This window comes from Pseudomonas sp. P105 (assembly GCF_032614175.1).
Classification (GTDB): domain Bacteria; phylum Pseudomonadota; class Gammaproteobacteria; order Pseudomonadales; family Pseudomonadaceae; genus Aquipseudomonas; species Aquipseudomonas rhizophila.
Map to the genome: position 1 here is coordinate 228,347 of NZ_CP126693.1, position 115,343 is coordinate 343,689.

98 protein-coding genes (2 of these 98 running past the window's edge) are annotated in these 115,343 nt (G+C 60.0%); 47 read left to right on the plus strand and 51 right to left on the minus strand.

The window, feature by feature from the left end:
• Window positions 1–60 carry the 3' portion of a GNAT family N-acetyltransferase gene (locus QOM08_RS00980; protein ID WP_139048781.1) on the plus strand. Its footprint begins 432 nt before the window's first position, so only the last 60 of its 492 coding nucleotides appear in the window; the start codon falls outside the window, past its left edge; its stop codon occupies window positions 58–60.
• A gap of 120 nt (window positions 61–180) precedes the next feature.
• Here the strand turns inward: QOM08_RS00980 and QOM08_RS00985 are convergent, their stop codons facing one another.
• Window positions 181–492 (minus strand): DUF6916 family protein, encoded by a 312-nt coding sequence (locus QOM08_RS00985; protein WP_139048782.1) that lies wholly within the window; start codon window positions 490–492, stop codon window positions 181–183.
• A gap of 45 nt (window positions 493–537) precedes the next feature.
• Complete coding sequence (locus tag QOM08_RS00990) at window positions 538–1,125, minus strand: phage tail protein (protein WP_139048783.1); 588 nt, start codon at window positions 1,123–1,125, stop codon at window positions 538–540.
• Window positions 1,126–1,432: 307 nt separating this feature from the next.
• Here QOM08_RS00990 and QOM08_RS00995 point away from each other — a divergent pair, with 307 nt between their 5' ends.
• The 5 genes from QOM08_RS00995 to QOM08_RS01015 are packed head-to-tail and all read left to right on the plus strand — an operon-like array spanning window position 1,433 to window position 12,864.
• Window positions 1,433–2,278, plus strand: coding sequence for a sulfotransferase family protein (locus tag QOM08_RS00995; RefSeq protein WP_107321355.1), 846 nt, complete (start codon window positions 1,433–1,435; stop codon window positions 2,276–2,278).
• Between the two features lie 53 nt (window positions 2,279–2,331).
• Window positions 2,332–9,570 carry an Ig-like domain-containing protein gene (locus QOM08_RS01000; protein ID WP_316912445.1) on the plus strand — a complete coding sequence of 2,413 codons (7,239 nt, stop codon included), beginning with the start codon at window positions 2,332–2,334 and terminating at the stop codon, window positions 9,568–9,570.
• A 40-nt stretch (window positions 9,571–9,610) separates the two neighbouring features.
• Window positions 9,611–11,122 (plus strand): TolC family protein, encoded by a 1,512-nt coding sequence (locus tag QOM08_RS01005; RefSeq protein ID WP_076383244.1) that lies wholly within the window; start codon window positions 9,611–9,613, stop codon window positions 11,120–11,122.
• Between the two features lie 12 nt (window positions 11,123–11,134).
• On the plus strand, window positions 11,135–11,920 hold the full coding sequence (locus QOM08_RS01010) for an aspartyl/asparaginyl beta-hydroxylase domain-containing protein (protein WP_188251741.1): 786 nt from the start codon (window positions 11,135–11,137) through the stop codon (window positions 11,918–11,920).
• Entirely contained in the window at window positions 11,908–12,864 is a 957-nt protein-coding gene (locus tag QOM08_RS01015) for a sulfotransferase family protein (protein WP_188251742.1), read from the plus strand. The genes QOM08_RS01010 and QOM08_RS01015 overlap by 13 nt, the downstream gene beginning before the upstream one ends.
• Window positions 12,865–13,754: 890 nt before the next feature.
• On the opposite strand, the gene QOM08_RS01020 is transcribed toward QOM08_RS01015, so the two are convergent.
• The 3 genes from QOM08_RS01020 to QOM08_RS01030 all read right to left on the minus strand — a co-directional run bounded on the left by QOM08_RS01020 (window position 13,755) and on the right by QOM08_RS01030 (window position 15,865).
• The gene (locus QOM08_RS01020; RefSeq protein ID WP_188251743.1) at window positions 13,755–14,150 is read right to left on the minus strand and encodes a DUF6124 family protein; all 396 of its coding nucleotides are present in this window, start codon (window positions 14,148–14,150) and stop codon (window positions 13,755–13,757) included.
• Between the two features lie 427 nt (window positions 14,151–14,577).
• Entirely contained in the window at window positions 14,578–15,339 is a 762-nt protein-coding gene (locus QOM08_RS01025) for a slipin family protein (RefSeq protein WP_047226796.1), read from the minus strand.
• Between the two features lies 1 nt (window position 15,340).
• Window positions 15,341–15,865, minus strand: a complete 525-nt coding sequence (locus QOM08_RS01030) for an NfeD family protein (protein WP_047226797.1) — start codon at window positions 15,863–15,865, stop codon at window positions 15,341–15,343.
• Window positions 15,866–16,009: 144 nt separating this feature from the next.
• On the opposite strand from QOM08_RS01030, the gene QOM08_RS01035 reads away from it, so the two are divergent.
• The 6 genes from QOM08_RS01035 to QOM08_RS01060 all read left to right on the plus strand — a co-directional run bounded on the left by QOM08_RS01035 (window position 16,010) and on the right by QOM08_RS01060 (window position 24,943).
• Window positions 16,010–16,255 carry a DUF2789 domain-containing protein gene (locus QOM08_RS01035; RefSeq protein WP_076383248.1) on the plus strand — a complete coding sequence of 82 codons (246 nt, stop codon included), beginning with the start codon at window positions 16,010–16,012 and terminating at the stop codon, window positions 16,253–16,255.
• Between the two features lie 213 nt (window positions 16,256–16,468).
• Window positions 16,469–17,050, plus strand: coding sequence for an alpha/beta hydrolase (locus QOM08_RS01040; protein ID WP_188251744.1), 582 nt, complete (start codon window positions 16,469–16,471; stop codon window positions 17,048–17,050).
• A gap of 46 nt (window positions 17,051–17,096) precedes the next feature.
• Entirely contained in the window at window positions 17,097–18,020 is a 924-nt protein-coding gene (locus QOM08_RS01045; protein WP_076383250.1) for a sigma 54-interacting transcriptional regulator, read from the plus strand.
• Between the two features lie 259 nt (window positions 18,021–18,279).
• Window positions 18,280–19,224: a hypothetical protein gene (locus QOM08_RS01050; RefSeq protein WP_188251746.1), complete on the plus strand. Its 945-nt coding sequence runs from the start codon at window positions 18,280–18,282 to the stop codon at window positions 19,222–19,224.
• 28 nt (window positions 19,225–19,252) lie between these two features.
• On the plus strand, window positions 19,253–23,983 hold the full coding sequence (locus tag QOM08_RS01055) for an RHS repeat-associated core domain-containing protein (protein WP_316912446.1): 4,731 nt from the start codon (window positions 19,253–19,255) through the stop codon (window positions 23,981–23,983).
• A gap of 177 nt (window positions 23,984–24,160) precedes the next feature.
• The gene (locus tag QOM08_RS01060) at window positions 24,161–24,943 is read left to right on the plus strand and encodes a MetQ/NlpA family ABC transporter substrate-binding protein (RefSeq protein WP_047226803.1); all 783 of its coding nucleotides are present in this window, start codon (window positions 24,161–24,163) and stop codon (window positions 24,941–24,943) included.
• A gap of 329 nt (window positions 24,944–25,272) precedes the next feature.
• Here the strand turns inward: QOM08_RS01060 and QOM08_RS01065 are convergent, their stop codons facing one another.
• Window positions 25,273–26,433 carry an AAA family ATPase gene (locus tag QOM08_RS01065; protein ID WP_316912447.1) on the minus strand — a complete coding sequence of 387 codons (1,161 nt, stop codon included), beginning with the start codon at window positions 26,431–26,433 and terminating at the stop codon, window positions 25,273–25,275.
• A 142-nt stretch (window positions 26,434–26,575) separates the two neighbouring features.
• Here QOM08_RS01065 and QOM08_RS01070 point away from each other — a divergent pair, with 142 nt between their 5' ends.
• From QOM08_RS01070 to QOM08_RS01080, 3 genes are read left to right on the plus strand one after another with little or no spacing between them, the layout of a single operon-like run.
• Window positions 26,576–27,679 carry an efflux RND transporter periplasmic adaptor subunit gene (locus QOM08_RS01070; RefSeq protein WP_107323105.1) on the plus strand — a complete coding sequence of 368 codons (1,104 nt, stop codon included), beginning with the start codon at window positions 26,576–26,578 and terminating at the stop codon, window positions 27,677–27,679.
• Window positions 27,676–28,740 carry an efflux RND transporter periplasmic adaptor subunit gene (locus tag QOM08_RS01075; RefSeq protein ID WP_107323104.1) on the plus strand — a complete coding sequence of 355 codons (1,065 nt, stop codon included), beginning with the start codon at window positions 27,676–27,678 and terminating at the stop codon, window positions 28,738–28,740. The genes QOM08_RS01070 and QOM08_RS01075 overlap by 4 nt, the downstream gene beginning before the upstream one ends.
• Complete coding sequence (locus tag QOM08_RS01080; protein ID WP_160894070.1) at window positions 28,737–31,784, plus strand: efflux RND transporter permease subunit; 3,048 nt, start codon at window positions 28,737–28,739, stop codon at window positions 31,782–31,784. The genes QOM08_RS01075 and QOM08_RS01080 overlap by 4 nt, the downstream gene beginning before the upstream one ends.
• Window positions 31,785–31,928: 144 nt before the next feature.
• Here QOM08_RS01080 and QOM08_RS01085 read toward each other — a convergent pair whose 3' ends face one another.
• Window positions 31,929–34,148, minus strand: a complete 2,220-nt coding sequence (locus tag QOM08_RS01085; protein ID WP_316912448.1) for a heavy metal translocating P-type ATPase — start codon at window positions 34,146–34,148, stop codon at window positions 31,929–31,931.
• 86 nt (window positions 34,149–34,234) lie between these two features.
• Between QOM08_RS01085 and cadR the strand changes: the two genes are divergently transcribed.
• Window positions 34,235–34,681, plus strand: coding sequence for a Cd(II)/Pb(II)-responsive transcriptional regulator (cadR, locus tag QOM08_RS01090; protein WP_076383258.1), 447 nt, complete (start codon window positions 34,235–34,237; stop codon window positions 34,679–34,681).
• 135 nt (window positions 34,682–34,816) lie between these two features.
• Here the strand turns inward: cadR and QOM08_RS01095 are convergent, their stop codons facing one another.
• From QOM08_RS01095 to QOM08_RS01105, 3 genes are all read right to left on the minus strand, one after another.
• Complete coding sequence (locus QOM08_RS01095) at window positions 34,817–35,788, minus strand: thymidylate synthase (RefSeq protein ID WP_047226810.1); 972 nt, start codon at window positions 35,786–35,788, stop codon at window positions 34,817–34,819.
• Window positions 35,789–35,836: 48 nt separating this feature from the next.
• Window positions 35,837–36,646, minus strand: coding sequence for a prolipoprotein diacylglyceryl transferase (gene lgt / locus QOM08_RS01100; protein WP_076383259.1), 810 nt, complete (start codon window positions 36,644–36,646; stop codon window positions 35,837–35,839).
• A gap of 68 nt (window positions 36,647–36,714) precedes the next feature.
• Window positions 36,715–37,497 (minus strand): sulfite exporter TauE/SafE family protein, encoded by a 783-nt coding sequence (locus QOM08_RS01105; protein WP_076383260.1) that lies wholly within the window; start codon window positions 37,495–37,497, stop codon window positions 36,715–36,717.
• A gap of 152 nt (window positions 37,498–37,649) precedes the next feature.
• On the opposite strand from QOM08_RS01105, the gene QOM08_RS01110 reads away from it, so the two are divergent.
• Window positions 37,650–38,396 carry an NRDE family protein gene (locus QOM08_RS01110; protein ID WP_188251751.1) on the plus strand — a complete coding sequence of 249 codons (747 nt, stop codon included), beginning with the start codon at window positions 37,650–37,652 and terminating at the stop codon, window positions 38,394–38,396.
• Between the two features lie 132 nt (window positions 38,397–38,528).
• Here the strand turns inward: QOM08_RS01110 and ptsP are convergent, their stop codons facing one another.
• Window positions 38,529–40,808 (minus strand): phosphoenolpyruvate--protein phosphotransferase, encoded by a 2,280-nt coding sequence (gene ptsP, locus QOM08_RS01115; RefSeq protein WP_047226814.1) that lies wholly within the window; start codon window positions 40,806–40,808, stop codon window positions 38,529–38,531.
• Window positions 40,809–40,830: 22 nt separating this feature from the next.
• A complete protein-coding gene (locus tag QOM08_RS01120) occupies window positions 40,831–41,310 on the minus strand; it encodes an RNA pyrophosphohydrolase (RefSeq protein WP_003186867.1) in 480 nt (159 codons plus the stop codon).
• A gap of 143 nt (window positions 41,311–41,453) precedes the next feature.
• On the opposite strand from QOM08_RS01120, the gene QOM08_RS01125 reads away from it, so the two are divergent.
• On the plus strand, window positions 41,454–42,110 hold the full coding sequence (locus QOM08_RS01125; RefSeq protein ID WP_316912449.1) for an HAD family hydrolase: 657 nt from the start codon (window positions 41,454–41,456) through the stop codon (window positions 42,108–42,110).
• A 102-nt stretch (window positions 42,111–42,212) separates the two neighbouring features.
• Here the strand turns inward: QOM08_RS01125 and QOM08_RS01130 are convergent, their stop codons facing one another.
• A complete protein-coding gene (locus QOM08_RS01130) occupies window positions 42,213–42,641 on the minus strand; it encodes a DUF2269 family protein (RefSeq protein ID WP_316912450.1) in 429 nt (142 codons plus the stop codon).
• Between the two features lie 42 nt (window positions 42,642–42,683).
• Window positions 42,684–44,198 carry a threonine ammonia-lyase, biosynthetic gene (gene ilvA, locus QOM08_RS01135; RefSeq protein ID WP_047226817.1) on the minus strand — a complete coding sequence of 505 codons (1,515 nt, stop codon included), beginning with the start codon at window positions 44,196–44,198 and terminating at the stop codon, window positions 42,684–42,686.
• A gap of 137 nt (window positions 44,199–44,335) precedes the next feature.
• Between ilvA and rpiA the strand changes: the two genes are divergently transcribed.
• A complete protein-coding gene (rpiA, locus tag QOM08_RS01140) occupies window positions 44,336–45,010 on the plus strand; it encodes a ribose-5-phosphate isomerase RpiA (RefSeq protein ID WP_047226818.1) in 675 nt (224 codons plus the stop codon).
• 143 nt (window positions 45,011–45,153) lie between these two features.
• On the opposite strand, the gene QOM08_RS01145 is transcribed toward rpiA, so the two are convergent.
• From QOM08_RS01145 to QOM08_RS01160, 4 genes are all read right to left on the minus strand, one after another.
• Window positions 45,154–46,068, minus strand: a complete 915-nt coding sequence (locus QOM08_RS01145; RefSeq protein WP_139048799.1) for an SdiA-regulated domain-containing protein — start codon at window positions 46,066–46,068, stop codon at window positions 45,154–45,156.
• 118 nt (window positions 46,069–46,186) lie between these two features.
• A complete protein-coding gene (locus QOM08_RS01150; protein WP_139048800.1) occupies window positions 46,187–47,119 on the minus strand; it encodes an SdiA-regulated domain-containing protein in 933 nt (310 codons plus the stop codon).
• A gap of 164 nt (window positions 47,120–47,283) precedes the next feature.
• Complete coding sequence (locus QOM08_RS01155; protein WP_047226821.1) at window positions 47,284–47,949, minus strand: fumarylacetoacetate hydrolase family protein; 666 nt, start codon at window positions 47,947–47,949, stop codon at window positions 47,284–47,286.
• 41 nt (window positions 47,950–47,990) lie between these two features.
• Window positions 47,991–49,385 carry an FAD-binding oxidoreductase gene (locus QOM08_RS01160; RefSeq protein ID WP_107323098.1) on the minus strand — a complete coding sequence of 465 codons (1,395 nt, stop codon included), beginning with the start codon at window positions 49,383–49,385 and terminating at the stop codon, window positions 47,991–47,993.
• Window positions 49,386–49,590: 205 nt separating this feature from the next.
• On the opposite strand from QOM08_RS01160, the gene serA reads away from it, so the two are divergent.
• Window positions 49,591–50,820 (plus strand): phosphoglycerate dehydrogenase, encoded by a 1,230-nt coding sequence (serA, locus tag QOM08_RS01165; RefSeq protein WP_047226823.1) that lies wholly within the window; start codon window positions 49,591–49,593, stop codon window positions 50,818–50,820.
• A gap of 109 nt (window positions 50,821–50,929) precedes the next feature.
• Here the strand turns inward: serA and QOM08_RS01170 are convergent, their stop codons facing one another.
• Complete coding sequence (locus QOM08_RS01170) at window positions 50,930–51,355, minus strand: DUF4399 domain-containing protein (protein WP_316912451.1); 426 nt, start codon at window positions 51,353–51,355, stop codon at window positions 50,930–50,932.
• 133 nt (window positions 51,356–51,488) lie between these two features.
• On the opposite strand from QOM08_RS01170, the gene QOM08_RS01175 reads away from it, so the two are divergent.
• Complete coding sequence (locus QOM08_RS01175) at window positions 51,489–52,055, plus strand: transporter substrate-binding domain-containing protein (RefSeq protein WP_139048801.1); 567 nt, start codon at window positions 51,489–51,491, stop codon at window positions 52,053–52,055.
• A 166-nt stretch (window positions 52,056–52,221) separates the two neighbouring features.
• Here QOM08_RS01175 and QOM08_RS01180 read toward each other — a convergent pair whose 3' ends face one another.
• The 6 genes from QOM08_RS01180 to QOM08_RS01205 form a co-directional block, all read right to left on the minus strand.
• Entirely contained in the window at window positions 52,222–52,851 is a 630-nt protein-coding gene (locus QOM08_RS01180) for a class I SAM-dependent methyltransferase (RefSeq protein ID WP_139048802.1), read from the minus strand.
• A 97-nt stretch (window positions 52,852–52,948) separates the two neighbouring features.
• Window positions 52,949–53,719 (minus strand): hypothetical protein, encoded by a 771-nt coding sequence (locus tag QOM08_RS01185; protein ID WP_139048803.1) that lies wholly within the window; start codon window positions 53,717–53,719, stop codon window positions 52,949–52,951.
• A 469-nt stretch (window positions 53,720–54,188) separates the two neighbouring features.
• Window positions 54,189–54,950, minus strand: coding sequence for an L-cystine ABC transporter ATP-binding protein TcyN (gene tcyN, locus QOM08_RS01190; protein ID WP_139048804.1), 762 nt, complete (start codon window positions 54,948–54,950; stop codon window positions 54,189–54,191).
• A gap of 3 nt (window positions 54,951–54,953) precedes the next feature.
• Entirely contained in the window at window positions 54,954–55,619 is a 666-nt protein-coding gene (tcyL, locus tag QOM08_RS01195; protein ID WP_047226833.1) for a cystine ABC transporter permease, read from the minus strand.
• Entirely contained in the window at window positions 55,619–56,413 is a 795-nt protein-coding gene (gene tcyJ / locus QOM08_RS01200; RefSeq protein ID WP_047226834.1) for a cystine ABC transporter substrate-binding protein, read from the minus strand. Before tcyJ ends, tcyL begins: the two co-directional genes overlap by 1 nt.
• A gap of 302 nt (window positions 56,414–56,715) precedes the next feature.
• Window positions 56,716–57,714 (minus strand): D-cysteine desulfhydrase, encoded by a 999-nt coding sequence (locus QOM08_RS01205; RefSeq protein ID WP_107323094.1) that lies wholly within the window; start codon window positions 57,712–57,714, stop codon window positions 56,716–56,718.
• A gap of 490 nt (window positions 57,715–58,204) precedes the next feature.
• Here QOM08_RS01205 and betT point away from each other — a divergent pair, with 490 nt between their 5' ends.
• The gene (gene betT / locus QOM08_RS01210; protein ID WP_171061300.1) at window positions 58,205–60,166 is read left to right on the plus strand and encodes a choline transporter BetT; all 1,962 of its coding nucleotides are present in this window, start codon (window positions 58,205–58,207) and stop codon (window positions 60,164–60,166) included.
• A gap of 12 nt (window positions 60,167–60,178) precedes the next feature.
• Here the strand turns inward: betT and QOM08_RS01215 are convergent, their stop codons facing one another.
• Window positions 60,179–60,919, minus strand: a complete 741-nt coding sequence (locus tag QOM08_RS01215; protein WP_316912452.1) for an SDR family oxidoreductase — start codon at window positions 60,917–60,919, stop codon at window positions 60,179–60,181.
• 272 nt (window positions 60,920–61,191) lie between these two features.
• Here QOM08_RS01215 and mgrA point away from each other — a divergent pair, with 272 nt between their 5' ends.
• Window positions 61,192–62,229 (plus strand): L-glyceraldehyde 3-phosphate reductase, encoded by a 1,038-nt coding sequence (gene mgrA / locus QOM08_RS01220; RefSeq protein WP_047226838.1) that lies wholly within the window; start codon window positions 61,192–61,194, stop codon window positions 62,227–62,229.
• Window positions 62,230–62,337: 108 nt separating this feature from the next.
• Here the strand turns inward: mgrA and gshA are convergent, their stop codons facing one another.
• The 3 genes from gshA to QOM08_RS01235 all read right to left on the minus strand — a co-directional run bounded on the left by gshA (window position 62,338) and on the right by QOM08_RS01235 (window position 66,900).
• Window positions 62,338–63,921, minus strand: a complete 1,584-nt coding sequence (gshA, locus tag QOM08_RS01225) for a glutamate--cysteine ligase (protein WP_316912453.1) — start codon at window positions 63,919–63,921, stop codon at window positions 62,338–62,340.
• A gap of 271 nt (window positions 63,922–64,192) precedes the next feature.
• Window positions 64,193–64,576 (minus strand): PaaI family thioesterase, encoded by a 384-nt coding sequence (locus QOM08_RS01230; protein ID WP_047226840.1) that lies wholly within the window; start codon window positions 64,574–64,576, stop codon window positions 64,193–64,195.
• Window positions 64,576–66,900 carry a Tex family protein gene (locus tag QOM08_RS01235; protein ID WP_139048808.1) on the minus strand — a complete coding sequence of 775 codons (2,325 nt, stop codon included), beginning with the start codon at window positions 66,898–66,900 and terminating at the stop codon, window positions 64,576–64,578. Before QOM08_RS01235 ends, QOM08_RS01230 begins: the two co-directional genes overlap by 1 nt.
• A gap of 355 nt (window positions 66,901–67,255) precedes the next feature.
• Between QOM08_RS01235 and ompR the strand changes: the two genes are divergently transcribed.
• On the plus strand, window positions 67,256–67,996 hold the full coding sequence (gene ompR / locus QOM08_RS01240; protein WP_025211284.1) for a two-component system response regulator OmpR: 741 nt from the start codon (window positions 67,256–67,258) through the stop codon (window positions 67,994–67,996).
• A gap of 113 nt (window positions 67,997–68,109) precedes the next feature.
• Entirely contained in the window at window positions 68,110–69,423 is a 1,314-nt protein-coding gene (locus QOM08_RS01245; protein ID WP_047226842.1) for an ATP-binding protein, read from the plus strand.
• A 122-nt stretch (window positions 69,424–69,545) separates the two neighbouring features.
• Here the strand turns inward: QOM08_RS01245 and rimK are convergent, their stop codons facing one another.
• Both rimK and QOM08_RS01255 read right to left on the minus strand, forming a co-directional pair.
• On the minus strand, window positions 69,546–70,451 hold the full coding sequence (gene rimK, locus QOM08_RS01250) for a 30S ribosomal protein S6--L-glutamate ligase (RefSeq protein WP_047226843.1): 906 nt from the start codon (window positions 70,449–70,451) through the stop codon (window positions 69,546–69,548).
• Window positions 70,448–70,912 (minus strand): ATP-dependent zinc protease, encoded by a 465-nt coding sequence (locus tag QOM08_RS01255; protein WP_171061301.1) that lies wholly within the window; start codon window positions 70,910–70,912, stop codon window positions 70,448–70,450. The genes rimK and QOM08_RS01255 overlap by 4 nt, the downstream gene beginning before the upstream one ends.
• Window positions 70,913–71,163: 251 nt before the next feature.
• Between QOM08_RS01255 and QOM08_RS01260 the strand changes: the two genes are divergently transcribed.
• The 3 genes from QOM08_RS01260 to QOM08_RS01270 all read left to right on the plus strand — a co-directional run bounded on the left by QOM08_RS01260 (window position 71,164) and on the right by QOM08_RS01270 (window position 74,343).
• Entirely contained in the window at window positions 71,164–71,568 is a 405-nt protein-coding gene (locus tag QOM08_RS01260; protein WP_139048810.1) for an RNA-binding S4 domain-containing protein, read from the plus strand.
• A 149-nt stretch (window positions 71,569–71,717) separates the two neighbouring features.
• Window positions 71,718–72,620, plus strand: coding sequence for an Hsp33 family molecular chaperone HslO (gene hslO, locus QOM08_RS01265; RefSeq protein WP_316912454.1), 903 nt, complete (start codon window positions 71,718–71,720; stop codon window positions 72,618–72,620).
• Between the two features lie 178 nt (window positions 72,621–72,798).
• Window positions 72,799–74,343, plus strand: coding sequence for a phosphoenolpyruvate carboxykinase (locus QOM08_RS01270; RefSeq protein ID WP_047226846.1), 1,545 nt, complete (start codon window positions 72,799–72,801; stop codon window positions 74,341–74,343).
• Window positions 74,344–74,512: 169 nt separating this feature from the next.
• Here QOM08_RS01270 and QOM08_RS01275 read toward each other — a convergent pair whose 3' ends face one another.
• Together QOM08_RS01275 and QOM08_RS01280 are read right to left on the minus strand one after the other, a co-directional pair.
• The gene (locus QOM08_RS01275; RefSeq protein ID WP_047226847.1) at window positions 74,513–74,866 is read right to left on the minus strand and encodes a DUF1493 family protein; all 354 of its coding nucleotides are present in this window, start codon (window positions 74,864–74,866) and stop codon (window positions 74,513–74,515) included.
• Between the two features lie 148 nt (window positions 74,867–75,014).
• The gene (locus QOM08_RS01280; protein ID WP_316912455.1) at window positions 75,015–76,079 is read right to left on the minus strand and encodes a S8 family peptidase; all 1,065 of its coding nucleotides are present in this window, start codon (window positions 76,077–76,079) and stop codon (window positions 75,015–75,017) included.
• A gap of 251 nt (window positions 76,080–76,330) precedes the next feature.
• On the opposite strand from QOM08_RS01280, the gene QOM08_RS01285 reads away from it, so the two are divergent.
• The 3 genes from QOM08_RS01285 (at window position 76,331) to QOM08_RS01295 (ending at window position 80,067) form a co-directional block, all read left to right on the plus strand.
• Window positions 76,331–78,259, plus strand: coding sequence for an ATP-dependent DNA helicase RecQ (locus QOM08_RS01285; protein WP_139048812.1), 1,929 nt, complete (start codon window positions 76,331–76,333; stop codon window positions 78,257–78,259).
• A 107-nt stretch (window positions 78,260–78,366) separates the two neighbouring features.
• On the plus strand, window positions 78,367–79,608 hold the full coding sequence (locus QOM08_RS01290; RefSeq protein WP_047226850.1) for a 3-hydroxyacyl-CoA dehydrogenase: 1,242 nt from the start codon (window positions 78,367–78,369) through the stop codon (window positions 79,606–79,608).
• A 39-nt stretch (window positions 79,609–79,647) separates the two neighbouring features.
• The gene (locus tag QOM08_RS01295) at window positions 79,648–80,067 is read left to right on the plus strand and encodes a thioesterase family protein (protein ID WP_316912456.1); all 420 of its coding nucleotides are present in this window, start codon (window positions 79,648–79,650) and stop codon (window positions 80,065–80,067) included.
• Between the two features lie 86 nt (window positions 80,068–80,153).
• On the opposite strand, the gene QOM08_RS01300 is transcribed toward QOM08_RS01295, so the two are convergent.
• The 4 genes from QOM08_RS01300 to QOM08_RS01315 all read right to left on the minus strand — a co-directional run bounded on the left by QOM08_RS01300 (window position 80,154) and on the right by QOM08_RS01315 (window position 85,067).
• Window positions 80,154–80,639, minus strand: coding sequence for a glycine zipper domain-containing protein (locus QOM08_RS01300; protein WP_047226852.1), 486 nt, complete (start codon window positions 80,637–80,639; stop codon window positions 80,154–80,156).
• A 262-nt stretch (window positions 80,640–80,901) separates the two neighbouring features.
• Window positions 80,902–83,250 (minus strand): FdhF/YdeP family oxidoreductase, encoded by a 2,349-nt coding sequence (locus QOM08_RS01305; protein WP_316912457.1) that lies wholly within the window; start codon window positions 83,248–83,250, stop codon window positions 80,902–80,904.
• Entirely contained in the window at window positions 83,247–84,086 is an 840-nt protein-coding gene (gene fdhD, locus QOM08_RS01310) for a formate dehydrogenase accessory sulfurtransferase FdhD (protein ID WP_107323085.1), read from the minus strand. The genes QOM08_RS01305 and fdhD overlap by 4 nt, the downstream gene beginning before the upstream one ends.
• Before the next feature lie 93 nt (window positions 84,087–84,179).
• Window positions 84,180–85,067: a LysR family transcriptional regulator gene (locus QOM08_RS01315; protein WP_139048814.1), complete on the minus strand. Its 888-nt coding sequence runs from the start codon at window positions 85,065–85,067 to the stop codon at window positions 84,180–84,182.
• Window positions 85,068–85,203: 136 nt separating this feature from the next.
• Here QOM08_RS01315 and lysM point away from each other — a divergent pair, with 136 nt between their 5' ends.
• Window positions 85,204–85,644 carry a peptidoglycan-binding protein LysM gene (lysM, locus tag QOM08_RS01320; protein ID WP_107323084.1) on the plus strand — a complete coding sequence of 147 codons (441 nt, stop codon included), beginning with the start codon at window positions 85,204–85,206 and terminating at the stop codon, window positions 85,642–85,644.
• Between the two features lie 113 nt (window positions 85,645–85,757).
• Here the strand turns inward: lysM and yrfG are convergent, their stop codons facing one another.
• Entirely contained in the window at window positions 85,758–86,420 is a 663-nt protein-coding gene (gene yrfG, locus QOM08_RS01325) for a GMP/IMP nucleotidase (RefSeq protein ID WP_047226857.1), read from the minus strand.
• Window positions 86,421–86,508: 88 nt separating this feature from the next.
• Here yrfG and nudE point away from each other — a divergent pair, with 88 nt between their 5' ends.
• Complete coding sequence (gene nudE, locus QOM08_RS01330; protein WP_316912458.1) at window positions 86,509–87,075, plus strand: ADP compounds hydrolase NudE; 567 nt, start codon at window positions 86,509–86,511, stop codon at window positions 87,073–87,075.
• Window positions 87,072–87,899 (plus strand): 3'(2'),5'-bisphosphate nucleotidase CysQ, encoded by an 828-nt coding sequence (gene cysQ, locus QOM08_RS01335; protein WP_107323082.1) that lies wholly within the window; start codon window positions 87,072–87,074, stop codon window positions 87,897–87,899. The genes nudE and cysQ overlap by 4 nt, the downstream gene beginning before the upstream one ends.
• 146 nt (window positions 87,900–88,045) lie before the next feature.
• On the opposite strand, the gene QOM08_RS01340 is transcribed toward cysQ, so the two are convergent.
• Genes QOM08_RS01340 through rfbB form a run of 7 tightly spaced genes read right to left on the minus strand, consistent with a single transcriptional unit; the run spans window position 88,046 to window position 95,151 of the window.
• Window positions 88,046–88,501, minus strand: coding sequence for a YiiD C-terminal domain-containing protein (locus QOM08_RS01340; RefSeq protein WP_316912459.1), 456 nt, complete (start codon window positions 88,499–88,501; stop codon window positions 88,046–88,048).
• A gap of 45 nt (window positions 88,502–88,546) precedes the next feature.
• Window positions 88,547–89,935, minus strand: a complete 1,389-nt coding sequence (locus QOM08_RS01345; protein ID WP_047226861.1) for a sigma-54-dependent transcriptional regulator — start codon at window positions 89,933–89,935, stop codon at window positions 88,547–88,549.
• On the minus strand, window positions 89,932–91,740 hold the full coding sequence (locus QOM08_RS01350) for an ATP-binding protein (RefSeq protein ID WP_316912460.1): 1,809 nt from the start codon (window positions 91,738–91,740) through the stop codon (window positions 89,932–89,934). Before QOM08_RS01350 ends, QOM08_RS01345 begins: the two co-directional genes overlap by 4 nt.
• A gap of 36 nt (window positions 91,741–91,776) precedes the next feature.
• Entirely contained in the window at window positions 91,777–92,658 is an 882-nt protein-coding gene (gene rfbD, locus QOM08_RS01355; RefSeq protein ID WP_139048817.1) for a dTDP-4-dehydrorhamnose reductase, read from the minus strand.
• Entirely contained in the window at window positions 92,655–93,200 is a 546-nt protein-coding gene (rfbC, locus tag QOM08_RS01360; protein WP_316912461.1) for a dTDP-4-dehydrorhamnose 3,5-epimerase, read from the minus strand. Before rfbC ends, rfbD begins: the two co-directional genes overlap by 4 nt.
• Window positions 93,197–94,072, minus strand: a complete 876-nt coding sequence (rfbA, locus tag QOM08_RS01365) for a glucose-1-phosphate thymidylyltransferase RfbA (protein WP_316912462.1) — start codon at window positions 94,070–94,072, stop codon at window positions 93,197–93,199. The genes rfbC and rfbA overlap by 4 nt, the downstream gene beginning before the upstream one ends.
• A complete protein-coding gene (rfbB, locus tag QOM08_RS01370) occupies window positions 94,069–95,151 on the minus strand; it encodes a dTDP-glucose 4,6-dehydratase (protein WP_316912463.1) in 1,083 nt (360 codons plus the stop codon). The genes rfbA and rfbB overlap by 4 nt, the downstream gene beginning before the upstream one ends.
• Window positions 95,152–95,342: 191 nt before the next feature.
• Here rfbB and QOM08_RS01375 point away from each other — a divergent pair, with 191 nt between their 5' ends.
• The 9 genes from QOM08_RS01375 to QOM08_RS01415 all read left to right on the plus strand — a co-directional run bounded on the left by QOM08_RS01375 (window position 95,343) and on the right by QOM08_RS01415 (window position 105,004).
• A complete protein-coding gene (locus QOM08_RS01375; RefSeq protein ID WP_316912464.1) occupies window positions 95,343–98,255 on the plus strand; it encodes an aminotransferase in 2,913 nt (970 codons plus the stop codon).
• Between the two features lie 248 nt (window positions 98,256–98,503).
• Entirely contained in the window at window positions 98,504–99,382 is an 879-nt protein-coding gene (gene aguB, locus QOM08_RS01380) for an N-carbamoylputrescine amidase (RefSeq protein WP_076383287.1), read from the plus strand.
• Window positions 99,383–99,385: 3 nt separating this feature from the next.
• Window positions 99,386–100,492, plus strand: a complete 1,107-nt coding sequence (aguA, locus tag QOM08_RS01385) for an agmatine deiminase (protein ID WP_316912465.1) — start codon at window positions 99,386–99,388, stop codon at window positions 100,490–100,492.
• Window positions 100,493–100,737: 245 nt separating this feature from the next.
• On the plus strand, window positions 100,738–100,941 hold the full coding sequence (locus QOM08_RS01390) for a hypothetical protein (RefSeq protein WP_160894019.1): 204 nt from the start codon (window positions 100,738–100,740) through the stop codon (window positions 100,939–100,941).
• A gap of 339 nt (window positions 100,942–101,280) precedes the next feature.
• A complete protein-coding gene (locus tag QOM08_RS01395) occupies window positions 101,281–102,567 on the plus strand; it encodes an OprD family porin (protein ID WP_188251767.1) in 1,287 nt (428 codons plus the stop codon).
• A gap of 233 nt (window positions 102,568–102,800) precedes the next feature.
• On the plus strand, window positions 102,801–103,547 hold the full coding sequence (locus QOM08_RS01400) for a 2OG-Fe dioxygenase family protein (protein ID WP_047226871.1): 747 nt from the start codon (window positions 102,801–102,803) through the stop codon (window positions 103,545–103,547).
• 13 nt (window positions 103,548–103,560) lie between these two features.
• The gene (locus tag QOM08_RS01405; RefSeq protein WP_171061302.1) at window positions 103,561–103,998 is read left to right on the plus strand and encodes a GNAT family N-acetyltransferase; all 438 of its coding nucleotides are present in this window, start codon (window positions 103,561–103,563) and stop codon (window positions 103,996–103,998) included.
• Window positions 103,995–104,708 carry an AzlC family ABC transporter permease gene (locus QOM08_RS01410; protein WP_047226872.1) on the plus strand — a complete coding sequence of 238 codons (714 nt, stop codon included), beginning with the start codon at window positions 103,995–103,997 and terminating at the stop codon, window positions 104,706–104,708. The genes QOM08_RS01405 and QOM08_RS01410 overlap by 4 nt, the downstream gene beginning before the upstream one ends.
• Window positions 104,687–105,004: an AzlD domain-containing protein gene (locus QOM08_RS01415; protein WP_047226873.1), complete on the plus strand. Its 318-nt coding sequence runs from the start codon at window positions 104,687–104,689 to the stop codon at window positions 105,002–105,004. The genes QOM08_RS01410 and QOM08_RS01415 overlap by 22 nt, the downstream gene beginning before the upstream one ends.
• Here QOM08_RS01415 and QOM08_RS01420 read toward each other — a convergent pair.
• Window positions 104,921–105,847, minus strand: coding sequence for a LysR family transcriptional regulator (locus QOM08_RS01420; RefSeq protein ID WP_047226874.1), 927 nt, complete (start codon window positions 105,845–105,847; stop codon window positions 104,921–104,923). The genes QOM08_RS01415 and QOM08_RS01420 overlap by 84 nt on opposite strands.
• 354 nt (window positions 105,848–106,201) lie before the next feature.
• On the opposite strand from QOM08_RS01420, the gene QOM08_RS01425 reads away from it, so the two are divergent.
• Both QOM08_RS01425 and QOM08_RS01430 read left to right on the plus strand, forming a co-directional pair.
• Window positions 106,202–106,612, plus strand: a complete 411-nt coding sequence (locus QOM08_RS01425; RefSeq protein WP_047226875.1) for an MbcA/ParS/Xre antitoxin family protein — start codon at window positions 106,202–106,204, stop codon at window positions 106,610–106,612.
• Window positions 106,612–107,289: an RES family NAD+ phosphorylase gene (locus QOM08_RS01430; protein ID WP_047226876.1), complete on the plus strand. Its 678-nt coding sequence runs from the start codon at window positions 106,612–106,614 to the stop codon at window positions 107,287–107,289. Before QOM08_RS01425 ends, QOM08_RS01430 begins: the two co-directional genes overlap by 1 nt.
• A 145-nt stretch (window positions 107,290–107,434) precedes the next feature.
• Here the strand turns inward: QOM08_RS01430 and QOM08_RS01435 are convergent, their stop codons facing one another.
• Window positions 107,435–109,042, minus strand: coding sequence for a methyl-accepting chemotaxis protein (locus QOM08_RS01435; RefSeq protein WP_139048822.1), 1,608 nt, complete (start codon window positions 109,040–109,042; stop codon window positions 107,435–107,437).
• Window positions 109,043–109,275: 233 nt separating this feature from the next.
• Here QOM08_RS01435 and QOM08_RS01440 point away from each other — a divergent pair, with 233 nt between their 5' ends.
• Window positions 109,276–109,812 carry a dihydrofolate reductase family protein gene (locus QOM08_RS01440; protein WP_316912466.1) on the plus strand — a complete coding sequence of 179 codons (537 nt, stop codon included), beginning with the start codon at window positions 109,276–109,278 and terminating at the stop codon, window positions 109,810–109,812.
• 236 nt (window positions 109,813–110,048) lie between these two features.
• Here the strand turns inward: QOM08_RS01440 and QOM08_RS01445 are convergent, their stop codons facing one another.
• Window positions 110,049–110,327, minus strand: a complete 279-nt coding sequence (locus QOM08_RS01445) for a DUF3077 domain-containing protein (RefSeq protein WP_139048823.1) — start codon at window positions 110,325–110,327, stop codon at window positions 110,049–110,051.
• Between the two features lie 519 nt (window positions 110,328–110,846).
• On the opposite strand from QOM08_RS01445, the gene QOM08_RS01450 reads away from it, so the two are divergent.
• Complete coding sequence (locus QOM08_RS01450; RefSeq protein ID WP_316912467.1) at window positions 110,847–111,488, plus strand: BRCT domain-containing protein; 642 nt, start codon at window positions 110,847–110,849, stop codon at window positions 111,486–111,488.
• A 306-nt stretch (window positions 111,489–111,794) separates the two neighbouring features.
• On the opposite strand, the gene QOM08_RS01455 is transcribed toward QOM08_RS01450, so the two are convergent.
• The 3 genes from QOM08_RS01455 to QOM08_RS01465 all read right to left on the minus strand — a co-directional run.
• Window positions 111,795–112,145, minus strand: coding sequence for a transcriptional regulator (locus QOM08_RS01455; RefSeq protein ID WP_047226881.1), 351 nt, complete (start codon window positions 112,143–112,145; stop codon window positions 111,795–111,797).
• Entirely contained in the window at window positions 112,142–112,501 is a 360-nt protein-coding gene (locus QOM08_RS01460) for a DUF6516 family protein (RefSeq protein WP_047226882.1), read from the minus strand. The genes QOM08_RS01455 and QOM08_RS01460 overlap by 4 nt, the downstream gene beginning before the upstream one ends.
• 924 nt (window positions 112,502–113,425) lie before the next feature.
• Window positions 113,426–115,343, minus strand: the 3' portion of a protein-coding gene (locus tag QOM08_RS01465; RefSeq protein ID WP_316912468.1) for an AAA family ATPase. 422 nt of this gene lie beyond the right edge of the window; 1,918 of the gene's 2,340 nt are visible here — the last part of the coding sequence; the start codon falls outside the window, past its right edge; its stop codon occupies window positions 113,426–113,428.

A 115,343-nucleotide genomic window follows, 5' to 3' on the forward strand; every position in this document is an offset into this window, starting at 1 on the left:
GAAGTGCAGGAGCGCAACCCGGCGGCGGAGCGGCTGGTTTGGTATCCGAAGGGGAACTGAGCTGCTTCTGGCTCGTGTGGGAGCGAGCCTGCTCGCGATAGCGGTGGGTCAGTTTGAAGTGATGTTGGCTATGCCACCGTCATCGCGAGCAGGCTCGCTCCCACAAGGGATCATCAGTCTTCAGTTAAACGCAATGTAGAAATACCCCAGCGCCGGATCCCGTCCCATGGGCGGTATCCGCGACACGAACACCTCCTCAATCCGCCCCAGATCGGGCACTTCCAGCGCGCACAGCCCATCCACGAAGTCGGTGCTTTCCAGGCTGTTGAATTCAACGCTGAACGGCATGCGCTCAGCGTTCGGCATCTTCGCCCGTGGTGTTTCCTCAAGGAACTCGAACCGCACGGGCAGGCAGCTGCCGTCGGGCAGGGTCAGGCTGCTGGTCTGGCCCAGCAGCGGTTGAAAATGGCGGCTATGAACCTGTTGCAACATGTCGACACTCCAAAAGCCGGAGGGCCGCAGCCCTCCGACTGTTCATCAGTTACGGGACGGGAAGAGACCGTTCAAGGCGACACTGAAGTTGATCGCCAGGAACGGGTTCATGATCGCCATCGGCATGCCGCTGCCCGTCGGGGAAATCGTGCCGTCGATGGTGGTGCTCACGCCCTTGACCGGGATCGGCGAGGCACCTATCTGGTCGGAATAGATATTCGCCGCGCCCGGGCCAGTGCCCGAGGTGCCGATGAACGAATTGGTGGCCGTTGGTGTGTTCACCGGGTTGCTGGCCGGGTTCGCCAGTTGCAGGGTGGTGGAGGCGGTGAGTCCCGCCATAGTGTGAGTGTGGGTGGGCAGGTTGTTGAGCGTCGGGGTGACGTTTTCGGTGCCGGCGACTTCGCCGATGACCCGCGGCGTCAGGCCCAGGCCGTTGCCTTGTCCCAAGAGCGTGCGGCCTTGCAAATTGGGGAGCATGAAGTTGGTGGTGCCGTTGCCTCCGTAGTACGTGCCGAGCAGGGAGAACAACGCCTGGTATTGGGAAATGCCGAGTGTCTGCCCGTTGCACAGCGCCCACCCATTGGGGGCGAAGTTAAAGGCGAACGGCTGGATGGTGCCCATAAAGACTTCCATAGATTCCTCATCCCTTCAGATTGTTGGTTTGGCAATGCCGACAGGGACCAAGGGAGAGGATTGCGATCAGCCCGACTTCTTCACTCCCTGGCCTGGTCACGCACGGCTGAGCGTAGACCGAGATATTTCATTCTGCTGGGCTGGAAGGGAGGAAAAATGTTGTCCAGTGGCTTAATCGATTCAGGTTCGCATGGCGCCTATACCGTCCATCTTTTTTACAGATCTGGCTGGGTTTGATATCAAAGTAGTACTAGTCGCGGATTATTTCCTCAGCTACGCTTTGCGCTACAAATGGAATACAAACAAGGTGAAGGGATTGCCGCAGTTTCACTTTATCTCCGGTTTACCGCGCTCGGGCTCGACCCTGCTTTCTGCCATTTTGCTGCAGAACCCGCGCTTTCATGCCGGCATGACCAGCCCCGTCGGTTCGCTGTTCAGCAGCGTCCTGCAGCAATGCAGCGCCGGCAGTGAGTTTGGCTCGGTGATCGACACCGACCTGCGCCGTCGCCTGTTGCGCGGGCTGTTCGACTCCTACTACGCCGACAAGGCCGACAAACCCGTCATCTTCGATACAAATCGCCAGTGGTGCGCCCGCTTGCCTGCGTTGCAGGACCTGTTCCCCCAGGCCAAGACCATCGCCTGCGTGCGCAACGTCGCCTGGGTGCTGGACAGCCTGGAGCGGCTTTACCGCGCCAATCCGTTCGAGAACACCAAGCTGTTCAATGACGATGACGAGCGCAACACCGTCTACAGCCGCTGCGAAACCCTGGCCCAGCGCAACCGCCTGGTTGGCTTTGCCTGGACAGCGCTCAAAGAGGCGTATTACGGCGAAAACGCCGAGTCCATGTTGATCGTCGACTACGACCTGTTGAGCCAGGCCCCGGAGCGGGTGATGCGCCTGGTGTACGAGTTCATCGGTGAGCCCTGGTTCGAACACGACTTCAATCACTTGACCTACGACGCACCGGCCTTCGACCAGGCCTTGGGCGTTGCCGGCCTGCACAAGGTCAAGCCCAAGGTCGCGCCGCAAGCCCGGCGGACCTTGTTGCCGCCGGATCTGTTTGAAAAGTATGCCGAGTTGTCGTTCTGGCGCGATGGGTCCGCCAGCGCTGCCAATGTCATTCGTATGAAAACCGACGCCGCGGTCAACTGATTCGCGGTTTTTTTCATTTGCGTGTTTAAAAAGTTCGAGTCCAGGTGAACGTCATGTGGTGGAGCAAAGGCAAATCGCGGGTAACCGAGGGCGCACAGGCCCTGGCATCGCCAATGATCATGTCCCTGGAGCCGCGAATGCTGTTCGACGGCGCGGTGGCGGCGACCGTGGCCGATGCCGCACAGGCGGACGCCCAACCCACTGCAGACGCGGCCAAGACGCCTGCGGCTGACCAGGCTTCAGACAGCCACGCGCCTCAAGGCCAGACCGATGCCACCCAGGCCGCTGTGCCCGGCAAGGCCGTGGTGTTTGTCGATTCCCGGGTCAAAGACTCGGCCAGCCTGCTCGAAGGCGTCGCGCCCGGTACTCAGGTGGTGCAACTGGACGCCACCAAGGACGGCCTGCAACAGATCGCCGATTACCTGGACACCCACCAAGGCATCAGCTCGGTGCAGATCATCGCCCACGGCAACGCCGGCGATCTCTGGTTGGGCAACAGCTACCTGTCGGCGGACAACGTTGAGGCCCGCAGCGAGGTGCTGGCGCAGATCGGCCAGGACATGAACGCCGGTGGCGATATTCTGATCTATGGCTGCTACACCGCTGAAGGTGACCGTGGCCTGAGCCTGGTCAATTCACTGGCGCAGTTGACCGGCCGCGACGTGGCGGCGTCCATCGATCGCACGGGCCTTGGCGGCGACTGGGACCTGGAAATCGCCACCGGCAACATCGAAAGTGCCAACGTGCTCTCGGCCACTGCCATGAGCGAGTACCAATGGGGCCTGGCCACCTGGACCGCTACCAACAACCTCAATTCCGGTATTGGTTCTCTGCGCGCCGCTTTGGATTCTGCGCAGAATGGTGACATTGTTACGTTCAATGCCGGCATGACTGTCGCATTGACCCAGGTGCTGGTGGTCGACAGCAACGTCACCATCGATGGCGATCTCAACAATGACAACGTGGCCGACGTCACCCTCGACGGGCAGTACCGCACCCAGATTATCAACGTGACGGCCGGCACCACGGCGACCCTCGATGGTCTGGTGATTACTCGCGGTATGGTGGCGGGTAACGGCGGTAATGGCGGCGACGATGCGCTGGTGTCAAAGGGGGGCGGGATCTATAACGCCGGCACCCTGACCCTGAGGAACGTCACCGTCACCGCGAACGCCGCTTCGGGTGGCGGCGGCGGTGGTGGTGTCACGCCGCAATACGCCGGCGGCGGTGGCGGCGGCGGTGGCGCGATCACTGGCGGTACCGGTGGCAAGGGCGGCGATACCCTCAACGCCACTGGCTCCAACGGCTCGGCCGGCCAGGGCGGCGCCGGGGGTGGCTTCTTCAACATGGGCGGGCGTGGTGGTTCCTCCACCGGCGGGGCTGGCGGTTCCGCGTATCCGGGCTACAGCACGGGCTCCGCAGGCGGTACAGCCGTCAGCGGTGGGCTATCCATCGGTGGCGGTGGCGGTGGCGACGGCTATAACGATATTGGCGGCGCCGGTGGCGGAGCGGTCGGTGGTATCTACAACGACACCGGCGCGACCCTGCGAATCATCGGCAACTCGGTCATTTCCAACAACGTCGGCGCGGGCGGCGGCGGTGGTGGCGGTGGCGCTGGTGGTGGTTACAACCACACGGGCGGTGCCGGCGGCGTCGGTGTCGGGGCCATCTGGAACAAAGGCTCGATCCTGATTACCGCCGCCAACTTCGCCGCCCTGGCCGGCAACGTCGGTGGCAGCGGCGTGGGTGGGACCAGTGCCGGCACCGCGGGTGTTTCGCCGGCGTCGGTGGCCAACGTCTACGGCGATGGCGGCACCATCAACACCAACTATGTGCCGGACGAGACGCCGCCCACCGCGACCGTCGTGGTGGCCAATACCAACCTGAACTCCGGTGGCACGTCGCTGGTGACCATCACCTTCTCCGAAGCTGTCACCGGCCTCACTGCGGCCGACCTGACGGTGCAGAACGGCACCATCGGCACCTTGACCAGCGGCGACGGTGGCATCACCTGGACCGGCACCCTGACCGCGGCAAGCAACATCGCCGACACCACCAACATCATCACCCTGAACAACACCGGGGTTGCCGACCTGGCCGGCAATGCCGGCGTGGGCACCACCGACTCGAACAATTACGTGGTCAACGACACCGTGGCGCCCACGGCGTCCATCGTGGTCAGCGATACTGCCCTTCGGGTCGGTGAAACCTCGTTGGTGACCATCACTTTCTCCGAAGCGGTCAGTGGTTTTACCGCAGCGGACCTGACGGTGGCCAACGGCTCGATCAGCGGCCTGAGCTCCAGCGACGGTGGCATCACCTGGACGGCCACCTTCACACCGGACGCTGCGATCACCGACACTTCCAATCTCATTGTCCTGAATAACACCGGCGTGGCGGACCTCAATGGCAACGCCGGCGTGGGGACGACCAACTCCAACAACTACGCTATCGACACCCTGCGTCCGACAGCGACCATCGTGGTCAGCGACACCGCCCTCAGGGTCGGTGAAACCTCGGTGGTGACCATCACCTTCAACGAGGCGGTGAGCGGTTTTACCACCGCTGACCTGACGGTTGCCAACGGCTCGGTCACCGGGCTGAGCAGCAGCGACGGCGGTATCACCTGGACCGGGACACTGACCCCGAGCGCCAGCATCAGCGACACCACCAACCTGATCACACTGAACAACACCGGCATTGCCGATCTATCCGGGAACGTTGGCACCGGCACCACCGATTCGAACAACTATGCAATCGACACGCTGCGTCCCACCGCCACCATCGTGGTGGCCGATACCGCGCTGAATGTCGGCGAAACATCGCTGGTGACGATCACTTTCAGCGAAGCTGTAACGGGCTTTACCCTGGCCGACCTGACCGTCGCCAACGGTTCACTGAGCGGCCTGAGCAGCAGTGACGGCGGCATCACCTGGACCGCGACGCTCACCCCGAGCGCCAGCATCAGCGACGCCACCAATCTGATCATCCTGGCCAATACCGGTGTGGCGGATGCGGCCGGTAACACCGGCAGCGGCACCACCAGCTCCAACAACTACGCAGTCGACACCCAGCGACCCACCGCTAGCATCGTTGTGGCCGACACCGCGCTGAGCGTTGGCGAAACATCCCTGGTGACCATCACCTTCAACGAAGCGGTAACAGGCTTTACCGCCGCCGACCTGACGGTCGCCAACGGTACGATCACCGGCCTGAGCAGTGGCGACGGCGGCATCACCTGGACCGGCACGTTGACACCAAGCGCTAGCGTCAGCGACACCAGCAACCTCATCACCCTGGATAACACTGGTGTGGCGGATGCGGCGGGCAACGTCGGTACGGGCACCACTGATTCGAACAACTACGCCATCGACACCGCGCGTCCGACCGCGACCATCGTGGTCGCCGACTCGACCCTTGGCGTCGGCGAAACCTCGCTGGTGACAATTACCTTCAGCGAGGCGGTGACCGGTTTCACCCTGGCCGACCTTACCGTTGCCAACGGCAGCCTGAGCGGGCTGAGCACCAGCGATAACATCACCTACACCGCGACTTTCACGCCGAGCGTGGGCGTCAGCGATAGCACCAACCTGGTCACGCTCAATAACACGGGCGTGGTGGACGGCGCGGGCAACACCGGCAGCGGCACCACCGATTCGAACAACTACGCCGTCGACACCCTGCGCCCGACCGCCACCATCGTGGTCGCCGACACCGCGTTGAGCGTCGGCGAAACCTCGCTGGTGACCATTACCTTCAGCGAGGCGGTCAGCGGGTTCGACAACTCGGACCTGAGCGTCGCCAACGGTACGCTGAGCGCGGTCAGCAGCAGCGACGGTGGCCTCACCTGGACCGCCACCTTCACTCCGGCCCTCGGCGTCACCGATACCTCCAACGTCATCACCCTGAACAACACCGGGGTCAGTGACGCGGCGGGCAACTCCGGCACCGGCACTACCAACTCCAACAATTACCAGGTCGACACCAACGTACCGACGGCGACCATCGTGATTGCCGATACCACCCTGAGCATCGGCGAGACGTCATTGGTCACCGTGACCTTCAACTCGGCGGTCAGCGGGTTCGACAATTCGGACCTGACCGTCAGCAACGGCACGCTCAGCACCATGAGCAGCACCGACGGTGGCGTCACCTGGACGGCCACCTTCACGCCGAGCGCCAGTATTTCCGACACCAGCAACGTGATCACGTTGGACAATACCGGCCTGATCAATGGCGCGGGCAACGCCGGTGTCGGTACTACCGACTCCAACAACTACGCCGTCGACACGGTGCGACCAACGGCGACCATCGTCGTGGCCGACACCGCCATTGCCGCCGGCGAGACCTCGCTGGTAACCATCACCTTCAGCGAGGCGGTGACCGCGTTCACCAGTGCCGACCTGACGGTTGCCAACGGCGTTATTTCCGGCCTGAGCAGCAGCGACGGCGGCATCACCTGGACCGCGACCTTCACGCCGACCGCTGGCGTCACCGACACCAGCAACGTCATTTCGCTCAACAGCGGTGGCATCGTTGACTTGGCGGGCAACGTCAACGTTGGCGCCACCGACTCCAACAACTACGCGCTGGACACCGAACGTCCAAGCGCAACGATCGTGCTGGCCGATTCCAGCCTCAGTGTTGGCGAAACCTCGTTGGTGACCATCACCTTCAGCGAGGCGGTGACCGGTTTCACCAACGCTGACCTGAGTGTTGCCAACGGCACCCTGAGCGCCGTCAGCAGCAGCGACGGCGGCCTGACCTGGACCGCGGTCTTCACCCCGACCCTCGGCGTGCGGGATACGTCCAACCTGATCATCCTGGACAACACCGGTGTGAGTGACGCGGCGGGCAACAGCGGAACCGGCACGACCAACTCGGCCAACTACGCCATCGACACGCAGGTGCCGACGGCAACCATCGTGGTGGCCGATACGTCCTTGAGCATCGGTGAAACCAGCCAGGTGACCATCACCTTCAACGAGGCGGTGAGCGGTTTCGATAACAGCGACCTGACCGTCAGCAACGGCACGTTGAGCAACGTGAGCAGTACCGACGGTGGCGTTACCTGGACGGCCACGTTCACGCCGAGCGCGAGCATTACCGATACCAGCAACCTGATTACCCTGGACAATACCGGCGTCATCAACGTCTCAGGCAACGCCGGCGTCGGCACCACCGATTCGAACAACTATGCCATCGACACCGTGCGCCCAACGGCGACCATCGTCGTGGCCGACACCGCCATTGCCGCCGGCGAGACTTCGCTGGTGACCATCACCTTCAGCGAGGCCGTGACCGGCTTCACCGACGCCGACCTTACCGTTGCCAACGGTACGCTCAGCGGGTTGAGCAGCAGCGACGGCGGCATCACCTGGACCGCGACCTTTACGCCTGCCGCTGGCATCACCGACACCAGCAATGTCATCACCCTTGCCAACGGCGGCGTCGCCGATTTGGCGGGTAACGCCGGCAGCGGCACGACCGATTCCAATAACTACAGCATCGACAGCCAGCGTCCGACCGCCACCATTGTGCTGAGCGATTCGGTGTTGAAACCGGGTGAAACCGCGCAGGTGACCATCACCTTCAGCGAGGCGGTGACCGGCTTCAGCAACGCGGACCTGAGCGTTGCCAACGGCACCTTGAGTGCTGTCAGCAGCAACGATGGCGGCCTGACCTGGACCGCGACTTTCACGCCGACCCTGGGTGTGACTGACGCCACCAACCTGATCAGCCTGGACAACACCGGGGTCAGCGATGCGGCCGGCAACACCGGGACGGGCTCCACCGATTCGGCCAACTACGCGGTCGAGACACGGGTTCCTACGGCCACGATTGTGGTGGCCGACAGTGCGCTGCGGATAGGGGAAACCTCGCAGGTCACTATTACGTTCTCGGAAGCGGTGAGCGGTTTCGACAACAGCGACTTGACCATCAGCAACGGCACGCTGAGCAACGTTTCTTCTTCCGACGGCGGCGTTACCTGGACGGCCACGTTCACCCCGACGACCAACATCAACGACACCAGCAACCTGATCAGCCTGGACACCAGCGGTGTGGTCAACGCCTCGGGTAACAGCGGTGTCGGCATGGTGGACTCCAACAACTACGCCATCGACACGGTTCGCCCCGGCGCCACCATCACAGTGGGCGACACCAGCCTGGGCATTGGCCAGAGCACCACCGTGACCATCAGTTTCACCGAGGCGGTGTCCGGTTTTGACTTGTCGGATCTCAGTGTTGCCAATGGTGTGTTGTCCAACCTCGCCAGCAATGACGGCGGCCTGACCTGGACAGCGACCCTGACGCCTACCGCGGGCGTCAACGATGCCACCAACCTGATCCTGCTCGATGCCAGCAATGTGCAGGACCTGGCCGGCAACGCCGGCGTGGGCATCGCCATTTCCAGCAACTACGCACTCGACGCCACCCGGCCGACGGCAACCATTGTGGTCGCCGACCCGAACCTGACGGTGGGTGAGACGACCCAGGTGACGTTCACCTTCAGCGAACCGGTGACTGATTTCGATCTGTCAGACCTCAGCGTCACCAACGGTGAACTGACCAACCTGACCACCAGCGACGGCGGCCTGACCTGGACGGCAACGTTCACGCCTACGGTGAACCTCACGGACCCGAGCAATTTCATCGCCCTGGACACCAGTAACGTCAGCGACCTGACGGGCAACGCCGGGGCAAGCGTGGCGGTGTCCAACAACTACGCCATCGACACCGTGGTGTCCAACGATGTGAAGCCACCGCCGGAGTTCCTGACGTCCGACCCTGTCACGGTCGTGCCGCCTTCCGAGGTGCCGTTGCAGCCGATTGTCTTTACGCCGCCAACCGGTGACCTCGGCTCGCCGCTGGGCTTTCCACCGCTGTTTGAACAACGCGACGTGGGCGGCGGCATTCGGCCGATTGGCGACATCTTCATCAACCGTGGCGCATTGGCGCCGAGCTATATCGCCCAGGTATTCAGCTCCGATGCTGCGGGCGATGGCTCCGGCCAGGGCTTCCTGGGCTTCGGTGGTGGCGATGGCGGGGTGTTCGGCAGCAGCACGATCGCCGGTCTGTTCAGCCAGGATGCCGGTTCCGATGGTGAATCGCTGGACGCCTTCGACAGCCAGTCGATGCAGGGCGGTGATGTGTCCCAAGGGGTACGCGGGGTGTTCGGCGCACCAACCCTGGGCCAGCAACTGCAACAACTCAAAGACACCGAGCAGCGTCAGGTCGACAGCCTGGCAATGGCATTGCAACAGGTCGGCATGAGCCAGGCGCAGGCCTGAACAACTAAAAAAATTGGGGCAGCCAGGGGCAATCCAGGGAATGAATAGAAGTCAGAAGTTATTCGCAATGAGTGTGCTGGCGTTGACGGTCAGCGGATGTGCGGTCACCAGCGAGCCGATCGAGCGTAGCGTCAGCGAACAGCGCGCCCGGACCGACCTGCAGAATATGTACAAGGATCAGGAGCCCCTCAGCGGCCCGCTGACCCTGCACCAGGCCATGGCCCGTGCGGTGAAGTACAACCTTGAAGGCCGTTTGAAGATCATGGAAGAAGCCCTGGCCAAGCGTCAGCTGGACCTGGCCAGTTTCGACATGCTGCCGCGCATGGCCCTGGACGCCGGCTACGTGGGCCGCAACAACGTCAGCGCTTCCAGTAGCCAGAGCGTGGAAACCGGTACCCAGTCTCTGGAACCGTCGACCTCCCAGGACCGCGATCGCGAAGTAGCCGACCTGACCATGGTCTGGAACGTGCTCGATTTCGGCGTGAGCTACATCAGCGCCAAGCAGGCCGGGGACCAGCGGCTGATCGTGCAGGAGCGTCGGCGCAAAGTCATCAACACCATCGTCCAGGATGTGCGTTCGGCTTACTGGCGAGCCATGGCCGCCGAGCGCCTGCTCAAGCAGATCGACAGCCTGATGGTCCGAGTCGATACGGCCCGCGGCAACAGTCAGAGCATGAGCGAGCAACGCATTGGCGATCCGGTGCAGGCACTGGGTTACCAGCGTTCGCTGATCCAGGCCACCCGCCAGCTCGAAGAGCAGCGCCGGGCGTTGTCCCTGGCCAAGACGGAACTGGCGACGCTGATCAACCTGCCCCTGGGCACCGAGCTGACCTTGGCCACCCAGGATGAGTACGTCATCCCGGAACTCAAGGTCGACCTCGCGCGCCTGGAACAGGAAGCCCTGACCAGTCGCCCGGAACTGCGCGAGCAGGACTACCAGACGCGCATTACCGCCGCTGAAACCCGCAAGGCCATGCTGCGCCTGTTACCTGGGCTGGAGTTCTCCGCTGGGGGGCATTACGACAGCAACTCGTTCCTGGTGGAGCAGGGCTGGGCTGACTATGGCGTGAAGGTCACCTGGAATCTGTTCAACGTGATCTCCGCCCCGGCGGCCATCAACGTGGCCAAGGCCGGTGAAGAGGTCGCGGCGGCGCGGCGCCAGGCGATGTCGATCGCCGTGCTGGCGCAGCTGTACGTGGCCAATGCCAATTACCGCGAGGCGCTGCGCCAGTTCAAGACCAGCCAGCAGCTGTCGGAGATCGATGGGCAGATCGTGGGTCAACTGCGCAACCGCCATCAGGCCGCCGGCTTGGGTGAGCTGGACCTGATCCAGGGCGAACTCAATACGCTGCAGGCTGACTTGCGGCGGGATCTGGCCTATGCCGACCTGCGCAACGCCTATGGCCAGATCTTTGCCAGCGCTGGCCTCGACCCGTTGCCCGATGAAGTGCAATCGACCCAAGTGCAGTCCATTGCCACGGCGTTGGCCAACCGCGAAGCGGCGTGGGCCCAGGGCGATATCGCGGTGCCGACCGCGGCGGTGACCCAGTAACAGGCCGTACGCATGGTGCGCCCGGCGTTTTCCCGGCTGCCGGTAACGGTGAACCTGCCTTTGCTGTTGCAGGCACTGGCAGCCGTTGAGGACGATCATTGGCAAGGCCACTTCAACAGCGCGTACTACAGTGGTGACTGGAGTGGCGTGGCGCTGATTTCGGCGGTCGATGCCTTGACCTCGTTGTCTCCCGGGCGCGGTCAGCCCGTGCAGCGCGCGCTCTGGTCAGAGGATGACCGTTGGCACGAGGCGTTGCGCGACTGGCCGTTGGAGATCGTCTCGGCCCGGTTGCTGCGACTCGGTCCCGGCGGGTGTATCCACGAGCATCGCGATTATGACCTGGGTGGCGCGAACGCCGATCTGCGCCTGCATGTGCCGCTGCTCAGCCCGTCTGGCGTGGATTTCTGGCTGGATGGGCAACGCATTCCGATGACGGCGGGCGAATGCTGGTTTCTTGATCTGTCGCTGCCTCATCGCGTCGATAACCACAGCAGTCAGCCGCGGATTCATCTGGTGCTCGATTGCCGCCCCAGCCCATGGCTGCAACGGCAGGTCGCCGCCGGGCTGCTCAGCACACCGGCAATCGTGGCTGAGCGAAGTGATCTGGTGTGCTTTGAGCAGCTCGTTGAAACCGACCCTCAACTTGCCCGGACTTTGCAGAGCCTGCATGACGTAGACGCTTTCATTGAGTGCGCAATCGCCATGGCTGCCGCACGCGATTTGCACGTTACCCGGGAGCAATTGCAGGCGGCCATGCGCAACGGTCGCCGGCAGTGGAGTGATCAGTGGAAGGCCTGAACCTGAACGGCTGGCTGCCGATCCGCGTGTGGCAAGCGGCGGGGCAGTGGCGGGTTGACTGGTGCTGGTTCGGAGAGGCGCGATTGTCGCAACCGTTCTTCGGCGACGCGGTGGAACACGCCCTGCGGTTGCCCTTCAATCAGGCGTTCCGCCGCCAGACAGCCTTGAGCGCCCTGGACCAGTGGAGGCAACAAAGCCCAGGCCTGCCCCCGAGTGCATTCATCTTCCATGCCTCCCGCTGTGGCTCGACATTGATCAGCCAGATGCTGGCACAACTGGACGACCACCTCGTCATTTCAGAACCGCCGCCTTTGGATACTCTGCTGCGCAGTGATATGGCGCACGCTGACCGTTGTGTGGCACTCAGGGGGCTGATGTCGGCCTATGGGCAGCGCCGCCGAGGCGTGGAACAGCGGCTGGTGATCAAGCTTGACGCCTGGAACATCGGTGAACTGGCGCTGCTGCGCGAATGTTTTCCCGACACGCCTTGGTTGTTCGTGTACCGCGACCCTTTGGAAATCGCCGTTTCCCATTGGCGTCGTCCCGGCATGCACATGGTGCCGGGGATGATCGGGACAAGCGTGTTGGACGACGGATTGCCCTTCGACGGCCAGGAAGATTTCATCGCGCGCCGACTGGGGCGGTTGTTGCAGGCGGGGTTGGAGCACTGCCATGAGTTTGCCGGGCTGGCGGTTAATTACGCTGAGTTGCCTGATGCGATGGCAGGGCGGCTGGCGGTGTTTTTCGGGCTGAATGACGCCCAGCGCCGGCAAGTGTTTGCCATGACGGGGCAGCATGCCAAGCAGCCGGGGCAGGCGTTTGCCGGTGATAGCGAGGACAAGCGTCGGGAGGCTTCGTCACGGCTGCGCAATCAGGTGATGCATTGGGCGCAGGGGGCCTATGAGGCGCTCGAAACCTGGCGCGTTGGCCGGCATCAATGTTGACTGACCCTGCGCAATCGCGAGCAGGCTCGCTCCCACATTTGTTTTGTGCTGGTTTGAGTATCCGCGACTACCCTCAATTCCCTGTGGGAGCAAAGCTTGCTCGCGAGGCGGCCTGACAGCCGGCCTGGCTCTCCCGGTTGTACGTCGATCAAACTGTGGGAGCGAGCTTGCTCGCGAAGGCGGCCTGACAGCCGACCTGGCTCTCTCGGTTGTACGTCGATCAAACTGTGGGAGCGAGCCTGCTCGCGATGGCGGCCCGATAGCCGGCCAGGATTTGGTTGACTGGGTACATATCCGTTGCTGTGGTAATGGCGGCTTATGGTTCCGCCCTTACGGCGGGTCACTTTCGAAAAGCGCGAAAGTAACCAAAGCGCTTCTACCCCACCACTCGGCACCTCGCTTAGGCTCGGTGTGCCCTCACTCCGGCATTGCTCCGTGGGCCCGCCGCGAAGGGCCATCCATGGCCCAGCGCGGCTATCCCGGCATCCATGCCGGGATGCCCACTACGCAATACCTGCGTTCGGCCAGCGTGGTTAACGGGGCCCCTAGATCAAAAGCCGAAACGAGGCGGCCTGACAGCCGGCCTGGCTTTAGCGGGTGTACACCCATCAGACTTGTTTGAGCAGGACCTGTGGGAGCAAAGCTTGCTCGCGAGGCGGCCTTATAGCCGGCCTGGCTCTTGCGGGTGTACTCCAATCCAATTGTGGGAGCGAGCTTGCTCGCGAAGGCGGCCTTATAGCCGACCTGGCTCTTGCGGGTGTACTCCAATCCAATTGTGGGAGCGAGCTTGCTCGCGAAGGCGGCCTGACAGCCGACCTGGTTTCTCCCGGTCGTACTCCAATCCAATTGTGGGAGCGAGGCTGCTCGCGATGGCGTCGGCACAGTTTGCATCAAAGCAAAGCGCTACCCTTGGTCCCAGGCGCCGCCATCTCCTTCGTTTCCAAATGATCCAACGCCCGCTCAACCAACAACTGAACCCCATCGGCCATGCGGCTGATCGCCAGGGCGACGCAGCGGCGTGAGTCATCGACATCGTCAGCCAGGTCGGCGGCGATGGTGCTGATGGACAGCAGGTCTTCGGAGGCATTGGCGAGCAGGGTTTCGGTGTCAATGTGGGGGGCGACGATGAAAAGCTGGTTTTTATCGGGTTCGGGCGGTGAGGAAGGTTGGGGTTTGAGGTAGTAATCGAGGGCGCGGGTGGCGGCGTCTTCGAGCTTTTTTTCTTCGAGGGCTTCGACGCGGGATTTATGGCCGCTTTGCGGCGGATTCGGTGTTGCTTTGAACATAATGATTTCCCTGGAGGTGGAGCCGACACCCATCGATTGCACTTCGAAAAAGGTGGCAGCTGTACGTAGGTGTGCAAGACCGGTCCAGGAACCCGGCAGACCCGAAAGTCTCCCACGCGCAGCCGCCATAACAGTCGGCGAGCATAGAAAAATACTCGGCGAATAGCCATAACGAATGCGTTCCTAGATCGGACTTGCACGTCCGTGTCACCGTTTTTTGCGATGACGGACAAAGGTTAGCGGCGCTCGAGATCGCTGCCTAGTTCATGAACAACGCTGCGTATTGAAGGAAATGTCCGAGGGTTTGGCGGGGGAAAAGATCAAAGGATCGCAGTCTTCGGTAGCTCCTACAGAAGTGGGTGTAGGAGCTACCGAAGACTGCGATCCTTTGATCTTTCGCTTGGAATTCCATGCCCTGCGCAATTGATCAAGACTTGTTGGGCGACAACTCCGCCATCCCCTTGAGCAACTCGATCGGCAGCGGAAAAACGATGGTGGAGGTCTTGTCCCCGGCAATGGAGCCCAGTGTCTGCATGTAGCGCAGTTGCATGGCGCCAGGCTGGCGACCGAGCATTTCGGCGGCTTGCATGAGTTTTTCCGAGGCTTGCAACTCGCCTTCGGCGTGGATCACCTTGGCCCGTCGTTCCCGCTCGGCTTCGGCTTGCCGGGCGATGGCGCGGATCATCGATTCATTGAGATCCACGTGCTTGATTTCCACGTTGGCCACTTTGATACCCCAGGCGTCGGTCTGGGCGTCCAGCACTTGCTGGATGTCGCTGTTCAGTTGCTCGCGCTCGGCCAGCAATTGGTCCAAGTCATGTTTGCCGAGAACGGCGCGCAAGGTGGTCTGGGCCAGTTGGCTGGTCGCCATGAGGAAGTTTTCGACCTGGATAATCGCCTTCTGTGGATCGAGCACGCGAAAGTACAACACCGCGTTGACCTTCACCGAGACGTTGTCGCGGGTGATCACGTCCTGCGCCGGTACGTCGAGGACAATGGTGCGCAAGTCGACGCGGATCATCTGCTGCACCACGGGAATCAGCAGGATCAGCCCGGGCCCTTTGACCTGCCAGAACCGGCCGAGCTGAAAAACCACCCCGCGTTCGTATTCGCGCAGGATCCGGAACGTTGAAGCCGCCAGTGCTATCAATAGCAACAACAGCATCGTGAAACCGATTTGCATACCCATATCAGGCTCCTTGTGAATCAGCGGCGGCCACTTCCAGTAGCAGACCCTTGCGTGCGATGACCCGCACGGCCTGGCCAGGCCGCAGCGGCATCGCGCTTGTCACCTGCCAGCGTTCGCCTTCCAGCTGGATCCAGCCATGATGGTTATTGCCGGCCTGTAACGCTGTCACCGCCGTGACGCTGCCCAACAACGCGGCATCGCCGCTGACGGGTTGGCGCGGTCGGGTTTTCAATGCGCGGACCAGGAGGGCTATCAGCAAAAAGCCACTGATCAGACCCAGGACGATCATCAGTGGGACCGGTATATCGGCGTTGGTCAGGATGATCGCGCCAATGACGCACAGAATGATGCCGCCCAACCCGGCGACTCCGTAGTTGGGCAAGGCGGCCTCGGCGATCAGCAAGGCCACGCCCGCAGCAATCAGCCAGAAACCCAAGGGATTGGCCGTCAGTAGCGCGAGTCCGTCGGCCGCCAATGCGGGCCCGCTCATGGCCAGCAATGCGACCATCAAACAGCGAATGTTCACTGGATCCTCCGCGATGTGATTGGGAACTCTATCTAGAGTCTAGTTCACGCGTGGTTTGATCGAATTTTGATCAGTCTGGCGGTCGTCAAGAGGCTAGACTGCGGGGAGTAACCCAGCCATCCGATCTATGCTCAGGAGTCCCGCATGGAATCCCCGATCCACAGCCTGCCCGCGCTGTTCAAACAATTGGGCCTGTCTGACGACCCCGTTGATATCGACAAATTCATCACGACCCATTCACCCCTCAAGCCTGAACTGCACTTGGCTGACGCGTTTTTCTGGAGCACAAGCCAGCAGCAGTTACTGCGTGAAGAAATCCTCGAGGACGCGGACTGGGCGGAAGTGGTGGACCAGTTGAATGTGTTGCTGCGCAAGGGACGCAACGAGTGACACGGAAGCGGAACCTGTGGGAGCGGGCTTGCTCGCGAATGCGTCGTATCAGCCAGCGTCACCGACAACTGGCCCAGCGCTTTCGCGAGCAAGCCCGCTCCCACAGAGAAAAGTACTTATTCTTAACTGTTATTAATAAATAGCTTCTTATTCCTTAATCAATCTGGCTCACCTCCCTATACTCGCCTGCAACAGACACGCGGGAGAGCACCCATGCGCAACGAATCGATTCGCTACCTAATTGTGCCGGGCTGGCAAGGATCGCCGCAAAACCACTGGCAAACCCATTGGCAGAGCAGCCTGCCCAACAGTGCCCGGGTCGAGCAGGCCGACTGGTTGACCCCCCGGCGTGAAGACTGGGTGGCAGCGCTGGCCGAAGCCATTGCCGCCGACAGCAGGCCGGTGATCCTCATTGCCCATAGCCTGGGTTGCATCACGGTTGCCCATTGGGCGGCCAGCGCGCCGGTGCAGTTTCTGCAGCAGGTGCGCGGGGCGTTACTGGTGGCGCCGGCGGATGTCGAACGGCCGGCCTGCGCGCCTGCGTTGCGCAATTTCGCGCCGATTCCCACCGATCTGCTGCCATTTGCGAGCCAAGTGGTCAGTTCCGACAATGACCCCGCCGTAAGCGTTGAGCGCGCGCTTGAACTGGCGCGTCATTGGGGCGCCGAGGCCGGGATTCTGGCCGGGGCGGGGCATATCAATGTCAAGTCTGGCCATCAGCGTTGGGAGCAGGGTTTCGCCTATCTCTATCGTCTGCAAACCCGCATGGAGCACCACGCCCTGCGTCGCGCCTGAATTTTTTTGCCCTCCCGTCTCCCGGCGGTTGGGGCGGGAGTCTGCCATGAGCCTGCATGAAACACTGGGTCAGCCGTTGCTGACGTTTCCCGACGCACAAAAAAGCCCCCTGAGCATTCGCGCCAAGGCGTTGGTGTTCGTCGACCCGCGTTCGCGGCAACTACGCCACGCATTGGAGCAACTGGCGCCGCGCTCGATCGCGGTACTGATTCGCGGCCAAACCGGTACGGGCAAGGAGTTGCTTGCCCGTTACCTGCATCGTGAAAGCGCTCGCGGTGGGCTGTTCGTTTCGGTCAATTGCGCTGCGATCAGCCCGACTTACGCCGACGCCGAATTGTTCGGTTATGCCGTCGGCAGCCACAACGGCTCGGCCAGTAGCCGCGCCGGCTGGTTCGGCTCGGCCAATGGCGGCACCCTTTATCTGGATGAGATCGGCGATTTACCGCTGCCGATCCAGCTAAAATTGTTGGCGGCTCTGGAGAACCACGAAGTCATCCGCGTCGGCGCCCACCAGCCCAGCCCTGTGGATGTGCGCCTGGTTGCGGCCACCAGCATCGATCTGGCGCAAGCAGTGGCTGCCGGTAAATTCCACCAACGGCTCTATGACTATCTCAGTGAAGGTCAACTCGAGTTGCCGGCTTTGCGCGAGCGGGTGGGCGATATCCTGTCCCTGGCCGAGTACTTCCTGGGCATCTACAGCCAGCGCCTCGGCCTGGCGGTGCCGCTGATCAGCGAAGCCGCGCAGCACGCGCTGGAACGGCACGACTGGCCGGGCAATACCCGCGAGTTGGAGAACGTCATTCATTTTGCGTTGCTGGTGAGCACCGGCGATCAAATATTGCCGGAACATCTCAATTTACCGCATCAACCGACACCCGCAACGGTGATTGAGCAAATGGTTCTTGAGTTGATCAGGCAAGGTGACCGGCAACAACTTGAGCGACTAAAGACGTGGATCGCCGGGATCTGATGCCTGCGTCAATAATGTTACTGAATCATTTGAGCGCTGATGATTTTTATATTGTTGGCGTTGTTGTTGTGCGGATCCCGTAAGTGTTGGGGCTGTTTCATTGTGTGGCCAGTTATAAGTTGTCATTCAAATAATTTGTCTGGGTTTTGATCTTGATTGATGGCGCCGTGGTGATGGTTAATTAAATGGCGCAAGCAATGTGGCTGCCAAACTGGAAGGCTGCCACTTATCAATCAAGTAACGGACTAAGGATTTGAAAATGGAACTTAATAATAATGAGCCTGGTGTGGCGACCTGGTCTGACCTGAAGACCTTTAAGATTTTTTCAGTCTCGGGCGGTAATCAGTTGTACCGCAACGGTTATCAGCAATTGAAGGTTAAAGTGGTTGTCGAGGTCGAAGACTGGCTCTGGGGCAGTGTCGCTCTAAGCCAGTCCGAGCTGGACTCCATTGTTCTGGTCGATGCATTGACCGGATTGGCATTGACCAAAGACCGGCACCGCGAAGACATCAAAGACTGGAGGTACACCGAGCGGGAGGACAGCCGTTTTCGCCAGCTTCCTCCGAATGGCCCTATCCAAGGCTCGGTGCCGTCGGGTGAGTTTGTTTACACCAAAGATTTTTATGTCACGACCCGTTCCGACACACCGATAGATTTACAGCTGTGCATCACGCGGGCCGATGGCAAAAAATTTCTATCTTCCAAGGCCAGCGAGTTTGGCTCTCTGGTATTGATTCCACTGGCGCCCGCTGTTTACCGAAGTGAGCAGTACTCTGTTCGCGCCATCCCCGCCTACTATTCCAGCCAATCGCCTGATATCGCGAAAGTCGAGGGTTTTGTCCTGGAGTTGATCGTTGACCAGCAGCGAATGGAATTTGTGGCGGACTTTTTTATGAGGACGCATCTTCAGATAGGAAGCTCGGACAATCGATACTCGGGTTATTACGTGGTGGGCTATGGCGCTGGTCGCGCAATACGAACGTCAGCCTATTTGAGTTGGGAACGGCCGGATGCGGTAGGAAGGAATTTAAGCGAAAAGGGCGCGGTTGCATTCGTTCTGGCGTTCGGAAAAAAGGGTGGGCCGGTGTGGGTCCGAGAGAATAGAAACAGTGCTGCACTGGAAATGCGTGATGTATTTGGAAATTTCCATCAACTGCGCGTCGGGATAACTGAAGAGACGTTGGCGGTCTGGGTCGCCCGGTAAATCAGAAACCATGTTCAAGGAAGAATAGATGAGTCGCTCAGTTTCATTCAAAGAGCAGTTAACTTCGGCTGCCTTCAGGTTTGATAGTTTCATTCGTTCGGGTGTTGATCCTCGTACCGGTAGTTATAGTTGCAGCGTGGCGCTGGATGCAGCGCCCACTGACGCAGCCGGCGGGTCGAAGCTACCGCTTACCCTTTCATATGATTCCTTCAATAATCAAAACATGGGTTTAGGCACCGGCTGGTCCCTGCGCACCTGCAGCTATGAGCAACGCCGACGCAAGCTGACACTGTCGAACGGCGTGACCTATCAGCTTCTGGTCAGCGAAGGCCAGGCCACGTTCAAGGATAAAAAGCTCGATAACCTGAACGTTACGGTGCAAGGCGATGAACTTGTCATTGAGCATATCGATGGGCGGACCGAAATACTCTCGCGCCCCTCTGCAACGGCTGACGAGTGGCTGCTGACGCATGCGTATTGCCCCAATGGCACGCAAACGCGCTATGCCTACAGGCTCATTTCCGGACAGCGACGGCTGACGGAGGTTTATCACCAACATCACCGCCTGTTGAGTATCGACTATGCCCAGAACGGAGGAACGCCACCGACCATTACCTTGTGGCCGGATATGCCTTCAAAAAGACTCCAATACCGGTTCGCGCTCAACAATGAACTACTCCAGCGCATCATTCTGGTCACGGCCGAAAATAATCAGTTGATGTGGTCCTTTGGTTATCGGCGAATCAATGGTTTTTTGCTGATGACCAACGTCCAACAGCCAAGCGGCGCGCAGGAAACGCTCAGTTACAGGCCTGAGGGACATCGCTTGCCTACGGGGGCGCCGGTCTCTTCGTTGCCGGTTGTCGTCCAGTCGGTCATGTCCCCCGGCGGGGGGCAGCCGGCCATGATGAGCAAATATGAATACTCGCGCAGAAACTTTCTCGGGTTCGATTCGCGCGCGCTCTGGACCGCTGACAGTGATGTGCTTTATGGCTTGAGCGGGCAGTACGAGTACGCTTGCACCCAGATACAGATCGCCCTGGATGAAGGTGGTCAGCGTGAGGCGTCTCGCGTCACGCGTACCTACAACCGCTTTCATTCGATGATTTCGCAAAGAACGATCAGTGGCGGCAAGATGCAACTGCGGGAGATCGAATACCACGATGTCCCCAATAGGGCTTTCGAGGATCAGCCCCCACAGTTCCAGATGCAACGCGTGGTGCGCGACAGCTTCTTTGACAGCAGCGATGCCGCGGATGCGGGGCGCAGTAGAATCAGAAGCGAGGTCACCCGCACGTCCTATGATGAACATGGGAATCTGCTGGAAAAGACCAGTCCGAGCGGAGTGCGTGAAGTCTATGAATACTTCCCCGCACAAGGGGATGCTGACTGCCCTGCCAGTCCATTGGGCGTGCCGTCCTTGCTCAAACAGAAGTCCATTTTCGCTTCCCCTGACTTCGCTGCCGCGCCTACAACGGTGGTCCGTTACACCTACGCTGAGCTGCCTTCGTTACGTCCCGGTGGCGGCCGTTGTGTGCAGCTCGCCAGTGAAACACTGTACGAAGAAGGCGTCAGCGAGCCATGGGTGGACTGTCGATTAAGGTACGTCAACGACGTCAATGACGTCTTCCATGCAAGGCTGCAAAGCAAAGTTGAAACGGTAGGCGGTGTGCGGACTGAATACCATTATGCCTACCAGCGTGAAAACGGGCATGTCCGCACCGACCAGACCTTTAGCGCCGAAGGCGTGAGGCACTTGCGACAGAGCTGGCATGACGAGTGTGACTGGCTGATCAAGACCCGTGAATCCGGGGGCAGCAGCGTCAGCATGAAATACGATTCGCTGGGGCAACTGATCCGTGAAACGGTGATGCCAGGCACCGACAGCGCAGCGTCGCGTCAATTCACCTATCACCCGTTCACACCCGAAGATCCGTTTGTCACGGTCATCGTCACGGATTCGCGGGGTGTCCAGACAGCGACCCGCAGTGACGGCGTCGGCCGCACCATCAGCGTCCAGAAGCAGGATGTCGATATGCCTGGCGCGCCCATGCGCCTGACCTATCAGGCCGAATACGACAGCCTCGGGCGCCTGAAGGCTGATGAAGAAACCGACTGGTTCGAGGGCCAGGCGAAATCACTGAAGACCCTGTACGAGTATGACCCGTGGGGACATCAGAGCCGCGTCCGTCGCCGTGGACAGGTGATCGTGCATGATGAGGTCGACCCGGTAGCGCTCACTCGCACACAGTGGATGGAAGGCGCTGGCAAGACGCGTACGTTCACGAACGTTTTTGGCAAACCGTCGCGCATCGAACGGGTGGACCTGTCAGGTGTTGTTCGAGAGGTCACCGCCTACGAATACGATGGGCTGGGACGGTGCATCAGGCAAAGGGCTTCTGACGGGGCGGTGACTCGCTACAGCTACGATCTGGCGGGGAGGGTCCTGAGTACGGTTTTGCCCGACGGTACGGTCATCAAGAAGCAGTACGCGGTACACAGCCAGGGTGACCATCCCACGCAAATCAGCGCCAATGACTACGTGGTGGGTAGCCGAACCTACGATGGGCTGATGCGTATTACGCTCAATCGCTCAGGTGGTCGCACTGAACGATTGGTCTATGAAGGCTCCAGCAGGAACGCTTCACAGAGGATCACTGCGGCCGGCAAAGTCCTGCGGTTCACCCTTGATCCGTTGCTCGATGATTGTGTCACCGAGCGCGCAGGCAGCCAGGCGCCGGTTTCGACAAGGCATCGTTTTGATCCGCGCACCGGCCTGCTCCAGGAGTCGGCCAACGCGCTGGTGCAGCGACGCATGGAATATTCTGCGTCCGGTCGGCTCAAGCAGGAAAAATGGGTAACTGCGCTCGACCGGTTCGAAAGTTCGCAAACCCACTCGTTGATGGGAAAGCCAATTTGCCATACAGACGTCAACGGCGCGGATCGCACCTGTCTTTATGACGAGACAGGACGGTTGTCGGGCATCACCCAAGGCCGAGTCTGCGTCGCCTACTCGTACAACGCTCAAGAGCACCTCAGTTGTATCACCGTCACCGACGCTCAATCGGGCCTGTCGATGGTCACCGACCTGGTGTACGACGAGTTTGGCCGCGAGGTTCTTCGACGTTCCTCCTCCCAGGAAAAAGACGTCCTGGAGTTGGCCCAGTCGTTCGGCCCCGGCGATAAGCTCAGCCAGCGCACGCTCAAGGTCGGGAACGTCCTCCTGCGCCTGGAATCGTTCACCTATGATCTGCGTGGCCGCTTGGAGCGTTACGCCTGCAAGGGTGAGCAGGCGCCCGTGGATACGCAGGGAAAAGTTATCGTTTCCCAGGATTTCACTTACGACTATCTCGATAACATTCGTCAGGTCACCACCCGTTTCGTCGGTGGCGAGAACGTTGCGAACTATCGGTATGACCTGGCTGACAAAACGCAACTCAGTGCCGTCATCCACAGTCATCCCGACTATGTGGCGGGCAATACAACCTTCAGTTATGACGCGGACGGCAATCTGCTCAACGATGGGCAAGGGCGCAGGCTGCTTTATGACGAGTTGGGCCGCCTGGAAAGCGTGACGTCGGCGGACTCCAGATCGACGTTGGCCCGCTATCGGTATGACGCCGCGGATTGGCTCCATGCCTTTGAGCTGACGGGGGAGAAGGCATACCGGCGTTTCCACCATCAAGAGCAGTTGTGCAGCGAAGTGGCGGGTGACGAGAGGCGCAGCATCGTGCGCGAAGGGCGGCAGTTGCTGGCCCTGTTGCAAGGCCAGGAGACGGCGCTGTTTTGCACCGACGCTTACGGCAACGTCCTGCAGGCACTTTCCGGTGCAGACACCACCACGCAGGCTTATTCACCCTATGGGCAACGCCCGGTGTCCGACGGGTTGGGTAGCCTGTTCGGTTTCAATGGCGAGCCGCTGGACCCCGTGACGGGATGTTACCTGCTGGGTAATGGCTACCGGGCTTACGATCCGGTACTGATGCGATTCCACCGGCCCGACAGTTGGAGCCCGTTCGATGGCGGCGGCCTCAATCCTTATGCCTATTGTCTGGGAGACCCGATCAATCTCAGCGACCCGACAGGCCATATTTCTGCCTGGGGTTGGGTCAAGATAGGTCTTACTGCTGCTTTTGCTGTGGCTTCCGTCGCATTGACCCTTGCGACCCTTGGCGCATCCGCACCTTTGGTCGGGGTGTCATTTTCGGCTGCGGCGGCGTTGACGCTGGAAGTGGTGTCAGGCGCGGCATCGATTGCATCGGTGGTGTTGACGGAGGCAGCCCCGGATGCCGTCGCCACGCAGATTCTCAGTTACACCAGTATTGCGCTGGGTGTTGTGTCCGGCGGGGCTTCCCTGGCGGGCAAGGTATTGGGCAAAGGCACAAGCGTGGCGTTGCAGAAAACCGTCGAGGCACTCGGTGATACCGTGACATTGAATCGTGGCAATGCCTTGCGTGCGGTACGTGTTGGTGAATATGCCAAGGCCGCGAGCCGTCTGATTCCTGAAGGCGGGCGGCGTAACTTCATCGCTGTGCAAAACGACCTGAGGAATGTACTGACAGCCAAGGATGTGGTCGGTTACGTCAAGTATCCGGTTGACGGCGTCAGGTACACGATCGATAGAGACCGGTACATCGAAAAAGCCAAAGAGTATCTCCAGCGCGCGGACGAATTTTTCGGCAGCCAGTCGCTTTGGCAGGCACAGGACGAAATCTATGGTGACGTCAGGAAGCGAAGCGCCGATATCCGATTTGCCTGACGAGGAAATTACGCCTGCTCATTTATGGCTTATGGGTATAAGCACCTCAATAAAAGATATTGTTAAGGCATAAAAAATATCGGTATCGTCCACATCACGCCAGCGATAGCACTTCGCTGGCACTTCCATTGTTTGACCGTGGTCCATGACGACGGTGATCTTCGATAAGGACACTGCATGAAAAAGGTTCTGTTATTCACCGCGTTGGCAGCAGCCCTGACCTCGGGTCTGGCCCAGGCGGCGGAGAAACTCGTCGTGGCGGCCACCCCGGTGCCCCACGCTGAAATCCTTGAGCTGATCAAGCCGGCCCTGGCCAAAGAAGGCGTGGACCTGCAAATCAAGGTGTTCACCGACTACGTTCAACCCAACGTACAGGTTGATCAGAAGCGCCTGGACGCCAACTACTTCCAGACCCTGCCGTATCTCAAGAGCTTCAACGAAGGCAAAGGCACCGATCTGGTGACCGTGATCGGCGTGCATGTGGAACCGTTCGGTGGTTACTCGAAGAAAGTCAAAAGCCTGGCCGAACTCAAGGACGGCGCGACCATCGCCATCCCCAACGAAGGCAGCAACAGTGGTCGTGCCCTGATCCTGTTGCAGAAGGCGGGCCTGATCGAGCTCAAGGACCCGAAAAACGCCCTGGCCACGCCCAAGGACATCGCCAAGAACCCGAAAAACTTTCAGTTCAAGGAGCTGGAATCGGCCATGCTGCCGCGTGTGCTGGATCAGGTCGACCTGGACATGATCAACACCAACTACGCCCTGGAAGCGGGTCTTAACCCGGCCAAGGATGCGCTGGTGATCGAAGGTTCGGATTCGCCCTACGTGAACTTCCTGGTGGCCCGCCCGGACAACAAGGACAGCCCGGCCATGCAGAAACTGGCCAAGGCCCTGACCAGCCCGGAAGTGAAGGCATTTATCGAGAAGAAATACAGCGGCGCGGTACTGCCGGCGTTCTGATCGAACAGCAAGGATTTTAAGTTTCAACGCCGACGGCTTTGCCAGCGTCGGCGTTTTTTTTGTGCCGACGCTCAGAACCCGTCTTGATCGATGTAGCTATGCAGGCGGTTTTTTCAATGCGCGGCGCAGGGCCACGAGCAGTTTGACGATGTCGCGTGGGTCGAGGTGTTGCGGGGCTTTCACGTCAGCCATTGTGATCTTCCTTGTGATGGGGGCCAGGCAGTCTGGCCATAAGCTGCGGTTCCTTGGAGAGGTCCGTCGAGAAATAGACCCGTCCTACAGCCAGTGGAAAAATAGCCTTCTTACTTGGCCCCTGCAAATACCGTCGATCAATCCGGCCAGCTCCAGGCCGGCGCATCCAGTATTCCCTGGCCGACGATCCCGGTCTGGCCCAGATCTTTCTCCAGCACGATGCAATTGCAGTCGTTGTCCTGCTGCAAGGCGGTGATCAAGCGCCGGGCATGGGAGACCACCCAGACCTGACAGTGCGCTGAAGCGCGGATGATCAACCGCGCCAGGGCCGGCAACAGGTCCGGGTGCAGGCTGGTTTCCGGTTCGTTGAGCACCATCAGCGAGGGTGGGCGCGGGGTGAGCAGTGCGGCTATCAGCAGCAGATAGCGCAGGGTCCCGTCGGAAAGTTCGGCGGCCGACAGCGGGCGCAGCAAGCCATGCTGATGAAACTCGATGCCGAAACGCCCGCCTTGCAGTTTCTCGACATGCAGCCGGGCACCGGGGAATGCGTCGCTGATGGACGAGTGCAAGGCTTGATCGTCGCCGATCTCAAGAATGGTTTGCAGGGCAGCGGCCAGGTCACGCCCGTCGTGGTGCAGCACCGGCGTGCGGGTGCCCAGTTGCGGCTGGCGCGCCGGGGCGTCGGCGTCGCTGCGAAAGTGGTCATAGAAGCGCCAGCGACGAATGAACTCGCGCATCTGCAGCACCTCCGGTGAGGTGCGCAGGCTGCCGACCTGGTCGAACAAACTGTCAAAGGTGGGCGTGTACTGAGCCAGGACGTCCCAGGTGCGACCGTCCCGGGCACGGATCATGGGCCCGTTGCGATCCACCAGCAGGCTGGCGGGACGAAACACCGGGCCGGCCCAGATGCATTCGCGCTTGATTTCAGGGTCCAGCGAAAACGCGGACAAACTCGGTTCCGGCAGGCCGAGGGAAATCGAATAGCTGAAATCTTCCCCGGCAAAACCCAGGCGCAGGCGTTTCGTGCTGAGCCGCACCGTAGCTCCGATGGGCACCTCGCCGTTGCGCATACGCCGGCTGATCACTTCCGGCCCGGCCCAGAAGGTCGAGTCCAGCCCGCCTTCGCGGGCCAGGGCGTTGACCACGCCACCCTGGGCGGTCTCCGCCAACAGGCGCAGGGCACGATACAGATTGGATTTGCCACTGCCGTTGGGGCCGGTGATCAGGTTCAGCCGGCCCAGGGGGATCACCAGTTTGTTGATCGAGCGGTAGTTGGCCACCGCCAGTGTCTTGAGCATGTGCAAATTTTTCCCGCTGCCGCAAAGGCACTAGTCTGCCTGATGGGTGTATCCATTGTGATCCTGTGGCAGGTGTTGAACCCTGTTCTAAGCTCACAGTCGTATCGTCACTGGTACGTCCGTACAACGCAAAGGAGTCTGCATGGCTGGTCCTCGAAGTAAAGTTCTGGTTGGCCTTGGCTTGTGTGTGGTGTTGGCCGGATGCGGTGATGAAAAACCCGAGGAAAAGGCCCTGCCGAGGGTTTTCGTGCAACAGGCCGTGCCCACCGAATATGCCGCCTCGGTGACCCTCACCGGTGACGTCCAGGCTCGGGTGCAGACCGATTTGTCGTTCCGCGTGGCCGGCAAGATCGTCGAGCGCAAGGTGGATGTCGGTGACCGGGTTTCGGCTCGACAGGTGCTCGCCCGGCTCGACCCCCAGGATCTGCAGACTCGTGTCGACTCCGCCCAGGCTCAGGTGGCTGCCGAACAGGCGCGGGTCAAGCAGAGTGCGGCGGCGTTCGTGCGCCAGCAAAAACTCTTGCCCAAGGGTTATACCAGCCAGAGCGAATATGACACGGCCCAGGCGCAACTGCGCAGCAGCCAGAGTGCGCTGACCGCTGCCCAGGCCCAGTTGGCCAACGCCCGCGAACAACTGAGCTATACCGCGCTGATCGCCGAGGCTCCGGGCATCATCACGGCACGGCAGGCGGAGGTCGGCCAGGTGGTGCAGGCCACGGAACCGATCTTCAGCCTGGCCCAGGACGGAGAGCGCGACGCCGTGTTCAATATCTACGAGTCACTGTTGCGCGAACCGCCCTCGGATCCCGCCATCGTCATCAGCCTGCTGGACAACCCGGCCATCAAGACCACCGGTACGGTGCGCGAGATCACCCCGGCGGTTTCCGCTGAAACCGGCACCGTGCAGGTCAAGGTGACGCTCAGTGAGTTACCCGAAGGCATGCGCCTGGGTTCGGTGGTCAGTGCCACCGCCAAGTCTGCCGGCAAGACCGCCGTGGAACTGCCCTGGTCGGCGCTGACCAAGAACCTTCACGATCCAGCGGTGTGGCTGGTGGACGATGCAGGCAAGGCGCAGTTGCACAATGTCACCGTCGGCCGGTATCTCACCGGTAAGGTCATCATCAGCGACGGGCTCAAGGGGGGTGAGACAGTGGTCACTGCAGGTGGGCAATTGCTGCATCCCGGCGTGCGCGTAGAGATCGCTGAAAATACCCATGAGAAATCCCCGACGGGAGTCCAGCCATGAAGCGTTTATGGATGGTCTCGGCTGGCCTGTTGCTGGCGGCGTGCTCGAAGGAAGAGCCGCCACCTGAGCCGGTGCGCCCGGTGTTGTCCATCGAGGTTCGCGCGCTCGACCAGCAAGCCCTTGGGCGCTTCGCGGGCAGCATCCAGGCCCGTTACGAGACCAATGTGGGGTTCCGCGTGCCGGGACGGATCGCCAGCCGCAACGTCGATGTCGGCGCCGAAGTGAAGAAGGGTGATTTGCTCGCTACCCTCGACCCCACCGATCAACAGAACCAGTTGCGCGCCGCCCAGGGCGACCTGGCGCGGATCGAGGCGCAGTACATCAACGCCCAGGCCAATGCCCGTCGCCAGCAGCAGTTGTTCGACCGTGGTGTCGGCGCGCAGGCGCAACTGGACATTGCCCAGACCGATCTGAAAACCACCGCGGCTTCCCTGGAACAGGCCCGTGCATCGGTGGAGCAGGCTCGCGACCAACTCAACTACAGCCAGTTGCACACCGACCACGATGCCGTCGTCACGGCCTGGAATGCCGAGGCCGGGCAGGTGGTCACTGCCGGCCAGCAAGTGGTGACCCTGGCGCGCCCGGACATCAAGGAAGCGGTGATCGACCTGCCGGCCGGCCTGGCTGAGCGCCTGCCCGCCGATGTCGTGTTCGAGGTCGCCGGGGAACTGGACCCGAGCATCCGCACGACCGCCACCGTGCGCGAGATCGAACCCCAGGCCCAAAGCGCCACCCGCACGCGCCGCGCACGGCTGACCCTGGGCGATACACCGCCAGGCTTTCGCCTGGGCACGGCCATCAGCGTGACCCTGAGCTCAACCATCGAGCCGCGCATCGAGCTGCCGCTCAGTGCCTTGCAAGAGGTTGATGGCACAACGCGGATCTGGCTTGTCGATCCGCAGAGTCAGACCGTTTCCCCCCGAGAGGTGAGGATTCTCAGCCGCTCCACCGACTCGGTGCTGGTGGCCAATGGCATCAAGCCCGGCGACCGTGTGGTCAGCGCCGGTGTGAACAGCCTCCAGCCGGGGCAGAAAGTGAAACTCGACGAGGACGCACGATGAAAGGGCCTTTCAACTTATCCGAATGGGCCCTGCGGCATCAGTCGTTTGTTTGGTACTTAATGTTCGTCGCCCTGTTGATGGGGGTGTTTTCCTACATGAACCTGGGGCGCGAAGAAGACCCCTCGTTCACCATCAAGACCATGGTCATCCAGACTCGTTGGCCTGGCGCGACCCAGGAGGAAACCCTCAAGCAGGTCACCGACCGCATCGAGAAAAAACTCGAAGAGCTCGACTCTCTCGACTATGTCAAAAGCTATACCCGACCAGGGGAGTCGACGGTGTTCGTGTACCTGCGCGATACCACCGACGCCGAGGAAATCCCCGGGATCTGGTATCAGGTTCGCAAGAAGATCGACGACATCCGTGGTGACTTCCCCCAGGGCCTGCAGGGCCCGGGATTCAACGACGAATTCGGCGATGTGTACGGGTCGGTCTATGCCTTCACCGGCGACGGGCTTTCGATGCGTCAGTTGCGCGATTATGTGGAGCAAGTGCGCGCCGAAATCCGTGAGGTACCGGGCCTGGGCAAGGTCGAGATGGTGGGCGAGCAGGATGAAGTCCTGTACCTGAATTTTTCGACCCGCAAGCTCGCCGCGCTGGGTATTGATCAGCGCCAGGTGGTGCAGAGCCTGCAATCCCAGAACGCTGTGACTCCCGCCGGGGTGATCGACGCCGGGCCGGAGCGGATTTCCGTACGCACTTCCGGGCAGTTCCAGTCGGAAAAGGACCTGGCCAACGTCAATCTGCGGCTCAATGATCGTTTTTATCGCCTGGCCGACATCGCTGACATCAGTCGCGGTTATGTCGACCCCGCGACCCCAATGTTTCGCTTCAATGGCACGCCGGCCATTGGCCTGGCGATTGCGATGAAGAAGGGCGGCAACATCCAGGAATTCGGCAAGGCACTGCACGCGCGCATGAACGAACTGACCGCCGATCTGCCAGTGGGCGTCGACGTGCATACCGTGTCGGACCAGGCCGAAGTGGTGGAGGAAGCGGTCGGCGGTTTCACCAGCGCGTTGTTCGAGGCGGTGATTATCGTGCTGGTGGTCAGCTTTATCAGCCTTGGCTTACGGGCCGGGCTGGTGGTGGCCTGCTCGATTCCGCTGGTATTGGCGATGGTCTTTGTGTTCATGGAATACAGCGGCATCACCATGCAGCGGATTTCCCTTGGTGCGCTGATCATCGCCCTCGGTCTGCTGGTGGACGACGCGATGATCACCGTGGAGATGATGGTCACGCGCCTGGAGAAAGGTGAAACCAAGGAGCAGGCCGCGACCTTCGCCTACACCTCAACGGCGTTCCCGATGCTCACCGGGACCCTGGTGACCGTGGCCGGGTTCGTGCCCATCGGCCTGAACGCCAGCTCCGCCGGCGAGTACACCTTTACCCTGTTTGCAGTCATTGCCGTGGCGATGCTGGTGTCGTGGATTGTCGCGGTGCTGTTCGCCCCGGTGATCGGCGTGCACATCCTCAGTACCCATGTGAAACCCCACAGCAACGAGCCAGGACGGATCGGCCGGGCTTTCAATGGCGGCTTGCTGTGGGCGATGCGCAATCGCTGGTGGGCCATCGGCATCACCGTGCTGCTGTTTGCGTTGTCGGTGTTTTGCATGCGTTTTGTGCAGAACCAGTTCTTCCCGTCTTCGGACCGCCCGGAAATTCTGGTGGACTTGAACCTGCCGCAGAACGCTTCGATGGACGAGACCCGCAAGGCGGTCGATCGCCTGGAGGCGACGCTCAAGGGCGACCCGGACATCGAGCGCTGGAGCACCTACATCGGTGAGGGCGCGATTCGTTTCTACCTGCCGCTGGACCAGCAGTTGCAGAATCCGTACTACGCGCAACTGGTGATCGTCAGCAAAGGCCTGGAGTCGCGCACGGCCCTCACCGAACGCCTGCAAAAGCGTCTGCGCGAGGACTTCGTCGGCATTGGCAGCTACGTGCAGGCCCTGGAAATGGGCCCGCCGGTGGGGCGGCCGATCCAGTACCGGGTCAGCGGCAAGGACATCGACCAGGTGCGCAAGCACGCCATCGAACTTGCCAGCGAACTGGACAAGAACACCCACATTGGCGAAATCATTTATGACTGGAACGAGCCGGGCAAGGTGCTGCGTATCGACATTGCCCAAGACCGGGCGCGGCAACTGGGCTTGTCTTCGGAGGACGTGGCCAGGCTGATGAACAGTATCGTCAGCGGTTCGCCGGTGACCCAGGTCAATGACGACATCTACCTGATCAACGTGGTCGGTCGTGCCGAAGACGCCGAGCGCGGTTCGCCGCAGACCCTGCAGAACTTGCAGATCGTCACGCCGAGCGGCACCTCCATTCCGCTGCTGGCGTTCGCCACAGTGCGCTATGAACTGGAACAACCCCTGGTGTGGCGTCGCGACCGCAAGCCCACCATTACCATCAAGGCCGCGGTGCGCGATGAAATCCAGCCCACCGATCTGGTGAAGCAACTGCAACCGGCCATCGATCAATTCGCTGCCGGCCTGCCGGCGGGCTACAAGGTCGCCACCGGGGGGACGGTGGAAGAAAGCAGCAAAGCCCAAGGGCCGATTGCCAGCGTCGTGCCGCTGATGCTGTTTTTGATGGCGACCTTCCTGATGATCCAGCTGCACAGTGTGCAGAAAATGTTCCTGGTGGCCAGCGTCGCGCCCCTTGGGTTGATCGGCGTGGTGCTGGCGCTGGTGCCGACGGGCACGCCCATGGGTTTTGTGGCGATCCTCGGGATACTGGCACTGATCGGCATCATCATCCGCAACTCGGTGATCCTGGTGACCCAGATCGATGAGTATGAACGTGACGGGTACGAGCCCTGGGATGCGGTGGTGCAAGCCACCGAACATCGGCGTCGGCCGATTCTGCTCACCGCGGCCGCCGCGAGCCTGGGGATGATCCCGATTGCCCGGGAAGTGTTCTGGGGGCCGATGGCCTACGCGATGATCGGCGGGATCATCATCGCCACCCTGCTGACGTTGTTGTTCCTGCCGGCGCTGTATGTGGCCTGGTACAAGATTCGCGAGCCCAAGCGCGACTGAACAGGCGGTGAATCATTGGGGCTGCGGTGCAGCCCCATCGCGAGCAGGCTCGCTCCCACATTGGATCTCGGTTGTACACCACGTGTGGCCGCTGAGATCTACTGTGGGAGCGAGCCTGCTCGCGATGCGGGTGCCTCATCACCTCTATTTACGCAACAACCGCAACCCATTGAACACCACCAGCAAACTCACCCCCATGTCGGCAAACACCGCCATCCACATGGTGGCAACCCCGGCAAAGGTGAATCCCAGAAAGATCGCCTTGATGACCAGCGCCAAAGCGATGTTCTGTTTCAGGATGCTCGAAGTCTGCCGCGACAGGCGGATGAACGCCGGGATCTTGCGCAAGTCATCGTCCATCAGGGCGACATCGGCGGTCTCAATGGCGGTGTCGGTGCCCGCCGCCGCCATGGCGAGGCCGATCTCCGAGCGCGCCAGGGCAGGGGCGTCGTTGATGCCGTCGCCCACCATGCCGACCCGGTGACCCAAGGCATACAGATCCTCGATGGCTTGCAGTTTGTCGCCCGGCAACAGATCGCCTCGCGCCTGATCCATGCCCACCTGTGCGGCAATCGCCTCGGCGGTATGAGCGTTGTCGCCGGTGAGCATCAGGGTCTTGATACCCAGCTCATGCAGTTGCTGGATGGCTTCGCGGCTGGAGTCCTTCACCGTGTCGGCGACGGCAAACAGCGCCAAGGGGCCTGAGTGGTCGAGCAACAGCACCACGGACTTGCCTTGTTTTTCCAGGGCGAAGAGCTTCTCTTCCAGCTCGGCAGAGCACAGGCCCAGGTCTTCCACCAGACGGTGATTGCCCAAATGATAGGTCTGGCCGTTGATATCGCCGCGCACCCCGCGTCCCGGCAGCGCTGCAAAGTTATCCACAGCGTGCGGCGCCTGCTGTTTATCCACAGCTGCGTTGGCGATTGCATGGGAGACCGGATGGTCTGAACGGGCGGCAAGACTGGCGGCCAAAGCGGGTGCCGTCGCTTCCACTGTCGGGTCGAGTGGAACGTAGTCGGTCTGCACCGGCTTGCCATGGGTGATCGTGCCGGTCTTGTCCAGGGCCAGATAGTCGAGCTTGTGGCCGCCCTCCAGATACACGCCGCCCTTGATCAGAATGCCTTTGCGCGCTGCTGCGGCGAGGCCGCTGACAATGGTCACCGGGGTGGAAATCACCAGCGCACACGGGCAGGCCACCACCAGTAACACCAGCGCCCGGTAGATCCAGTCGAACCAGGTCGCCCCCATGAACAGCGGCGGGATCACCGCCACGGCCAACGCCAGGGCGAACACCGCCGGGGTGTAGATTTTCGAGAACTGATCGACGAAGCGCTGGGTCGGGGCGCGGGAGCCCTGGGCCTGTTCCACGGCGTGGATGATTCGCGCCAGGGTGGAGTGGTCGGCTGCGGCGGTCACGGTGTACTCCAGTTCGCCGGCCTGGTTAATGGTGCCGGCGAAGATCTTGTCGCCCACGGTTTTTTCCACCGGCAGGCTCTCGCCGGTAATGGGCGCCTGATCGATGGTGGAGCGACCGGCGACGACGTCCCCGTCCAGACCCACCCGTTCGCCTGGGCGAACCCGCACCCGTGCGCCGAGGTTGATGGCCTTGACCGCTTGCACCTGCCAGGTGCCATCGGCCTGTTGCACGGTGGCCTGTTCCGGAGCCATCTGCATCAGGCCGCTGATGGCGTTGCGCGCCCGGTCCAGGGACTTGGCCTCGATCAATTCAGCCACCGTGAACAGGAACATCACCATCGCCGCTTCCGGCCATTGGCCGATCAGCACCGCACCGGTCACCGCGATGCTCATCAGTGCGTTGATGTTCAGGTTGCGGTTTTTCAGAGCGATCCAGCCCTTTTTGTAGGTACCGAGACCGCCGCTGAGGATCGACACCAACGCCATTAGCGCGACCACCCACTCCGGCGCGGCGCTGGTGAAGTGGATCACCTCGGCACCCAGTGCGGTGACACCCGACAGCGCCAGCGGCCACCAGGGCTTGGCCGGAGCGGGCAATTCGCTGGTTTCTTTTTCCTGGCCCGGGGCCAACGGCTCGGCCTGCATGCCCAGGGACTGGATCGCATCAATGATCGGCGAGTCGTTGGGCAAGTCGTGAGTGACGCCCAGCACGCGATTGATCAGGTTGAATTCCAGTTGTTGCACGCCTGCAAGTTTGCCGAGCTTGTTCTGGATCAGCGTCTGTTCGGTGGGGCAGTCCATGGCCTGGATGCGAAAACTGCTCAGCCGAGCGCCGTCCGTCGGCGCCTTGCCGAGCTTGACCACCGACGGTGCCGCTTTGGCTGAGCAGCAGGAATGCCCGTGGTCATGGCCGTGGTCGGGCTTGTGGGTATGAATGGAATCGCTCATCGGGTTACGTCCGTGAAAAGTGCCTGTTGCACAGTAAAGACCCTGTAGCCACTATAGGGTCAAGCACCTGTTTTGGAGGTAACGCCATGAAGATCGGCGAACTGGCAAAAATCACCGACTGCCAGGTCGAAACCATTCGCTACTACGAGCGCGAAGGCTTGCTGCCGGAGCCGGCCCGCAGCGATGGTAATTATCGGGTCTACACCCAGGCTCATGCCGAGCGGCTGACGTTCATCCGCAACTGCCGCACCCTGGACATGACCCTGGAAGAAATCCGCAGCCTCCTGGCCCTGCGCGACAGCCCTCAGGACCAGTGCGAAAACGTCAACGCGCTGATCGACGAACACATCCACCACGTCAAGGCGCGCATCGACGGTCTGCTGGCCTTGCAGACACAACTGATCGACCTGCGCCATCGTTGTGGCGAAGGGCCGGACCTGGATCAATGCGGGATTTTGCAGCGCCTGGAAGTGAGTGGCGCGGTGGCGCCGGAGGTGGAGCATTCACATGTGGGCAGGAGTCATGGGCATTGAGCCGATTTTGAACATATGAAGATCCAATGTGGGAGCGAGCCTGCTCGCGATAGCGCAGTGTCAGTCACATGGATTTCGCATGTGAAGACGCTATCGCGAGCAAGCTCGCTCCCACAGGGGGAGAGGTGGCGTGGCTTAGACCGCCATCGGCGCCGTCATCGGCGCGTGGTGCTGGTAGCCCTCGAGGGAGAAGTCGCTCGGTTCCACCAGTTCCAGCCACTCAGGCTGGTACACACCGGTCTTGGCGAACTCCGGCACGCGCTCGGAAATCACCAGTTTGGGCATCGGGAACGGCTCGCGCTTGAGCTGTTCGTTGAGCATGTCCAGGTGGTTTTCGTAGACGTGGGCGTCGCCGATGAAATAGGTGAACCAGCGTGGCGTGTAGCCGGTCAGGCGACCGATCAGGCTCAGCAGCGCGGCGCCTTCGGTGAGGTTGAACGGCGTGCCCAGGCCCAGGTCGTTGGAACGGATGTAGAGGGTCAGGGAGATTTCCTTGGTCTCGACATTCGGGTGGAACTGGTAGAGCAAATGGCACGGCGGCAGGGCCATTTCATCGAGCTGGGCGCAGTTCCAGCCGTGGAACAGGATCCGCCGGCTGCCCGGGTCCTTGATGATGGTGTCGACGCACTGGCGCACCTGGTCGATGGCTTTGTAAAGCACCACGTAGGCCTGGCCGTTTTCTTCGCCCTCGGCGATTTGTCGGTAGCCCTGGGCCAGGGTTTGCTCGATGGCGGCCGGGTTGCTCAACGGGATCTGCTTGTAGGCTGGCCACTTGCGCCATTGCACACCATAGATCTCACCCAGGTCGTCTTCGCCCTGGCGAAACGGGTTGGCCAGCCATTGGGCGTTTTCGTTGGCGTTCTGATCCCAGACCTTGCAGCCCAGGGCACGGAATTCGGCGGCGTTGTTGACCCCACGGAGGAAACCGCACATCTCACCGATGGCTGACTTGAAGGCCATTTTGCGCGTGGTGATGGCCGGGAATCCGTCCTTCAGGTCATAGCGCAACATGGCGCCGGGAAAGCTGATGGTGTTTACACCCGTGCGGTTGGCTTGCTTGGTGCCGTTCTTGATGACGTGGGCCACCAGATCGAGATATTGCTTCATGGGTTACCTGTGTCCTTGAACCCGGGGCCAGCGCCCCGGGGTTCGAATTTAAATCTTGGCCGCCGCAGCCGGCGCACGATGATAGGCCAGCCAGATCAGCGCCAGGCCACCAATGATCATTGGCAGGCATAGCAACTGGCCCATGGTCAGCCAGTTCCACGCCAGATAGCCGAGTTGGGCGTCTGGTACGCGGACGAATTCAACGATGAAACGGAAGATCCCGTAGAACAGCGCGAACATGCCCGACACGGCCATGGTCGGCCGTGGCTTGCGCGAGAACAGCCACAGGATGGCAAACAGTGCCACGCCTTCGAGCGCGAACTGGTACAGCTGCGAAGGATGACGGGGCAGCTGCGCCGGGTCGCTGAACGGCGGGAAGACCATCGCCCATGGCACGTCGGTGGCCTTGCCCCACAATTCGGCGTTGATGAAGTTGCCGATGCGCCCGGCCCCCAGGCCAATCGGCACCATTGGCGCGACGAAGTCCATCAACTCGAAAAACGACTTGTTGTTGCGTTTACCGAACCACAGCGCTGCCAGCATCACGCCGATGAACCCACCATGGAACGACATGCCGCCCTTCCAGACTTCGAAGATCAGCGTCGGATTGGCCAGGTACGCGCTCAGGTCGTAGAACAAGACGTAACCCAGGCGTCCGCCAACGATCACGCCCATGGATAGCCAGAACACCAGGTCCGAGAGCTTTTCCTTGTTCCAGGTCGGATCGAAGCGGTTGAGCCGGCGCGACGCCAGCAACCAGGCGCCGCCGATGCCGATCAGGTACATCAGGCCGTACCAGTGGATTTTCAGCGGGCCGATGGCCAGGGCCACCGGATCGATCTGCGGGTAAGGCAGCATTGATATTCCTCGTAAACGTCAAAAATATCCGGGCGACGCTGCCACCTCGGGATTAAGCCAGGATTGCGTCAGAGCAGAAAACTCAAGCCCACGCTGAACAGCAAAGCGGCGAACAGCCGTTTGAGCAAGCGCGGTGACAGGCGATGGGCCAGTCGCGCGCCGAAGCGGGCGAAGACCATGCTCGTCAGGGCAATGCCCAGTAGCGCCGGCAAATAAACAAAACCGAGACTATGAGCCGGCAGCCGCGGATCTTGCCAGCCCAGAATCATGAAACTTAATGCACTGACCAGGGCAATCGGCAAACCGCAGGCCGATGACGTCGCCACCGCCTGTTGCATCGGCACGCTGCGCCAGGTCAGGAACGGCACGGTCAGCGAGCCGCCGCCGATGCCGAAAATCGCCGAGGCCCAGCCGATCACCGTCCCCGCCACGGTCAACCCGACCTTGCCCGGAACTGTGCGGCTGGCCTTGGGCCTCAAGTCCAGGCCCAGTTGTACGGCGACAATTAGGGCGAACACGCCGATGATTTTTTGCAGGTTCGGACCGGAAATCGCTTCGGCAGTGACGGCTCCGAAACCGGCACCGATCAGGATTCCAACGGTCATCCAGGCAAAAATCGGCCAGCGCACCGCGCCTTTGCGCTGATGCTCGCGCACGGCATTGACCGAAGTGAAGATGATCGATGCCAGGGACGTGCCGACCGCCAGGTGCGTCAACACCAGTGGGTCGAAGCCCTGCAAGGTAAAACTGAATACCAGCACCGGGACGATGATGATCCCGCCACCCACGCCGAACAGTCCGGCCAGCACGCCGGCACAGGCGCCGAGCAGCAGATAGAGCACAAATTCCACCAGCGTCCCTCGCCCATCCTAGAAACAAGAGCGGCATGGTAACGGATCCATGGCCTTGGGCTCCACTCAAGGCGATGGATGCCGGGGCGATGTCTGGGTAGAGTGAAACCCACAACAGCTGTGCTCGGCTTTATTTTTAAGGGGACTATCTGATGTGCCTGATCGTATTTGCCTGGCGCCCCGGCCACGCCCGGCCGCTGATCGTGGCGGCCAACCGCGATGAGTTCTACGCGCGCCCGACCTTGCCCCTGGGGCAATGGCCTGACGCCCCTGATGTCCATGCCGGTCGCGATCTGGAAGCCGGAGGGACCTGGCTTGGCGTCGGCGCCGATGGCCGTTTCGCTGCCCTGACCAACATTCGCGACCCGGCCCAGCCGCCCGGCTTCAAGTCCCGTGGTGAACTGGTGGCGCGATTTTTGAGCGGAAATCTTTCAATTGCCGATTATTTGAGCGAAGTGGTGCCCCGTGCCGGTGAGTACGGCGGGTTCAACTTGCTGTTGGGCGATGGCACCGAACTGTGGCACCACAATGCCCGCGATGCCCGGCCACAGCGACTGGCCGAGGGTGTCTACGGTTTGTCGAACGCCGGGCTAAACACGCCATGGCCCAAGCTGCTCAAGGCCCGGGCGGCGTTGGTCGAGGTACTGGACGATCCGCAGCCCCAGGCCCTGTTGGCGCTGCTGAACGACCCGCAGCCGGCCCCGGTAGCCGAACTGCCGGACACCGGCGTAGGGCTGGCGACCGAGACACTGTTGTCGAGTGTGTTCATCGCCAGCCCTGCTTACGGGACGCGAGCGAGTACGGCGCTGATTGTCCATGCCGATGGGACGCGGCATCTGGTCGAGCGCAGTTATGGGCCGCTTGGGGGGCATTTGGGGGAGGTGGAGTTTAAGGTTTGATTTTGTGCTGTCATTTCTGGCCCCATCGCGAGCAGGCTCGCTCCCACAGTAGATCTTCAGTAAACACAAACGTTGTGAACAACCGAGATCCCCTGTGGGAGCGAGCCTGCTCGCGATGAGGTCGCTAAAGATTCAGAGCGTCTTGTTCGACGCCGGATTGATCATCCGCGCCAACCCAAGGTTCTTCAGCGCCAGTTGCAAGGAGCTGTGGATTACCTGCGGATTATCGATCGTCATCACTTCGGCCAGCAGTTCCTGGGCCTTGCTGAGGTTGATCTGACGCAGCATCCATTTCACTTTCGGCAGGTTGGTGGCGTTCATCGACAGGCTGTCAAAGCCCATCGCCATCAGCAGCACCGCCGCCGCCGGGTCCCCGGCCATTTCGCCGCAGATACTCACCGGCTTGCCTTCGGCATGGGCGTCGCGGACCACATTCTGCAGGGCTTGCAGCACCGCCGGATGCAGATAGTCGTACAGGTCGGCGACCCGCGGGTTGTTGCGGTCCACGGCCAGCAAATACTGGGTCAGGTCGTTGGAGCCGACCGACAGGAAGTCAACCTGGCGCGCCAGTTCCTTGGTCTGGTAAACCGCCGCCGGAATCTCGATCATCACCCCCACCGGCGGCATCGGCACGTCGGTGCCTTCATCGCGCACTTCGCCCCACGCCCGGTGGATCAGGTGCAAGGCTTCTTCCAGCTCATGGGTGCCGGAAATCATCGGCAACAGGATGCGCAGGTTGTTCAGACCCTCGCTGGCCTTGAGCATGGCGCGGGCCTGGACCAGGAAGATTTCCGGATGGTCGAGCGTCACGCGTATCCCGCGCCAGCCAAGGAAGGGGTTGTCTTCCTTGATGGGGAAGTAGGACAGGGATTTGTCCCCGCCGATGTCCAGGCTGCGCATGGTCACCGGTTGCGGATGGAAAGCGGCCAACTGTTCGCGATAGATCGCCAGCTGTTCCTTTTCGCTGGGGAAGCGCTGGTTGATCATGAAGGGCACTTCGGTGCGGTACAGGCCCACACCCTCGGCGCCGCGTTTCTGCGCCCGGGCCACGTCGGCCAGCAGGCCGGTGTTGACCCACAGCGGCATGCGGTGGCCGTCGAGCGTCACGCAAGGCAGGTCCCGCAGCGCATCCAGGCCCAGGGACAGTTGCTTTTCTTCCTCCACCACATCGGCAAACTGCTTGCGCAGCAATTCGGTGGGGTTGGTGTAGACCTCGCCGTGGTAGCCATCGACGATCATCTGGATGCCGTCGACCTTTGAATACGGCAGGTCCACCACGCCCATGACCGTCGGAATGCCCATGGCGCGGGCCAGGATCGCGACGTGGGAGTTGCCCGAACCCAATACCGAGACCAGCCCCGCGAGCTTGCCTTCAGGCACCTCGCCGAGCATGGCCGGGGTCAGTTCTTCGCTGATCAGAATGGTGTTATCGGGATAGACCAGGGTCTGCTGGCGTTCCTGTTGCAAGTAGGCCAGCAGCCGGCGGCCGAGGTCCTTGACGTCGGAGGCGCGCTCGCGCAGGTAGGCGTCGTCCATCAGTTCGAAACGGTTGACGTGGTCGGTCACCACCTGGCGCAACGCGCCCTGGGCCCACTGACCGGTCTTGATGACCGTGGTCACCTCGCTGCCCAGGGAGGCGTCGTCGAGCATCATCAGGTAAACGTCGAACAGCGCGCGCTCTTCGGGGCGCAGCTGCGTCGCCAGTTTCGCCGACAGGGCGCGCATGTCGGCCCGCACGCCCTCGATGGCTGTCTTGAACAGGCCCAGTTCGGCGGGGATGTCGACGATGGTCTTGTCCGGCACTACGTCGAGGTCGGCGGGTGGCAACATGACCACCGCCGTACCCACTGCCGCGCCGGGTGAACCTGGCACGCCGACGAACTTGGCTTCCTGGATGCCCTTGCCCTGGCGGCCCAGGCCGCTGATCGACCCGGTGGCTTCGGCGTGGGCGATAACCCCGGCCAATTGCGCGCTCATGGTCACGAGGAAGGCTTCTTCACCTTCGTCGAACTGGCGACGCTCCTTCTGCTGGATGACCAACACGCCGACGACACGGCGGTGGTGGATGATCGGCGCCCCGAGGAACGAGGCGTAGCGTTCTTCGCCGGTCTCGGCAAAATAACGATAGCGCGGGTGATCCGCGGCATTTTCGAGGTTCAGCGGTTCTTCGCGCGTGCCGACCAGGCCGACCAGACCTTCATTGGGCGCCATGCTGACCTTGCCGATCGAGCGCTTGTTCAAGCCCTCGGTGGCCATCAGCACAAAACGGTTGGTCTCGGGGTCCAGCAGATAGACCGAGCAGACTTGGCTGCCCATGGCCTCTTTGACGCGCAATACAATAATCCCCAACGCCGCCTTGAGATCCTTGGCGGAGTTAACTTCCTGGACGATCTTGCGCAGCGTATTGAGCATGGCTCGGGGTCGAACTCCGTCGTCAGTCGCGCGTCAGCAGGCGCGGGGCAAGCTCTTTGAGGGCGCGTCGGTATACCTCGCGCTTGAATGTCACCACCTGGCCCAACGGATACCAATAGCTGACCCAGCGCCAGCCATCGAACTCCGGTTTACCGGTCAAATCCATCCGCACCCGCTGCTCGTTGGAGATCAGGCGCAGGAGAAACCATTTCTGCTTCTGGCCGATGCACAGCGGTTGGCTATGCGTTCTGACCAGGCGTTGCGGCAAACGATAGCGCAACCAGCCCCGGGTGCAGGCGAGTATTTCGACATCTTCTCGCTCAAGCCCCACTTCTTCGTTCAACTCGCGGTACAAGGCCTCTTCGGGCGTCTCCTGAGGGTTGATCCCACCCTGGGGAAACTGCCAGGCGTCTTGATTGATACGGCGAGCCCATAGCACCTGCCCTGCATCATTCGTAAGAATGATCCCCACATTGGGTCGGAAACCATCGGGATCGATCACGGCAACAACCTCGCAAACGCATGTCGCCGCATTGTTCCACAAAGGTTGTGAAAGCAGCAACGAGCCTTCCTACCTTATGTGCACTCTTGTGAAAAGTCCGTATTCTGGACGCCTTTCTTCAGATTCTTCAGCGAGTAACTGCAATGCGGCTGGCTTTATTCGACTTGGACAACACCTTGCTGGGCGGCGACAGTGACCACGCCTGGGGCGATTACCTGTGTGAGCGCGGTTTCCTCGACGCCGTTACGTACAAGGCGCGCAATGACGAGTTCTATCAGGATTACCTGGCCGGCAAGCTCGACAACGCCGAGTACCTGAATTTTTGCCTGGAAATCCTTGGCCGCACGGAGATGGAGGTGCTGGCACAGTGGCATCTGGACTACATGCGCGACTGCATCGAACCGATTGTGTTGCCCCAGGCGATCGAGCTGTTGAGTAAACACCGTGAGGCCGGTGACAAGCTGGTGATCATCACCGCTACCAATCGCTTCGTCACCGCACCGATCGCCGAGCGCTTGGGAGTCGAGACCCTGATCGCCACCGAGTGCGAAATGATCGACGGGCGCTACAGCGGGCGCAGTACCGACATTCCGTGTTTTCGTGAGGGCAAGGTGGTGCGGCTCAATCGTTGGCTGGAGGAAACCGGGTATTCGCTGGACGGCAGTTACTTTTATAGCGACTCGATGAATGACCTGTCACTGCTGGAAGTGGTGACCCATCCGGTGGCCGTGGATCCGGACCCGAACCTCAGGGCCGAAGCCCAGAAGCGTGGTTGGCCGGTGATTTCGTTGCGCGGCTGATATCTTCATCGCGAGCAGGCTCGCTCCCACACGGATGTGCGTCGTTCACAAACCCCTGTGGGAGCGAGCCTGCTCGCGATAGGGTCGACGCGGTCTAACGCCTTAAACCGGCTTGGCCCCCATCAACCCCGCAATGGCAATAAAACAGACAACGCTGAACAGCGCCAAGGCAAACGTAAACTTCCCAGCGCCCGCCGCCGGCGCCTTGCGCAGTTTGTTCAACCGCACCAACAGCCAGAACCCCGCCAGCGCCGCCACGGTGTAGAGCACACTGGAAGCCAGCAACCAGGTCTGCCCCAGCGGCCAGCCGATCTGATGCACCATCCACCACCCCGTGAATGGCAAGCTCACCAGCGCCAGGGCCATCGCCAGCCAGACAAACACCCGCGGGCGTTGCAATGTGCGCGCGGCCGCCGTGGCATCGCCGTTGCGGCGCGTCCTCCAGACCCAGATGGCCAGCCCCAGGGCACCCGCCAAGAGCAATACTGTGGCGACGACATGAGCGATTTTCAGCGCGGTTAACGTTTCCATCGTTGGATTTCCTTGAGTCTTGCCGGGCAGTCTAGCTCTGCTTTAGCCCAGGAACAGCTGATACGCTGGGTTATCGCTTTCATCCCAGTACGGATAGCCGATTTCTTCCAGGGCTGCCGGTACCAGATGACGTTCATCGTGCGGTACCTGCAGTCCCGCAACCACACGACCATCTGCCGCACCATGGTTGCGGTAGTGGAACATCGAGATATTCCAGCGTCCGCCCAGCTTGTTGAGGAAGTTGAACAGCGCCCCCGGACGTTCCGGGAATTCGAAGCGCAGCACGACCTCGTCGATGACGTGGGCCGCATGCCCGCCCACCATGTGGCGAATGTGCAGTTTGGCCAGTTCGTTGTCGGTCAGGTCCACCACCGGGAAGCCTTGCTCGGTCAGGCTGGCGATCAGCGCGCTGCGCGGGTCGTTTTCCGGGTGCGTCTGCACGCCCACGAAGATGTGCGCTTCGCTGCCCGTGTTGTAGCGATAGTTGAATTCGGTGATCTGGCGCTTGCCGACGGCTTCGCAGAAGGCCTTGAAGCTGCCTGGCTTCTCGGGAATGGTCACTGCGATGATCGCCTCGCGGCCTTCGCCCAGTTCGGCACGCTCGGCCACGTGACGCAGACGGTCGAAATTGACGTTGGCGCCGGAGTCGATGGCCACCAGGGTCTGCCCGCTGACGCCGCGCGATTCGACATACTTCTTGATCCCGGCCACGCCCAAGGCGCCGGCAGGTTCGGTGATCGAGCGGGTATCGTCGTAGATATCCTTGATGGCCGCACAGATCTCGTCGGTACTGACGGTGATGACTTCATCCACGTAGTGCTTGCAGATGTCGAACGTGTGCTGGCCGATCTGCGCCACGGCAACGCCGTCGGCAAAGAGCCCCACGGTCGGCAGCACCACTCGCTCGCCAGCAGCCAGGGCGGCTTGCAGGCAATTGGAATCGTCCGGCTCGACGCCGATCACTTTGATGTCAGGCCGCAGGTATTTCACGTAGGCCGCGATCCCGGCGATCAGCCCGCCGCCGCCCACCGGGACGAAAATCGCATCCAGACGCCCCGGATGTTGGCGCAGGATCTCCATCGCCACCGTGCCCTGCCCGGCAATGGTGTGGGGATCGTCATAGGGGTGAATGTAGACGTAGCCCTTTTCGTCGACCAGTTTCAGCGAATAGGCCAGGGCTTCGGGGAACGAATCGCCGTGCAACACCACTTTGCCGCCTCGGGAACGTACGCCTTCGACTTTGATTTCCGGAGTGGTCTTGGGCATCACGATGGTGGCTTTGACGCCCAGCACCTTGGCCGCCAGGGCCAGGCCCTGGGCGTGGTTGCCCGCCGAAGCCGTGACCACGCCGCGTGCGCGCTCTTCGTCGCTGAGCTGGGTCAGCTTGTTGTAGGCGCCGCGAATCTTGAACGAGAACACTGGCTGCAAGTCTTCGCGCTTGAGCCAGATGTTGTTGCCCAGCCGCTCGGAGAGCTGGCGGGCAGTCTGCAATGGGGTTTCCACGGCAACGTCGTAAACGCGCGAGGTGAGGATCTTTTTGACGTACTGTTCAAGCATCGGAAAGCATCACTGAGCGGGTTGGGCAGGGCCAAGGAGTCTAACCCGGCTTTTGGCTGGGCGACCACACGAATCCCAAGGTTTTGTTGGGTTATACTCGCGTCCCTCTTTACTCCCCGTCCGCTTTCGGAGCCCGCATGACCCAGGATCAACTCAAACAGGCCGTGGCCCAGGCCGCTGTCGACCTCATCCTCCCGAAACTGGATGACAAGAGCATCGTTGGGGTCGGCACCGGCTCGACGGCCAATTGCTTCATCGACGCACTGGCGCAGCACAAAGGTGCGTTCGACGGCGCGGTCGCCAGCTCCGAAGCCACCGCCGCGCGCCTGAAGGGCCACGGGATTCCGGTCTATGAGCTCAATACCGTGAGCGACCTGGAGTTCTATATCGACGGCGCCGATGAAAGCGACGCGCACCTGAACCTGATCAAGGGCGGCGGCGCGGCCCTGACCCGCGAGAAGATTGTCGCGGCCGTGGCCAAGACCTTCATCTGCATCGCCGACGCCAGCAAACTGGTGCCAGTCCTCGGCGCGTTCCCGCTGCCGGTGGAAGTCATCCCGATGGCCCGCAGCCATGTGGCCCGCCAACTGGTGAAACTGGGCGGTGACCCGGTGTACCGCGAAGGCGTGCTGACCGATAACGGCAACATCATCCTGGATGTCCATAACCTGCAGATCACCAACCCGGTGGAACTGGAAAGCCAGATCAACGCCATCGTCGGTGTGGTCACCAATGGTTTGTTCGCGGCTCGCCCGGCGGATGTGTTGTTGCTGGGGACGCCTGAAGGGGTGAAGACCCTGCGGGCTGAGTAATCCGGCCAGATAACCTGCTCTTTCAGTGATTCAGCCCCTGTGGGAGCGAGCCTGCTCGCGATAGCGGTCTACCCGACACATCCATGTTGGCTGACGCACCGCCATCGCGAGCAGGCTCGCTCCCACATCAGGTTTTTTGGGGATCAAGGCTGCGGTTTCTTGAAGACGTAGAACAGGTTCGGTTCGCTCACCACATACAAGTTGCCATCATCGTCCATGGCAACGCCCTCGGCCTGAGGGACGGTTTTTTGCAGCCCTTGACGGCCCTTGCTCAACGACAGCGTGCTCAACGGGCGGCCGTCGATGTCCAGCTCGATAATCAATCGCGACTCATCGGACAGCGCCAGTAAATGGCCGCTGCGCTCGTCGTATTGCAGGCTAGAAAGATCGCGTACGAACAGTCCGGCATCGCGCTTGGGGTTGTTGATTACATGGACAGCGTAGGATTTGTCCGGTTTGTGATGGGGAAAGCCCCGCACTTCATAAATCAGCATCGGATCGCGCTCCTTGGCCACGAACAACCGTTTGCCCACTGAGTCGTAGGCCAACCCTTCGAACCCTTTGTTACCGTTCAGGTGCAGGCCAAGCGTCATTTGCTCTGCGTCGGCGGCGTCGAGGAATTGGGTATCGTCGTCCAAGTGAATCTTGATCAGCCGCTGCTGACGCTCGTCGGTGATGACGTAAATGTCCTGGCTGATGAACTCCACCGCCTCCGGGTCGCCGAAGCCAATCAGGGCGATGCGCCTAAGGATCTTGCCGTCCAATGACAGCTCGATCAGTTCGGCATTCTTGTTGGTAACGGTAAAGAGGCTCTTGCGGATTGGATCGTACGTCAGCGCCGAAACGTCATTGTCCAGGCCTTCGATCACCTGCGCCTCGACCGTAACCCGATACTGGTCCAGGGCAATGGCCTGCTCGCTGGGAGGCTGCCAGAGGGTGTTGAAGTTGAACCACGCGCGCTCGAACAGGCGCAGGTATTGAGCTGCTGCGATCAAAGCGATCAGTACGATCATTATCAGCAGCAGGATCAAGGGCTTCGGGCGGGCAAGTCGACGCATGTGGGTGGGCTCGGATGAGAACAGGTGGTTGGAAATACCACGGCTGCCTGAACTGAAGCTTAATGGCCGGATGCCACACCCTACGGCGAAGGATAAATTACCTTACAGAGTTGCGCTATCAGCGTTGTTTTTCGAAACGATAGAACAGGTTCGGCTCGCTGACCATGTACAGGTTGCCAGCCTCATCGAGGGCGACGCCTTCGGCACGGGGGATCGTATCCTTGATACCGTTGAAACCGCCCAGCAAGGTCATGAAGCTGACCTGTTCCCCTGCATCGTCCAGCTCCAGCAAGAGATGGGAGTCGGCCGACAGCAGCAGCGAGTGCCCCGTGCGAGGATCGATCGCCAGCGCCGACAGGTTGCGCAGGTCCAGCTCGTCGCTGGCATGGATCTGTTTGTCGCCCTTGAGCAGTTGGCTGCCGTCGCTTTTCCAGGTGAACAACGCTGGCGGACGCTCTTCACCCAAGGCCAATTGCTGGTTGCGTGGATCCCAGGCGACGCCTTCGAAGCCCTTGTTCTGGTTCTTGGACGGGCCGAGATCGTAGTGGGGGAAATCCGTGCTGTTCAGTTCGCGAGTATCGGCATCGACCTGGATGATCGACAGCGTGTGTTTTCGTTCATCGGTAATAGCCATCAGGCCATTCTCCATGTAGGCCACGCCTTCAGGATTGCTCCAGCCCACCAACGGCATTTTGCGCAGCACGTCACCCTGCAGGGTGAGTTCCACCAGAAACGGATGCTTACCCATGATCGCGAACAGGGTTTTGGTCTGTGGGTTATAGGTCAGGTCGGACGCTTCATCCTCTTCCATTCCTGGCAGGACCTTGGCATCAATCACCGCGTGGTAGTCCGGCAGCCAGATGCTTTCCTGGCGCTGGGCGGGGCTCTCGAGACGTTCCGATGCCCACAGCAGGCCCCGGTCATCCCAGTGCATGGCATACGCCAGCCAGTAAAAGGCCCCGGCTGCTAACAGCGACCAGGCGGACCAGGGCAGCGAGAAGCGAGCGCGCCGGACGGGGCTGGAGGAGGGCCGAGCTAGAGGAGTGGCCATCAGGGGGATGCGTTCCAGGTATTCGGGTTAGGGAAATGAATGGCTCAGACGCCGTATTCCCTGGAATTATCCGGATGGCATGTGAAAAAAATGGTAAATGGCGAGAGCCGTCCATCCATGTGGACACGAGCCGGCTCGCGTCCACGCGGGACAGCGCCTTGCGGTTAACGAACGCTGCTTTCGAAACGGCTCGCGCCTGGCAATTCCAGTACCAGTTCATCCCCGACGTTCAACGGTCCTACGCCCGCCGGAGTGCCAGTGAGGATCACGTCGCCGGCCTGCAATGAGAAGCAGCCAGCCATGTATTGGATCATCGGCACGATGGGGTTGAGCATCAGGCTGCTGTTGCCGTCCTGGCGCACTTCACCGTTGATGGTCAGGCGAACCGGGATGTCGGTCAGGTCGGCAAAGGTGCCGCTGGACACGAAAGGTGCCAGCACCGCCGCACCGTCGAAGGATTTGGCGACTTCCCAGGGCAAGCCCTTGGCCTTGAGCTCGGCTTGCTTGTCCCGCAGGGTCAGATCCAGGGCCGGGGCGAAGCCGGAGATGGCATCCAGCACTTCCTCGGCACTGGGCCGGGTCGACAGTGGCTTGCCGATCAGCACGGCAATTTCAGCTTCGTAGTGCACCGCACCACGGTCGGCGGGGATGCTGAAACCGCCTTCCAGCGGCACCGCGCAGCTGCCGGGCTTGATGAACAGCAGGGGTTCGGTAGGTACCGGGTTATCCAGTTCCTTGGCGTGTTCGGCGTAGTTGCGGCCAATGCACACGATTTTTCCCACCGGGAAATGAATACGGGTACCGTCGACATACTGGTGCTGATAGCTCATTACCGACTCCTGCTTCTGGGATTCATCAGGTATTTTTTGCATTAAACCGCGAAAATCTTGCCCGGGTTCATGATGCCGTTCGGGTCGAACACTGCCTTGACGGCCTTCATGTATTCAATTTCTACCGGCGAGCGACTGTAGGTCAGGTAATCGCGTTTGGTCATGCCTACGCCGTGTTCGGCGGAGATCGAGCCGTTGTATTTCTCGACGGTTTCAAAGACCCATTTGTTCACGGTCGCGCACTTGGCGAAGAATTCGTCCTTGCTCAGGTTCTCTGGCTTGAGGATGTTCAAGTGCAAGTTGCCGTCGCCGATGTGGCCAAACCAGACGATCTCGAAATCCGGGTAATGTTGGCCGACGATAGTGTCGATGTCGCGCAAGAAGCCCGGGACTTTCGAAACGGTGACCGAGATGTCGTTCTTGTACGGTGTCCAGTGGGAGATGGTTTCCGAGATGTACTCGCGCAACTTCCACAGGTTTTGCAGTTGGGTTTCGCTTTGGCTCATCACCCCATCGAGCACCCAGCCCTGTTCGACACAGTGTTCGAACGTTTCTAGGGCGTGGTTGGCGACTTCTTCGGTGGTGGCTTCGAACTCCAGCAGGGCGTAGAAGGGGCACTCGGTTTCGAATGGCGCCGGTACGTCGCCCCGATCCAGGACCTTGGCCAGGGCCTTGTCGGAGAAGAATTCGAACGCCGTCAGGTCCAGCTTGCCCTGGAAGGCATGCAGTACGGGCATGATCGAATCAAAATCGGCGGTGCCCAGGACCATGGCGGTGAGGTTCTTCGGAGCCCGGTCCAGGCGCATGGTGGCTTCGACCACGAACCCGAGGGTGCCTTCGGCGCCGATGAACAACTGCCGCAGATCGTAGCCAGTGGCGTTCTTGATCAGGTCCTTGTTCAGTTCCAGCAGGTCACCTTTACCGGTGACGACTTTCATGCCGGCTACCCAGTTGCGGGTCATGCCGTAACGAATGACCTTGATTCCGCCGGCATTGGTGCCGATGTTGCCGCCAATCTGACTGGAACCGGCCGAGGCGAAGTCCACCGGGTAGTACAGACCGTGCTCTTCAGCCTTGTTCTGCAGTTGTTCAGTGACCACACCTGGCTGGCAGACGGCTGTGCGATCGGTGAGGTTCACGTCGAGAATCTGGTTCATGTAGTCGAATGACACGACCACTTCGCCGTTGGCCGCCACGGCCGCAGCGGAAAGCCCGGTTCGCCCGCCCGATGGCACCAGCGCGACCTTGTGCTCATTGGCCCAGCGCACAATGGCCTGAACCTGTTCGGTGGTCTTGGGGAAGACGATGGCGCTCGGCGCCGGGGCGAAGTGCTTGGTCCAATCCTTGCCATAAGCGTTCAGGGAGTCGGCATCGGTCAAGACTTTGCCAGGCTCAACCAGGGTCTTCAGCTCATCTATCACGGCAGGATTGGTCATCGACAGAACTCTCGAACAATTCATGGTCATCCTGAGAACGCTTCACGTCGCAGGAATGAGTGTTTAGCGGGGTGCGTATGCTAGCATACCGACCCCGCAGCGTAGTGCCCATTGGCTGTTCTGCGGCGACGGCTGTCATGCCGGTCGGACCAGCATGCGCTGTCCGATTCCCTGCCATTTTTCTCCGGGACACAGGTTTACGCAGATGAGCAAGACTTCTCTCGATAAGAGCAAGATCAAGTTCCTTCTTCTCGAAGGCGTCCACCAATCGGCTGTCGACGTCCTCAAGTCGGCGGGCTACACCAGCATCGAGTACATCACCAGTTCTCTGCCGGAAGCCCAGCTCAAGGAAAAGATCGCCGATGCTCACTTCATCGGTATTCGCTCCCGTACCCAATTGACCGAAGAGATCTTCGACCACGCCAAGAAACTGGTGGCGGTCGGCTGCTTCTGCATCGGCACCAATCAGGTGGACCTCAATGCGGCGCGCGAGCGCGGTATCGCGGTGTTCAACGCGCCATACTCCAACACCCGTTCCGTTGCTGAACTGGTGCTGGCCGAAGCGATCCTGCTGCTGCGCGGCATTCCCGAGAAGAACGCTTCCTGCCACCGTGGCGGCTGGATCAAGAGCGCGGCCAACTCCTTCGAAATCCGTGGCAAGAAGCTGGGTATCGTCGGTTACGGCTCGATCGGCACGCAGTTGTCGGTGCTGGCTGAAGGCCTTGGCATGCAGGTGTTTTTCTACGACACCGTGACCAAGTTGCCGCTGGGCAATGCCACCCAGGTCAACGACCTGCACGAGCTGTTGGGCATGTCCGACATCGTGACGCTGCACGTTCCGGAAACCGCCGCCACCCAGTGGATGATCGGCGAGAAGGAAATCCGTGCCATCAAGAAAGGCGGGATCCTGATCAACGCCGCTCGTGGCACCGTGGTCAAGCTCGACGCCCTGGCCGAAGCGATCAAGGACAAACACCTGATCGGCGCCGCCATCGACGTATTCCCGGTGGAGCCGCGCTCCAACGACGATATCTTCGAAAGCCCGCTGCGCGGCCTGGACAACGTGATCCTGACCCCGCACATCGGCGGTTCTACTGCCGAAGCCCAGGCCAACATCGGCCTGGAAGTGGCGGAAAAGCTGGTCAAGTACAGCGACAACGGTACTTCGGTATCGTCCGTGAACTTCCCGGAAGTGGCCCTGCCGGCTCACCCTGGCAAGCACCGCCTGTTGCACATCCACGAGAACATCCCGGGTGTGATGAGCGAGATCAACAAGGTCTTCGCCGAAAACGGCATCAACATTTCCGGTCAGTTCCTGCAGACCAACGAGAAAGTCGGCTACGTCGTGATCGACGTCGATGCCGAATACTCCGATCTGGCGCAAGAGAAACTGCAGCACATCAACGGCACTATTCGTAGCCGGGTGTTGTTCTAAGCAGATCAGGCTTGCAATAAAAAACGGGAGCCTCGCAGGGGGCTCCCGTTTTTTTCTGTCGAACACATAACCTGTGGGAGGGTTTTGTGTTGTGTCGACCTGTGCCGGTTTATTTCACGTTTACCGTGATCTTCTTGGACACGATCGTCGGATCGAACGGCATATGGCCGCTGTCGCCCAGGATCAGCTGCAAGGTGTGCTTGCCCGGTGCCAGTTTGATCGTAGCCTCGGTTTGCGCCTTGCCGAAATGCATGTGGTTGGCATCGGTGGGAATCGGCGCGCCCGCGGCAGGCAGTTTGTCGATATCAATCAGCAAATGATGGTGCCCGGTATTTTTGGTTTCATCACCCGCCGGGGCCAGCGCGATGTTCTTGACGCCGAACTTGACCTTGAACTCCTGGCCAACGGTGGCACCGTCTTCCGGGGAAACGATGAATACCTCTGCACCCTGGGGAGCAGGGGTTGCGGCGGATGCCAGCATCGAAGCCCCCAGCAACAGGCCGGCCAAGGCGGCACGTGACATAAAGCTTTTCATTTTTTTCTCCAGTTTTTCCATGAAATCCGCGTGGTCATGACAACTTCATGACCATTCGTTGTCGAAGCCTGCAACAACCATAGCAAAGCGAACCTGAAACGAGCGTCGCTTGTAACAATACAAAGGAGTGACCATGCGTTTTCTGCCTGGGCTGATCTGCCTGCTACCCCTCTTGAGCCCTCTGGCCCATGCCGAACTGATCGACGACATCAACGACCGTGGCGAATTGCGCATCGCTCTGGAAGCCAACACCAGCCCTTTCAACTTCAAGGAAGACGGCAAGCTCACCGGCTTCGAAGTGGAACTGGGTCATATGCTGGCCGGCGAGCTCGATGTTCGCGCCGACTTTGTGGTCACCGATGCCAGCGATCTGCTGGCCGGTGTGGAAAGCGGCAAATACGATGTCGCCATCAACCACATAGCAATGACCCCGGAACTGGCCGAACGTTTCGACACAAGCACCGCTTATAGCCAACCGGATGCGCAACTGTTGGCGCGCAAGGACGACTCGCAACGCCCGATGGTCATGGCACAGTCGTTCCAGCCGGAAGAAAAGAGCGGCCCGCCGCCGAGCCTGGTGATTCCATTCCAGAAGGGCAATCCGGCGTTCAAGGCCAGCCTGGACAACGCTTTGGCGCGTATCAAGGACGACGGGCGGCTTGAGCAGTTGTCACAGAAGTGGTTGGTCAAGCAGGAGTAACAATGGGGCGGTGGGCGACGGCGGTGTGTCAGTCGCATCAATGTTGCTGATCCGCCGTCATCGCGAGCAGGCTCGCTCCCACATTTGGATCATTGATGGTTCGCCCATTTATGTTCGCAGTTGACCCGTGTGGGAGCGAGCTTGCTCGCGATGGCGCCCTCAAATCCTAAGCAGGTCTACGCCAGACACTCGCCAACCAAGGCTGCTGCTCTCGCGGCAGCCCAGCCGGTCGGTAGTAATGCTCAAGCTCTACAAAGCCCGCTTCTGTGAGCAAGGTGCGCCAGGCCGCAAGGTCGTGGTAGGCGCCAAAGCGCTGGCCGTTCCAGCCTTCCTGGTTTTCGCCCCGGGGGTTGGAACTGAACAGCACGCCGCCGGGCTTGAGGGTGGCGTGCAATTGCTTGAGCACCCGAGGCAATTCCTGGACAGGGATATGAAACAGCACGGCGTTGGCGAAGATGCCATCGAAGCGTTCGCCTGGCAGGTCGAGGTTCAAGAAATCCTGTTGCCAGACTTCGCAGCCGCTGTCCTGGCGCGCCATTCGGGCAAACTCCTCCGAACCGTCGAGGCCGACCGCGACATGGCCCCTATCGGTGAATGTCCGCAAGTCCCGCCCGGGGCCGCAGCCGAAATCCAGGACGTGGAAGGGCGCCTGACCCTGGATATGCCGCAGCAACGCGTCGATATTCTGGCTGACGTCATGATCGCGAGTGCCTTCGCGAAAGCTTTCCGCCACGGCGTTGTAATGGCCCAGGGTTGTGGCGGTGATGGCGTGCAGGTCTTCGGGGGTGTGTTTCATGGTCGTTGGCTTGGGTTAGGGAGCTTGGTCAGACTATACCGCAAGCGGCTTGGCCGCTTCGCTGCCAATCATGACCAGGCTCGCTCCCCACCATCAGTCAAGGATTCTTGCAGCCCGGTTCGGCGGCCATGAGCGCCTCTTTCGGTAAAGTGCTCAGGTAGGGGTTGGCGCAACCGATCTTCAACGTTCGCGGCGGCGCCCAGTGGGAGTTGTTGCCCGCGCGGTCGAGGATGCAGTAGGTCACTTCCAGGCGCAGGTCTTCTCCCGCCTCCAGAATGATCTGCGGCGGTACCCAGATGTTGATCGGCTGGCCAACCTCGCAGGGCTTGATGCGGGGCAGGTCCATGCGCACGTCGCCCCAGCGCAAGGTAATCGCATCGTCAGCAGCCATGTTCAGATAGGGCTCTATGGTCAGTGGTACACCGCGTTTGACCTGACTCGGGTTCACGCCTTTGCGGCGAATGGCATCAGGAATCCGCACTGGCGCCAGGCCTTGGTTTTCATCACCGCTCAGGGCCGACGGTTGGCCACCCGGACAATCGAGCTTGACCTGCACCCGTTGCGTTGCTGACAGCGCCGGGCCGCGCCCCACTTGCATCACGCGGTAATGGATGCGCGAGGTCCCGTTTACAACGAAGCTCTCGGGTACTCGCAACGTAACGCTAGTTTGCACGTCGGCCTGTGACAACAGACGGGAGCCGACGTAGCAGTTGTCCCAGAACAGCTCGATCAGATCGCCCGCGTCCATGCCGGGGTAAGGGGCAATTGCCACTTGCAGGTGCGCAGCGCTGGTGATGTTGATGCGGGTACGCAGAGCGTTGACCAGGGTAGGCGCAGCCAGTTCAGGAATATTCGACGTACATGTCATGGTGTTCTCCTTGATGCTTTAAAACGAAGTCCGTTTCGGGAAGATCAAAAGCGCTTAATCATCGCGATATATTTTTATTGCGCAGCATGGACCCTGTCTGCGGTTCATCGCGCAGAACTAAAATAGTTCGCATCGCCTGTGGGGTCACTAGATAAGGGTTCAGCAGTTTCAGTGTCAATAGAGGAACTTGCTTAATAATTAAATGTATAAGGCTTCAGAAATGTCCTACGCATTCAAGTTAAGAAAACGTTGCGTTGTGCGCCATTTTCCTCAGGTTCATTGGTTTGGAAGGGAGGGGCGGCAGGAAACCGGATAAATAGCGTAGCCCAAAGAGAAGTGTTGCCGGAGATATGTATATACCGCACGTCAGCGGGGTGGCTGTGTTAAGTCAACTGGAAGTTTCAGTTTGTGACGCTGGGCTGTTAATTGTTCCACTTCCATCCCTGGAAGTGGGGACAATATCAATAACTTACTGGTTGCCGTGTCCGGCCGAGAGGAACTTGCTGAGGAACTGTCGAGTGCGTTCCTCCCGGGGGGCTGCAAACAAGGTCTTGGCTTCGCCTTGCTCGACGATCACACCTTTGTCGAAAAACACCACGCGGTTCGCTACGTCCCGGGCGAAGCCCATTTCGTGAGTCACAATGACCATGGTGCGCTTTTCTTCGGCCAGGCCACGAATCGTCGCCAGCACCTCGCCCACCAGCTCCGGGTCCAGGGCCGACGTTGGTTCGTCGAACAGAATCACCTCGGGTTCCATCGCCAGCGCCCTGGCAATTGCCACGCGCTGTTGCTGGCCACCGGAAAGACGCCGCGGGTAGGCGTCCTCCTTGCCCGCCAGCCCGACCTTGGCCAGCAGTTTACGGCCTAAAACCTCAGCGTCGGCACGGGGGATCTTCTTCACCACCAGTGGGCCTTCGATGACGTTCTCCAGCGCGGTGCGATGGGGGAACAGATTGAAGTTCTGGAACACAAAACCCACTTGCTGGCGCAAACGACGCACCAGGTTCTGTTGCTGGTTCAGCGGGCGACTGCCATCGATTTCGATGTCGCCGACCTTGATCCGGCCACTGCTGGGTTCTTCGAGGAAGTTCAGGCAGCGCAGGAAGGTGGTCTTGCCCGAACCGCTGGGGCCGATGATCGCCACCACTTCGCCTTCTTCGATCTTCAGGTCGATGCCATTGAGCACCACTTGACCCTTGAACTGCTTTGTCAGTTTTTCCACGACAATCATGGGTCAGGACTCCTGGTCATGCCGATTGACCCGGGCTTCCAGGACGTTCTGCAGGTGCGCCAGCACGCTGGCCAGAATCCAGTAGATCAGCGCGGCGGCAAGGTACATGGTGAAGATTTCGAAAGTACGGGCAGTGATCAACTGCGCCTGACGGAACAGCTCCGGCACCTGGATGGTCGCCGCCAGTGCGGTGTCCTTGACCAGGGAAATGAAGCTGTTGCCCAGAGGAGGCAAGGCCGTTCGCGCCGCTTGCGGCAGGATGGCCCGGCGCAGGGTCTGGGCGCGGGTCATGCCGATACTGGCCGCGGCTTCCCACTGGCCGCGCTCGATGGAGCTGATGGCGGCTCGCAGGATTTCACACGCATAGGCCGCCATGTTCAGCGAGAAGCCGATCAGCGCCGCCGGCAATGGATCCAGCTCGATGCCCAGTTGGGGCAGCCCGTAATAGATCACGAACAACTGCACCAGCAGCGGCGTGCCGCGAAAAAACGATACGTAGATGCGGGCGATCCAGCTCACCAGTTTGAAGCGCGACAGGCGCATCAATGCCAGGCCGAAGCCCAGCAGCAAGCCGAAGAACATGCCGCCCAAACTGAGGATGACCGTGTAATACGCGCCCTTGAGCAAAAAGGGCGCGGAGTCCAGCGCGAGTTGAAAAGCCTCTTCCATTATTGGGTGACGTCAGCGTTGAAGTACTTCTGCGAAATTTTCGCCAGGGTGCCGTCGGCCCGCAGTTTGTCGATGGCCTTGTTGATTGCGTCCAGCAGCTCAGGCTCGCCTTTGCGCAGGGCGATACCGGCTTCCTGGCGGGAGAACGGCTCGCCGGCTACAGCGGTGTCCTTGGCCTTGGCGGTCAGCTCCAGAGCAGCCAGCCGGTCTACCAGAATGGCGTCGATGCGGCCTACACGCAGGTCCTGGTATTTGGTTGGGTCATCGTCGTAGGTGCGGATAATAGCCTTTGGCTGGTTTTCCTTGAGCCATTGCTCATAGTTGGTGCCCAAGCCAACGCCGACTTTCTTGCCGGCCAGGTCATCGGCGGTCTTGATGGCGTCTTTGTTCTTGGTCAGAACCAGCGCCTGGATGCCGGAAACAGTGTAGGGCTGGGAGAAGTCATACTTCTTCTTGCGCTCCTCGGAGATGGTGACCTGGTTGATCACCGCGTCCAGGCGCTTGGATTCCAGCGCTGCGAGAATGCCGTCCCATTTGGTCGGTTGCAGTTTGACCTTCACGCCCAGCTCCTTGGCCAGGGCTTCGGAAAACTCCACTTCGAAACCGGCCAGCTTGCCGTCGGCGTCCACGAAACTGAACGGTGGGTAAGTGCCTTCCAGGCCGACGTTGATCACGCCCGCGTCCTTGATCTTTTGCAGCTGCTCACCGGCAACGGCCTGGCCCAGCAGGCCGGCGCTCAATGCCAGGCCCAGCGAACCCACCAACAGGTTGCGACGTAATGCGGAAAAATTCATGACAAGCCCCTGTGTTTTCTTATGAAGAGGTTATTTTGGCTGAGATAAGGCGTAGCCGCGATCCGAAAAGATTGCCACATCCTGCCTTAAAGCAGCCTGGGCGTCTCGCGGCAAATGCGCCTGTGGCGAGACTATAGGGTGGTGTTTATAGATTGGAAAATAATATTAAATCATTCAAATATTCGAGTATGGAATGAAAAAAGTCCCCTGTGGGAGCGAGCCTGCTCGCGATAACCAGTCAATATTGTTTTGGCTGACACGGCGCTATCGCGAGCAGGCTCGCTCCCACATCGAGAACTTCACTACGCCTGGAACGCCGCGTTATACGCAAACAACGCCGGTGCGCCGCCGGTATGCAGGAAGATGATCGGGCCCTCGTCGAAGCGGTCGCGACCCACCCCATCGAGCAGGCCGGCCATCGCCTTGCCGGTGTAGACCGGGTCCAGCAACAGGCCCTCCAGGCCAGCCAGCAATTTGACTGCCGCCAACGTACCGGCATTGGGTTCGCCGTAGCGGGGGCCGAAGTATTCGTCCCACAGGTTCACCTTGAAGGCCTCTGGAAGCGATACATCGAGCAACTGGGCGGTGCGTTCGGCCAAGCCCTGGACCTTGGGGCGCTGGTCTTCTTCGCTGCGAGACACCGTTATGCCAATCACGGGAAGTTGCCCCAGCGTTTCACTGAGCGCCAGCGTCAGGCCGCTGTGCGTCCCGGCGCTGCCCGAAGCCAGCACCACGGCAGCGAAATTCAGGCCGGTGTCCTTGATTTGCTCGGCCAGCTCAAGCCCGGCGCGTACATACCCCAGCGCACCCAGAGCGTTTGAACCGCCAATCGGTACCAGATAGGGCTTCTTCCCATTGCTGCGCAGGCGTGCGGCGAGGGCTTGCAACTGCTCGTCGGCGTTATCCAGGTTTTCTACCAATTCGACCTTGGCGTCGAACAGCTCCAGCAGCAGCCGGTTGCCGTTGCTCAGGTAGTTGCTGTCTTCGGTGCCGATGGGGTTTTCCAGCAGGGCCACACAGCCCAGGCCCAGCTTTGCCGCCAGCGCGGCAGTCTGGCGCACATGATTGGACTGGATCGCCCCGGCGGTGATGAGGGTGTCGGCACCTTGAGCCAGGGCGTCGGCGGCCAGGTATTCGAGCTTGCGCAGCTTGTTGCCGCCCAGCGCCAGAGGCGTCAGGTCATCGCGCTTGATATAGATATCGCGACCGAGCCAGGAGGAAAGACGGTCGAGTTTTTCCAGGGGAGTTGGATGACCGAGCAGGTCGAGACGGTTAAAGCGCGCCAGCTGTTGTTTGATCATGGGGTCGTACTGGTTGCAGGAAATCCATGGACTATAGGCACGCCGATATTGATGGGCAACCGCCAATCGTTTGCCGGGGCGTAAATGGGGACGCATGAGAGATGAGCAGCGAAAACCTGTGGCAGCGAGCCTGCTCGCGATCGCGGTGTGTCAGCGAATGGATGTACCCACTGAACCACCGCGATCGCGAGCAGGCTCGCTCCCACAGGGGCTGTGTTATGTCTGTTGAACACTGAACGAATGCTCTCCAGGCAACGTCATACCCTCCCGTAGGCTAGCGTAGGAAACATGCCATCCAGCCGTGCGATTAGTCCTTAGCTACCTATTCATGTTTAACTTGAACGTTCATTCAAGTTAAACCGTCGGTTTGCTGCCCGCTCACAACAGGAGGCTTGCCTTTGCCGAGTCCGTTTTCGATTTTCACGATTCCGCTTTCCGGGGTACATCGCTCATGAGTGCCTCGTCCCTTCCACCCAGCGGCCTGGTCCGCATGAATCCGCCGGTTTTTTACTTTGCCGCGACCTTCATTCTGCTGTTCGGCCTGGTGGTCATCGCCGTGCCGGAGCAGGCGGGTGCCTGGCTGCTGGCGGCGCAGAACTGGGCGGCCAATACGGTCGGCTGGTATTACATGTTGGCGATGACCCTGTATCTGGTCTTCGTGGTGGTCACCGCCTTGTCCGGCTACGGCAAGATCAAGCTCGGTGCCGACCACGACGAGCCCGAATTCAGTTACCTGTCCTGGGCTGGCATGCTGTTCGCTGCCGGTATCAGTATCACGCTGTTTTTTTTCTGTGTCTCCGAACCGCTGACCCATCTGGTTCAGCCACCGCAAGGCGAGGCCGGTACCGCAGATGCCGCGCGCCAGGCCATGCAGATCCTGTTTCTGCACTGGGGTCTGCACGGCTGGGGCGTGTTTGCTTTCGTCGGCATGGCCCTGGCGTACTTTGCCTACCGGCACAATTTGCCGCTGGCCCTGCGTTCAGCGCTGTACCCGCTGATCGGTAAACGTATTAACGGTCCCATCGGCTACGCGGTGGACGGCTTCGGCATCATCGCGACCGTGTTCGGCCTCGGCGCGGACATGGGGTTTGGGGTGCTGCATCTCAATTCCGGGCTCGATTACCTGTTCGGCATCGCCCATACCCAGTGGATTCAGGTCGGCCTGATCGTGCTGATGATGGGCGCGGCAATCATTGTGGCGGTGGCCGGTGTCGATAAAGGCGTGCGGGTCATGTCCGACATCAACATGCTGCTGGCCTGCGCATTACTGCTGTTCGTGCTGTTTGCCGGACCTACCCAGCATTTGCTCAATACGTTGATCCAGAACATCGGCGATTATCTCGGCGCCCTGCCGATGAAGAGTTTTGACGTGTATGCCTACGACGAGCCCAGCGACTGGCTGGGCGGCTGGACGGTGTTCTACTGGGCCTGGTGGATTGCGTGGTCGCCGTTCGTGGGGTTGTTCATTGCGCGCATTTCCCGTGGGCGCACTATCCGTGAGTTCGTGTTTGGCGTGCTGCTGATTCCCCTTGGCTTCACCCTGGCGTGGATGTCGATCTTCGGTAACAGCGCCATTGACCAAGTGCTGAACCACGGCATGAGTGCCCTGGGTATGTCCGCCCTGGAAAACCCGTCGATGAGCCTTTATTTGCTGCTGGAAACCTATCCATGGAGCAAGACCGTCATCGCGGTCACCGTGTTTATCAGTTTTGTGTTCTTCGTCACGTCAGCCGACTCCGGCACCGTGGTGCTTTCCACGTTGTCGGCCAAGGGCGGCAACCCCGATGAAGACGGGCCCAAATGGCTGCGGGTGTTCTGGGGGGCGATGACTGCCCTGGTGACCAGCGCATTGCTGTTCTCCGGCAGTATCGATGCCTTGAAGTCGGCAGTGGTGCTGACGTCCTTGCCGTTCTCGCTGATTCTGCTACTGATGATGTGGGGCCTGCACAAGGCGTTTTACCTCGAGTCCCAGAAGCAGATTGCGCAGTTGCATTCGCTGGCGCCGGTGTCGGCTTCTCGACGGGGTACGGGCGGCTGGCGACAGCGCTTGAGTCAGGCGGTGCATTTCCCGTCCCGCGATGAGGTGTACCGTTTTCTCGACACCACGGTGCGCCCGGCCATCGAAGAGGTGAAGGCGGTGTTCGCCGAGAAAGGTCTGACAGTGGTGACCCAGCCAGACCCGGCCAACGACAGCGTCAGCCTGGAGATCGGCCACGGCGAGCAGCATCCGTTCATCTACCAGGTGCAGATGCGCGGCTACTTCACGCCGTCCTTCGCCCGCGGCGGCATGGGCTCCAAGGAACTCAACAACCGCCGTTACTACCGCGCCGAAGTGCACCTGAGCGAAGGCAGCCAGGACTACGATCTGGTGGGTTATACCAAGGAGCAGGTCATCAACGACATCCTCGACCAATACGAGCGGCACATGCAGTTCCTGCACCTGGTGCGCTGATCAGGCGAAACCTCAGACCAGGCCGCCGTTGGCTCGCAGGATTTGCCCGTTCACCCAGCCGGCGGCCGGGCTGACCAGGAAGGATATGATGCTGGCGATGTCCTCCGGCTGGCCGAGGCGTTCCAGGGGCGGCATTTTGGCGAAGTTCTGGATCTGTTCTTCGCTCTTGCCATGCAGGAACAGTTCGGTAGCAACCGGGCCGGGCGCCACGGCGTTGACCGTGATCTGGCGGCCGCGCAGTTCCTTGGCAAACACCTGTGTCAGTGACTCGACGGCGGCCTTGCTGGCGATGTACACCGAATAACCGGGCAGGTTCAGGCCAACGGTGCTGCTGGAAAAATTCACGATCCGGCCACCGTCGTTCAAACGGGTTGCGGCTTCGCGCAGGGTGTTGAAGGTGCCGCGGGTGTTGATGCCGAACGTCTGGTCGAACAACTCGTCACTGTGCTGGGCCAAGGGCATCACTTGCAGGGTACCCGCGTTATTGATCAGCACATCCACCTTGCCCAGTTGCGCTTCGGTTTCATCGAACATCCGGCGGACGTCGACGGCAGAGGACACATCTGCCTTGATCGCTATGGCTTGGTGACCGGCCTGGCGCAATTGCACCACCAGCTTCGAGGCTTCGGCGGCGCTGTTGGCGTAGTTAATGGCGACGGCATAGCCATCGAGGGCCAATTGCTTGGCGATTTCGGCACCGATGCCGCGGGAAGCGCCGGTTACGATGGCGACTTTGGCGGTTGGAGAGGGCATAAGGGGGCTCCTTTTGAAGTGGATGACGCCAGATTCACATGTTTACCCTCAGCGATAAATGCCCGACGGCTGCCTTGACTGTTCAGTAATTACAAACAATACGCGCGCTGCATGACGCCTCGTTGATTGGCCGATGCGTGGCCAATCTGCGGCAGATCACCTGCGCCGGCAGCCAGCCCCCACACCTGATATGCGAACTTTCGGCCTGACGGATGCGTCTGTGAGGTGTTAGCGTGCCCCTTGTACCAGCCACCCGAACAGAGAGCCTTTCGATGACCTACACCGCTGCCGAAAACCGCTACGAGTCCATTCCTTACCGCCGTGTCGGTCGCAGCGGGCTGGTGCTGCCGGCGCTGTCGCTGGGGTTGTGGCACAACTTCGGCGACAGCACGCCGATCGACACGCAGCGTTCCCTGCTGCGTACGGCGTTTGACCTGGGGATCAATCACTTCGACCTGGCCAACAACTACGGCCCGCCCTACGGCAGCGCCGAGATCAATTTTGGCCGCTTGCTGCGCGAAGACTTCAAGCAGTACCGCGATGAGTTGATCATCTCCAGCAAGGCCGGTTGGGACATGTGGCCGGGTCCGTACGGCCAGGGTGGCGGTTCGCGCAAGTACGTGTTGGCCAGCCTGGACCAGAGCCTGCAACGCCTGGGCCTGGACTATGTGGATATCTTCTATTCCCACCGCTTCGACCCCGACACCCCGCTGGAAGAAACCGCCAGCGCGCTGGCCACGGCCGTGCAGCAGGGCAAGGCGTTGTACATTGGCATCTCTTCGTATTCCGGGGTGAAGACCCGGGAAATGGCTGCGCTACTCAAAGAGTGGAAGGTCCCACTGCTGATCCATCAACCGGCCTACAACCTGCTCAATCGCTGGGTGGAAAAGGATCTGTTGGACGCCACCGATGAACTGGGCACGGGTGTGATTGCCTTTACGCCGTTGGCCCAGGGCCTGCTGACCGACAAGTACCTCAAAGGCATTCCGGCCGATGCGCGGGTCAATCGCCCGGGTGGTGGTTCGTTGCAGGCTTCGCACCTGTCGCAGGAGAACATCGCCCATGTGCGCGCCCTCAATGAAATTGCCCAGCGTCGCGGGCAAAGCCTGGCGCAAATGGCCCTGGCCTGGACCCTGCGCGACGCACGGGTAACCTCTGCGCTGATCGGCGCCAGTCGGCCGGAGCAGATTATCGAGAACGTCGGGGCGTTGAAGAACCTGAGTTTTAGCGCTGAAGAACTGGCGCAGATCGACCGGTTTGCCCAGGAGGGCGGGATCAATCTGTGGGAGAAGCCTTCGTCGGCGGAGTAGTTACTTTAGCCAATCAGCCGATTCGCCAGAAATGGCCGGCTGTACACAAAACCCTGTGGGAGGGAGATTGCTCCCTCCCACAGGTGTTCGCTCGTCGGCGAGGTGTGCCTAGTTACTGATCGCCAGGATGCTCGCTTGGTACGCCCCGACAAACACATCGAAATCCCCCACTTCGTTCTGCTCAAGCTCGGCTTGCTGAGCCAGGGATTGACGAGCGTTTTCTTCGAATGCGCTCTGTTCCTGGGCAGGCAACGGCTCGGCGCGGAAGAATTCGGCGTGGGCCTTGCTCTGGCGCAGGGAGAACTGGGCGAAACTTTCCTGGTGTTCTGCCATGGCCGCCAGCACTTGGGCGGAGGGGGTCAGTGACGGGTCCCGCACCTTCGCCAATTGCGCGTCCAGTGCCTGGCGGTGGGCGTCGCCCCCCTGGCTCTCGTCGAGCAGCGAGGCCAATGGCGCGATCTTCTCCAGAAGCTCGATAGCCCAGGCTTGCATGTCCACCGATTGCCCTTGGCGTTGCAATTGCAAACCTGGCCGACGGCCTTCCTTGACCACGGTCAGGAAGTTGTTCGTCGCATTGCTGCATTCGTTGTTTTCCAGGAGCGGACTGTCGTTCAGACCGCAATACAGCAGGAACGCATCGAGGAAGCGCGATTCGGTGAGGTCGATGCCCATCGGCAGGAAGGGGTTGATGTCCAGGCAACGGACTTCGACGTACTGGATGCCTCGAGCCATCAACGCCTGGATCGGGCGCTCGCCGGTATAGGTCACGCGTTTTGGGCGGATGTTGGAGTAGTACTCGTTTTCGATCTGCAAAATATTGGTGTTGAGCTGCACCCACTCACCATTCTTATGCGTGCCGACTTCGACGTAGGGCGCGTACGGTGTCGCCACCGCCTTGCGCAGGCTGTCGGTATAGCTTGCCAGGTCGTTGTAGCAGGGGGTCAGGCCGGCCTGGGCGTTGCTTTGGTAACCCAGGTCGCTCATGCGCAGGCTGGTGGCGTACGGCAGGTACAAGGTGTCCGGATCCAATTGTTCCAACTGGTGCGCACGGCCGCGCAGAAAGCCGGCATCCAGAGCCGGAGAGGCACCGAACAGGTACATCAGCAACCAGCTGTAGCGACGGAAATTACGGATCAGCGCGATGTAGGCCGATGACTGGAAATCACGATCGCTCGCTTCAACGGCTTCGGCCTGACGCAGCAGCGGCCAGAGTTTTTCCGGCAGGGAAAAGTTGTAGTGGATCCCGGCGATGCATTGCATGGTCTTGCCATAGCGCAGGGCCAGACCCTGGCGGTAGACATACTTGAGCCGACCGATGTTCGAGGTGCCGTAATACGCGATCGGGATGTCTTCCTCCGCCGGCAGCGGGCACGGCATCGAAGGGCTCCACAGGTACTCGTTGCCGAGCTTGCTGTAGGCAAACCGGTGGATCTTGTCGAGGCTGTGCAAGGTATCGGCCACGTCAGCCTGGGCCGGGGTGATGAACTCCAGCAGCGACTCGGAATAGTCGGTGGTGATCTGCTCGTTGGTCAGCGCCGAGCCCAGGGCCTCGGGGTGCGGGGTCTGCGCCAGATGCCCTGTGTCCGTGACGCGCAGGCATTCACGTTCGATGCCGTGCAGGCACTGCTCGAGCTGGGAGAGGTTGGCGCGCTCGCCGAGCAGAGCCAGGCGGCGGTTTAAAAGGTCGCTCAAGTTGAATTCCTTCACGCGTCAGTCGCCCCAATATGGGGGTGGTCACGACGGTCTACAAGGGTGAAGTTAAAACTGGCGTTTTCGCCTGGTTTTTGTGTGGCCAAAGACAATTCGTCGCGGCCCTCTGTGGGAGCGAGCCTGCTCGCGATAGCGGTATGTCGGTCAACTTTACATTGACTGGTCCACCGCTATCGCGAGCAGGCTCGCTCCCACAGGGGATATCGACACCGCATTCGCAGCGCCGAAATTAACCCAAATCGATGACAGGGAGCTATAGGACTGCGAACGTGCCTTGTGCTTTTGCGACCAGTTTGTCGCCTTGCATCACCTCGGCCTCAACCACCAGCGTGCGCCTACCCGGGTGGATGACCCGGGCCGTGCAGAGCACCTCACCGTCGGAAACGGCGCGAATGTAGTTGATCTTGCATTCGATGGTCGCGCTCTGCTGGTCAAAGCCGTGGACACTGGAACAAGCCAGGCCCATGGCGATGTCCACCAGGCTGAACAGCGCGCCGCCGTGCAGCTTGCCGCCACGATTGCGCAGCGGTGGCTCAAGGCTCAGGGCGACTTGCGCCACCCCGTCCCCCAGGCTGTGCAGACGGCAGCCGAGCAGCTTGAAAAACGCGCTTTCCACCAACCCGGCTGGCGCGTCCATCAGCGTTTCTTCAACTGCTTGGCGTTGGCGAACAGCGAGGCCATGGCGTTGTTCGCCGGGGCCGCAGTGGTGGTTTCCTTGCGCGGCGCGGTGTTCTGCGACTGGCGCGGTGTCGAGCCCGGACGAGCGCCGCGGGCACCGTCGACCTTCTCGCCCGGTGTGTCGCTCATGCGCATCGACAGACCGACGCGTTTGCGCGGGATGTCGACTTCCATGACCTTCACTTTCACCACATCACCGGCCTTCACCGCTTCGCGCGGGTCCTTGATGAACTTCTCCGACAAGGCGGAGATGTGCACCAGGCCATCCTGGTGCACGCCGATGTCGACGAAGGCCCCGAAGTTGGTGACGTTGGTCACCACGCCTTCGAGGATCATGCCCGGCTGCAGGTCCTTGAGGTCTTCGACGCCTTCCTGGAACTCGGCGGTCTTGAACTCGGGGCGTGGGTCGCGGCCGGGTTTCTCCAGTTCCTGAAGAATGTCGGTCACGGTGGGCAGGCCGAAGGTTTCGTCGGTGAATTTTTTCGGGTCCAGGCGCTTGAGAAACGCGGCGTCACCGATCAGCGAACGGATGTCGCGGTCGGTCTGGGCGGCGATGCGTTGCACCAGTGGATAGGCCTCAGGGTGGACAGCCGACGAATCCAGCGGGTTGTCGCCGTTCATGACCCGCAGGAAACCGGCGGCCTGTTCGAAGGTTTTTTCACCCAGGCGCGGGACTTTCTTCAATGCGGCGCGGGTCTTGAACGCACCATGTTCGTCGCGGTGGGTGACGATGTTCTGCGCCAGCGTGGCGTTGAGGCCCGAGATGCGCGCCAGCAGCGCTACCGAAGCGGTGTTCACGTCCACGCCCACGGCGTTTACGCAATCCTCCACGACGGCGTCCAGGCCCCGGGCCAGTTTCAACTGGGAAACGTCGTGCTGGTACTGGCCGACACCGATGGATTTCGGATCGATCTTCACCAGTTCCGCCAGCGGGTCCTGCAGGCGACGGGCGATGGACACCGCCCCGCGAATCGACACGTCCAGGTCCGGGAACTCCTTGGAGGCCAGTTCCGACGCCGAATAAACCGAAGCGCCGGCCTCGGAAACCATGACCTTGGTCATCTTCATGGCCGGGTATTTCTTGATCAGTTCGGCGGCCAGTTTGTCGGTCTCCCGGCTGGCGGTGCCGTTGCCGATGGCGATCAGGTCCACCGAATGCTTGGCGCATAGCGCGGCGAGCACGGCGAGGGTCTGGTCCCACTTGTTATGCGGCACATGGGGGTAGACGGTGGCATGGTCCAGCAGCTTGCCGGTGGAGTCCACCACGGCCACTTTGCAACCGGTACGCAGGCCCGGGTCCAGGCCCAGGGTGGCGCGCGGCCCGGCCGGTGCGGCCAGCAGCAGGTCGTGCAGGTTGTGAGCGAAGACGTTGATCGCTTCTGTCTCAGCGTTGTCGCGCAGCTCGCCCAGCAGATCGGTTTCCAGGTGGGTGTAGAGCTTGACCTTCCAGGTCCAGCGCACCACTTCGGCCAGCCATTTGTCGGCGGCGCGGTTCTGGTTCTGGATGCCGAACTGCTGGCCGATCATGCCTTCGCACGGGTGCATGGTGCCGGGCAACTCATCGCCCACCTTCAGCGCGGAGCTGAGAATGCCTTCGTTGCGGCCGCGGAAAATTGCCAGGGCGCGGTGGGACGGCATGCTCTTGAGCGGTTCGTCGTGTTCGAAGTAGTCGCGGAACTTGGCGCCTTCCTCTTCCTTGCCGGCGATCACGCGGGCGCTGAGGGTAGCCTCCTGCTTGAGGTAATTGCGCAGTTTTTCCAGCAGGTTGGCGTCTTCGGCGAAGCGTTCCATAAGGATGTACTTGGCGCCTTCCAGCGCGGCTTTCACGTCCGCCACACCTTTTTCGGCATCGACGAAACGCGCGGCTTCGGTTTCCGGGGACAGGGTCGGGTCGTTGAACAGGCCGTCGGCCAGCTCGCCGAGGCCGGCCTCCAGGGCGATCTGGCCCTTGGTGCGGCGTTTTTGCTTATAGGGCAGGTACAGGTCTTCGAGACGGGTCTTGGTATCGGCCAGCTTGATGTCACGCTCAAGTTGCGGGGTCAGCTTGCCCTGTTCCTGAATGCTGGCCAGGATGCTGACGCGCCGCTCGTCGAGTTCTCGCAAGTAGCGCAGGCGCTCTTCCAGATGACGCAATTGAGTGTCATCGAGGCTGCCGGTCACTTCTTTGCGGTAACGGGCGATAAAGGGCACCGTGGAGCCCTCATCCAGTAGCGCGACGGCCGCTTCGACCTGTTGTGGGCGTACGCCGAGTTCCTCGGCGATGCGGCTGTTGATGCTGTCCATAAAACCACCTGAAAAATTGTGAAATCAGACTCGTCACCGCAGAAACCGGGCTCGGCGAGACTGGTTGAGCGGCCTGGCGTGCGCCGCTGCCTGGGTCAAGAGGCTGCCTGTTGACCCGCGAAATTCAGAAAGTGCTGCCTGGCAAGGGAAAAAACGATGGGTCGGGATCACGATCCGACATTCCCTGGCACAAAAGGCCGCGCATTATAACCAGCGTTGCGTTCTTAGGGGGCGTCGTGGTCTGTAGGCTCGATACCCGGATGACTGGAGATAGAGGAAAAATCTGCTAACAATGCACACGGTGCGTATAACGGCAGCTAGGCCATAATGCGCGCCGAGATCAAAGGAGCTTCCTATGAGCAGCACTGCACAAACTGCTGAAGGCGAAAAAATTCTTATTGTTGACGACGATCCGGGGCTGAGCAGCCTGCTGGAGCGCTTTTTCGTCAGCAAGGGCTACCGTGCCCGCACCGTACCGAACACCGAGCAAATGGATCGGCTGCTGGCCCGTGAGGTCTTCAACCTGGTGGTCCTCGACCTGATGCTGCCAGGTGAAGACGGTTTGACAGCCTGCCGTCGCCTGCGTGGCGCCAACAACCAGATCCCGATCATCATGCTCACGGCCAAGGGCGATGAGCTGAGCCGTATCAAGGGTCTGGAACTGGGCGCTGACGATTACCTGGCCAAGCCGTTCAACCCGGACGAGCTGATGGCCCGGGTCAAGGCGGTGTTGCGTCGTCAGTCGGCCCCGGTGCCTGGCGCCCCGGGCAGCGAAGATGAAAGCGTGACCTTCGGCGACTATGAACTGTCCCTGGCCACTCGCGAGCTCAAGCGCGGCGATGAAATACACATGCTCACCACCGGTGAGTTCGCCGTGCTCAAGGCCCTGGTGATGAACGCCCGTCAGCCGCTGACCCGCGACAAGCTGATGAACCTGGCCCGTGGCCGTGAATGGGATGCGCTGGAGCGATCCATCGACGTGCAGATTTCCCGTCTGCGCCGGATGATCGAGCCTGATCCTTCCAAGCCGCGATATATCCAGACTGTCTGGGGCGTGGGTTATGTATTCGTGCCGGATGGCGCCGCCAGCAAGTGATCGGTGATTTGTAGGAGCGGGTGGCCTGGCGGGTTGAATTTCTTCCTGCAGGCGACTCGCGGTCCGTTATTGTGCGAGCATCGCTCGCTCCTGCAAGTGTGTAGCGGCTATTCATGAAAACCCCCGTTTGGTTCCCCCAGAGCTTCTTCTCCCGCACCCTCTGGCTGGTGCTGATTGTCGTGCTCTTTTCCAAGGCACTGACGCTCGTCTACTTGCTGATGAACGAAGATGTGCTGGTGGACCGGCAGTACAGCCATGGCGTTGCCTTGACCCTTCGAGCCTATTGGGCCGCCGACGAAGCCAACCGGGAGAAGATCGCCGAAGCGGCGACCCTGATCCGGGTGGTTGGCGCCGGCGTGCCGGAAGGCGAACAGCACTGGCCTTACAGCGAGATCTATCAACGGCAGATGCAGGACGAACTCGGCGCCGATACCGAAGTGCGCTTGCGTATGCACTCGCCTCCGGCGCTGTGGGTCCGTGCGCCGAGCCTGGGGGATGGCTGGTTGAAGGTACCGTTGTACCCCCACCCGTTGCGCGGCCAGAAAATCTGGAACGTGCTTGGCTGGTTCCTGGCCATCGGCCTGTTGTCGACCGCTTCGGCGTGGATCTTCGTCAGCCAGCTCAATCAGCCGCTCAAGCGTCTGGTCTACGCGGCCCGACAATTGGGCCAGGGCCGTAGCGTACGATTGCCCATCAGCGACACTCCCAGTGAAATGACCGAGGTGTACCGCGCTTTCAACCAGATGGCCGAGGACGTCGAGCAGGCCGGACGCGAGCGTGAACTGATGCTTGCGGGCGTCTCCCACGACCTGCGCACACCGTTGACCCGTTTACGGCTGTCGCTGGAGTTGATGGGCGAGCACACCGACCTGACCGATGAAATGGTCCGCGATATCGAAGACATGGACGCGATTCTCGATCAGTTCCTGGCGTTCATTCGCGACGGTCGGGACGAGTCCGTGGAAGAAGTCGATCTCAGCGAGCTGGTACGGGAAGTGGCCGCGCCCTATAACCAGAACTGCGAAAAAGTGCACCTGCGCCTGGAGCCGATCCAGCCGTTCCCGCTGCGCCGGGTGTCGATGAAGCGATTGCTGAATAACCTGATTGGCAATGCCTTGAATCACGCCGGCACGGGCGTCGAAGTGGCGGCTTATGTTTCCGGTGATACCAGCGCACCTTATGTGGTGCTCAGCGTCATGGACCGTGGTGCCGGGATTGATCCGTCGGAACTGGAAGCCATTTTCAACCCCTTCACCCGGGGCGACCGTGCCCGGGGCGGAAAAGGCACGGGATTGGGCCTGGCCATTGTCAAGCGCATCGCTTCGATGCACGGCGGCAATGTCGAATTGCGCAACCGCGCCGGTGGTGGTCTGGAAGCGCGGGTGAGGTTGCCGTTGGGGCTGTTGTTGCCTAGGGATGCGGTATAGGGATACACCCGTTTGCTCAAGAACTGATGTGGGAGCGAGCCTGCTCGCGATAGCAGTGGATCAGCAGCATTGATGTTGACTGACACGCCGCCATCGCGAGCAGGCTCGCTCCCACCTATGAGTTAACCCTTACCCTTGGTCCGGGTCATGTTCGGCCCGCCATTCTTTTCCAGATGCTCGATGATGATTCCCGCCACGTTCTTGCTCGTGGTGGTTTCGATCCCTTCCAGGCCCGGCGAGGAGTTGACCTCCATCACCAGCGGCCCGTGATTGGAACGCAGGATGTCTACACCCGCCACGGCCAGGCCCATGACTTTAGCTGCGCGCAGGGCAGTCATGCGCTCTTGCGGCGTGATCTTGATCAGGCTCGCGCTACCGCCGCGATGCAGGTTGGAGCGAAATTCCCCGGGTTTGGCCTGGCGCTTCATCGAAGCGATCACCTTGTCGCCGACCACGAAGCAGCGAATGTCCGCGCCGCCGGCTTCCTTGATGTATTCCTGGACCATGATGTTCTGCTTCAGGCCCATGAACGCTTCGATCACCGACTCGGCGGCCGTCGCGGTTTCACACAGCACTACGCCGATACCCTGGGTGCCTTCCAGCACCTTGATGACCAGTGGCGCGCCGTTGACCATGGCAATCAGGTCGGGAATGTCGTCGGGAGAGTGGGCAAAACCGGTCACCGGCAAGCCGATCCCACGGCGCGACAACAATTGCAGCGAGCGCAACTTGTCCCGGGAGCGGGCGATGGCCACGGACTCGTTGAGGGGAAAGACCCCCATCATTTCGAACTGGCGCAACACGGCGCAACCATAGAACGTTACCGACGCACCGATGCGCGGGATCACCGCATCGAATCCTTCCAGCGGCTTGCCACGGTAGTGGATCTGCGGCTTGTGGCTGGCAATGTTCATGTAGGCGCGCAGGGTATCGATCACCACCATTTCATGGCCACGTTCGGTCCCGGCTTCAACCAGGCGACGAGTGGAATACAGACGCGGATTACGCGACAGCACAGCGATCTTCATGCAACACCTGTGGCAGAGGTAGTGGACACCGGGAACACCGGCTTGTCTTGAACGTATTTGATGCCCGGATTGACCACCAACTGGCCGTCGATCAAGGCTTTGGAACCCAATAACAGGCGATATCGCATGGACTTGCGGCAGGCAAGCGTGAACTCGACTCGCCAGATCCGATCCCCCAGTGCCAGCGTCGTGCTGATCACGTAGCGAACCTGAGCGTGGCCGTTGGAGCTTTTTATCGTTTTGCGCGCCACCAATGGGGCTTCGCAGCGACGATGGCGCAACTGCACCACCGTTCCCAGGTGCGCGGTGAAGCGCACCCATTTTTCACCGTCGCGCTCGAACGGCTCGATGTCGGTGGCGTGCAGGCTGGAGGTGCTGGCGCCGGTGTCGATTTTTGCCCGCAGGCCCGCGACACCCAGATCCGGGAGCGCCACCCACTCGCGTAGACCGACAACGGTCAGATGGTCAAAAGTCTTCAATAAAAAAACCTGCGATCAGTACATCGGATCGTGGAGCCCGCGAATCGCGGTATTCACGCAGAATAATCACAAAATGGCGACAGTTATCTACACACCTGTTTCCGCTCGTAACCGATACCGGCCCGCATCGTGCCGCAAGTCAGTTCGGCCGACATTCTATCTGTCGGACCGAATTCGTGCGCTCGACAAAAACGGTAGTACAGTTCTGACTATTGGCTGAAAGAGGAATTGCAGTGGCACAAAAAAAGGAAGAAGACGACAAGGTCCGTCTCGATAAATGGTTGTGGGCAGCGCGATTCTATAAAACCCGCGCCCTGGCCAAGACCGCCATCGAAAGCGGCAAGGTCCATCACCGGGGCGAACGTTGCAAGCCGGGCAAGGAGCCTCGCATCGGCGACGAATATGTCATTCGCGCCGGGTTCGACGAAAAAACCGTGGTTGTCCAAGCCCTGTCGATCGTGCGCCGCGGCGCGCCTGAAGCGCAGGCGCTGTATCGCGAAACCGAAGCCAGTATCGCCAGGCGCGAAACCGCAGCCGCCCAGCGCAAGGCCGGCGCCTTGGGGGTCAGCACCGATGGCAAGCCCAGCAAGAAGCAGCGACGGGACCTGTTCAAGTTTCATGGCAGCAATAGCGAATAAAAGATCGGCAATTTGAGGTCGCAGTGCCTGTGACTCGGATGCACAGTCAGCCCCATCCCGTCCGACGAACCCTGGCCTTGCTTGGAACCCACCCGGAATGTCCATAAAATGCCCGTCATCCTTTGTCATCACCTCAGATACCAGACCCTATGACTGATTTGCCGGATACCGACTACACCCAACGCTTCATCTTCGATGACAGCGACACTCGTGGCGAACTGGTGGCGTTGGAGCGTAGCTACGCCGAAGTTCTTGCCAAGCATCCCTATCCGGAACCGGTCGCCCAACTGCTCGGTGAACTGATGGCGGCTGCGGCGCTGCTGGTCGGCACCTTGAAATTCGATGGCTTGCTGATTCTCCAGGCCCGTTCCGAAGGCCCGGTGCCGTTGTTGATGATCGAATGCTCCAGCGAACGCGAGATCCGTGGCCTGGCCCGTTATCACGCCGAGCAGATCGCCCCCGACGCGACCCTGGCCGACATGATGCCCGATGGCGTGCTGGCGCTGACGGTCGATCCAACCCACGGCAAGCGCTACCAGGGTATTGTCGATCTCGATGGCACGTCTCTGGCTGAATGCTTCACCAACTACTTCGTCATGTCGCAACAGACCAACACTCGCTTCTGGCTCTATGCCGACGGGCGGCGTGCCCGTGGTTTGCTGCTGCAGCAGTTGCCCGCCGATCGCCTTCGCGACCCGCAAGAACGTGACGCCAGCTGGCAGCACATCACCGCTCTGGCCAGCACCCTGAGCGCCGATGAGCTACTGAGCCTGGACAACGAAACCGTGTTGCATCGTCTCTACCATCAAGAGCAGGTCCGCCTGTTCGACGTTCAGCCGTTGCGCTTCCAATGCAGCTGCTCTCGTGAACGTTCCGGCAATGCGCTGGTCAGTCTGGGTCTGGAAGATGCGCAGCAATTGGTGATCGAGCATGGTGGCGCCATCGAGATCGATTGCCAGTTTTGCAACGAGCGCTACCTGTACGACGCTGCGGACATCGCCCAATTGTTCGCCGGTGCGGGTGTTGACACACCGTCAGATACTCGTCACTAAAACGGTTCAGCGCAGGTAAATCTCCTGGCAAACGCCGGATTTACGCCGTACTGACGGGAGGGCCCTACTTTTTTTGGGCTTTTCTGGCATAATCCGGCCCACTTTTTTCGGGTAGTAGTGCGCGACTTCCTACTACAAAACGTTTGGAGCACTCGGCCACAGGCCGACGGGGAATCTCATGACGCAAGCCAATAACGCCGTGTACACCGATCTGAGTGTCGATGATCTGGTCAAAGAAGCCCTCAGTCGCGGTGAAGGCGAGCTTGCCGATACTGGCGCGCTGGTTGTTCGCACCGGTCATCGTACCGGTCGTTCACCGGTTGACCGTTTCATCGTTGAAGAGCCGACCACCCAGGACGCCATTGCCTGGGGCCCGATCAACCGCAAGTTCCCGGCCGACAAGTTCGACGCCCTGTGGGACCGCGTAGCAGCCTATCTGGGCGAGCGTGAGCGTTTTGTCTCCCATGTTCATGTAGGTTCCGACCCTGCGCACTACCTGCCGGTCAAGATGACCACCGAGACTGCCTGGCACAACCTGTTCGGCCGCTGCCTGTTCATCAACCCCGAGCAGTACAACGCCGGTGGCAAGGATGAATGGCAGATCCTCAACGCGCCGAACTTCGTCTGCGAGCCTGAGCGCGACGGCACCAATTCCGACGGCACCGTGATCATCAACTTCGCGGCCAGGAAAGTACTGATCGCCGGCATGCGTTACGCCGGTGAAATGAAGAAAGCGCTGTTCTCCGTCCAGAACTTCCTGCTGCCAGCGGTTGACGTACTGCCTATGCACTGCGCCGCCAACATGGGCGAAGAGGGCGATGTAACCCTGTTCTTCGGCCTGTCGGGCACGGGCAAAACCACGCTGTCCGCCGATGAAAGCCGTTACCTGATCGGTGATGACGAGCACGGCTGGGGTGTTGGCGTGGTCTTCAACATTGAAGGCGGTTGCTATGCCAAGTGCATCGACCTGTCCGAGAAGAACGAGCCGGTTATCTGGAAAGCCATCCAGCACGGCGCCGTACTGGAAAACGTTGTCCTGGACCCGGTCACCAAGAAAGCCGATTACGCCGACGACAGCCTGACCCAGAACAGCCGCGCCGCCTACCCGCGTGAACTGATCGAAAAACGCGCACCGAAAAACCTCGGTGGCGAGCCAAACGCAGTGATCTTCCTGACTTGCGACCTGACCGGCGTACTGCCGCCGGTGTCGATCCTCAGTGAAGAACAAGCGGCCTACCACTTCCTGTCCGGTTACACCGCACTGGTGGGCTCGACTGAAATGGGTTCGGGCAGCGGCATCAAGTCGACGTTCTCCACCTGCTTCGGCGCTCCATTCTTCCCACGTCCTGCTGGTGAATACGCTGAGCTGCTGATCAAGCGTATCCGCGGCTTCGGCTCCAAGGTCTACCTGGTCAACACCGGCTGGACCGGCGGTGGCTACGGCGTCGGCAAGCGCTTCAACATCCCGACCACCCGTGCGGTGATCGCGGCAATTCAGAGCGGCGCGCTGATCGGTGCTGAAACCGAGCACCTGGACATCATCAACCTGGACGTGCCGTTGGCTGTTCCGGGCGTTGAGACTGGCCTGTTGAACCCACGCAACACCTGGACCGACAAGGCTGCCTACGACGAAGCCGCCAAAGCATTGGCTGGCTTGTTCATCGAGAACTTCAAGAAGTTTGAAGTGAGCGACGCGATCAAGGCGGCTGGACCGCAGTTGTAAGGCTTGGTGAGCGAATGAAAAAACCGCCCTTTTCAGGGCGGTTTTTTTATGGACGGTTTTTGAGGGGGCGGATGCAATGCTGTGCTGCTCCCGGCTCGAAAGCAGCCATTATTCCACCTGGAATCACGGTAAACAGCCAGAATAATGCCACTTAATGCGTGCCGTTCGGCTACACCCCTTCCACTTCCTGCGTCTCCCAGCGCTGAGCCTTGATTGCCTTGTAGAGCATCCCAATGGTCAGTGGCACCTTGCTGCCACGGCCCTTGGCCCTGCGCTTTTGAAACACATCAAATCCTTCCGGCTGAAAGTAGCGGTACGCGTCGTAGTCAATGAGGTCGAGGGCGAACCGCTCCTCCAATGCTTCCATCAGATGCCGGGCGTCCGCGCCGTCACAGCCCAAGTCGAGATTGATGGCGGTGTCCAGACGGATTGTCTTGCGCTCCGGCAGGCCGATTTCTTCATGGAGCAGTTCCATGAGCTGGCGCATGGCGTGGTCGTCAGGAAAATCTGGGGCGAGGTACATGAAAAAATGTCCGGGCTGAGGGTGGCGTCTGTATAGGTGGAAAGTTTAGGGCGAAATCTTTGCCCGTTGGAAAAAGAAGAAATATCCCACGACCGTCTAGGAACTGTCCGGGAGGCTTCGACAGCCGCGAGCGGTAGCGGCTCCTGGTTCAGTCAGCCAGCGGTCCTGGGGCGCGTCGTGAGGCCGCCTCAAGGTCCATCAACCCTCTGCCGTAGGCTTCGCTGTTGGCGTAGATGCCAGTGCGGTTGGCTGTCGCCAGCAGATGTTCGCGCACTTGCTGGGCGTTGAGCTGCGGGTAGAGGCTTTGCAGCGCGGCCAGTGCGCCACTGACCAACGCGGCGGCCGGGGATGTGCCGGCGGTTTGCACGTAACGGCCATCCTTGCCCACGGTAAGCAGGCCTGCCTGTGGACCTGCGTCGCCGCCGGGTACGGCGATGCACCAGGCGGCTGCGACGCCGCAATAGTTGGATTTTCCATTGATGGTGCTGCCATCGTTTTTCAACGCCACGACCGCGATCCAGCCTTTCTCCAGTTCCGGCAACGCTGCCGGTAACCCAGGTTCGGCCAAGGGCTCGCGCTTGAGCTCATTGCCGGTCGGGAAGACAAATACGGCGCCGTCTTCCACCAGTTTTCGGGCAGCGGCCAGGGAGTCGGGCATCACCTGGTTGTAACGTGCTTCAGTGATTTCGGTGGCGGGGATGGCGTTGGCCCACGAGTTATTGAACAGGCGCGCGCCCTTGTCGAAACCGCTTTGCCAGGACTGTGCGATTTCGCTGTCGAAAAAAAACGGTTCGTTGTCGTCGCCGAAACGGAAGGGGATCAACCTGGCCTCAAACGCGATGCCATGCATGCCCTGGTCGTCCTTGTTGGCGGCGAGGATGCCGGCCATTTGCGTGCCGTGACCGACCCGGTCAAGGGTACCGGGACGGTTTTCGACATGGTCGAATCCGGGGTCACCCAGCCTGCCCTCGAACTCCGTCAGCCTGCTGTTCAGTCCAGAGTCAATCAGCGCCACGGTCACGTTCCGGCCGATGCCACCCCGGGCATACAGAGCTGAGGCTTTGACGATGGCCAGACCTTGCTGGGCGCGGTATTCCGGTGTTTCGAACACGGTGGTTCGCATGTCGGGTTGTGCTGGAATGGTCAAGCAACCGGCCAGCAGTGAGGCCGACGTTAGCGCCAGGGTGCGTAGCGCGGAAAATGGATGTGACATGGTTCAGTCCTTGAGCGGAGTCTTGAGCGCCAGGCTTCCAGGCCTGTAACGCATGAGTGGATGGCGCACCTTACCTTGCAAGCGAAACGGGAACGAGGCATCAAAGTGCCTGGATTTGTATCGCCTCATGGCAAAGCACAAAGGCGCTGAGGCTGTATCATCCGGTATCGTTTTCCCCCCAAACCTTTTCTCGACTCCCTGCGCCGTCCGGCTAGGCTTTTGGCATCGCAGCAGTCAAGGAGTGACCGCCTATGCACAGCACCCTGGAACAGGTTTTCGGTTATCCGCAGTTTCGCCCCGGTCAGGAAGCTGCCGTCAGCGCAGTACTTGCCGGTCGGTCGGCAGCGGCCATTTTTCCTACCGGCTCGGGCAAGTCCCTGTGCTATCAATTGCCGGCCCTGCTATTACCGCATCTGACCCTGGTGGTCTCGCCGCTGCTGGCACTGATGCAGGACCAACTGGCGTTCCTGCATCGCCATGGCATTGCGGCGGCGAGTATCGATTCAGTCCAGCGTCGTGACGAAGCCAGCGAGGTCATGGCACGGGCCCGTTCGGGCGAGTTGAAGATTCTGATGATTTCGGTGGAGCGGCTGAAGAACGAGCGCTTTCGCAATTTCCTGCAGCAGGTACCGATCTCGTTGCTGGTGGTAGATGAGGCCCACTGCATCTCCGAATGGGGGCATAACTTTCGTCCCGACTACCTCAAGCTCCCCGACTACCAGCGTCAGTTCGACATTCCCCAGGTGTTGCTGTTGACGGCCACCGCAACGCCCAAAGTCATCGCGGACATGCAGGCGAAGTTCGCCATCGCCCCCGACGATGTGGTCACCACCGGCTTCTATCGACCTAACCTCAACCTGCTGGTGGAACCGGTGCGCGGCGCGGATAAACGGCGGCGACTGGTGCAATGGCTGGGCGAGCGAGCCGGGCAGCCGAGCATCGTCTATGTCACCTTGCAGCGAACCGCCGAGCAGATTGCCGAGCACTTGAGCCAGCATGGAATTGGGGCCGAGGCTTATCACGCCGGCTTACCTCATGAACAACGCGAAGCCATTCAGCGACGGTTCATGGGCGGGCAGTGCAATTGCATCGTTGCGACCATCGCCTTCGGCATGGGTATCGACAAGAGTGATATCCGCAACGTGGCGCATTTCGACCTGCCTAAATCCATCGAGAATTACAGCCAGGAGATCGGCCGGGCGGGGCGTGACGGGTTGCCGTCCGATTGTCTGGTCCTGGCCAACCGTGACAGCCTCAATGTGCTGGAAAACTTTGTTTATGGTGATACGCCGGAGCTGATGGGTATTCGGTGCGTGCTTGATGAGTTGAAGGCCGCAGCGGCCGATGGGCAATGGGAGTTTTTGCTGGGGCCGCTGGCGGACAAGAGCAACATCCGGCAACTGCCGCTCAAGACGCTGCTGGTGCAATTGGAACTGCGCCGGCTGATCGCGCCGCGTTATGCCTATTTCGCGGAGTATCGCTTCAAGTTTCTGATCGAGCCGCAGGCATTGCTCGAGCACTTCGAAGGTGAGCGTCAGGCGTTCGTCTCGGCCATCATCCAGACCTCCAGCCGTGCTCGTACCTGGGCCACGGTGGATTTCGACGGGATGTACCAGCTGTATCACGCCGAGCGGAACCGCGTGGTCAAGGCGCTGGATTACTTTCAGGAAAAGGGCTGGGTCGAGCTGGAAAGCAAACAGATGACCGAGGTGTATAACGTGCTTGAAGCAGGGTTCGACGTTCAGGCGCTGAGCGCCGAGTTGCACGACTATTTCACCCGGCACGAGCGTGGGGAGATCGCGCGGATCCACGCGATGCTCGAACTGTTCGCCACCGATCATTGCCTCGGTTATCGGTTGGCCCAGTATTTCGGCGATGAAAGTGCACCGCAGCGCTGTGGTCATTGTTCGGTGTGCCATGGACACGTTGCCCGTCTGCCGGAGCCACCACCATTACCAGTACTGGTGGACAGAGACTTCAACGCGCTGTGTGGCGACTTTATCAACAGGCACGAGCAGCATACCGGCAGTGCCCCCTCTGCGGAGCGGGTGACCCGGTTCCTCTGCGGCATCAGCGTGCCGTTGTTCACCAAGCTGAAGGCACGGACGATTCCAGGATATGCGCAGCTGGAGGATTACCCGTACGCCGAAGTTCGCCACTGGGTTCAAGCGGCTTTGTAATCCGCATCCATCCGATGAATGCCCGCCATCACACGAATAAATTTCAAAAATATTCTGCGGCTGACTAAGGTGAGGGCTGTCTTTGGATCGCCAACAAGAGAGCAAACATGAGCCAGACACCCTTCGATATTCAGCGCGCCGCCGTAGTCGGTGCAGGCACTATGGGGCGGGGCATCGTGATGTGCCTGGCCAACGCCGGCGTGACGGTGCAGTGGGTCGACAACAACCCGCAGATGCTGGAACAGGCGTTAGCTGCCGTGGCCGATACTTATGCCCACAACGTGCGCCAGGGCCGTATCGACCAGGGTGAAGCCGATGCCCGAATCGCCAGGGTGACGCGGGCAGATGACTACGCGGCGATCCGCAATGTGGATCTGGTCATCGAGGCGGTTTACGAGAACCTTGAGCTCAAGCAGAAGATCTTCCGCGAGCTGGACGGCTTGCTCAAGCCGCAAGCCATTCTGGCGAGCAACACCTCGGCGCTGGACATCGATGCGATTGCCGCCGTCACCCGCCGCCCCACCCAGGTGTTGGGTCTGCACTTCTTCAGCCCGGCGCACATCATGAAGTTGCTGGAAATCGTTCGTGGTGCGCAAACCTCCAAAGCGGTGCTGGACGCAGCCCTGGTATTGGGCAAGCGCATGGGCAAGGTCAGCGTGGTGTCGGGCAATTGCCACGGGTTCATCGGCAATCGGATGCTTCACCCCTATGTGCTGGAGGCGCGCAAGATGCTGCTGGAAGGGGCGTTTCCCCATCAGGTTGACGCGGCATTGCAGGGTTTCGGCTTCGCCATGGGGCCGTTTCGCATGTACGACGTCGTCGGCATCGACCTGGAGTGGCGCGCTCGGGAACTGGCGGGCAAAGGTCAGGATGCACCCGAGGTGCAAGTGGACAACCGTTTGTGCGAACTGGGTCGGTTCGGCCAGAAAAGCGGCAACGGGTACTATCACTACGAAGCCGGCAGTCGCCAGGCCGAGCATGATGTAGAGGTCGATGCGCTGGTGCAGCGAGTCAGTGAAACGTTGGGTTTTCAGCGTCGCGAGATCGGCCCCGAGGAAGTCCTCGAGCGTTGCTTGCTGGCGCTGGTCAATGAGGGCGCGAAAATCCTGCAGGAAGGTATTGCCGAGTCGGCTCATGACATCGACCTGGTGTATCTCAACGGCTACGGCTTCCCCGCGGACAAGGGCGGCCCGATGGCCTGGGCCGACCATCAGGGACTTGAAGACATCCATGCACGGCTGCTGGAACTCGAAACGAAGCAGGGGGACCACTGGAAGCCCGCGCGTCTGATCGGGGAGCTGGCGGCCCAGGGCAAGGGATTCGCACAACACCAGGCCTCAAAATCCTGAACAACGCATGAACCATTGAGCAACCGTAAAGGACACCTGATGCCCCAACGTAGCGAATACCCGCACCTGCAACCGATCACCACACGCTGGCACGACAACGACGTGTACGGTCACGTCAACAACGTGACTTATTACAGTTTTTTCGACACGGCGGTGAACACTTATCTGATCGAGGTCGGCGGCCTCGATATCCACGATGGGGAGGTGGTGGGGTTCGTGGTGAGTTCGGCTTGCGACTACTTTGTCTCGATCGCCTTTCCCGACCGGATTGAAATCGGTCTGCGGGTGGGGAAGCTGGGCAGCAGTTCAGTGCAGTATGAGCTGGCGGTGTTCAAGGCGGGGGAGGAGGAGGCCTGCGCGGCGGGGCGCTTTGTGCATGTTTTTGTGGAGCGGTCTTCGAATCGGCCAGTGGCGATTCCGGATCGGTTGCGCGCCGCTTTGGAACGGCTGGTGATTTAAACGAAAAATCGCAGTCTCCTGTCAGGCGCTTGAGAAGCGCTGACGAAGACTGCGATTTTCTATCGACTACTGGTTAGAGCCAGTGATCAATCGTCGTGATAGCGATGTTTGTGCTTGTGCTTGCGATGCCCATAGGCATGGCCACGACCTGGATGGCCGTCACGGTAGTAACGGCGATCACCACGGCGACCGTCATAACGACGATCGTCGTCATCGTCCTTGCCCATATAGTTGCCCAGTGCACCGCCAGCGCCGCCGCCTGCTGCTGCACCGATCAGGCTGCCGGTGGTGCCGCCTACGCTACGGCCGACCACGTTACCGCCGGCTGCGCCCAGCGCACCGCCAATCGCTGCTTCGCCGCGGCTGCGTTTGTCCGCACCGACCGCACTGCCACCCGCGCCACCCAAGGCTGCGCCGATGGTGGACCCGGTGTTGCCGCCCAAGGACTGGCCGACCACAGAACCCAGAACCCCGCCCAATGCGCCGCCCACGCCTGCTTCGGTGGTGCCACCGGCAGAGGCTGCGCCACTGATCAGGCCAAGGGACAACAAGAGAATCGAGGAGAACTTCATAGAGGAGCCTCAAAGGGATGACGGCGCGATCCTGAGGCTGGCTTCGCTTGGTTACAATCGAAATCCGACGAGTAACACGACTTGTGCACAATTCGATAAGTTATTGTTTTTTGGGCGGAACTTAACAGATTTTCGCCGGTCTTTAGCTACTTCGGACAGGCCGTTTTCTATGGAAAACGGCCTTTTTTGTGGGCGATTGAAAAGCAGGATTGTGGGGAGCCAAGCCTTGCTCCCACACAACCTAATCTCCTGGCACGTTGTGTCAGGCCGACTTGGCCAGAATCAGCCCATTCTCGCTCGCTGCTTCCAGACGGATCGCCACGAATTTCGAAGTCGGGGTATGGCTGCCGTCGCCGGTGCTCTCCAACGGCACCAACGGATTCACTTCAGGGTAATAGGCGGCGGCCTGTCCGGCGGGAATGTCGAATGCCAACAGGGTAAAGCCTTTGACCCGTCGCTCGCGGCCGTCATCCCAGAGCGAGACGATGTCGGCCTTCTGCCCAGGTTTGAAGCCCAGTCGAATGATGTCCGCTTCGTTGACGAACAACACGTCACGCTGGCCCTTCACGCCGCGATAGCGGTCATCGAGGCCATAGATGGTGGTGTTGTACTGATCGTGGGAGCGCATGGACTGCATGATCAGGTCAGGCAACTGCCCGGTGGCGCGGGTGCGTTCATGCACCAGGTCGGTCGGCAGCCGGTTGGGCTTGAAGTTGGCGCGGCCTGAGGCGGTGTTCCAGCGACGTGCACCGGCGCTGTTGCCCAGATAGAAGCCGCCGGGGTTCTGGAGCTTTTCGTTGAAGTCTTTGAACCCCGGGATGGTATCGGCGATCAGGTCGCGGATGCGGTTGTAGTCCGCCACCAGCCAGTTCCAGTCCACCGGGTGGTGGCCCAGTGTGGCGGCGGCGATGCAGGCAATGATCCAGGGCTCGGAACGCATCTGGTTCGACAGCGGCTGCAATTGGCCATTGGATGCATGGACCATGCTGAAGGAGTCCTCCACGGTCACCGCTTGTGCGCCTTCGACTTGCAGGTCGATGTCGGTACGGCCCAGGCACGGTAGGATCAGCGCCTCTTTTCCATGAGCCAGATGGCTGCGGTTGAGCTTGGTGCTGATCTGCACAGTCAGGTCGCAATTGCCCAAGGCCTGGAACGTCCGATCACTGTCCGGGGTGGCCTGGGCGAAGTTGCCGCCCAGAGCGATGAAGACCTTCGCCCGGCCGTCAGCCATGGCGTGGATCGCTTCGACCACGTTGTGGCCATTCTCGCGCGGCACCTTGAACTGGAAGCGACGCTCCAGCGAGTCAAGGAACGCCGCCGGCGGACGCTCGTTGATGCCCATGGTCCGGTCGCCCTGCACGTTACTGTGGCCGCGAACCGGGCACAGACCGGCGCCCGGCCGGCCGATGTTGCCGCGCAGCAGCATCAGGTTGGCGATTTCCTGGATGGTCGCCACCGAATGGCGGTGTTGGGTGATGCCCATCGCCCAGCACATGATCACGTTCTTGCTGATGGCGTACATGCGCGCCGCTTGTTCGATCTCGACCAGGGTCAAGCCCGACTGCTCAACGATCTGCTCCCATGGCGTGTCATCGACCACGGCCAGGTAATCCAGTACGTCGATGCTGTGTTCGTTCAGGAACGCATGGTCGAACACTGCGGCAGCGCCGGTGTTTTGCGCCTCACGTTCCCATTGCAGCAGGAACTTGGCCATGCCCCGCAGCACGGCCATGTCGCCACCCAGGGCCGGACGGAAATAGGCGGAGTTGGTCGGTTTATCCCCGTTGGTAAGCATTTCGATCGGGTTTTGCGGGTGCTGGAAACGCTCCAGGCCACGCTCCTTGAGCGGGTTGATGCACACCACCTGGGCGCCGCGTTTCACTGCTTCGCGCAGCGGTTCGAGCATGCGTGGATGGTTGGTGCCCGGGTTCTGGCCCCAGACGAAAATCGCGTCGGCGTGTTCGAAATCGTCGAAAGTCACGGTGCCTTTGCCTACGCCGACACTCTGAGACAGCGCCACGCCACTGGCTTCATGGCACATGTTCGAGCAGTCGGGAAAGTTGTTGGTGCCGTAGGCGCGCACGAATAACTGATAAAGGTAGGCTGCTTCGTTGCTGGCCCGGCCCGAGGTATAGAACTCAGCCTGGTTCGGGCTGGAGAGCCCCTGCAAGTGTTTGCCGATCAGGGCAAATGCCGCTTCCCAACTGATGGGTTTGTAGCGGTCGGTTTCGGCGTCGTAGCTCAGTGGCTCGGTCAGGCGCCCCTGGTATTCCAGCCAATAGTCGCTCTGCTCCAGCAGCGACGTCACACTGTGTTTGGCGAAGAATGCGCCATCGACACGGCGCTTGGTCGCTTCCCAGTTCACGGCTTTGGCGCCGTTCTCGCAGAACTTGACCATGCCGCTTTCCGGCGAGTCGCCCCAGGCACAGCCTGGGCAGTCAAAGCCGCCGTTCTGGTTGGTCTTGAGCATCATGCGCAGGTTCTTCAGCGCATTGTCGCTGGTCAGCCAGGCCTGGGCGACGCTGATCAGCGCGCCCCAACCACCGGCCGGACCCTTGTAGGGCTTGTAGCGCGGTACGGGTTTCTGATCGGCTTGTTGATGATTGCTCACGCTTGATTCTCCATCGCAGGGCTATAGACCCGCGGCGCACTTTTCTGCGGCAGGTGGATGAGATTGAGGTTGTGCTGGCGGGCCCACTGCACGGCAAGGCCGGTGGGTGACGACAGGCTGACCAGGGTCTGGATGCCGGCGCGCAACACCTTCTGGATCAATTCGAGGCTGCAACGACTGGTGACGATCGCCACGCCTCCGTTCACCGGGATCTGTTGCCGGATCAGCGCGCCGATCAGTTTGTCGAGCGCGTTGTGCCGGCCGATATCTTCGCGTCCCAGCAGCAATTGGCCTTGGGCGTTCATGAACAGGGCCGCGTGTACCGCGCCGCAATGCTGGCCCAGGGGCTGGAACTGGCCGATGCGTTGACGCAGGCCTTCGAGCCACTGGGCCGGTGGCAGTGGCGTGCCGGGCAGTGCCTTGAGGTTCGGTAATGCCTGCTCCACCGCTTCCACCCCGCAAAGCCCGCAGCCGCTGGTGCCGGCCAGTTGTCGGCGTTGTTGCTTGAGGTTCCAGAAAGCGCGGTTGGCGATGGTTACCTGGGCGTATTGCGCAGAACCGTCGCCGCTCAGTTGCACGTCATAGATGTCCGCAGGGTGTTCAATGATGCCGCTGCCTAGGCTGAAGCCGACGATGAAGTCTTCAAGGTCAGACGGCGTGACCAGCATGACGGCCTGACTGATGCCGTTATAGGCGATCGCCAGCGCCACTTCCTCGGCCAGCGCGGTGCTGTCCGATTGGGAATGGTCCAGGTTGCAGTAGCGATAGCTCTGGCTGGCGGCTGGCGCGGGTATTTTCTCCGCAGGCGCAGAACAGACCGGAGGCTTGTCGTTCATAGGCATCACTGACAGTGGGAATAGTGATAAGACTAAATGCGGCAATCTGCCACGTCTAATCGCTATTACTGATCTATCAATAGATGACGTCGATCAAGATGTCGTTGATGATTTCTGGTAGAGGGCGAAGCAAGCCTCCGCCAAAGCCGAGCGCGGAGCGCCGCGGCGCATGATCAGACCCAGTGGGACCAGGGTTTGCGCGTCTTCGATGGGCTGGATGCGCAAGTCCTGGGTCAGCATGCCCACCCCACTGTCCAGCGGCATCACTGCGCAACACAGTCCGCCGTGCACGGCTTGTAACAATTGATGCACCGCGTCGGTTTGCAGCAGAGGGCGGGGTGTGAGGCCTCGACTGTGGAAGTTGTGGTCGATGGACTGACGAAAATGCATGCCGCTGGTGAGCATGCCCAGGGGCAACTCGATCAGCGCCTCCCAGCTCAGCGGCTGCTCGCCGAAATAGAAGTATCGCTGGTCAAAGAGCAAGCCCATGCGCGTATGGTTGAAGGGCAGTGCGTCGAAGCGCTCGGTGTCCAGGCGCTCCAGATAGGAAATGCCCAGGTCGATGCGGTTGTTCGCCAGTTGTTCGAGGATGCGTTCGGAGCTTAAGGATGACAATTCGAAATGCAGGTTAGGGTGCTCGCTGTGCAGCCGCTGCATCATCGACAACGGATCGAAGTCCGACAATGGCACCACACCCAGGCGCAGGGTACCCACCAGGTTGCCACGGCAGGCCGCCGCTTCGGCCTGTAGACCGTCATAGGCCGCCATGACCGTGCGTGCCCAGGCCAACACCCGCTCCCCCGGAGCGGTGAAACCTTCAAAGCGCTGGCCTCGATTGACCAGCGGCAGACCCAGCTCTTCCTCAAGGCTGCGCAGGCGCATTGACAGGGTTGGTTGGGTGATGTGGCAGCGCGCGGCCGCTTGGCCGAAGTGGCGGGTTTCGTCGAGCGCGATGAGAAATTTCAGCTGCTTGATGTCCATCTTCGTTCCAGGGCGCGGGAAGGTTGGGATTCTAGCGCTTTGTGCGCGGCAGGGTCATTGGTCGGCTGGGAACCGGGTTCGTTTGGCTTGGTCTAGGCTTTTGCGTCTGGACACTTAAACCCAAGGAGCGTGCACCATGAGTATTTTTAGTTTTGTGAAGGAGGCCGGCGAAAAACTGATCGATCTGCTGACTCCCGGTAATGCCAACGCCAGTGAGCAACTGAAAGAACACATCAGCAAGGTTGGTCTTGGTAACCCGAATGTTCAGGCGACCATTGAGGGCGATAAAGTTACTGTTATTGGTGAGGTGGGTAGTCAGGAGGAGAAGGAGAAAATCCTGCTGGCGGTAGGCAACATCGCAGGTGTGGGCAGTGTTGATGATCAGATCACGGTAACCGGGCCAGTCGCCCAGGCCGCTCGCTTTGTTACCGTAAAAAAGGGCGACACACTCAGCGCCATCTCCAAAGCCGAATATGGCGATGCGAACAAGTACAACAAGATTTTTGAAGCCAACAAACCGATGCTGTCGCATCCGGACAAGATCTATCCGGGGCAGGTGCTGCGCATTCCCGAATAAAGCTTGAGGACCGCATCGTCTTCATCGCGAGCAGGCTCGCTCCCACACTGGATCTGTGGCGAACAAGGAACCTTTGTGAGAGCGAGCCTGCTCGCGGTGCAAACGACCGGGTATCAAAGCCCGGCAATCAAATCCCGATAATCCCCCAACGCCTCGAACTCCCCCGTATCCTTCGGCCCTTTGCGGCTGTCCGGTACGCTAACTGCCAGCAGGTGTGCCACGCCAAATTCCCGGGCGCTGCGCAGCACTGGCAAGGTGTCGTCGATAAACAGGCTGCGGGCCGGGTCGAAGTTCAGATCGGCTTGCAGGGCATCCCAGAACTGCGGGCTTTCCTTGGGAAAACCGTAGTCGTGAGAGCTGATCAAACGTTCGAAGTAAGGGGCCAGTTCGATGCGTTCCAGCTTCAGGGACAACGAGTCGCGATGGGCGTTGGTGATCATTACCACCCGTTTACCCGCCCGCTGGATCGCCGCCAGGAACGTGTCGGCGTCCGGGCGCAGGGCAATCAGGTGCGCGGTTTCCAGCTTCAGTTCGCGCACCGGCAGTTTCAGCTCGGTGCTCCAGAAGTCCAGGCAATACCACTGCAATTGGCCGGCGTTGCGCTCGAACAGCGGCTGCAACTCCAGCTCCGCCATGGCCCGGCTCACGCCATGCAGTTCGGCGTAGCGTTGGGGCAAGTGTTCCATCCAGAAATGGTTGTCGTAATGCAGGTCCAGCAGGGTGCCGTCCATGTCCAGCAGCACCGTATCGATCTCGTGCCAGGGCAGCAAGGCCATAAAACTTCTCCAGCGGTAATCGGATATCCGACACAAACAATCAGAATAGGCCGGGTATAGTAGCCCGCTATCGCCCAGGGAGCCGTTTATGCGCCAGAAACCCACCATACTCGATCGACGGATCGTCGCCACCAGCCGCCTGTTTTGCGTGGAAGAACTGAAACTGCGGTTTTCCAACGGCGTGGAGCGCACCTATGAGCGTTTGGCGGGCAAGGGCGCAGGTTACGGCGCGGTAATGATCGTGGCGATGCTCGACGCCGATCACGCCGTGTTGGTGGAAGAATACTGCGGCGGCACCGATGCCTACGAATTGTCCCTGCCCAAGGGGTTGATCGAGCCGGGTGAAGACGTGTTGGCGGCGGCTGAGCGGGAGCTTAAAGAAGAGGCCGGCTATGGTGCACGTCAGTTGGAACACCTGACTGAACTGTCCCTGTCCCCCGGCTACATGAGCCAGAAGATCCAGGTGGTGCTGGCGACCGATCTCTATGAAGAGCGGCTGGAAGGCGACGAGCCCGAGCCGATGCGCGTGGACAAGGTCAACCTGCGTGAGTTGTCGGCCTTGGCGCAAAACCCTCAATTCACGGAGGGCCGGGCCTTGGCGGCGCTGTACCTGGCCCGTGACCTGCTGGCCCAGCGCGGAGCGTTCCTGTCATGAATTTCCCCCATCCTCTGATGGCCCCTGTGGTCGAGCTGGCGCTCAAGGCCGGTGAGGCGATCCTGCCGTTCTGGCGAGCCAATGTGCAGGTCAACCACAAGGCCGACGCATCGCCGGTGACCGCCGCCGACATGGCCGCTCACGATGTGATCGTGGCCGGGCTGACCGCGCTGGCGCCGGATATTGCAATCCTCTCCGAAGAGGACGCCAATATCGCGCAAAGCGTGCGCGCCGGCTGGCAACGCTGGTGGCTGGTGGACCCGCTGGACGGCACCAAGGAGTTCATTTCTGGCAGTGAGGAATTCACCGTCAATATCGCACTGGTCGAGCAGGGGCGGGTGGTGTTTGGCGTAGTGTCGATGCCCACCAATGGTCGCTTTTATGTCGGTGGCGCGGGGTTCGGCGCCTGGCGTGGCGACAAGGGGGGCGAGCCGTTGCCGATCGAAGTGCGTAACGTGCCGGCGCCGGGTGATGCTTTTACGGTGGTCGCCAGCCGTCGCCATACCAGCCCGGAGCAAGAGCGTCTCTTGGGCGGCTTGAGCGAGAGCCTGGGTGAGTTGCAACTGACCAGCATCGGCAGTTCGTTGAAATTCTGCCTGCTGGCCGAGGGCGCGGCGGATTGCTATCCGCGACTGGCGCCGACGTCCCAGTGGGACACCGCCGCCGCCCAAGGCGTGCTGGAGGGTGCGGGCGGAGAGGTGCTGGACCTACGCGGCGAGCCGTTCTGCTATCCGCCGCGGGAGTCGCTGCTGAATGAATCCTTCCTGGCCTTGCCGGCAAAGGCGGCGTGGCGTGGGAAACTGCTGGAACTGGCCCGCTCCTGAATCGGCTGCCCCTTGCTGGACCTGGGACAGTTGTTGTGGCGAGGGAGCTTGCTCCCGCTGGGCTGCGAAGCGGCCCCAATGCGTCTGCTGCGCAGCCGAGCGGGAGCAAGCTCCCTCGCCACAGGGGTTTTTATGATGCTCGGGGGTCAGCGGTGCAACACGTACTGCCCCACAAATTGCACCGCTGGAACTTCGCTCCCGGCATTTATCACCTGGGTCTGCAAGGTCAGTCGCGCGCGTCCGTAGCGCCGGTAGGTGGCCAGGAAGCGTTTCCAGACCTTTTCTTCGGGAGCCTGGCAAATGACCGTGGCGTCCCTCGTGACTGGCAGTGGATAGCTGATCTGCCCTTCCTGAATGACGATATGCCCGTCCTCAATGCCCTCTTCGCGCAAGGCCAGGTGCAGCCAGCCCCAGCCGCCCAGCACTGCGCCGCAGTACAGGCTGCCGCCGAACATGGTGCTCTTGTGGTTGACGTTGGCCTCCAGCGGTAAAAACAGGCGCAGTTGCCGGGCCTGCCAGTCGAGCACCTTCAGGCCCATGTCCCGCGTCAACGGGATGTCGTGGTGCAGGATCGATTCCAGGTAGCGGCTGTCGCGGTTCATGCAGGGCCTCTTTTGAAAGGGAAGATGGCAATCACTCAAGCAGACTCAATCGGACTCATCGGCATGGCCCTGGCTGTCGCCGAAGTTCAGCCCATGCTTGCGTAACTTGTCGTGCAAGGTCTTGCGCGGAATGCCCAGGGCTTCGGCGAGGCTGCGCACCGAGCTGTGAGGGCGGGCCAGTTCGGCGGCGATCAGGGTTTTCTCGAAGTTCTCCACCTGCTCGCTCAAGCCGCCGCTGATCACTTCGACCGGGGCACCGGGACTACCGTCGGGCGCGCTGTTGTCCAGGGCCAGTTCCAGACCCAGGGCGAACCGTTCGGCGGCGTTCTGCAATTCTCGCACGTTGCCCGGCCAGCTATGGCGCAGCAGCAATGCCCGTTGGGCCGGTTGCAACTCGTGGGGCGGCAGGCCGTGACGGGCGCTGGCTTCGTCGGCGAAATGCTGGAACAGCATCAGGGCATCCTCACCGCGTTCACGCAGCGGGGGGATACGCAACGGCGCGACGTTCAGGCGGTAATACAGGTCGGCGCGAAAGCGACCCTGATCAGCGGCCTGACGCAGGTCTTCCTTGGTGGCGGCGATGACGCGGATGTCCAGCGGGATCTGTTGATTGCCCCCCAGTCGTTCCACTACCCGCTCTTGCAGCAGCCGCAGCAGTTTGACCTGAACGTCCAGGCTCATGCTTTCGATTTCATCGAGAAACAGCGTACCGCCGTTGGCGAACTCGAACTTGCCGATGCGGCGCTTCTGCGCGCCGGTGAAAGCGCCGGGCTCATGACCGAACAGCTCGCTCTCCACCACCGACTCGGCCAGGGCTCCGGCGTTGATCGCGACGAAGGGGCCGTTGCGCCGGCCCGACAGATCGTGCAGGGCTCGGGCGACTACCTCCTTGCCGGCCCCGGTTTCTCCGAGGATCAGCACATCGGCGCGGGTCGCCGCCAACGCACCGATCTGCTCGCGCAGGCGCAGTATCGAGGGTGATTGGCCGACGAGCCGGGCGCTGAGTTCATGGCGGTCGCTCAGGGCCAGGCGCAGGCTGCGGTTGTCCAGTACCAGGCGCCGCAAGGCCAGGGCCCGGCGCACGCTGTCGAGCAGGTGATCGCTGGGGAAAGGTTTCTCAAGGAAGTCATAGGCTCCGGCGCGCATGGCCTGGACTGCCAGCGGCACGTCGCCATGGCCGGTGATCAGCAACACCGGCAGCTCCGGGTCCTGGGCATGGAGTTCGCTCAGCAACTCAAGGCCGTCGATGCCCGGCATGCGAATGTCACTGACCACCACACCCGGCCAGTCGCGAGACAGTTGCCCGGCCACGCCTTTGGCCTCGGCCAGGGACAGGACCTTCAGGCCGGCCAGGTCGAGGGTCTGGCTCAAGGCCTGACGCAAGTGGGGATCGTCGTCGATCAACACCACCTCAATCCGGTTATCGATGGTCATACACTACGGTCCTCGGACGGTTGCAGGCTCACACCGGGCGCGCCAGCGCGCAACTTCAGGGTAATCAGGGCGCCGCCTTCCTTGTGATTGGCGAACGACAGTTCACCGCCGAAGGCGCGCATCAGGGTGTCGCAAATCGCCAGCCCCAGGCCAAGGCCCTGGGTGCGGGTCTTGGTGGTGTAGAAGGGCTCGCCCGCGCGACCAAGGGCTTCCATGCAAAAACCCGGGCCGTTATCGCGGATGTACAGGTTGACGCCGGTTTCGGTGGCTTCGGCACTGAGCCAGAGTTTGCGCGGCGGGCCTTTTTCAGTCAGGGCGTCGAGAGCGTTGGCCAGCAGGTTGCCGAGCACCTGGCGCAAGCGCGTTTCCCCGGCCTCGACCCACAACGTGGCGGCCGGCAGGTCGCGGATCAGTTCCACTTCCATGCTGCGCCGGCGCTTGGCGAGCAGTGCCAGGGCATCGTCCAGCGCCGGTTGCAGGGCGACACTTTCCGGGGCGTGACGGTCGCGGCGGGCGAAGGCGCGTAAGTGGGCAATGATCGAGGCCATGCGAGCGGTCAGCTCACTGATCAGCTTGAGGTTGCCTCGGGCGTCCTCGGTACGCTGGTGATCGAGCAATATTTCGGCGTTTTCGGCATAGCTGCGGATCGCCGCCAGCGGCTGGTTGAGTTCGTGGCTGATGCTGGCCGACATTGTGCCCAGGGCCGACAGCTTGCCGGCCTGCACCAGGTCATCCTGGGCGCGGACCAGTTCCTGCTGGGCCTGCTCGCGTTCCAGCACCTCTTGCTTGAGTCGCCGGTTCAGGCCTTCCAGGTCACTGGTGCGCTCGGCCACCCGGCCCTCCAGCTCCTGGCGGGCCTTGCCTTCGAAGGCGATGCGATCCAGGTAATGCCGCCGGCGCTGCATCATCAACCCGAGCAACAGCATCAGGACCAGCAAGGCCGCACCGCCGATGACCACCACGGTGCGCACCGGACGGTCGATCAGGGTACGCGGGGCGAGAATGCTCACGCTCCAGCCGGTCTCCTCAATGGACTGGGTCTGGATCAGCCAGGCGTTCGCATCCAGGTTCAGCGGTTTGGGGTCGCGGGTCGGGTAGGGCTGTACGGCGCTGATGGACTGGCGCTCCTCGTCACTTAAGGGGCGGGTCGCGCGAAATCGCCATTCTTGTCGCGAAGTGAGGATAACCACGCCGTTGTGGTCGGTCACCAGCAGTTGTTCGGGGGTTTTGCCCCAGAGGCTTTCGGTGTGGTCCAGATCCACCTTGACCACCAGTACGCCGATCACCTTTTCCCGGTCGCGCACGGCAGCGGCGAAGAAGTAACCGCGCTTGGCCGAGGTGGTGCCCAAGCCGAAGAAGCGTCCCAGCCGCCCGGCCATTGCTTCGATGTAATACGGCCGGAAGGCAAAATTGCGTCCGACGAAACTGTCGTGTTTATCCCAGTTCGATGCCGCGAGGGTTTTGCCGGTGGGGTCCATCAGGTACATGACTTCTGCGCCGGTCTGGGCGCTGATGTTTTTCAGCAGTCGATTGGCATTGCCCTGGATGATGCCGTCGTCCGGTGCCAGTAAAGTGGCGCGCAGGGCCGGCAGCTCACCGAGAATCTGTGGCAGCACTTCATAGCGATGCAGGGTGCCCAACAGGTTGGCGACGTAGAGATCGAGGGTCTGGCGGTTCTGCCCCGCCAGTTCACTGCGGTAGTAACGCTCGGCCAGATGTTCCAGCGGCCACAGCAACGGCGCCAGGCACAGCGCAAGCAAGGCCAGGCTGCGCCAGCGGGGTCTGCGGGGAAGAGTGGAATTCATGAGCATCAGGCGCCTGTGGGGACAGGCGCATTATGCCTAGTGTCCGGCGGCAAGGCACTGGTGCAGCGCGCTTTGCCAGTCTGGCTGACTTACACCCCATTGCTGAAGCAGGCGTGTGCAATCCAGACGCGAGTTCAGCGGGCGTGGGGCCGGAGTCGGGTAGGCACTGGAGGGGATGGGCTCAAGCACCGCGCAGGGTTTGTGCTGCTCGATCAGGTGCTCGCCGATGGCCTGGGCAAAGCCGAACCAGGACGTTTCACCCTGCGCCGTCAGGTGGTAAGTCCCCCAGGCGCCGCACCGGCCGGCCTGCCAACGTTCAATCAAGTGGGCGGTGCTGTCGGCGATAGTCCCGGCCCAGGTCGGTGCGCCGATCTGATCGTCCACCACCCGCAGGTGCGATTTTTCCTGCAGCAGGCGTTGCATGGTCAACAGGAAGTTGCGGCCTTCGTTGGAGTACACCCAACTGGTGCGCAAAATCAGGTGCTGCCCGGCGACGTGGCGAATGGCGTCCTCGCCGGCCAGCTTGCTGCGCCCATAGACACTCAGCGGGTTGGGCGAGTCGGTCTCGGTGTAGGGCTCAGGCTTGCGGCCATCGAAGACGTAATCGGTGGAGTAGTGGATCAGCGGGACACCCAACTCGACCGCCACTTGAGCCAGGACGCCCGGCGCCGTGGCATTGATGGCGAAGGCCCGTTCCGGTTCGCTCTCGGCCTGGTCGACGGCGGTGTGGGCGGCGGCGTTGATGATCAGGTCAGGCCGCAGGGCAGTGATGGGCGAACGAAGGTGATCGGGGCGCGCCAGGTCGAGTTGGTCGCTGCCGCGCACGATCAACTCAGCCATGCCGGCCAGGCGCGACTGAAGTGCTCGGGAGACCTGGCCGTTCTGGCCGATGATCAGGATGCGCAAGGAGGTACTCATGGGAACAGGTCGGCCTCGTGCAGAGCCTTGCCGGCCTGGTCCTTGGGTGACAGGATCGGCGCACTCTCCAGTTCCCAGTCGATGGCCAGGTCCGGGTCGTCCCAGCGAATGCAGCGCTCGGCCGAGGGCGCGTAGTAGTCGGTGGTCTTGTAGAGAAAATCAGCGCAATCGCTGAGCACGACGAAGCCATGGGCGAAGCCTGGCGGGACCCACAACTGCCGATGGTTCTGCGCTGACAGGCGTACGCCCACCCATTGCCCGAAAGTGGCTGAACTGCGACGAATGTCCACCGCCACGTCGAGCACTTCCCCGGCAATGACCCGCACGAGTTTTCCCTGGGCCTGTTCAATTTGATAATGCAGGCCGCGCAACACGCCCCTGGCCGAGCGCGAGTGGTTATCCTGGACGAACTGCAACGCGCAGCCGGTGGCCTCGGCGAACGCCCGAGCGTTGAAACTCTCATAGAAAAAGCCGCGATCATCACCGAAAACCTTCTGTTCGATGATCAGGACTTCAGGCAGGCGGGTGGCGATGATGTTCAACGTGTCTCTCCAGCGATCTGGAACAGGTATTGGCCGTAGCCGGTCTTGCCAAAGTACTGGGCGCGCTCAAGGATGTGCTCGCGGCTGACCCAGCCCTGTTGGTAGGCAATTTCTTCCAGGCAGGCGACTTTCAAACCTTGGCGGTGCTCGATGGTTTGCACATATTGCGAAGCCTCCAGCAGGCTGTCGTGGGTGCCGGTGTCCAGCCAGGCGAAACCACGGCCGAAACGCTCGACGTGCAGGTCGCCGCGTTGCAGGTAGACGTTGTTGACGTCAGTGATTTCCAGTTCGCCTCGTTTGGAGGGTTTGATGGTCTTGGCGATCTGGATCACGTCGTTATCGTAGAAATACAGGCCGGTTACCGCGTAGCTGGATTTGGGCGCGGTAGGTTTTTCTTCAATGGAAATGGCCCGCCCTTGAGCATCGAAATCGATCACGCCAAAACGCTCAGGGTCTTTGACCCAGTAACCGAATACCGTCGCGCCAGTCTGCCGGGTGGCGGCCGTCTGCAGTTGTTCGCCGAAATGCTGGCCGTGAAAAATGTTGTCGCCCAGGATCAGGCACACCGGATCGTTGCCGATAAATTGCTCGCCGATCAGGAACGCCTGGGCCAGGCCATCGGGCGATGGCTGCTCGGCGTAGTGAAATTGCACGCCAAACTGACTGCCGTCGCCCAACAGATTGCGGTATTGCGGCAAGTCCTGAGGGGTGGAAATCACCAGGATGTCCTTGATGCCGGCGAGCATCAGCACCGAAATCGGGTAATAGATCATCGGCTTGTCGTAAACCGGTAATAACTGCTTGGAAACTCCAAGAGTAATCGGGTGCAGTCGGGTGCCGGAGCCGCCGGCCAGAACAATACCTTTTGTCATGCAATCGATTCCTTGTTGTCGAGCGAGCCCAGGCGCTCGCCCTGATAGCTACCGTCCTGGACACGTCGGCACCACAGCAGGTTTTCGAGGTACCACTGCACGGTCTTACGCAGGCCGGTCTCGAAGGTTTCCTGGGGCGTCCAGCCCAGTTCACGCTCGATCTTGCCGGCATCGATGGCGTAGCGCAGGTCGTGGCCGGGGCGGTCTTTGACGAAGGTGATCAGGTCGGCATAGTGCTCCACGCCGTCGGGCTTGTGGGGCGCCAGTTCTTCGAGCAGGGCGCAGATGCCGCGCACCACGTCGATGTTCTTCTGTTCATTGTGGCCGCCAATGTTGTAGGTCTCGCCCACGGCACCTTCGGTCACGACCTTGAGCAGCGCCCGGGCATGGTCTTCGACGTACAGCCAGTCGCGCACTTGTTGGCCATCGCCGTATACCGGCAACGGCTTACCGGCCAGGGCATTGAGGATCACCAGCGGAATGAGCTTCTCGGGAAAGTGAAACGGCCCATAGTTGTTGGAGCAGTTGGTCAGCAGCACGGGCAAGCCGTAAGTGCGTTGCCAGGCGCGTACCAGATGGTCGGAAGCCGCCTTGCTCGCGGAGTACGGCGAGCTGGGGGCGTAGGCGGTGGTTTCGGTGAACAAATCATCCACGCCGTGCAGGTCGCCATACACTTCGTCGGTGGAAATGTGATGGAAGCGAAACGCGCGCTTCTGCGGCTCGGCCAGGGTCTGCCAATAGGCGCGGGTGGCTTCCAGCAGGCTGTAGGTGCCCACGATATTGGTCTGGATAAAGTCCGCCGGGCCGTCGATGGAGCGGTCCACGTGGGACTCGGCCGCCAGATGCATGATGGCCTCAGGCTTGAACCTTGCCAGTATCGCGCTGACCGTCGGTTGATCGACGATGTCGGCCTGGACGAACTCGTAGCGGCTGTCGTGATCGATGCTGCTCAGCGATTCGAGATTGCCGGCATAGGTCAGCTTGTCGAGGTTCAGGACCTGATGTCCGGTATCAAGGATCAAGTGCCGTATAAGCGCCGAGCCGATAAAACCGGCACCGCCGGTGATGAGAATGCGCATCCGAATAAGCCTTCTTCCGTAATACAACATAAGCGATTGGAGCATAGCTTGTCGGCATGGCGAGTGCGGTGCAAGCGGGATATTTCGGGGGGCTCTCACGGGCTTGTAAATTCAGCTGTGGTGAGGGGTTGCTTATCCCCCGACTCAATGGCGAGATAGACATCCGATAAAACCACCTCAGGGGTCGTTGTATGCCACTCGCTACGTTGGTTCACCGTGCCAGTTTGCCAAGCCCACAGATCAGTGCCGAACAGGCGCTGGTGCTGCTGCGCTCGAATTACGGACTCAGCGGTGACCTGCGACCCTTGGGCAGCCAGCAGGACCTCAACTATCGCGTCGACAGCGAGCGCGGACGGTTTGTGCTGAAGATTTGCCATGGTGACTATGCCGTCCAGGAACTCCAGGCCCAGCATGCCGCCCTCAAGCACCTGGCCGAGCACGGCGCGGTAAAAGTGCCGCGGGTGATCGCCGCCAATAATGGCCAGGACCTGTTGACCCTGGAGCTCGCAGGACAAGCGGTTCATGTGCGACTGCTGGAGTACATCGACGGCCAGTCGCTCACCCAGCTTAACCATTGGGGACCTGAACTGGTCAGGGGGCTGGGGCGCTTGTGCGCACAAATCGACCTGGCGCTGGCCACGTTCGATCACCCTGGCCTGGAGCGCACCCTGCAATGGGACGCCCGCCACGCCAATGCACTGGTCGGCCATCTGCTGCCCGTCATCGACGATGATCAAGAACGCAACCTGATCGCCGAGGCGGCGCAACAGGCCGAACGCCGCTTGCAGCCGCTCAAGGCCAGCCTGCCGGTGCAGGCGATCCACATGGACATCACCGATGACAACGTGGTCTGGCAGCGCGATGCCCAGCGCCAATGGCAATTGCAGGGCGTCATCGATTTCGGCGACCTGATCCGCACCTGGCGCGTTACCGATCTGTCGGTGACCTGTGCAGCCTTGTTGCACCATGCCGACGGCGATCCGTTTTTCATCCTGCCGGCGATCAAGGCTTACAACGCGCTCAACCCGCTGCAATATGAGGAGCTGCTGGCGCTTTGGCCGCTGATCGTTGCCCGCGCTGCCGTGCTGGTGCTCAGCGGTGAACAGCAGGTATCCATTGACCCGGAAAATCAATACAGCCGCGACAACCTGGACCATGAGTGGGAGATTTTCCGGATTGCTCAGTCGGTCCCGTTCGAACTGATGGAAGCGGCGATCCTCACGTCCGTGGGCCACCATCTGCCACCCGTTGCCAGTGAAGGCTTTGTGCCGCTGTTGCCGACCTTGGTGGGCCGCGAGTTCGCCCTGATCGACCTGGGTGTACTGAGCCCGCATTTCGAAGCCGGTAACTGGGAGCAGGAGGGGATCGACCAGCGTCTGCTGAGCGAAGCCGCCGCGGTCCATGGATTGGCCGCCAGCCGCTACGGGCAGTACCGATTGTCTCGGACTCGGCCGGACAGCGCCGTTGAACCGGATACTTATCCATTACACGTAGAATTGCAGGTGCCGCGGGGCACGCCGCTGGAATCGCCGTTCGCCGGGGTGGTGCACAAGGCTGCCGACGGCATGTTGCAACTGGACAGCGTGCAACTGAGCATTCGGCTGTGGGGCGTGACATCGCCGCTGCATTCCGGGGCTGCGCTGGTCAAGGGCCAGGTCTTGGGCGAAGTCGATGGACCGTTGCGGGTGCAGTTGTGTCGTGGCGCTCAGCTCAATCCGCCGTTGTTCTGCACGCCATCCAGGGCGCCGGCCTGGCAGGCGCTCTGCCCCTCACCAGCGGTGCTGCTGGGACTGGCCTGTGATGCCGAGCCAGAGATCGACCCCCAGCAGTTGCTGGCCCGTCGCGATGCGAGCTTTGCCCGTTCGCAGAAGCACTATTACGTTGATCCGCCGCGCATTGAGCGCGGCTGGCGCAATCACCTGATCGACATGCAGGGCCGCTCCTACCTGGACATGCTCAACAACGTCGCGGTACTGGGACACGGGCATCCGCGTATGGCGGCGGTGGCCGCCCGGCAGTGGTCGCTGCTCAACACCAACTCCCGCTTTCACTATGCCGCGATTGCCGAATTTTCCGAGCGCTTGCTGGCGCTGGCGCCGCCCGGCATGGATCGGGTATTTCTGGTCAACAGTGGCACCGAGGCCAACGACCTGGCGATCCGCCTGGCCTGGGCCTACAGCGGCGGCCGGGACATGCTCAGTGTGCTGGAGGCCTATCACGGCTGGTCGGTAGCGGCCGATGCGGTCTCGACGTCCATTGCCGACAACCCTCAGGCCCTGAGCAGTCGCCCGGATTGGGTGCATCCGGTGACCGCGCCAAACACTTATCGCGGTGAATTCCGCGGCCCCTACAGCGCGCCGGACTACCTGCGCAGCGTCGAGCACAACCTGGCAAAAATCGCCGAACACAAGCGTCAGCTCGCCGGCTTCATCTGCGAACCGGTGTACGGCAATGCTGGCGGGATCGCACTGCCGCCGGGGTATCTGAAGCAGGTCTACGCGCTGGTGCGCGAGCGCGGCGGCGTCTGCATCGCTGACGAAGTGCAAGTCGGCTACGGGCGCATGGGAGAATTTTTCTGGGGCTTCGAAGAACAGGATGTAGTACCGGACATCATCACCATGGCCAAGGGCATGGGTAACGGCCAGCCGCTGGGAGCGGTCATCACCCGCCGGGAAATCGCCGAGGCGCTGGAAGCAGAAGGGTATTTTTTCTCGTCAGCCGGCGGCAGCCCGGTCAGTTGCCAGATCGGCATGGCCGTGCTGGACGTCATGGAAGAAGAAAAACTGTGGGAAAACGCCCGGGCAGTGGGTGGGCATTTCAAGGCCCGCCTGCAAGCCTTGATCGACCGATATCCGTTGGTCGGTGCGGTGCATGGCTCCGGTTTTTACCTGGGCGTGGAACTGATCCGCAACCGCGACACCCTCGAGCCGGCCACCGAAGAAACCACGGCGCTGTGCAATCGCCTGCGGGAGCTGGGTATTTTCATGCAACCGACCGGCGACTACCTGAACATCCTCAAGATCAAACCGCCGATGGTCACCACCCGCCAGAGCGTGGATTTCTTTGTCGATATGTTGGCGAAGGTGTTGGACGAGGGGCTTTGACTAACTGAGGCAAACGCTTTCCCTGTGGGAGCGGGCTTGCTCGCGATAGTGGTGAACCCGTCTGCAGCGATGTCAGATGGGGGATCGCATTGCGAGCAGGCTCGCTCCCACAAGGTTTTGCGTGGTTAATAGTTCGATTTTTGTCGGTATTTTTTGCGACTGGCGTGTGGTTTTAAATCTATATCGCTTCTAAAGTCGATTTTTATCGGTTATAAAGTCGACACCACACATGCTCTGGAGCTCCCTTCATGAGTCGTATCGTCACCGTTGCCGCCACCCAGATGGCCTGTTCCTGGGATCTGGAGGCCAATATCGAGATCGCTGAACAGCAGGTTCGCGAGGCCGCCGCCAAAGGGGCGCAGATCATCCTGCTTCAGGAGTTGTTCGAGACGCCGTACTTTTGCCAGAAGCCCAACCCGGACTACCTGCAATTGGCGACTCCGGTCGAAGATAACGTCGCCATCAGGCATTTTCAGAAAGTCGCCAGGGAGCTTCAGGTCGTCTTGCCCATCAGCTTTTTTGAACGGGCCGGTCGTGCGCGTTTCAACAGTATTGCGATCATTGATGCCGACGGCCGTAACCTGGGGGTATACCGCAAGAGTCACATCCCGGACGGTCCTGGCTACCATGAGAAGTACTATTTCAACCCTGGCGATACCGGTTTCAAGGTCTGGAATACCCGCTACGCCAGGATCGGCGTGGGCATCTGCTGGGACCAGTGGTTTCCCGAGTGCGCCCGCAGCATGGCGCTGCAAGGTGCGGAAATCCTGTTTTACCCGACCGCCATTGGCAGCGAGCCGCACGACAAGAGCATTTCGTCCCGCGATCACTGGCAGCGCGTGCAACAAGGCCATGCCGGCGCGAACGTAATGCCGCTGGTGGCCAGCAACCGCATCGGCAACGAAGAGCAGGATGGCTACGACATCACGTTCTACGGCTCCTCGTTCATCGCCAATCAGTTCGGTGAAAAGGTCCAGGAATTGAACGAAACCGAAGAAGGCGTGCTGGTGCACAGCTTTGACCTGGACGAGCTGGAACACATTCGCAGTGCCTGGGGCACTTTCCGTGATCGTCGTGCGGACCTGTACGGCTCGATCAAAACCCTCGATGGCTCACTGGAGTCCTGATTTATGACAACGTTGCACAGCACTCCCCGCGCGGATGGTTTCCACATGCCTGCCGAGTGGGCACCCCAGACCCAGGTCTGGATGGTCTGGCCCGAGCGCCCTGACAACTGGCGCCTGGGCGGCAAGCCCGCGCAGGCCGCTCATGTGGCGGTCGCCAAAGCCATCGCCCGCTTCGAACCGGTGACCGTGGCGGTGTCCGCGAACCAATACGAAAATGCCCGGGCGCATCTCGACGTGCCGAATATCCGCGTGGTGGAAATGTCCAGCGACGATGCCTGGGTCCGGGACTCTGGCCCGACGTTTGTCATCAATGACAGTGGCGAAGTGCGCGGCGTCGACTGGGATTTCAACGCCTGGGGTGGGTTTGACGGTGGCCTGTATGCGCCGTGGAACCGGGATTCGCAAGTGGCCAGCAAGATTCTCGAGATTGAACGTAGCCCGCGTTACCGCACCGAAGGCTTCGTGCTTGAGGGCGGCTCGATCCACGTCGATGGCGAGGGCACTCTGATCACCACCGAGGAATGCTTGCTCAACCGCAATCGCAACCCGCACTTGAGCCGCGAAGACATCGAGGCTGTGCTCAGCGCGCAGTTGGCGGTGGACAAGATCATCTGGCTGCCGGACGGCCTGTTCAACGACGAAACCGATGGGCATGTGGATAATTTCTGCTGCTACGTGCGCCCTGGCGAAGTATTGCTGGCCTGGACCGATGACCCGCAGGACCCGAACTACGCCCGCTGCCACGCCGCGATGGACGTCCTGCAAAACAGCACTGACGCCAAGGGACGCCCGTTCACAGTGCACAAAATGCCAATTCCGGGGCCGTTGTATGCCACTGAAGAGGAATGCGCCGGCGTGGACGCGGTGCAGGGTTCCCAGGAGCGCAATCCGACCGTGCGGTTGGCCGGTTCCTACGTGAATTTCCTGATCGTCAACGGCGGCATCATCGCACCGAGTTTCGACGATCCACTGGATGGCCCGGCGAAGGCGCTTCTGCAAGGGCTTTTTCCAGAGCACGAAGTGGTCATGGTGCCGGGGCGCGAACTGTTACTGGGGGGCGGAAACATCCACTGCCTTACCCAACAACAGCCTGCGCCGCGCACAAAATGAGTGGTGATGTAACAGCCAGGTAATAGCGCTGGCGGCAGCTCTGCGCCGGGCTTTTTGGATCCATTTTGCTTTGGCCCGAGGCCTGATTGGGGATGCGGGCTTTTTTATGTCTGCAGATCGGCAGTGCAGGCACATTGGCATAGCTCTTGTATCTGTATCCCGGCAGTTCTGGGGAGCGGAGCTGAGTTGTTTTGTCATAAACCTTGGATAAATTGGCCGCTCATCAACCAGGAGAGGGCGCTGGAATGAATATGATAAGCGAGCGCACATACCATCCCTTGGCCGTTGTCAATGGTGAGTCGCTTAAAGCTTTGGCACAGTGGTTGAAGTCCAACGGAACGCGTCAGATCAGAGAACCCGACCCGCGTCGGATGATCATGGAACGCTACCCGGATGGCCTGTTCAGCGAGGCTGAGCTGGAAGCACTGTGGGACGTGATGCAAGGATAGAATTCGACGGATTGAGAAAAGGCGCTGGCCAGGATGGCAGCGCTTTTTTTGTGGCTGATGGTTCTGTGTTGAACACTGAGCCCATTTGAAGGTTGTTTTTAGAAGTTTTTCGCCTGATTACAGACGATTCACGAAATTGACACATCATTGAAGGCGGGACTAGGATTCGTTCACGCCTGTGGCTAACAGCCATGACTCTTAAATAATAAAAAGGCCCGCCACGATCATTCGTGGGCGGGCCTTTTCATTATTTTCAGGAGCAAGAGTCCGAAAAAGAGCGCAAAAGCGCCGTTTCGGCTGCCGTCGCAGTGCGTATCAACCCGTATAAGGAAAATAATCATGTTGAACAAGCGCATTGCTCTGATCGCACTGGGGATTTTAAACACGACATATGCCATGGCCAGCGACCAGGCTGAGTCCAAGGGGTTCGTTGAGGACAGCAGCCTGAACGTGCTGTTACGCAACGCCTATATCAATCGCGACTACAAAAACGGTAATGAAGACAAAGCCGAATGGGGGCAGGCCGCCATCGGAACGTTCTCGTCCGGCTTTACCCAAGGCACTGTCGGTGTAGGGGTTGACGCCTTCGGACTGTACGCGCTGCGTCTGGATGGCGGCAAAGGTCGCAGCGGTGCGGGCGGCATCGACTTCTTCAAGCAAGGCGACAGCGGCAACGCGGCCGATGACCTGTCCAAGTTTGGTGCGGCGGTCAAATTCCGTGTTTCCAATACCGTGTTGGCCTACGGTGACCAGATGCCGGCGTTGCCGGTGCTGAGCTACGACAACTCGCGCCTGCTGCCGGAAAGCTATACCGGCACGCTGATCACCTCCAAAGAGATCAAGGGCCTGGAGCTGAACGCTGGACGTTTCACCGCCGAGTCGCGAAAAAGCGCCGAGGGTCGTGACAGCGGTGGCCTGAAGTCGATCAACGTATTGGGCGGCAGCTATCAGTTCACCGAGCAGTTCAAGGCTTCGCTCTACGCCTCGGATGTCGAGGACGTGTTGAAGAAGCAGTACGTGAACGCCAACTACGTATTCCCGCTGGCCAAGGATCAATCCCTGACCCTGGACTTCAACGGCTATCGCACCAAGCTGGACAACAGCTATGTTCGCGAAAACAACGTTACCGGCGACGACAACAAGATCTGGAGCCTGGCCGCCACCTTCGCCACCGGCCCGCACAGTTTCACCCTCGCTCACCAGCGCAGCACTGGTGACAGCAACCTGGGCTACGCCTATGGCGGTTATCAGCGCGGGCAGAATCGTGTAGGGGACGGCGGCAATACGATCTACCTGGCCAACTCCTACTGGTCCGACTTCAATGCTGAAGACGAGCGCAGCTGGCAACTGGGTTATGGCCTGGATTTCACCACGTTCGGGATTCCCGGTCTGACGTATAACGTGGCTTATGTGCGTGGCGATAACATCACCACCTCCACCAGCGAAGGTGGCACCGAGCGCGAGATCTTCAACCAGTTCAAGTACGTGGTCCAGAACGGTCCCGCCAAAGACCTGAGCGTGCGGTTGCGCAGTTCCTTCCTGCGTGTTTCGCAGAAATCCAGCGAGTACAACGTCAGCGGCAATGAGCTGCGGGTGTTCGTGGATTATCCGATCAGCGTCTTCTGATGCCTGATCACGTTACAAGCGTCTGATGAAAAACCCCGAGCGCAAACTCGGGGTTTTTTCTTTGGACGGCAAAAAAAACGTTGGAACAGTCTGTTTTCCCGAGAAAAAGTCGTACTAATGAAACATTGTCCACCGTTTCAAGCATGGCTTGAAATGCCTCAAATACTTTCTCATGGACGTAAATCCTGTACCTACTAGATTAGGCTGCTCAATGCAGTGGAGACCTATGAAAAATGATCGTTCTGAACAGGGAAGTAGGCGAAGCGCTGAGGCGTGACAAATACGTCAACGTCCGCGGTGGAGACTTCAATCTCTACGGTCATTTCGGCGACTTTGTCCGGCTGACCAAGAGCTGGGAAAACATGGAGCCCGACAGCTACTACGGCCAGGCCGAGTCAGGCATGCGTTTTCGCCGCTATAGCGACTTCGAATACAACCCCAGGACCCGCGACCTTACGCAGCTCGAGCATCGGGCCTACATTCAGTCCAAGGCCAACAACAGCTATGTCGGTGGACTGGAGCGGCACTTCCAGGACTTTTCCAACGAAGTGATCAACTCACCGGTGATGCGCAGTCTGATCGACACGGACTTTGAGGTGTACAAGAACGTCCTTCCTCAGGAGCTGCACGAGGAAATCTGGCAGTGCCAGATCCACCAGATCCGTATCGAGATCAAGCCGGGCAAGCAACTGGAAATCACCCCTGAAGGGATCCATTGCGACGGGTATCCGTTCAGCGGCGTGCACTTCTGGGGCCGTCATAATGTGGCCGGCGCAGAGAGTCGTCTGTACACCGCCCAGGAAGAACAACTGGCGGCGATTACCTACGAGGACATTCTCGACACCACGTTCTTCCTCGACCGCGATATGCGCCATTACGTCACCCCGGCCCGGAACGTCCACAGCCATGAAATGGCTTTCAGGCAGATCCTGGCGATTTCCTTCTCGCGGCCCGGGACCGCTTTCGACATTGTTCGCTGAACAGCTCGAACCCATGGATGATCTGGAGCAACAGGTTCTGTTGCGCCGGGCAATGGTCAGGGACGCCGAACGACTGGAGCAGTTTTTTCGCGGTTTCGACGAAGTGTCGTTCTGCGAGTGGCAGGATGCCCGATTCTTGCGCGGGGTGTTGTTGCAGGACACCACCACCGCGTACCTGGCCGTCGATGTCAGCGGTGAAGTGGTGGGGGCAGTGATTGGCGGCATGCTCGGCACCCGTGGCACCATCAATCACTTGGCCGTTAGCCCGGGGCATCGAACCCGAGGCCTGGGCCAGCGTCTGGTGGAGGCTGCATCGGCCGACATGAAACGGGTCGGCGTACTGCGCATGTTCCTGTTCGTCGACGATGCTAATCTGGCCGGCAAGCGGTTTTGGGCAGCCCAAGGCTTTTGTGAGCCTCGGGGTGAAATCACTTTCGAGAGGGATCTATGAGCAAGACTTCCAGCCAGCCGCTGGTGGTCGAACCACAAGCCTCGCGTACCTTTGCTGAAGCCAGTCCGGTGGTAGCGGGTTATTTTACGGTTTCGTTTGTGTTCGGTCTGATGGCGGTCAACGCCGGGTTGCCCTTGTGGCTGCCGGTGGCGATGTGCCTGTTCGTTTATGCGGGCGCTTCGCAATTTGCGGCGCTAGCGTTGATTTCCAGTGGCGCATCGCTGACCACTATCGTGCTCACCACCTTCCTGATCAACGCGCGACACATGCTGATGTCGGTCTACATGGCCAAGGCATTGCGTGCGCTGGGGCTCAGTCGTTTCGAGCGCTGGTGCTACGCGGCGGGGCTCACGGACGAGTCATTCGCTTTCCACAGCGTCAAGCTCGGCACCGGTGCGCCGGTCAGCGTGCGTTACCTGATCGGCTTCAACCTCTTTTGCCACACCTCCTGGGTGCTGGGTGGCCTGTTGGGAGCGGTGTGTGCGCAATACGCAGCGCACCTGATCAAATACCAGCTCGACTACGCCTTGACCGCGATGATGCTCTACGTGCTGGTTTCGCTGTGCAATACCCGTAACAAACTGATCGCTGCCCTGGCGGCGGTCGTCTGCATGGGCGGGCTGAGCCTGCTGGGCAGCTCGCCGTTCAATGTCTTCATTGCCACGTTCGTTGGCTGCGGGGTGGGCGTATGCCTGACCAAACGTTCCTGATCCTGGTCGTGGCCCTGATGATGGCGGTGACCTTTCTGCCACGGGCCCTGCCGCTGCAGGTCAATACTGAAAACTGGCCACCGTTCGTCGCCCGCGCCCTGGAATACCTGCCGGTGGCGATCGTCGCTGCCATCAGCCTCACCCCGTTGTTGATCAAGGATCAGCAGATACAACTCGACCGCCCGGAATTCTATGCCGCAATTCCGACGCTGTTATGTGCGTATTTCAGCCGCAACCTGTTTCTCAGTGTGGCGGTGGGCACGGCGGCGTACATCGCGCTCGGTTCGTTCCTTTAGCGTCAGGTCCACAACATCGTGCAGCGCCTGGCCGGACAACTCTGGATTATTCACCGCCAGGCGGACCTCGAGGAAATCCTCGAAGTCCGGGAAAATCGTCAAGTCGTTACGCAGCGCCGCTTCCCGGGACACCAGCCCCAGGCCATCGAGTTGGGTAATCAACGACAATGTCAGCGTTTCACTGCAGGAATACACCATCCGCTGACTCGAGCCGTACTCGCCCAGGCCGGCATCCAGGAAGCGAAGGAAGCTGTGGGAATACGGACATTCCTCGGCCGGACGCACCTGAAACTTATCGCCGAGCAAACCGAGGGAGTCGTCCTCTTCGCCGCAATGGGCGCCGACCACCTGCACCTGGACGTCCGGCATTGTGATGCTGGAAAAGCCGCTCTGCTGCGGACCGATCAGGATCGCCAGGTCAAAATCTTCGTTCTTGAGCTTGCTCAGGTTCTCCATCGACTCGGCGTAGCTGAACTCCAACTGATACTGAGGAAACACGGCGATCAGCCGATCGATCATCCGCCGGTTGAACTCCGCCGGCAGCGTGGTATTGAGCGCCACTCTCAGCGTGCGCTGCCGAGGCGTCTTCAGCGCCGCGACCTTCTCTTCCAATTGCCGCGTGGCAACCAGCACCTGATCCATGAACGGCGTCAGTTCCGAGCCTTGGCTCGTCAACGTCAGGCCCTTGTTCGACCGCCGGAACAACCGGAAGCCGAACTGCTCCTCAACTTTGTTCAACTGTGCCGCCAATGCCTGCACCGTGAGGCACGAATGTTCCGCCGCCGCCGACAAGGAGCCGGTCTGCACGATGCGCATGAGGTTGCGTAAGGTTCTGCTATCCATGAGGTAATGCCCTCTGCTTAAGTGGGCTCGCTATTGTTGTGCACCTGGCCCGGTCAGGCAGTGCATGCCGGCTATCATCATGTACCTTGCCACGCTTGTCGCGGTTTTGTGGCGAAAAGCTCCGGCAGACGATGGTTGGAGCTTATGCGGGATTTGGGTTTTTTGCCTGATCAACGGTAATCGGGGCGGTCAGCGAGTCCGTAAGTGGCTGGAGCAGAGAAAATTCCTGCACACAGCTTGCTGAATGGTTCAGGTAGAGGGTGGTAAAAATCCGTTTGCGAATAAAAAATAATAATTTATCCGTATTTGTACTACTCTCTAGGTGTCACCCCCTAGCAATGGAGCCCAAATTTTATGGCAACCTCCTCCATCACCCTCAACGCGCAGCAACAATTGGACTCCCCGGACGCGGGTCGGGTCGCGTTGAAGTTTTTCTTCAATCTCATGGCGTTGTGGGGCTGCAGTGTCGAGCAGCAGCGCACATTGCTGGGCAAGGTAGGCAACACGACTTTCTATAAGTACAAGCAATTACCGGAAAACGTCAGGCTGCCTCACGACACACTGGAGCGCATTTCCTACCTCATGGGCATTCACAAGGCGCTGAGCATCATCTTCAGCAACAGCCGGGACCGCGCTTACCAGTGGGTCAACAGCCCCAATACCGCTGCGCCCTTCAACGGCCAGTCGGCACTGGCCTACATGCTTGCCGGGCGGGTGGTGGACATTGCCGATGTGCGGCGTTACCTCGACGGAGTGCGCGGTTGATGACGCCACCACTGGCGGACCCGCAATGGAAGCGTGCCTACCGGATCGTCAACAGCAGCTTCCCGCCGATTGCGCTGTTCGAAGACGTGCTCGATCCCGAGGACCTGCCCACCGCGTATGCCCTGGAAGCACTGACCAACGATCGGCTCATGGAAGAAGCCGGGGTGCTGTCCCGGGTACGCCCCGAGGACCGCATTTCCGGGCCCGGCTCCTCGCCGGTGATGGCCGCGTTTACCCATATCGGCAAAAGCAGCCGCTTCAGTGACGGTACCTTCGGCGTCTACTACGCCGCCAGCAGCCAGGAAGCGGCCATTGCCGAGACCTGCTACCACCAGGCGCGATTCCTCGGAGCGACCAACGAGCCGGATCTGGAATTGACCATGCGCACTTACGTCAACAAGGTCATCAAGCCGCTGCACGACATCCGCCAGGACTACCCGCACCTGCACGACCCGGACCCCACCGCCTACGGTCCGTCCCAGGTGTTCGCCCGGCAACTGCGTGAAACCTTGTCCTGGGGCTTGCTGTACAACAGCGTCCGCCTGCCCGGCCACGAATGCGTGGCGGCGTTTCGTCCACCGGCGGTTTCGATTCCGGTGCAGGGCAAGCATATCCGGTACGTCTGGAGCGCCCAGAAGCGGGAGATTTCGTTTGTGTTTGAGGTGAGCGAGGTGTGAGTCAGGTCTTTAGGGTGTTTTGGCTGGGCAATAATTATTGCCCAGCCAAAAATTTTCAATAATTCGCGAGTATTGAAAGCCCGGGCTGCTACACAGCCGAGCGAGAGCAAGCGGCCTCGCCACAAAAGTGGGTCCGGCCGATTGATCAAATCTTGAACTGCTGCACCGAAGACTGCATCGACCCCGCCGCATCGTTCAATTGATCCGCTGTTTGCGTCAGGTTGTGAATCGAGCGGGTGTTCTCGCGGGACTGCGCGGCAATCGACTCCACCCTCTGAGCCATTTCATCGCTGGCCTTCGATTGTTCGGCAATGGTCTGGGAAATTTCCTCCACCACTTCTGCCGCGTGCCGGGCGCCGGTGCGGATTTCGCTGATGGACACCCCGGCCTGCTGGGCCAGTGAGACGCCTTCGTCCACGCGGCTGACGCAAGCCTGCATGTTCGCCACCGCATCCCGGGCGCTGGTCTGGATGCGCTCGATCATTGCGGTGATTTCCTGAGTGGACTGGGTGGTGCGCGCTGCCAGGTTACGCACCTCATCGGCCACCACCGCAAAGCCGCGCCCCGCCTCACCGGCGCGGGCGGCTTCGATGGCGGCGTTGAGGGCCAGCAGGTTGGTTTGCTCAGCGATGCTCTTGATCACCTGAATGATGGAATGAATGTCTTCGGACGACGCATCCAGCGCGGTGATCTTGCTGGACGACTGATTGACCACCTCGGCGATCCGGCTCATGCCCTCTACCACCCCAAGAATCACTTGCCCGCCGCTGCTGGCCAGTTGTTCGGACTGCGCTGAAATCGTCCGGGCGCTGTCGGCGTGCTGATGGATCTGGCTGATGTTCGCCATCATCTGCTCCATGCTCGCCGCCATGCTGGTGGCGCTCTGAGCCTGCTGATCGGCGCTGGACACAATCTGCCGCGCCGTATCGCCCAATACGCGCGACGTGCCATGCAACTCGTCACTCTGGCTGCGGATCGTGGCGATCATTTGCCGCAGATTGACCTGCATCTGCTCGATCACACCCTGCAACTGACCCAGCTCATCCTTGCTTTGAGCCCCCATCGAGCGCTGCAAATCCCCTTGGGAAATAGCCTGGGTATTGAGGATGATCTTGTTTAGCGGCGTGAGCACCGCCTTGAGCAGGCTCCAGGACAACAGCGCCAACGCCACACAGGTGGCCAGCAATGTGAAAACCAACCAGCGCTCCGACGTTTGAATGCTGTGGTCCTGATGCTCTCGGGTGGCATGGGCCTGGCTCTCGATCAACTCACTCACCGCCTCGTTACGCTCCTCCAGCGCCGAAAACGCCCCGTCGAACTCCGTCCGCAGCGCCCGGCCATCCTGGGCACCCTCCAACGCCTTAGCGATCACCTGCTGAGCCGATGCAATATAGGTTTCCACTTGCGGCTTCAGCTCGGTAATAGCCTGAGCGATCGCTTGCGGCAACTGGGCCTCGGCATTCTCGGCGATGACCTTGCGCATCCGTTGCGCATGCTCATCGAACGCCTCTCTCACCTCCTTGGCTCCCGCGGCATCCCCCGGCGCCACCAGCAAAGCGGCCAACACATCGCCACGAATGGCGTCGTGCATCATGTCCGCCTCCATGTGCTTGCGCATGGCCGAAATACTGGTCTCGCTACGCGCCAGGGCGCTGGTCATGCTGATATAGCCCCACAACCCGATACCGCCGAGCACGAGGGCAAAGAAAAGGCTGATCAACCCCGAGCCTATGATCTTGGTCCTGATCTTCATCGCCTACTACTCCAGAGGGGGCGGGATTTCAGGGCAAGTGTAGTTGAGGGCCGGCGGAGCGCTCGGAGGTTCGCTTTGATTGCTTCGGGCGCTCACGCCCGCTTGCCGATAACGCCAACGACCTGCGGGCCCGAAGACAAGCGATGGGAGCGATTGCACAATGGATGATCAATGCCAGCAGGTGTTTCTCGACGCCGGGCATCGAAATACCCCGTATGAATAAGGAGATCCTGATGACCACTGCACATGTTTTCATCGCCACCAGCCTGGATGGCTTCATCGCCAGGCCCGACGGTGACATCGACTGGCTTTTACAGCGCGATGATCAAACCGAGGACCATGGCTACTCAGACTTCATCGCTGACAAGGACGTGATCGTGATGGGGCGCGGAACCTATGAGAAGGTCCGGACCTTCGACACCTGGTTCTACGAGCGCCCCGTGGTGGTGCTGTCTGAAAGCCTGTTGGATGCGCCAGTGCCCGAAGCGCTGAAGGGCAAGCTCCGGTTCTCTAGCCTCGCGCCCAAGGACGTGATGGAGGAACTGACGAGACAAGGCGTACGTCGGGTCTATGTCGATGGCGGACAGGTGGTGCAGTCATTCCTGCGCGATGGATTAATCACCGACATGGTGATTACCACTGTACCTGTGCTGATCGGCTCCGGAAGGCCATTGTTCGGGGCTCTTGGGCAGGACGTAGATCTGAAACTGGTATCCAGCCGCTGGTTTGCTTCGGGGTTGGTGCAGTCTACCTATCGCTTGGCGACATGATGCGCTTGCGTGGGTATTAGGCCCGCAGCGCCAGAGCGTTCTCGTAGGAAAACGGGGGACAGACCATGGTTGATTTAGTGTCCGCCTACTCATTGCAGCCGGTAATCGTGCTCTGTCCGTAGCCCCCGTGGCGAGGGAGCTTGCTCCCGCTGGGCTGCGAAGCAGCCCTTCTTTAATCCGCTCCTGCAAATAAAATTCAATGCTGCCCCCTCGGAGCAGCATTGCCCCTGCGGCTCTTAAGCAGAATGACTCCCCGGCGCCTCCAGCACCTTCACCACGTCATCAATCACCGCTTTGCTCATATCCTGCAAATAACACGACGCCCAGGCGTACCGATCCGTGCTGCGAATCATCGCCGCGTCCTCGGCCAAGAGCTTGGCAACGTGGAGCAGGTCGGAGGCGTGGGATAAGGCTTCGCCGATGGGAATGCCGCTGTTGACGCGGAAGAGGGGGCGGTCGGAGTGGTAGGAGAAGGGGGTTAGGCCTGGGGTTTTGAGGTCTCTGGGGTGGGTCATTGTGCGCCTCCGGTTGTCAGTCGGCGGCAAGTAGCGGTTGGTGAAGCGCACGTACAAAAAAGCGGCAAATCCATGGCATACATCGATAGAGCTCCCATATCAAGTGAGAGCTGCCACGTTCGTTCTCAGGCGAATGGGTGGCAGCTGTGCGCAGGCTGAGAAACCGGAGATACAGGAACCCGGCAGACCCGAAGGTCTCCCACGCACAGCCGCCATTGCACGAAATACGGACATAAAAAAGCGCCGCAAAACGTGGTAGGGCGCTGTAGCGCCTGCATCTTACTCGGGTTCTCAGGCCCGGTCGCTGAATTGGCAGCGACAGTTGGAGGGTAGCGGTCGATTGGATAGGGGACAATCGTGGCGCCATGCTGGCGGGGCTAGAAATTGTGTGTCTGGGATTAACGCATCTGGGGCGGACGGAGCGAGCTTGCGCATGTATGGCAGAGTGCTAGCTTTACTGGCGTTGCCGTAAACGATCACGCTTAGCGCCGAGCCAACACTCTTCAAGGAAAGCTCGTAATGGACCTACACAACGAATTCGAAAACAGTAAATTCTTCCACCGTGCCCGTATTGATCGACGCGCTGCTGACGCATTGGTCGGGCTGGCTGCCGGGATTGCTGCAGATGGTGTGGTGAATACCACTGAAGCGGTGTTCCTGAAGCAATGGTTGGAAAGCAATCTGGCGCACCTGAACGATCCAGTGATTAATCTGCTGTATTCGCGTTTGGCGTGCATGCTTCAGGACGATGTTCTGGACCCGGATGAGTCTCTTGAGCTGCTTAATATCCTGCATGGTTTTTCTGGATTGGACATAGAGAGGCCAACGGCCGGCGGTGCTGTTGCCGTTGCGCCTACGGATCTTCCATTCAACACGCCGGCTCCTGAATTGGTTTGGGATGGCCGGATGTTTGTGTTTACGGGGGTCATGGCCTTTGGGCCGCGCAAAGATTGCCAGGCGTTAGTCGAGGAACGGGGTGGTTTGATTGGGGGCGGTGTGAGTAAGAAGGTGCATTACCTGGTGGTCGGTAGCGTGGGTAATGAGCAGTGGCGCCACAGTACCTACGGAACGAAGATCATGAAGGCAGTGGAGTTGCGGGAGGCGGGCGCTTCGATCGCCATTGTGGGTGAGGATCATTGGCAAAAAATGTTGTTTGGTTGAGGTTGCTTCGGTCGTGGTGCTTCAGGACGGACAGCTCCCAACCTGGCCAGCTAAGTGTCGGTGATGGCCTCATCGCGAGCAAGCTCGCTCCCACAGAATTCAGTGTGTGGATTGAAAGTGACGTGCAGAAACAACAAAGCCCTCGCATTTCTGCGAGGGCTTCGTTTTGTATGGTGCGGCACCAGGAGTAAAACACAATGCGCAGAACCCTTTTAGATAAAGGATCGAACGTGCTCAGAATAAAAAGAAGGTACTCAAATAGGTACCTGGCACCCCCCGTCGTGCGGGGAGCGTCTGCCTGGAAACTCAGGCCGCGATGATCTGAAATTCCGTGGCCTTGGCAATCGGCCTGACGTGATTATTCTCGCGCTTCATTTCAACAAGCCCGTAACCAGACATGGTTTTTAGCGTCCGCGACAGGTTGCTTACCTTTCGCCCAGTAGCCTCGGCCAACGAGGTCAGAGATTCTGGCTGAGTTTCTTTGATGAGCTTGAGCAGCGCCCGGTTTTCGTCACTCAGCACCTCGGCCAGCGACTTCATGGACGGGAACCAAATTTTGGGCTCGGTTGCCTTGGGCTTGTACTCGCCACAGGCAATCGCTAATACACGGGCACGCATCTGCGCTTGCGACATGATGCCAATCTTTAATGTTTTCATTTCTTCACCTGCTCCAACACACGGTCAACGTCTGCGAAAAAATCCCGTAGCAACTGCTGAGCGTCTTTGAATTCATAGGGCACGCCCTTATCCGTGCTCGACCGATGCTTATGGTCGTAGGGTAGGACCTGGCCCGCATATTTGAACTTGGCGGGCTTCACCAAGTGGGCATTGTCATAACCAAGCACCCTGGTTCCACCTCGATCATGCAGGGTGAGCGAGTATTTAATCCCATGCGGGATATGCTCAGAAGGCTCAACCTGGTAGGCCTCGATCTTGGCCCAGTAGCCACCCTCCTGAGCCAAAATTTCTTGGTGCAGGCTCAGTAATGTGTCGAGCCCATAGTCCCTTTGCATGTCACAAACCTTATCATCTGTTGATAAAACGTCAAGGTAGGAAGCAGGTTCACTCAGTCCTCTCGTCGCAACCCTCTAGGCTGCCCACGCAGCCTGCCTTGCGCAATCCCTGCATTGGCAGCGCAGGTGCCCCAGGAAGGTAAAACGGGGACAGATCACGCTTAATTTGGCGTCTGCATATTCATTTCAGCTAGGAATCGTGGCCTGTCCCCGAATTTGTCCGGGATTGGGTGGCGGCCATGCACGGGTAGGAAAACGGAGAATCAAGGCCCCCACACACTCGAAGGCGTCCCGCGCAAAGCCGCCATAACGCATATCGCAGACACAAAAAACGCCAGCATTAGTAAGCGAGGCGCAGCTGATACGCCTTGATGTACTTCGGGTTTCTTACGCCCGGTCGCTGAATTGGCAGCGACAGTTGGAAGGTAGCGGTCGATTGGATAGGGGACAATCGTGGCGCCATGCTGGCGGGGTTAGAAATTGTGTGTCCGGGATTAACGCATCTGGGGCGGACGGAGCGAGCTTGCGTCTGTATGGCAGAGTGTCGGTGGTGATGGCCTCATCGCGAGTAGGCTCGCTCCCACAGAGTTCAGCGTGTGGACGGAAAAGTGGGTGTGCAGAAACAACAAAGCCCTCGCATTTCTGCGAGGGCTTCGTTTTGTATAGTGCGGCACCAGGAGTCGAATAAGTGATTAACTTATTGATTATTATATAAAAAATAATAAATACTTTAATTTCTATCTCTAAAACTACCTCCATGGATTAGCTCGCTGTAAATTAACAAGGTGAACTCGCCCCATAGCCAGCGTTCACAGAGCCTTCCAAATCAGGGGCGATTTACCAGTCTAACGGTTTCGCGACACGCTTATTAAGTAATAAGGGCGTGCCGCTAATAGCTGGCAGGAAACTAGTTATAATAATGTGCTAATTGGATTCGGCTCCCTTCGCTAGTCGCTGCATATTAAAGCTCTTAAATGGCAGTCCAGCTCTGGCGAAACGGTATCGCATGTAAGAAGAAATATCTTCTTCATGTGATGATACTATCAATTGGCGATTTTTTAGCTCACACCGAAGAAGGTCTGTTAAAGATGCGATGTTAACCTCGTCGAGTGACTGCGAAGGATCATCGATCATTATTATTGGAGTTTTAGAGTAAACCTTATTGAGTGAAAAGAAAAATGCAAGACTAAGCGCAGATATCTGCCCTGAACTCATAGAAAGAATCGCATCATGCTCGGATCCCTCTGCAGTTGCAAATCGCAGTTGCTTTCCATCTCGACTTTCGATGAAAAGTCCCAAGCCTCTCTGATAATTTTGAATTAATCGTCCGCTGTAAATATGGAATATTAACTCGATATCGGAAATGGTCTTTTCAGAATATTTTTTTTCGAGATCGGTCAGTAGACCTTCTAATCCATCAATTTTTTTTCTAATGGCAACAGCAACTTTAGTTTCATTTTGCAGCTTTGTAAGCTCATTTTGCACCGAAGACAGTGCTTCACTTCGTGCCTCATTTGCCTTAGATGTTATATATCGGAGTTTGCTTTCGACACCTTCAGCAGAAACCAAATAAAAATCATCAGCACGAGAAAATATAGATGTAATTATAGATTTCCAGTTTTCCGACAGTTCTTCAGTTTCAGGTATTTTTTTACTTCTGATCTGTACTAAAAGCTCACTTAACCGGACCTCGGTCACTTCAGCATCAATGGTGTAGCTATCTGGATACTGAGTGCCAGCTGCCTTGAGTCTTTGCTCCAATTCCTGTAATTGTCCAAGTCTTTCTTGGTGAGACGTAAGAAGCTCGTGAAGGATAGCATCGTATTTCAACTCTATTGGAGCTAGCTCTCCAGTGAGGCGTAGTCGAATTGTTTCCAAATTTTCAGAAATTTTTTCTGTTACTTCGAGCAGTCTCTTTCCGATATCATTAAGGGAATTTGCAACATCATTAGATTTTTGCTGAATTTTTTCCAATAAATTTTGATGGGTATTCCAATCAGCACCGCATAATGGACAATCTTGTTCATCAGGGAAAAGCTTGAAGTGCTCTTCAATAAGATCTTGCTTTAATCGAGCTATTTCAGCTATGACTCCAGATTTAGAACTGGACGCCGCGGCCAGAGCATCTCGTTCTTCAATATTGCCTTTTAGAAAGCTAAATTGATCCGGATTCCATCCGGAAATAGTCTCGATCTCAATATAAGATATAGCTAGCGCACCCTTGCCAATTATAGAAAGGGAGGATTTTAATTGATTTATATCTTTTTTGGCGGAATTCAAGCCTTCAAATTGAGTAGTGTTATTTCCGATCTGGATAAGTGCCCGAAGCAAAGTTGAATTTTTAGAGATGTAATTTTCTATTCGCTCGTTGTGCAGTCTATTCTGCACTTCAACTTTCGATGGTATAAGGCCTAAAAGCTCATTAACTTGGTTCAGGTATAAGTCTAGCGATTCTTTGCTGTAAATTGAAAATGGTTCTTGTTTATCCCATTCAGGTTGGACTTCAATTGTACTGAGCTTCTCATAACTAGCATCGGATATGTTTGCGCCAAGTTGGACTTTTAGAAGTTCATAGTCTTTTGTCAATTGGGCTGATTTTTCGCTTCGCAGCTTGTTATTTATTATGTTGCTATTTATTCTTCTCTTGATTTTTTTGCATTTTTCTATTTCTTGAATTACTGCTGTGGTATTAGTTAATTTGTTAAGGGCATCTTTTCGCTTGTCCACGCGAGTTGAAAACAAATACTCGTTTTGTCCTTGCTCTAGATAATTAAGATGAGAGTAATTTTCTTTGAAGTTTTCGCCAAATTTCTGCTCAATGAAGCTTTCCTCGCGAAATGTT

Excerpts from the sequence above, each read along its gene's own strand:
- QOM08_RS01215 (WP_316912452.1), bottom strand. The coding sequence starts at position 60,919 with ATGCCCTCTCCAACCGCCAAAGTCGCCATCGTAACCGGCGCTTCCCGC.
- nudE (WP_316912458.1), top strand. The coding sequence starts at position 86,509 with ATGCGCCAGAAACCCACCATACTCGATCGACGGATCGTCGCCACCAGC.
- QOM08_RS01045 (WP_076383250.1), top strand. The coding sequence starts at position 17,097 with ATGAGCCTGCATGAAACACTGGGTCAGCCGTTGCTGACGTTTCCCGAC.
- QOM08_RS01445 (WP_139048823.1), bottom strand. The coding sequence starts at position 110,327 with ATGACCCACCCCAGAGACCTCAAAACCCCAGGCCTAACCCCCTTCTCC.
- QOM08_RS01410 (WP_047226872.1), top strand. The coding sequence starts at position 103,995 with ATGAGCAAGACTTCCAGCCAGCCGCTGGTGGTCGAACCACAAGCCTCG.
- QOM08_RS01340 (WP_316912459.1), bottom strand. The coding sequence starts at position 88,501 with ATGAACCGCGACAGCCGCTACCTGGAATCGATCCTGCACCACGACATC.
- QOM08_RS01395 (WP_188251767.1), top strand. The coding sequence starts at position 101,281 with ATGTTGAACAAGCGCATTGCTCTGATCGCACTGGGGATTTTAAACACG.
- rfbB (WP_316912463.1), bottom strand. The coding sequence starts at position 95,151 with ATGCGCATTCTCATCACCGGCGGTGCCGGTTTTATCGGCTCGGCGCTT.
- QOM08_RS01070 (WP_107323105.1), top strand. The coding sequence starts at position 26,576 with ATGGCTGGTCCTCGAAGTAAAGTTCTGGTTGGCCTTGGCTTGTGTGTG.
- QOM08_RS01275 (WP_047226847.1), bottom strand. The coding sequence starts at position 74,866 with ATGTACCTCGCCCCAGATTTTCCTGACGACCACGCCATGCGCCAGCTC.
- QOM08_RS01170 (WP_316912451.1), bottom strand. The coding sequence starts at position 51,355 with ATGAAAAGCTTTATGTCACGTGCCGCCTTGGCCGGCCTGTTGCTGGGG.
- QOM08_RS01055 (WP_316912446.1), top strand. The coding sequence starts at position 19,253 with ATGAGTCGCTCAGTTTCATTCAAAGAGCAGTTAACTTCGGCTGCCTTC.
- QOM08_RS01155 (WP_047226821.1), bottom strand. The coding sequence starts at position 47,949 with ATGAGCTATCAGCACCAGTATGTCGACGGTACCCGTATTCATTTCCCG.
- QOM08_RS01010 (WP_188251741.1), top strand. The coding sequence starts at position 11,135 with ATGGTGCGCCCGGCGTTTTCCCGGCTGCCGGTAACGGTGAACCTGCCT.
- QOM08_RS01040 (WP_188251744.1), top strand. The coding sequence starts at position 16,469 with ATGCGCAACGAATCGATTCGCTACCTAATTGTGCCGGGCTGGCAAGGA.
- serA (WP_047226823.1), top strand. The coding sequence starts at position 49,591 with ATGAGCAAGACTTCTCTCGATAAGAGCAAGATCAAGTTCCTTCTTCTC.
- QOM08_RS01145 (WP_139048799.1), bottom strand. The coding sequence starts at position 46,068 with ATGCGTCGACTTGCCCGCCCGAAGCCCTTGATCCTGCTGCTGATAATG.
- ptsP (WP_047226814.1), bottom strand. The coding sequence starts at position 40,808 with ATGCTCAATACGCTGCGCAAGATCGTCCAGGAAGTTAACTCCGCCAAG.
- QOM08_RS01245 (WP_047226842.1), top strand. The coding sequence starts at position 68,110 with ATGAAAACCCCCGTTTGGTTCCCCCAGAGCTTCTTCTCCCGCACCCTC.
- QOM08_RS01350 (WP_316912460.1), bottom strand. The coding sequence starts at position 91,740 with ATGAATTCCACTCTTCCCCGCAGACCCCGCTGGCGCAGCCTGGCCTTG.
- QOM08_RS01430 (WP_047226876.1), top strand. The coding sequence starts at position 106,612 with ATGACGCCACCACTGGCGGACCCGCAATGGAAGCGTGCCTACCGGATC.
- QOM08_RS01150 (WP_139048800.1), bottom strand. The coding sequence starts at position 47,119 with ATGGCCACTCCTCTAGCTCGGCCCTCCTCCAGCCCCGTCCGGCGCGCT.
- QOM08_RS01110 (WP_188251751.1), top strand. The coding sequence starts at position 37,650 with ATGTGCCTGATCGTATTTGCCTGGCGCCCCGGCCACGCCCGGCCGCTG.
- QOM08_RS01270 (WP_047226846.1), top strand. The coding sequence starts at position 72,799 with ATGACGCAAGCCAATAACGCCGTGTACACCGATCTGAGTGTCGATGAT.
- rfbD (WP_139048817.1), bottom strand. The coding sequence starts at position 92,658 with ATGAGTACCTCCTTGCGCATCCTGATCATCGGCCAGAACGGCCAGGTC.
- QOM08_RS01005 (WP_076383244.1), top strand. The coding sequence starts at position 9,611 with ATGAATAGAAGTCAGAAGTTATTCGCAATGAGTGTGCTGGCGTTGACG.
- tcyN (WP_139048804.1), bottom strand. The coding sequence starts at position 54,950 with ATGATTGTCGTGGAAAAACTGACAAAGCAGTTCAAGGGTCAAGTGGTG.
- aguA (WP_316912465.1), top strand. The coding sequence starts at position 99,386 with ATGACAACGTTGCACAGCACTCCCCGCGCGGATGGTTTCCACATGCCT.
- QOM08_RS01390 (WP_160894019.1), top strand. The coding sequence starts at position 100,738 with ATGAATATGATAAGCGAGCGCACATACCATCCCTTGGCCGTTGTCAAT.
- cadR (WP_076383258.1), top strand. The coding sequence starts at position 34,235 with ATGAAGATCGGCGAACTGGCAAAAATCACCGACTGCCAGGTCGAAACC.
- QOM08_RS01125 (WP_316912449.1), top strand. The coding sequence starts at position 41,454 with ATGCGGCTGGCTTTATTCGACTTGGACAACACCTTGCTGGGCGGCGAC.
- rfbA (WP_316912462.1), bottom strand. The coding sequence starts at position 94,072 with ATGACAAAAGGTATTGTTCTGGCCGGCGGCTCCGGCACCCGACTGCAC.
- QOM08_RS01235 (WP_139048808.1), bottom strand. The coding sequence starts at position 66,900 with ATGGACAGCATCAACAGCCGCATCGCCGAGGAACTCGGCGTACGCCCA.
- QOM08_RS01290 (WP_047226850.1), top strand. The coding sequence starts at position 78,367 with ATGAGCCAGACACCCTTCGATATTCAGCGCGCCGCCGTAGTCGGTGCA.
- QOM08_RS01080 (WP_160894070.1), top strand. The coding sequence starts at position 28,737 with ATGAAAGGGCCTTTCAACTTATCCGAATGGGCCCTGCGGCATCAGTCG.
- QOM08_RS01060 (WP_047226803.1), top strand. The coding sequence starts at position 24,161 with ATGAAAAAGGTTCTGTTATTCACCGCGTTGGCAGCAGCCCTGACCTCG.
- QOM08_RS01185 (WP_139048803.1), bottom strand. The coding sequence starts at position 53,719 with ATGACATGTACGTCGAATATTCCTGAACTGGCTGCGCCTACCCTGGTC.
- rpiA (WP_047226818.1), top strand. The coding sequence starts at position 44,336 with ATGACCCAGGATCAACTCAAACAGGCCGTGGCCCAGGCCGCTGTCGAC.
- QOM08_RS01295 (WP_316912456.1), top strand. The coding sequence starts at position 79,648 with ATGCCCCAACGTAGCGAATACCCGCACCTGCAACCGATCACCACACGC.
- QOM08_RS01460 (WP_047226882.1), bottom strand. The coding sequence starts at position 112,501 with ATGCAAAGGGACTATGGGCTCGACACATTACTGAGCCTGCACCAAGAA.
- QOM08_RS00985 (WP_139048782.1), bottom strand. The coding sequence starts at position 492 with ATGTTGCAACAGGTTCATAGCCGCCATTTTCAACCGCTGCTGGGCCAG.
- tcyL (WP_047226833.1), bottom strand. The coding sequence starts at position 55,619 with ATGGAAGAGGCTTTTCAACTCGCGCTGGACTCCGCGCCCTTTTTGCTC.
- QOM08_RS01175 (WP_139048801.1), top strand. The coding sequence starts at position 51,489 with ATGCGTTTTCTGCCTGGGCTGATCTGCCTGCTACCCCTCTTGAGCCCT.
- QOM08_RS01415 (WP_047226873.1), top strand. The coding sequence starts at position 104,687 with ATGCCTGACCAAACGTTCCTGATCCTGGTCGTGGCCCTGATGATGGCG.
- QOM08_RS01230 (WP_047226840.1), bottom strand. The coding sequence starts at position 64,576 with ATGGACGCGCCAGCCGGGTTGGTGGAAAGCGCGTTTTTCAAGCTGCTC.
- rimK (WP_047226843.1), bottom strand. The coding sequence starts at position 70,451 with ATGAAGATCGCTGTGCTGTCGCGTAATCCGCGTCTGTATTCCACTCGT.
- QOM08_RS01345 (WP_047226861.1), bottom strand. The coding sequence starts at position 89,935 with ATGACCATCGATAACCGGATTGAGGTGGTGTTGATCGACGACGATCCC.
- lgt (WP_076383259.1), bottom strand. The coding sequence starts at position 36,646 with ATGCTGCCTTACCCGCAGATCGATCCGGTGGCCCTGGCCATCGGCCCG.
- QOM08_RS01375 (WP_316912464.1), top strand. The coding sequence starts at position 95,343 with ATGCCACTCGCTACGTTGGTTCACCGTGCCAGTTTGCCAAGCCCACAG.
- QOM08_RS01160 (WP_107323098.1), bottom strand. The coding sequence starts at position 49,385 with ATGACCAATCCTGCCGTGATAGATGAGCTGAAGACCCTGGTTGAGCCT.
- tcyJ (WP_047226834.1), bottom strand. The coding sequence starts at position 56,413 with ATGAATTTTTCCGCATTACGTCGCAACCTGTTGGTGGGTTCGCTGGGC.
- QOM08_RS01315 (WP_139048814.1), bottom strand. The coding sequence starts at position 85,067 with ATGGACATCAAGCAGCTGAAATTTCTCATCGCGCTCGACGAAACCCGC.
- QOM08_RS01130 (WP_316912450.1), bottom strand. The coding sequence starts at position 42,641 with ATGGAAACGTTAACCGCGCTGAAAATCGCTCATGTCGTCGCCACAGTA.
- QOM08_RS01405 (WP_171061302.1), top strand. The coding sequence starts at position 103,561 with ATGGATGATCTGGAGCAACAGGTTCTGTTGCGCCGGGCAATGGTCAGG.
- QOM08_RS01455 (WP_047226881.1), bottom strand. The coding sequence starts at position 112,145 with ATGAAAACATTAAAGATTGGCATCATGTCGCAAGCGCAGATGCGTGCC.
- QOM08_RS01020 (WP_188251743.1), bottom strand. The coding sequence starts at position 14,150 with ATGTTCAAAGCAACACCGAATCCGCCGCAAAGCGGCCATAAATCCCGC.
- mgrA (WP_047226838.1), top strand. The coding sequence starts at position 61,192 with ATGACCTACACCGCTGCCGAAAACCGCTACGAGTCCATTCCTTACCGC.
- QOM08_RS01085 (WP_316912448.1), bottom strand. The coding sequence starts at position 34,148 with ATGAGCGATTCCATTCATACCCACAAGCCCGACCACGGCCATGACCAC.
- QOM08_RS01075 (WP_107323104.1), top strand. The coding sequence starts at position 27,676 with ATGAAGCGTTTATGGATGGTCTCGGCTGGCCTGTTGCTGGCGGCGTGC.
- QOM08_RS01065 (WP_316912447.1), bottom strand. The coding sequence starts at position 26,433 with ATGCTCAAGACACTGGCGGTGGCCAACTACCGCTCGATCAACAAACTG.
- QOM08_RS01285 (WP_139048812.1), top strand. The coding sequence starts at position 76,331 with ATGCACAGCACCCTGGAACAGGTTTTCGGTTATCCGCAGTTTCGCCCC.
- QOM08_RS01400 (WP_047226871.1), top strand. The coding sequence starts at position 102,801 with ATGATCGTTCTGAACAGGGAAGTAGGCGAAGCGCTGAGGCGTGACAAA.
- QOM08_RS01450 (WP_316912467.1), top strand. The coding sequence starts at position 110,847 with ATGGACCTACACAACGAATTCGAAAACAGTAAATTCTTCCACCGTGCC.
- QOM08_RS01035 (WP_076383248.1), top strand. The coding sequence starts at position 16,010 with ATGGAATCCCCGATCCACAGCCTGCCCGCGCTGTTCAAACAATTGGGC.
- betT (WP_171061300.1), top strand. The coding sequence starts at position 58,205 with ATGAATCCGCCGGTTTTTTACTTTGCCGCGACCTTCATTCTGCTGTTC.
- QOM08_RS01180 (WP_139048802.1), bottom strand. The coding sequence starts at position 52,851 with ATGAAACACACCCCCGAAGACCTGCACGCCATCACCGCCACAACCCTG.
- QOM08_RS01280 (WP_316912455.1), bottom strand. The coding sequence starts at position 76,079 with ATGTCACATCCATTTTCCGCGCTACGCACCCTGGCGCTAACGTCGGCC.
- yrfG (WP_047226857.1), bottom strand. The coding sequence starts at position 86,420 with ATGGCCTTGCTGCCCTGGCACGAGATCGATACGGTGCTGCTGGACATG.
- QOM08_RS01095 (WP_047226810.1), bottom strand. The coding sequence starts at position 35,788 with ATGAAGCAATATCTCGATCTGGTGGCCCACGTCATCAAGAACGGCACC.
- QOM08_RS01425 (WP_047226875.1), top strand. The coding sequence starts at position 106,202 with ATGGCAACCTCCTCCATCACCCTCAACGCGCAGCAACAATTGGACTCC.
- cysQ (WP_107323082.1), top strand. The coding sequence starts at position 87,072 with ATGAATTTCCCCCATCCTCTGATGGCCCCTGTGGTCGAGCTGGCGCTC.
- fdhD (WP_107323085.1), bottom strand. The coding sequence starts at position 84,086 with ATGAACGACAAGCCTCCGGTCTGTTCTGCGCCTGCGGAGAAAATACCC.
- hslO (WP_316912454.1), top strand. The coding sequence starts at position 71,718 with ATGACTGATTTGCCGGATACCGACTACACCCAACGCTTCATCTTCGAT.
- ilvA (WP_047226817.1), bottom strand. The coding sequence starts at position 44,198 with ATGCTTGAACAGTACGTCAAAAAGATCCTCACCTCGCGCGTTTACGAC.
- ompR (WP_025211284.1), top strand. The coding sequence starts at position 67,256 with ATGAGCAGCACTGCACAAACTGCTGAAGGCGAAAAAATTCTTATTGTT.
- QOM08_RS01000 (WP_316912445.1), top strand. The coding sequence starts at position 2,332 with ATGTGGTGGAGCAAAGGCAAATCGCGGGTAACCGAGGGCGCACAGGCC.
- QOM08_RS01440 (WP_316912466.1), top strand. The coding sequence starts at position 109,276 with ATGACCACTGCACATGTTTTCATCGCCACCAGCCTGGATGGCTTCATC.
- QOM08_RS01050 (WP_188251746.1), top strand. The coding sequence starts at position 18,280 with ATGGAACTTAATAATAATGAGCCTGGTGTGGCGACCTGGTCTGACCTG.
- aguB (WP_076383287.1), top strand. The coding sequence starts at position 98,504 with ATGAGTCGTATCGTCACCGTTGCCGCCACCCAGATGGCCTGTTCCTGG.
- QOM08_RS01205 (WP_107323094.1), bottom strand. The coding sequence starts at position 57,714 with ATGATCAAACAACAGCTGGCGCGCTTTAACCGTCTCGACCTGCTCGGT.
- QOM08_RS01435 (WP_139048822.1), bottom strand. The coding sequence starts at position 109,042 with ATGAAGATCAGGACCAAGATCATAGGCTCGGGGTTGATCAGCCTTTTC.
- QOM08_RS00990 (WP_139048783.1), bottom strand. The coding sequence starts at position 1,125 with ATGGAAGTCTTTATGGGCACCATCCAGCCGTTCGCCTTTAACTTCGCC.
- QOM08_RS01420 (WP_047226874.1), bottom strand. The coding sequence starts at position 105,847 with ATGGATAGCAGAACCTTACGCAACCTCATGCGCATCGTGCAGACCGGC.
- QOM08_RS01300 (WP_047226852.1), bottom strand. The coding sequence starts at position 80,639 with ATGAAGTTCTCCTCGATTCTCTTGTTGTCCCTTGGCCTGATCAGTGGC.
- lysM (WP_107323084.1), top strand. The coding sequence starts at position 85,204 with ATGAGTATTTTTAGTTTTGTGAAGGAGGCCGGCGAAAAACTGATCGAT.
- QOM08_RS01025 (WP_047226796.1), bottom strand. The coding sequence starts at position 15,339 with ATGGGTATGCAAATCGGTTTCACGATGCTGTTGTTGCTATTGATAGCA.